Origin of the sequence: Pannonibacter indicus, assembly GCF_001418225.1 — a bacterium.
In the GTDB taxonomy this organism is placed as follows: domain Bacteria; phylum Pseudomonadota; class Alphaproteobacteria; order Rhizobiales; family Stappiaceae; genus Pannonibacter; species Pannonibacter indicus.
Map to the genome: position 1 here is coordinate 1 of NZ_LIPT01000012.1, position 110,061 is coordinate 110,061.

The 110,061-nt window shown below is 65.0% G+C and carries 115 protein-coding genes and 1 pseudogene (1 of these 116 only partly in view); 56 read left to right on the forward strand and 60 right to left on the reverse strand.

The genetic code is table 11. From position 1 onward, the window contains the following. Positions 1–252 (reverse strand): transposase (locus ASC48_RS15050; protein WP_055456554.1); only part of this gene is annotated, 252 nt, incomplete at its 3' end. Positions 253–301: 49 nt separating this feature from the next. Between ASC48_RS15050 and ASC48_RS15055 the strand changes: the two genes are divergently transcribed. Further along, positions 302–871, forward strand: a complete 570-nt coding sequence (locus tag ASC48_RS15055; protein ID WP_055456555.1) for a class I SAM-dependent methyltransferase — start codon at positions 302–304, stop codon at positions 869–871. A 331-nt stretch (positions 872–1,202) separates the two neighbouring features. Here the strand turns inward: ASC48_RS15055 and ASC48_RS20335 are convergent. Beyond that, positions 1,203–1,295: pseudogene (locus ASC48_RS20335) on the reverse strand (integrase core domain-containing protein); the annotation flags it as partial. A 116-nt stretch (positions 1,296–1,411) separates the two neighbouring features. On the opposite strand from ASC48_RS20335, the gene ASC48_RS15065 reads away from it, so the two are divergent. Both ASC48_RS15065 and ASC48_RS15070 read left to right on the forward strand, forming a co-directional pair. Further along, positions 1,412–1,903 carry a hypothetical protein gene (locus ASC48_RS15065; RefSeq protein WP_055456557.1) on the forward strand — a complete coding sequence of 164 codons (492 nt, stop codon included), beginning with the start codon at positions 1,412–1,414 and terminating at the stop codon, positions 1,901–1,903. Between the two features lie 296 nt (positions 1,904–2,199). Further along, complete coding sequence (locus tag ASC48_RS15070; RefSeq protein ID WP_055456558.1) at positions 2,200–2,577, forward strand: hypothetical protein; 378 nt, start codon at positions 2,200–2,202, stop codon at positions 2,575–2,577. A gap of 36 nt (positions 2,578–2,613) precedes the next feature. Here the strand turns inward: ASC48_RS15070 and ASC48_RS15075 are convergent, their stop codons facing one another. Further along, a complete protein-coding gene (locus ASC48_RS15075; protein ID WP_055456559.1) occupies positions 2,614–2,946 on the reverse strand; it encodes a type II toxin-antitoxin system HicB family antitoxin in 333 nt (110 codons plus the stop codon). Continuing rightward, positions 2,897–3,223 (reverse strand): type II toxin-antitoxin system HicA family toxin, encoded by a 327-nt coding sequence (locus tag ASC48_RS19385; RefSeq protein WP_244270075.1) that lies wholly within the window; start codon positions 3,221–3,223, stop codon positions 2,897–2,899. Before ASC48_RS19385 ends, ASC48_RS15075 begins: the two co-directional genes overlap by 50 nt. Positions 3,224–3,368: 145 nt before the next feature. Between ASC48_RS19385 and chrA the strand changes: the two genes are divergently transcribed. Both chrA and ASC48_RS15085 read left to right on the forward strand, forming a co-directional pair. After that, positions 3,369–4,601, forward strand: coding sequence for a chromate efflux transporter (gene chrA / locus ASC48_RS15080; RefSeq protein ID WP_055456560.1), 1,233 nt, complete (start codon positions 3,369–3,371; stop codon positions 4,599–4,601). Between the two features lie 61 nt (positions 4,602–4,662). Then, positions 4,663–4,998 (forward strand): phosphotransferase family protein, encoded by a 336-nt coding sequence (locus ASC48_RS15085; protein ID WP_141658982.1) that lies wholly within the window; start codon positions 4,663–4,665, stop codon positions 4,996–4,998. On the opposite strand, the gene ASC48_RS15090 is transcribed toward ASC48_RS15085, so the two are convergent. Beyond that, entirely contained in the window at positions 4,959–5,423 is a 465-nt protein-coding gene (locus ASC48_RS15090; protein ID WP_072242659.1) for a hypothetical protein, read from the reverse strand. The two genes, ASC48_RS15085 and ASC48_RS15090, sit on opposite strands and share 40 nt — an antisense overlap. Before the next feature lie 278 nt (positions 5,424–5,701). On the opposite strand from ASC48_RS15090, the gene ASC48_RS15095 reads away from it, so the two are divergent. Then, positions 5,702–5,962, forward strand: a complete 261-nt coding sequence (locus tag ASC48_RS15095) for a type II toxin-antitoxin system ParD family antitoxin (protein ID WP_055456563.1) — start codon at positions 5,702–5,704, stop codon at positions 5,960–5,962. 226 nt (positions 5,963–6,188) lie between these two features. Here the strand turns inward: ASC48_RS15095 and ASC48_RS15100 are convergent, their stop codons facing one another. Beyond that, the gene (locus ASC48_RS15100; protein ID WP_082440151.1) at positions 6,189–7,022 is read right to left on the reverse strand and encodes an ATP-binding cassette domain-containing protein; all 834 of its coding nucleotides are present in this window, start codon (positions 7,020–7,022) and stop codon (positions 6,189–6,191) included. A 137-nt stretch (positions 7,023–7,159) separates the two neighbouring features. On the opposite strand from ASC48_RS15100, the gene ASC48_RS15105 reads away from it, so the two are divergent. The 5 genes from ASC48_RS15105 (at position 7,160) to ASC48_RS15125 (ending at position 15,149) form a co-directional block, all read left to right on the forward strand. Then, a complete protein-coding gene (locus ASC48_RS15105; RefSeq protein ID WP_055456564.1) occupies positions 7,160–8,062 on the forward strand; it encodes an iron-siderophore ABC transporter substrate-binding protein in 903 nt (300 codons plus the stop codon). Next, the gene (fhuB, locus tag ASC48_RS15110) at positions 8,059–10,122 is read left to right on the forward strand and encodes a Fe(3+)-hydroxamate ABC transporter permease FhuB (protein ID WP_244270076.1); all 2,064 of its coding nucleotides are present in this window, start codon (positions 8,059–8,061) and stop codon (positions 10,120–10,122) included. Before ASC48_RS15105 ends, fhuB begins: the two co-directional genes overlap by 4 nt. Positions 10,123–10,190: 68 nt before the next feature. Then, positions 10,191–11,915, forward strand: a complete 1,725-nt coding sequence (locus ASC48_RS15115) for an ABC transporter ATP-binding protein (RefSeq protein ID WP_055456565.1) — start codon at positions 10,191–10,193, stop codon at positions 11,913–11,915. Positions 11,916–11,989: 74 nt separating this feature from the next. Further along, positions 11,990–12,874 carry an AraC family transcriptional regulator gene (locus ASC48_RS15120; protein ID WP_055456566.1) on the forward strand — a complete coding sequence of 295 codons (885 nt, stop codon included), beginning with the start codon at positions 11,990–11,992 and terminating at the stop codon, positions 12,872–12,874. Positions 12,875–13,016: 142 nt separating this feature from the next. After that, positions 13,017–15,149 (forward strand): TonB-dependent siderophore receptor, encoded by a 2,133-nt coding sequence (locus ASC48_RS15125; protein WP_055456567.1) that lies wholly within the window; start codon positions 13,017–13,019, stop codon positions 15,147–15,149. Positions 15,150–15,430: 281 nt separating this feature from the next. Here the strand turns inward: ASC48_RS15125 and ASC48_RS19830 are convergent, their stop codons facing one another. The 8 genes from ASC48_RS19830 to ASC48_RS15160 form a co-directional block, all read right to left on the reverse strand. Then, positions 15,431–15,886, reverse strand: coding sequence for a multicopper oxidase domain-containing protein (locus ASC48_RS19830; protein ID WP_055456568.1), 456 nt, complete (start codon positions 15,884–15,886; stop codon positions 15,431–15,433). Positions 15,887–15,946: 60 nt separating this feature from the next. Then, positions 15,947–16,300, reverse strand: coding sequence for a hypothetical protein (locus ASC48_RS15135; RefSeq protein WP_141658983.1), 354 nt, complete (start codon positions 16,298–16,300; stop codon positions 15,947–15,949). A 337-nt stretch (positions 16,301–16,637) separates the two neighbouring features. Beyond that, entirely contained in the window at positions 16,638–17,654 is a 1,017-nt protein-coding gene (locus tag ASC48_RS15140; protein WP_082440152.1) for a cytochrome-c peroxidase, read from the reverse strand. Positions 17,655–17,783: 129 nt separating this feature from the next. Then, positions 17,784–18,137, reverse strand: a complete 354-nt coding sequence (locus tag ASC48_RS15145; RefSeq protein WP_055456571.1) for a DUF5368 domain-containing protein — start codon at positions 18,135–18,137, stop codon at positions 17,784–17,786. 13 nt (positions 18,138–18,150) lie between these two features. Continuing rightward, positions 18,151–19,497, reverse strand: a complete 1,347-nt coding sequence (locus ASC48_RS15150; RefSeq protein WP_055456572.1) for an NAD(P)/FAD-dependent oxidoreductase — start codon at positions 19,495–19,497, stop codon at positions 18,151–18,153. Positions 19,498–19,628: 131 nt separating this feature from the next. Continuing rightward, on the reverse strand, positions 19,629–20,396 hold the full coding sequence (locus ASC48_RS15155) for an SLAC1 anion channel family protein (RefSeq protein WP_341860386.1): 768 nt from the start codon (positions 20,394–20,396) through the stop codon (positions 19,629–19,631). A gap of 9 nt (positions 20,397–20,405) precedes the next feature. Further along, positions 20,406–20,606, reverse strand: a complete 201-nt coding sequence (locus ASC48_RS19835; RefSeq protein ID WP_208975749.1) for a hypothetical protein — start codon at positions 20,604–20,606, stop codon at positions 20,406–20,408. A gap of 116 nt (positions 20,607–20,722) precedes the next feature. After that, positions 20,723–21,148: an AraC family transcriptional regulator gene (locus ASC48_RS15160; RefSeq protein ID WP_244270077.1), complete on the reverse strand. Its 426-nt coding sequence runs from the start codon at positions 21,146–21,148 to the stop codon at positions 20,723–20,725. Here ASC48_RS15160 and ASC48_RS15165 point away from each other — a divergent pair. Next, on the forward strand, positions 21,147–21,545 hold the full coding sequence (locus ASC48_RS15165) for a hypothetical protein (protein ID WP_167345147.1): 399 nt from the start codon (positions 21,147–21,149) through the stop codon (positions 21,543–21,545). The genes ASC48_RS15160 and ASC48_RS15165 overlap by 2 nt on opposite strands. 336 nt (positions 21,546–21,881) lie before the next feature. Here the strand turns inward: ASC48_RS15165 and ASC48_RS15175 are convergent, their stop codons facing one another. Next, positions 21,882–22,127, reverse strand: coding sequence for a DUF2249 domain-containing protein (locus ASC48_RS15175; RefSeq protein ID WP_055456575.1), 246 nt, complete (start codon positions 22,125–22,127; stop codon positions 21,882–21,884). A 113-nt stretch (positions 22,128–22,240) separates the two neighbouring features. On the opposite strand from ASC48_RS15175, the gene ASC48_RS15180 reads away from it, so the two are divergent. Next, complete coding sequence (locus ASC48_RS15180) at positions 22,241–23,419, forward strand: NnrS family protein (protein WP_055456576.1); 1,179 nt, start codon at positions 22,241–22,243, stop codon at positions 23,417–23,419. Here ASC48_RS15180 and ASC48_RS15185 read toward each other — a convergent pair. The 9 genes from ASC48_RS15185 to ASC48_RS15225 all read right to left on the reverse strand — a co-directional run bounded on the left by ASC48_RS15185 (position 23,400) and on the right by ASC48_RS15225 (position 33,620). Continuing rightward, positions 23,400–25,040, reverse strand: coding sequence for an FGGY family pentulose kinase (locus ASC48_RS15185; protein WP_055456577.1), 1,641 nt, complete (start codon positions 25,038–25,040; stop codon positions 23,400–23,402). The genes ASC48_RS15180 and ASC48_RS15185 overlap by 20 nt on opposite strands. Continuing rightward, positions 25,033–25,740, reverse strand: a complete 708-nt coding sequence (locus ASC48_RS15190; protein WP_055456578.1) for an HAD family hydrolase — start codon at positions 25,738–25,740, stop codon at positions 25,033–25,035. The genes ASC48_RS15185 and ASC48_RS15190 overlap by 8 nt, the downstream gene beginning before the upstream one ends. Before the next feature lie 6 nt (positions 25,741–25,746). Then, positions 25,747–27,231, reverse strand: coding sequence for a mannitol dehydrogenase family protein (locus tag ASC48_RS15195; RefSeq protein ID WP_055456579.1), 1,485 nt, complete (start codon positions 27,229–27,231; stop codon positions 25,747–25,749). Between the two features lie 48 nt (positions 27,232–27,279). After that, a complete protein-coding gene (locus tag ASC48_RS15200; protein ID WP_055456580.1) occupies positions 27,280–28,056 on the reverse strand; it encodes an L-iditol 2-dehydrogenase in 777 nt (258 codons plus the stop codon). Further along, on the reverse strand, positions 28,053–29,051 hold the full coding sequence (locus ASC48_RS15205; protein WP_055456581.1) for an ABC transporter ATP-binding protein: 999 nt from the start codon (positions 29,049–29,051) through the stop codon (positions 28,053–28,055). Before ASC48_RS15205 ends, ASC48_RS15200 begins: the two co-directional genes overlap by 4 nt. Before the next feature lie 12 nt (positions 29,052–29,063). Continuing rightward, positions 29,064–29,888: a carbohydrate ABC transporter permease gene (locus ASC48_RS15210; RefSeq protein WP_055456582.1), complete on the reverse strand. Its 825-nt coding sequence runs from the start codon at positions 29,886–29,888 to the stop codon at positions 29,064–29,066. A gap of 12 nt (positions 29,889–29,900) precedes the next feature. Next, complete coding sequence (locus tag ASC48_RS15215; protein ID WP_055456583.1) at positions 29,901–30,773, reverse strand: carbohydrate ABC transporter permease; 873 nt, start codon at positions 30,771–30,773, stop codon at positions 29,901–29,903. 437 nt (positions 30,774–31,210) lie between these two features. After that, positions 31,211–32,524, reverse strand: a complete 1,314-nt coding sequence (locus tag ASC48_RS15220; RefSeq protein WP_055456652.1) for an ABC transporter substrate-binding protein — start codon at positions 32,522–32,524, stop codon at positions 31,211–31,213. Between the two features lie 139 nt (positions 32,525–32,663). Further along, complete coding sequence (locus tag ASC48_RS15225) at positions 32,664–33,620, reverse strand: sugar-binding transcriptional regulator (protein WP_055456584.1); 957 nt, start codon at positions 33,618–33,620, stop codon at positions 32,664–32,666. A gap of 229 nt (positions 33,621–33,849) precedes the next feature. On the opposite strand from ASC48_RS15225, the gene ASC48_RS15230 reads away from it, so the two are divergent. Beyond that, entirely contained in the window at positions 33,850–34,113 is a 264-nt protein-coding gene (locus ASC48_RS15230) for a helix-turn-helix domain-containing protein (RefSeq protein WP_055456585.1), read from the forward strand. Positions 34,114–34,212: 99 nt separating this feature from the next. On the opposite strand, the gene ASC48_RS15235 is transcribed toward ASC48_RS15230, so the two are convergent. The 9 genes from ASC48_RS15235 to ASC48_RS15275 form a co-directional block, all read right to left on the reverse strand. Next, a complete protein-coding gene (locus tag ASC48_RS15235; protein ID WP_055456586.1) occupies positions 34,213–35,376 on the reverse strand; it encodes a saccharopine dehydrogenase family protein in 1,164 nt (387 codons plus the stop codon). Positions 35,377–35,394: 18 nt separating this feature from the next. Further along, entirely contained in the window at positions 35,395–36,174 is a 780-nt protein-coding gene (locus tag ASC48_RS15240; protein WP_055456653.1) for an amino acid ABC transporter ATP-binding protein, read from the reverse strand. Positions 36,175–36,185: 11 nt separating this feature from the next. Then, positions 36,186–36,851 carry an amino acid ABC transporter permease gene (locus tag ASC48_RS15245; protein ID WP_055456587.1) on the reverse strand — a complete coding sequence of 222 codons (666 nt, stop codon included), beginning with the start codon at positions 36,849–36,851 and terminating at the stop codon, positions 36,186–36,188. A gap of 137 nt (positions 36,852–36,988) precedes the next feature. Continuing rightward, on the reverse strand, positions 36,989–37,909 hold the full coding sequence (gene dapA / locus ASC48_RS15250) for a 4-hydroxy-tetrahydrodipicolinate synthase (RefSeq protein WP_055456588.1): 921 nt from the start codon (positions 37,907–37,909) through the stop codon (positions 36,989–36,991). Between the two features lie 18 nt (positions 37,910–37,927). Continuing rightward, entirely contained in the window at positions 37,928–38,671 is a 744-nt protein-coding gene (locus ASC48_RS15255; RefSeq protein ID WP_055456589.1) for a dihydrodipicolinate reductase C-terminal domain-containing protein, read from the reverse strand. Between the two features lie 79 nt (positions 38,672–38,750). Then, positions 38,751–40,172, reverse strand: a complete 1,422-nt coding sequence (locus ASC48_RS15260; RefSeq protein ID WP_055456590.1) for an aldehyde dehydrogenase family protein — start codon at positions 40,170–40,172, stop codon at positions 38,751–38,753. Next, positions 40,169–41,557: an FAD-dependent oxidoreductase gene (locus ASC48_RS15265; protein ID WP_244270078.1), complete on the reverse strand. Its 1,389-nt coding sequence runs from the start codon at positions 41,555–41,557 to the stop codon at positions 40,169–40,171. Before ASC48_RS15265 ends, ASC48_RS15260 begins: the two co-directional genes overlap by 4 nt. Further along, a complete protein-coding gene (locus ASC48_RS15270) occupies positions 41,544–41,816 on the reverse strand; it encodes a 2Fe-2S iron-sulfur cluster-binding protein (protein WP_055456592.1) in 273 nt (90 codons plus the stop codon). Before ASC48_RS15270 ends, ASC48_RS15265 begins: the two co-directional genes overlap by 14 nt. After that, positions 41,813–42,994, reverse strand: coding sequence for an NAD(P)/FAD-dependent oxidoreductase (locus tag ASC48_RS15275; protein WP_055456593.1), 1,182 nt, complete (start codon positions 42,992–42,994; stop codon positions 41,813–41,815). Before ASC48_RS15275 ends, ASC48_RS15270 begins: the two co-directional genes overlap by 4 nt. A 149-nt stretch (positions 42,995–43,143) precedes the next feature. On the opposite strand from ASC48_RS15275, the gene ASC48_RS15280 reads away from it, so the two are divergent. Continuing rightward, on the forward strand, positions 43,144–44,073 hold the full coding sequence (locus ASC48_RS15280) for a LysR family transcriptional regulator (protein WP_055456594.1): 930 nt from the start codon (positions 43,144–43,146) through the stop codon (positions 44,071–44,073). Between the two features lie 330 nt (positions 44,074–44,403). Continuing rightward, positions 44,404–45,228, forward strand: coding sequence for a transporter substrate-binding domain-containing protein (locus ASC48_RS15285; RefSeq protein WP_055456595.1), 825 nt, complete (start codon positions 44,404–44,406; stop codon positions 45,226–45,228). Between the two features lie 180 nt (positions 45,229–45,408). Here the strand turns inward: ASC48_RS15285 and ASC48_RS15290 are convergent, their stop codons facing one another. Beyond that, on the reverse strand, positions 45,409–47,445 hold the full coding sequence (locus ASC48_RS15290; RefSeq protein WP_055456596.1) for an NADH:flavin oxidoreductase: 2,037 nt from the start codon (positions 47,443–47,445) through the stop codon (positions 45,409–45,411). A gap of 123 nt (positions 47,446–47,568) precedes the next feature. Between ASC48_RS15290 and ASC48_RS15295 the strand changes: the two genes are divergently transcribed. Further along, positions 47,569–48,231: a TetR/AcrR family transcriptional regulator gene (locus ASC48_RS15295; RefSeq protein WP_055456597.1), complete on the forward strand. Its 663-nt coding sequence runs from the start codon at positions 47,569–47,571 to the stop codon at positions 48,229–48,231. 117 nt (positions 48,232–48,348) lie between these two features. Here ASC48_RS15295 and ASC48_RS15300 read toward each other — a convergent pair whose 3' ends face one another. Continuing rightward, complete coding sequence (locus ASC48_RS15300) at positions 48,349–49,524, reverse strand: trans-sulfuration enzyme family protein (RefSeq protein ID WP_055456598.1); 1,176 nt, start codon at positions 49,522–49,524, stop codon at positions 48,349–48,351. 75 nt (positions 49,525–49,599) lie between these two features. Continuing rightward, on the reverse strand, positions 49,600–50,640 hold the full coding sequence (locus ASC48_RS15305; RefSeq protein WP_072242652.1) for a sensor domain-containing diguanylate cyclase: 1,041 nt from the start codon (positions 50,638–50,640) through the stop codon (positions 49,600–49,602). 436 nt (positions 50,641–51,076) lie between these two features. Between ASC48_RS15305 and ASC48_RS15310 the strand changes: the two genes are divergently transcribed. From ASC48_RS15310 to ASC48_RS15325, 4 genes are read left to right on the forward strand one after another with little or no spacing between them, the layout of a single operon-like run. Then, a complete protein-coding gene (locus ASC48_RS15310; protein ID WP_055456600.1) occupies positions 51,077–52,273 on the forward strand; it encodes an IS256 family transposase in 1,197 nt (398 codons plus the stop codon). A 47-nt stretch (positions 52,274–52,320) separates the two neighbouring features. Continuing rightward, positions 52,321–53,139 (forward strand): SMP-30/gluconolactonase/LRE family protein, encoded by an 819-nt coding sequence (locus ASC48_RS15315; protein ID WP_082440155.1) that lies wholly within the window; start codon positions 52,321–52,323, stop codon positions 53,137–53,139. Positions 53,140–53,183: 44 nt separating this feature from the next. Beyond that, positions 53,184–53,459, forward strand: a complete 276-nt coding sequence (locus ASC48_RS15320) for a type II toxin-antitoxin system CcdA family antitoxin (protein ID WP_055456602.1) — start codon at positions 53,184–53,186, stop codon at positions 53,457–53,459. Next, the gene (locus ASC48_RS15325) at positions 53,459–53,758 is read left to right on the forward strand and encodes a CcdB family protein (protein ID WP_050475324.1); all 300 of its coding nucleotides are present in this window, start codon (positions 53,459–53,461) and stop codon (positions 53,756–53,758) included. Before ASC48_RS15320 ends, ASC48_RS15325 begins: the two co-directional genes overlap by 1 nt. Before the next feature lie 207 nt (positions 53,759–53,965). Here the strand turns inward: ASC48_RS15325 and ASC48_RS15330 are convergent, their stop codons facing one another. Genes ASC48_RS15330 through ASC48_RS15350 form a run of 5 tightly spaced genes read right to left on the reverse strand, consistent with a single transcriptional unit; the run spans position 53,966 to position 59,500 of the window. Continuing rightward, the gene (locus ASC48_RS15330; RefSeq protein ID WP_072242655.1) at positions 53,966–54,568 is read right to left on the reverse strand and encodes a dual specificity protein phosphatase family protein; all 603 of its coding nucleotides are present in this window, start codon (positions 54,566–54,568) and stop codon (positions 53,966–53,968) included. Further along, positions 54,565–55,698, reverse strand: a complete 1,134-nt coding sequence (locus ASC48_RS15335; RefSeq protein ID WP_055456604.1) for an MBL fold metallo-hydrolase — start codon at positions 55,696–55,698, stop codon at positions 54,565–54,567. Before ASC48_RS15335 ends, ASC48_RS15330 begins: the two co-directional genes overlap by 4 nt. After that, on the reverse strand, positions 55,686–57,413 hold the full coding sequence (locus ASC48_RS15340) for an ABC transporter permease (RefSeq protein WP_082440156.1): 1,728 nt from the start codon (positions 57,411–57,413) through the stop codon (positions 55,686–55,688). Before ASC48_RS15340 ends, ASC48_RS15335 begins: the two co-directional genes overlap by 13 nt. 3 nt (positions 57,414–57,416) lie before the next feature. Then, positions 57,417–58,379, reverse strand: coding sequence for an ABC transporter substrate-binding protein (locus tag ASC48_RS15345; protein WP_055456605.1), 963 nt, complete (start codon positions 58,377–58,379; stop codon positions 57,417–57,419). Between the two features lie 44 nt (positions 58,380–58,423). Continuing rightward, positions 58,424–59,500 carry an ABC transporter ATP-binding protein gene (locus tag ASC48_RS15350; RefSeq protein WP_055456606.1) on the reverse strand — a complete coding sequence of 359 codons (1,077 nt, stop codon included), beginning with the start codon at positions 59,498–59,500 and terminating at the stop codon, positions 58,424–58,426. Positions 59,501–59,692: 192 nt separating this feature from the next. On the opposite strand from ASC48_RS15350, the gene ASC48_RS15355 reads away from it, so the two are divergent. The 5 genes from ASC48_RS15355 to ASC48_RS15375 all read left to right on the forward strand — a co-directional run bounded on the left by ASC48_RS15355 (position 59,693) and on the right by ASC48_RS15375 (position 62,313). Beyond that, a complete protein-coding gene (locus ASC48_RS15355; protein WP_055456607.1) occupies positions 59,693–60,697 on the forward strand; it encodes a LacI family DNA-binding transcriptional regulator in 1,005 nt (334 codons plus the stop codon). A 69-nt stretch (positions 60,698–60,766) separates the two neighbouring features. Beyond that, positions 60,767–61,039: a type II toxin-antitoxin system TacA family antitoxin gene (locus ASC48_RS15360; protein WP_050475282.1), complete on the forward strand. Its 273-nt coding sequence runs from the start codon at positions 60,767–60,769 to the stop codon at positions 61,037–61,039. A 3-nt stretch (positions 61,040–61,042) separates the two neighbouring features. Next, positions 61,043–61,552 (forward strand): GNAT family N-acetyltransferase, encoded by a 510-nt coding sequence (locus tag ASC48_RS15365; RefSeq protein WP_055456608.1) that lies wholly within the window; start codon positions 61,043–61,045, stop codon positions 61,550–61,552. A 129-nt stretch (positions 61,553–61,681) separates the two neighbouring features. Then, on the forward strand, positions 61,682–61,915 hold the full coding sequence (locus ASC48_RS15370; protein WP_055456609.1) for a type II toxin-antitoxin system Phd/YefM family antitoxin: 234 nt from the start codon (positions 61,682–61,684) through the stop codon (positions 61,913–61,915). Then, a complete protein-coding gene (locus ASC48_RS15375) occupies positions 61,912–62,313 on the forward strand; it encodes a type II toxin-antitoxin system VapC family toxin (RefSeq protein WP_055456610.1) in 402 nt (133 codons plus the stop codon). Before ASC48_RS15370 ends, ASC48_RS15375 begins: the two co-directional genes overlap by 4 nt. Positions 62,314–62,428: 115 nt before the next feature. Here the strand turns inward: ASC48_RS15375 and ASC48_RS15380 are convergent, their stop codons facing one another. Beyond that, the gene (locus ASC48_RS15380; protein ID WP_055456611.1) at positions 62,429–62,716 is read right to left on the reverse strand and encodes a type II toxin-antitoxin system RelE/ParE family toxin; all 288 of its coding nucleotides are present in this window, start codon (positions 62,714–62,716) and stop codon (positions 62,429–62,431) included. Then, positions 62,713–62,961, reverse strand: coding sequence for a type II toxin-antitoxin system ParD family antitoxin (locus ASC48_RS15385; RefSeq protein ID WP_055456655.1), 249 nt, complete (start codon positions 62,959–62,961; stop codon positions 62,713–62,715). The genes ASC48_RS15380 and ASC48_RS15385 overlap by 4 nt, the downstream gene beginning before the upstream one ends. A 208-nt stretch (positions 62,962–63,169) precedes the next feature. On the opposite strand from ASC48_RS15385, the gene ASC48_RS15390 reads away from it, so the two are divergent. From ASC48_RS15390 to ASC48_RS19600, 9 genes are all read left to right on the forward strand, one after another. After that, positions 63,170–64,012: a PaaX family transcriptional regulator C-terminal domain-containing protein gene (locus ASC48_RS15390; RefSeq protein ID WP_082440159.1), complete on the forward strand. Its 843-nt coding sequence runs from the start codon at positions 63,170–63,172 to the stop codon at positions 64,010–64,012. A 238-nt stretch (positions 64,013–64,250) separates the two neighbouring features. Next, the gene (paaA, locus tag ASC48_RS15395; protein WP_055456612.1) at positions 64,251–65,249 is read left to right on the forward strand and encodes a 1,2-phenylacetyl-CoA epoxidase subunit PaaA; all 999 of its coding nucleotides are present in this window, start codon (positions 64,251–64,253) and stop codon (positions 65,247–65,249) included. Positions 65,250–65,418: 169 nt separating this feature from the next. Beyond that, the gene (gene paaB, locus ASC48_RS15400) at positions 65,419–65,703 is read left to right on the forward strand and encodes a 1,2-phenylacetyl-CoA epoxidase subunit PaaB (protein WP_019966655.1); all 285 of its coding nucleotides are present in this window, start codon (positions 65,419–65,421) and stop codon (positions 65,701–65,703) included. Further along, the gene (paaC, locus tag ASC48_RS15405; protein ID WP_055456613.1) at positions 65,703–66,470 is read left to right on the forward strand and encodes a 1,2-phenylacetyl-CoA epoxidase subunit PaaC; all 768 of its coding nucleotides are present in this window, start codon (positions 65,703–65,705) and stop codon (positions 66,468–66,470) included. The genes paaB and paaC overlap by 1 nt, the downstream gene beginning before the upstream one ends. A gap of 5 nt (positions 66,471–66,475) precedes the next feature. Then, a complete protein-coding gene (gene paaD, locus ASC48_RS15410) occupies positions 66,476–67,024 on the forward strand; it encodes a 1,2-phenylacetyl-CoA epoxidase subunit PaaD (RefSeq protein WP_055456614.1) in 549 nt (182 codons plus the stop codon). Positions 67,025–67,035: 11 nt separating this feature from the next. Then, positions 67,036–68,112 carry a 1,2-phenylacetyl-CoA epoxidase subunit PaaE gene (gene paaE, locus ASC48_RS15415; RefSeq protein WP_055456615.1) on the forward strand — a complete coding sequence of 359 codons (1,077 nt, stop codon included), beginning with the start codon at positions 67,036–67,038 and terminating at the stop codon, positions 68,110–68,112. Positions 68,113–68,200: 88 nt separating this feature from the next. After that, complete coding sequence (gene paaZ, locus ASC48_RS15420; RefSeq protein ID WP_055456657.1) at positions 68,201–70,276, forward strand: phenylacetic acid degradation bifunctional protein PaaZ; 2,076 nt, start codon at positions 68,201–68,203, stop codon at positions 70,274–70,276. Between the two features lie 378 nt (positions 70,277–70,654). Further along, complete coding sequence (locus ASC48_RS15425) at positions 70,655–70,906, forward strand: CopG family ribbon-helix-helix protein (RefSeq protein WP_208975752.1); 252 nt, start codon at positions 70,655–70,657, stop codon at positions 70,904–70,906. A 91-nt stretch (positions 70,907–70,997) separates the two neighbouring features. After that, a complete protein-coding gene (locus ASC48_RS19600; protein WP_279626054.1) occupies positions 70,998–71,210 on the forward strand; it encodes a type II toxin-antitoxin system RelE/ParE family toxin in 213 nt (70 codons plus the stop codon). A 26-nt stretch (positions 71,211–71,236) separates the two neighbouring features. Here the strand turns inward: ASC48_RS19600 and ASC48_RS15435 are convergent, their stop codons facing one another. The 4 genes from ASC48_RS15435 to paaG all read right to left on the reverse strand — a co-directional run bounded on the left by ASC48_RS15435 (position 71,237) and on the right by paaG (position 74,805). Then, the gene (locus tag ASC48_RS15435; RefSeq protein WP_050475292.1) at positions 71,237–71,836 is read right to left on the reverse strand and encodes a TetR/AcrR family transcriptional regulator; all 600 of its coding nucleotides are present in this window, start codon (positions 71,834–71,836) and stop codon (positions 71,237–71,239) included. Positions 71,837–72,071: 235 nt separating this feature from the next. Beyond that, positions 72,072–73,382 carry a phenylacetate--CoA ligase PaaK gene (gene paaK, locus ASC48_RS15440; RefSeq protein WP_055456617.1) on the reverse strand — a complete coding sequence of 437 codons (1,311 nt, stop codon included), beginning with the start codon at positions 73,380–73,382 and terminating at the stop codon, positions 72,072–72,074. A 167-nt stretch (positions 73,383–73,549) separates the two neighbouring features. Then, a complete protein-coding gene (paaI, locus tag ASC48_RS15445) occupies positions 73,550–73,996 on the reverse strand; it encodes a hydroxyphenylacetyl-CoA thioesterase PaaI (RefSeq protein ID WP_055456618.1) in 447 nt (148 codons plus the stop codon). Continuing rightward, positions 73,993–74,805 carry a 2-(1,2-epoxy-1,2-dihydrophenyl)acetyl-CoA isomerase PaaG gene (paaG, locus tag ASC48_RS15450; RefSeq protein WP_055456659.1) on the reverse strand — a complete coding sequence of 271 codons (813 nt, stop codon included), beginning with the start codon at positions 74,803–74,805 and terminating at the stop codon, positions 73,993–73,995. The genes paaI and paaG overlap by 4 nt, the downstream gene beginning before the upstream one ends. Before the next feature lie 280 nt (positions 74,806–75,085). Between paaG and ASC48_RS15455 the strand changes: the two genes are divergently transcribed. From ASC48_RS15455 to ASC48_RS15475, 5 genes are all read left to right on the forward strand, one after another. Next, complete coding sequence (locus ASC48_RS15455) at positions 75,086–76,243, forward strand: ABC transporter substrate-binding protein (RefSeq protein ID WP_055456619.1); 1,158 nt, start codon at positions 75,086–75,088, stop codon at positions 76,241–76,243. A 599-nt stretch (positions 76,244–76,842) separates the two neighbouring features. Beyond that, positions 76,843–77,715: a branched-chain amino acid ABC transporter permease gene (locus ASC48_RS15460; protein WP_055456620.1), complete on the forward strand. Its 873-nt coding sequence runs from the start codon at positions 76,843–76,845 to the stop codon at positions 77,713–77,715. A 3-nt stretch (positions 77,716–77,718) separates the two neighbouring features. Then, positions 77,719–78,675 carry a branched-chain amino acid ABC transporter permease gene (locus tag ASC48_RS15465; protein ID WP_055456621.1) on the forward strand — a complete coding sequence of 319 codons (957 nt, stop codon included), beginning with the start codon at positions 77,719–77,721 and terminating at the stop codon, positions 78,673–78,675. Further along, on the forward strand, positions 78,672–79,442 hold the full coding sequence (locus ASC48_RS15470; protein ID WP_055456622.1) for an ABC transporter ATP-binding protein: 771 nt from the start codon (positions 78,672–78,674) through the stop codon (positions 79,440–79,442). The genes ASC48_RS15465 and ASC48_RS15470 overlap by 4 nt, the downstream gene beginning before the upstream one ends. Then, complete coding sequence (locus ASC48_RS15475) at positions 79,429–80,130, forward strand: ABC transporter ATP-binding protein (RefSeq protein WP_055456623.1); 702 nt, start codon at positions 79,429–79,431, stop codon at positions 80,128–80,130. The genes ASC48_RS15470 and ASC48_RS15475 overlap by 14 nt, the downstream gene beginning before the upstream one ends. A 134-nt stretch (positions 80,131–80,264) precedes the next feature. Here ASC48_RS15475 and ASC48_RS15480 read toward each other — a convergent pair whose 3' ends face one another. The 5 genes from ASC48_RS15480 to ASC48_RS15500 all read right to left on the reverse strand — a co-directional run bounded on the left by ASC48_RS15480 (position 80,265) and on the right by ASC48_RS15500 (position 87,328). Continuing rightward, positions 80,265–81,497: a type II toxin-antitoxin system HipA family toxin gene (locus tag ASC48_RS15480; RefSeq protein WP_055456624.1), complete on the reverse strand. Its 1,233-nt coding sequence runs from the start codon at positions 81,495–81,497 to the stop codon at positions 80,265–80,267. Beyond that, the gene (locus tag ASC48_RS15485; protein WP_055456625.1) at positions 81,494–81,778 is read right to left on the reverse strand and encodes a helix-turn-helix domain-containing protein; all 285 of its coding nucleotides are present in this window, start codon (positions 81,776–81,778) and stop codon (positions 81,494–81,496) included. Before ASC48_RS15485 ends, ASC48_RS15480 begins: the two co-directional genes overlap by 4 nt. Before the next feature lie 321 nt (positions 81,779–82,099). Next, entirely contained in the window at positions 82,100–83,245 is a 1,146-nt protein-coding gene (locus tag ASC48_RS15490; protein WP_055456626.1) for an FAD-dependent monooxygenase, read from the reverse strand. Positions 83,246–83,423: 178 nt separating this feature from the next. Next, entirely contained in the window at positions 83,424–86,846 is a 3,423-nt protein-coding gene (locus tag ASC48_RS15495; RefSeq protein WP_055456627.1) for a molybdopterin cofactor-binding domain-containing protein, read from the reverse strand. Beyond that, a complete protein-coding gene (locus ASC48_RS15500; RefSeq protein WP_055456628.1) occupies positions 86,843–87,328 on the reverse strand; it encodes a (2Fe-2S)-binding protein in 486 nt (161 codons plus the stop codon). The genes ASC48_RS15495 and ASC48_RS15500 overlap by 4 nt, the downstream gene beginning before the upstream one ends. Before the next feature lie 253 nt (positions 87,329–87,581). On the opposite strand from ASC48_RS15500, the gene ASC48_RS15505 reads away from it, so the two are divergent. The 13 genes from ASC48_RS15505 to ASC48_RS15565 all read left to right on the forward strand — a co-directional run bounded on the left by ASC48_RS15505 (position 87,582) and on the right by ASC48_RS15565 (position 99,429). Next, positions 87,582–88,028 carry a MarR family winged helix-turn-helix transcriptional regulator gene (locus tag ASC48_RS15505; RefSeq protein ID WP_055456629.1) on the forward strand — a complete coding sequence of 149 codons (447 nt, stop codon included), beginning with the start codon at positions 87,582–87,584 and terminating at the stop codon, positions 88,026–88,028. Between the two features lie 344 nt (positions 88,029–88,372). Then, positions 88,373–89,104, forward strand: a complete 732-nt coding sequence (locus ASC48_RS15510) for a TetR/AcrR family transcriptional regulator (RefSeq protein ID WP_055456630.1) — start codon at positions 88,373–88,375, stop codon at positions 89,102–89,104. A 202-nt stretch (positions 89,105–89,306) separates the two neighbouring features. Further along, positions 89,307–90,056, forward strand: a complete 750-nt coding sequence (locus tag ASC48_RS15515; RefSeq protein WP_055456631.1) for a maleate cis-trans isomerase family protein — start codon at positions 89,307–89,309, stop codon at positions 90,054–90,056. Between the two features lie 11 nt (positions 90,057–90,067). Beyond that, complete coding sequence (locus ASC48_RS15520; RefSeq protein ID WP_055456632.1) at positions 90,068–90,850, forward strand: alpha/beta fold hydrolase; 783 nt, start codon at positions 90,068–90,070, stop codon at positions 90,848–90,850. Between the two features lie 30 nt (positions 90,851–90,880). Continuing rightward, on the forward strand, positions 90,881–91,912 hold the full coding sequence (locus tag ASC48_RS15525) for a 2,5-dihydroxypyridine 5,6-dioxygenase NicX family protein (protein ID WP_055456633.1): 1,032 nt from the start codon (positions 90,881–90,883) through the stop codon (positions 91,910–91,912). Between the two features lie 232 nt (positions 91,913–92,144). Further along, positions 92,145–92,783 (forward strand): isochorismatase family protein, encoded by a 639-nt coding sequence (locus tag ASC48_RS15530; protein WP_055456634.1) that lies wholly within the window; start codon positions 92,145–92,147, stop codon positions 92,781–92,783. A 125-nt stretch (positions 92,784–92,908) separates the two neighbouring features. Beyond that, complete coding sequence (locus tag ASC48_RS15535) at positions 92,909–93,091, forward strand: hypothetical protein (RefSeq protein ID WP_055456660.1); 183 nt, start codon at positions 92,909–92,911, stop codon at positions 93,089–93,091. Further along, on the forward strand, positions 93,088–94,584 hold the full coding sequence (locus tag ASC48_RS15540; RefSeq protein ID WP_055456635.1) for a sodium:solute symporter family protein: 1,497 nt from the start codon (positions 93,088–93,090) through the stop codon (positions 94,582–94,584). The genes ASC48_RS15535 and ASC48_RS15540 overlap by 4 nt, the downstream gene beginning before the upstream one ends. A 170-nt stretch (positions 94,585–94,754) precedes the next feature. Continuing rightward, complete coding sequence (gene repA / locus ASC48_RS15545) at positions 94,755–96,014, forward strand: plasmid partitioning protein RepA (protein ID WP_055456636.1); 1,260 nt, start codon at positions 94,755–94,757, stop codon at positions 96,012–96,014. Then, complete coding sequence (repB, locus tag ASC48_RS15550) at positions 96,011–97,081, forward strand: plasmid partitioning protein RepB (protein WP_072242657.1); 1,071 nt, start codon at positions 96,011–96,013, stop codon at positions 97,079–97,081. Before repA ends, repB begins: the two co-directional genes overlap by 4 nt. A gap of 338 nt (positions 97,082–97,419) precedes the next feature. Then, complete coding sequence (gene repC / locus ASC48_RS15555) at positions 97,420–98,778, forward strand: plasmid replication protein RepC (protein WP_208975754.1); 1,359 nt, start codon at positions 97,420–97,422, stop codon at positions 98,776–98,778. Positions 98,779–98,872: 94 nt separating this feature from the next. Further along, a complete protein-coding gene (locus tag ASC48_RS15560) occupies positions 98,873–99,127 on the forward strand; it encodes a CopG family ribbon-helix-helix protein (RefSeq protein WP_050475473.1) in 255 nt (84 codons plus the stop codon). Next, positions 99,124–99,429, forward strand: a complete 306-nt coding sequence (locus tag ASC48_RS15565) for a type II toxin-antitoxin system RelE/ParE family toxin (protein WP_055456639.1) — start codon at positions 99,124–99,126, stop codon at positions 99,427–99,429. The genes ASC48_RS15560 and ASC48_RS15565 overlap by 4 nt, the downstream gene beginning before the upstream one ends. Before the next feature lie 404 nt (positions 99,430–99,833). Here ASC48_RS15565 and ASC48_RS15570 read toward each other — a convergent pair whose 3' ends face one another. From ASC48_RS15570 to ASC48_RS15600, 8 genes are all read right to left on the reverse strand, one after another. Next, entirely contained in the window at positions 99,834–102,005 is a 2,172-nt protein-coding gene (locus tag ASC48_RS15570) for a FepA family TonB-dependent siderophore receptor (RefSeq protein ID WP_141658985.1), read from the reverse strand. 221 nt (positions 102,006–102,226) lie between these two features. After that, complete coding sequence (locus tag ASC48_RS15575; protein ID WP_055456640.1) at positions 102,227–102,691, reverse strand: hypothetical protein; 465 nt, start codon at positions 102,689–102,691, stop codon at positions 102,227–102,229. An 18-nt stretch (positions 102,692–102,709) separates the two neighbouring features. Next, a complete protein-coding gene (locus tag ASC48_RS19605) occupies positions 102,710–102,853 on the reverse strand; it encodes a hypothetical protein (protein WP_156367103.1) in 144 nt (47 codons plus the stop codon). Further along, positions 102,850–103,110, reverse strand: a complete 261-nt coding sequence (locus ASC48_RS15580; protein ID WP_055456641.1) for a hypothetical protein — start codon at positions 103,108–103,110, stop codon at positions 102,850–102,852. The genes ASC48_RS19605 and ASC48_RS15580 overlap by 4 nt, the downstream gene beginning before the upstream one ends. Positions 103,111–103,200: 90 nt before the next feature. Then, on the reverse strand, positions 103,201–104,544 hold the full coding sequence (locus tag ASC48_RS15585; RefSeq protein WP_208975760.1) for a nucleotide sugar dehydrogenase: 1,344 nt from the start codon (positions 104,542–104,544) through the stop codon (positions 103,201–103,203). A gap of 232 nt (positions 104,545–104,776) precedes the next feature. Then, complete coding sequence (locus tag ASC48_RS15590; protein ID WP_055456643.1) at positions 104,777–105,082, reverse strand: DUF2218 domain-containing protein; 306 nt, start codon at positions 105,080–105,082, stop codon at positions 104,777–104,779. Beyond that, positions 105,082–105,636, reverse strand: a complete 555-nt coding sequence (locus ASC48_RS15595) for a PadR family transcriptional regulator (RefSeq protein ID WP_244270079.1) — start codon at positions 105,634–105,636, stop codon at positions 105,082–105,084. The genes ASC48_RS15590 and ASC48_RS15595 overlap by 1 nt, the downstream gene beginning before the upstream one ends. Before the next feature lie 302 nt (positions 105,637–105,938). Continuing rightward, on the reverse strand, positions 105,939–107,444 hold the full coding sequence (locus tag ASC48_RS15600) for a glycosyl transferase family protein (protein WP_055456644.1): 1,506 nt from the start codon (positions 107,442–107,444) through the stop codon (positions 105,939–105,941). A gap of 222 nt (positions 107,445–107,666) precedes the next feature. On the opposite strand from ASC48_RS15600, the gene ASC48_RS15605 reads away from it, so the two are divergent. The 3 genes from ASC48_RS15605 to ASC48_RS15615 form a co-directional block, all read left to right on the forward strand. Continuing rightward, positions 107,667–108,587, forward strand: coding sequence for a siderophore ABC transporter substrate-binding protein (locus ASC48_RS15605; RefSeq protein WP_055456645.1), 921 nt, complete (start codon positions 107,667–107,669; stop codon positions 108,585–108,587). Positions 108,588–108,665: 78 nt separating this feature from the next. Beyond that, positions 108,666–109,628: an ABC transporter permease gene (locus ASC48_RS15610; RefSeq protein ID WP_055456646.1), complete on the forward strand. Its 963-nt coding sequence runs from the start codon at positions 108,666–108,668 to the stop codon at positions 109,626–109,628. Further along, positions 109,618–110,061 carry the beginning of an iron chelate uptake ABC transporter family permease subunit gene (locus ASC48_RS15615; RefSeq protein ID WP_055456647.1) on the forward strand. 543 nt of this gene lie beyond the right edge of the window, so the window shows 444 of its 987 coding nt (coding positions 1–444); it begins with the start codon at positions 109,618–109,620; its stop codon lies beyond the right edge, outside the window. The genes ASC48_RS15610 and ASC48_RS15615 overlap by 11 nt, the downstream gene beginning before the upstream one ends.

The window sequence follows — 110,061 nt, forward strand, 5'->3', positions numbered from 1 at the left end:
CAGGATCAGCTTGTCCAGCGTCAGATCCGCCACCGCCTTGCGAAGCCGTTCGTTCTCCTTCTGGAGATCCTTCAACTGCCGAAGCTGGTCACGGCTCATGCCGCCATATTGCTTACGCCACCGGTAGAACGTCAGCTCGGAAACGCCGATCTGGCGAACGGCATCCGCCATCGCCATGCCTTGGCCGCGCAAAACCTCAACCTGCCGAAGCTTCGTGACGATCTCGTCGGGCTTGTGTCGCTTGTTTGCCATTGTGGTCCTCCTTCAGGGTCAAAACCATACTTCAAGGTGGACCCGTTCAATGGGGGTGGATCACGATGAGAAGGCCGCGTTCATCGCGGCTCTGTTAGCGGAATATAAACCTGAAATCTGTGTGGAAATCGGTGTTTATGGTGGTCGTTCTTTGATCCCTGCTGCTGCGGCGCTGAAAGCGAATAACCAAGGTGTCATTTTTGGAATCGAGACTTGGAATAGTCAAGTGGCTACAGAGTACGCGACGAATGATGTAAACGACGAGTGGTGGTCAAAAGTAGATTTTAAGTTAGTTAAGTCCGATTTGATAAGGTTTATTCTAGATCATGATCTCGTTGAGTTTGTCAAATTTGTTGAATTTCCGTCTTCTAAAGCAAGCAACGGCTTCTTTGAGATAGATTATTTGCACATAGACGGCGCGCATTCAGTATTTAATGCGGCCGAAGACGTTGTTCTTTACGCGAAAAAAGTGAAAAAAGGAGGTGTAATTATTATGGATGACGCAAATTGGAAGACAACAAATGCCGCAGTTCAAATCCTTGATGCCCTTGGAAGTCGAATAAAGACATTTACTGACGAAGAAAATAATATAAATTGCATAGTTTTTAGGAAAAATTGATTTAGTCCGTCGACTCATAAATGTACAGAAACGGTATTCACTTGACCGTGCCGCGTTTTGAAGCGGGTTCAGGCGGTTTGGGTTTCTGGTTGGGTTGAAACCTCTTTGGCCCTGACCTGCCAGTGAGTTTTCATCCATCGGCAATTAGTGCCTTGTGGCATTTTGCGCCCCGCAGCGCGGGTAAAGCAACTGGCGATCGGCGTATCCTGTTGGGGTTAGACAGCCGATCGCGCGTTGCGGAGAGTAGGACTGCATGGGCTAGGCTGCCGGCGGATGTAGTCGTTCGCCCAGGTCGCGATGGTGGCGTGGCCAAGATCGAGGCCAAGGAGCTGGCTCTCATTCAGAATCTCGTCGCGCATGCGTCTATTGCAGCTCTCGCAGAAGCAGTTCTGCATCGGCTTTCCGGAGCGATGAAGTGCCAGGCCGCAGGGCGCCAAGCTGGACCCGAGTGAACGTGCGCGGATCAGGGATATTCTGGCCGAGAAGAACCAGGTTGATGCGATCGTCTTCGCGGAGGCGCAGAAACGTTTCGCCCGGCACGTGCAGGACTATCACGATGCGCTGTTCCAGCTGCGCGGCGGCCAGAGGCTGCGGGCGCTGGCGCCGGGGGAGGAGGCCACATTCGGCATGGAGAGCGCGCTGGTGGGCGAGGGCTGGCATGAGCGTGAGGCCGGGCTTGGCGGCGGTTGTGCCAGATGGGGCGGCCCCGGGCCATCCTCGGTGCTCTATCCCGCCGTTGCGCTGCAGGGCGAAACCTCGATTGATTTCAACATCGTGTCGGTGATCAATGATGAAATCTATGCCTCGATGCAGATCTTCATCAACGGGTCCTACGCACCGCACGAAACCTCGATCCGCGATGGTTTTCTCGTCGCCTCGGTGAAGACGCGCAGCAGCCAGGACAACACATCCGGCACGCGCATCGAGTTCCGCTTCTCCGGTGTGAAGTCGGCCTTCGAGGCCCATGGCGTCCCGGACCACCGGCGCAAGACCATCGCCCTGCAAAGCCTGCAGATGCGCCGCACGGGCTGAGGCCAGCAGTCATGGAGCTTGACCGGTTGAATACCGGTCAAGCCCATGCGTCCCCGGTCATCCCCCCGGCGTCTGCAGTGCGGATGTCAAATCTGTTTATGTTCCATAAGATAGATTACGCGATGAACTGCGGTGGAGATGTTGGGCCTTCCCGGAATTAATTGCCTTCCCCAATGTGTGCCGGGAGCGCTTGCTGCCGGGATCACCGCGTCATTGTGAAACGGATGGAACGCCGTGAAACCGTCAGGCGGCTGTGGTACAGGGCCGGAGCTTGGACGCTTGCCGGAGCGCGATTGATGGGACGTCTGCCTGATCCGGCCGAAACCTGCATTGATACCTATGACCGCAAGGACGCCGGGGGCATGCTGATGTGCCTCGCCGGGAACGTGGTCTTTCAGAACATCTCCGGCGGCGAGGTGACGGCGGAGGCGCTGGACAAGCAGAGCTTTGCGCAGATGGCGAGGTTCGGCGCGTCCGCATTCGAGACCCGGCACCAGAAGGTCTTGAACGCGATCACCGTGGCGGGCACCACACTGGCCAAGACCGGCTATACGGCGGCCGTGGCAGCCGGCCTGCCGGACGGATGGAAGGCTGGCCAGAAGCCCGCGTTCTCAGGCGCATCCGCCTTCCGCACCGAAGGCGGAAAGATCATCAGCATCGTCGATGAAAGCTGAGGTCTGACGCCTCTCCCGAAACCCCTGCCCGCTCTATCACCCCGCAGCCCGGTCGAGCACTTCTTCGGCCCACTGGTTCAGGCTCTTGCCGGACAGTTCGGCGGCCTGTGCGGCCTTGCGGTGAACCTCGGGGCTGATGCGGAACATGACCTGCCCTGAATAGGATTTCTGCGGCTCCTTGCCGATCCTGGCGCAGGTTTCGATATAGTCCCCGACAGCCTCATGGAAGGCTTCGCGCAGGCCTTCCACCGTGTCAGCATGAAAGCCCACTGTATCGCGGATGCCGGCAATGCGGCCGCTCAGGATGCCGTCCTCGTCGTCATACTCGATCCGGGCTGCATAGCCCTTGTAAGTCATGGTGTTGCTCATGGCCTGACCCCGATCCGGTCCAGAAAATCGCGTGCATCGCGCACCTGGTACCGCTTTGCTTCCTTCGCGGGATGCGGGCGTTTGCTTCCTTCGCGGGATGCGGGCGGTGAAACGCCACCACCTCGCCATCCTTCTCGAACCGCACACGTGACCCGCGCCCTTCGATCAGCCGTGCCCCTGCGGCCAGCAGCAGGCCTTCGATCGCCGCCCATTCGATGCTTCCCGGCACCGGTTCGCTAAAGATGGCGGCAAGAGTCTTGCGGTGCTTGCTGTTCATCGGAGAGAGGTAGGAGGCGCTAGCGTTAATTGCAAGCGCAATTACTCCTCTCCGCAAGATCAGCCCTGAATTCCCCCTCGTCACGCAGCCGTCACACGGCTAGGGTTAGTGGGCACCTGACACTCTTGAGGAGACACCGGCGGGGATGACCAGCGGAGCGGGACCGGAAAAGGCCGCGAGGCCGGTGGGAACGGCCAAGGAGGTGTTCGGGGTTTTCCTGAAGCTGGGGCTCACGTCCTTCGGCGGGCCGATTGCCCATCTTGGCTATTTCCGCGATGAGCTGGTGACGCGGCGCGGCTGGCTGACGGACCGGGCCTATGCGGATCTTGTGGCGCTGTGCCAGTTTCTGCCGGGGCCTGCCTCCAGTCAGGCGGGCTTTGCGCTGGGGATGCTGCGGGCCGGCTGGCTGGGGGCGCTCGCCGCCTTCACCGCCTTCACTTTGCCCTCGGCGCTGGTGCTCTTCGTCTTTGCCCTGACGGCGGCGCGCATGTCTGGGCCCTTGGGCACCGGCGCGCTGCACGGGCTGAAGATCGTTGCCGTTGCCATTGTGGCGCAGGCGGTCTGGGGCATGGCGAAAAACCTCTGCCCGGACAGGGAGCGCGCGGCCATTGCCGTTGGCGCTGCCGCCCTGCTTGCCCTTTTGCCCGGCGCTGTTGGAATGGTGGCGGCGATCCTGCTGGGGGCCAGTTCCGGTCTGGTGCTGGGCCGGGGGCAAGGGGCAGCGGCCGCCCCGCCTGCCCCCTTGCCCGTGACGCGGGGTGCGGCCCTTGCGGCGCTGGCCGTTTTTGCGGCGCTGCTGGTGCTGCTGCCGCTGCTGGCGGGGCACAGCCAGAGCCTTGCGGTGATGGACAGTTTCTACCGCGCCGGGGCGCTGGTCTTCGGCGGCGGCCATGTGGTGCTGCCGCTGCTGGAAGCGGAAGTGGTGCAGCCCGGCTGGGTGACGCCGGACGCCTTCCTTGCCGGTTATGGCGCGGTGCAGGCGATGCCGGGGCCGCTCTTCACCTTTGCCGCCTATCTCGGCGCGGTGCTGGGGCCTGCGCCCAATGGCCTTGCGGGGGCGGCGCTGGCGCTTGTCTTCGTGTTCCTGCCCGGCTTCCTGCTGCTGGTGGGCGCCCTGCCCTTCTGGGACCGGTTCCGCACCCTCGCCCCGGCGCAATCGCTGATGCAGGGGGCCAATGCCGCCGTGGTTGGCATTCTGGGCGCCGCGCTCTATACGCCCGTTTTCACCAGCGCCATCGGCGGCCTGCCGGATTTCACGCTTGCGCTTGCCTGTTTCGTGCTGCTCGTGGCCTTCAAGGCCCCGCCCTTCGCCGCCGTTGTGCTGGCCGCCGCAGGCGGAGCGGTACTGGCGGTTTGGGCAAGCCCGGGCGGCGTTTGAGCCTTTTCAAGGCGTGATGCGTCAGCATCGGACGCCTTGGCATGAGAAAAAGGACAAGCTGGTGCATGCAGATGATCTTCCCGTCACGGAGGCCCTGAGCCATGCGCTGCTGACCTGGCAGGCCCCGCAATGGGCGCATCTGCCGGTCTCCCGGATGGCCTCCACGGGCACGGACAATGCGCTGTACCGGATCGGGAACGGTCTGGTGCTGCGCATTCCCCGGCTGCGCCATCGCGGGCATGCCGGGCCTGAGATGGGCTGCGAATTCGGCATATTTGACTGGAGGGAGGGCGAGGTTGCCACGCCGCAGAACATTGCCAGCGTGACGGAGCGGGGCGGACTATGTGGCGGCGGCCCTCAGAACACGCGGATCTCGTCGTCCGCGCTGCTGGCATAGGTGCCAGAGGAAACGGCTTTCTTGCGTGGGACGAGCGTGACCTTCAGGTCATCCGGCAGGGAGGCGGTGATGATGTCGCCCACCCGGCCGATGCTGAGCAGGGACAGGCCCGCCTGCGGGTCCAGCTCATAGGACAGGTTCACCTCCTGCCCGGTGGAAGGCTCGCCCCGGGCGAGCGGGCCGGTGAGATAAAGATGCAGGAGGCCGAGGCGCATCAGCCGCTCCTTCTGGGCGCGCAGGAGGTGGATGACCTCCGTCGCCGAAGGCTCGCGCCGGTTCAGTCCGTCCATGTAGCTGGCGAGCAGCTCGTTGAGAAGGTCCTGCACCTTCAGCCCCCGCTGCGCCGCGACGGCCTTGAACCTGTTCCTCAGGCTCACCGGCACGCGGGCGGAGAGAAAGGCGGTCTTTTCAGGTCCGTCGGTCATGCGGGGCAACCCATGAGCTCAGGGCGCGGCGGCACCCCGTCTTGAGAAGGCTTAGGCACTGAAGAAACTGGAGAAAACCAGCCTGTGCACAAATGCACAGTAGGCCCCTCCCCTGCCCGCTGTCCAGAGGAGAGACGGCGCGCGGCGCTGGATTTGCGCAAGCGCTTGAGCCGCGCGCGAAAGGGAAGGCTCTTCCACAACTGGCACGAGGTGTTTCTATCAAGAATTATTGGATCTTGTTATGCGTGGTAAAATGGCCGGAAAGGAAGGCTACACCCATGCGCACCCTGACCGTATCCCTCACTCCGCACCAGGCTGCGATGATGCAGGCGGCCGTTGACAGCGGCGGCTATGCTTCAAACAGCGGAATCGTCCGCGAAGCCCTGCGGTTGTGGGAGCAGCGGGAAGAGGTTCGCCAGCTGGAGCTGGCTCGCCTGAAACAGGCCTATGATGAAGGCATGGCAAGCGGTGAAGGCCGCCAGCTGGATGCCGGCGGGCTTCTGAACGAACCGAGAGCGGAAGCGCGCAAGCGTGGCTAGGGCGGTCTTCAGTCCCCCTTCCCCTTGAGCTACTGCATGCACACGTCGTGCAGAAAGACGTTCAGGGCTTTTGCAACAGGTGATAGCCGTTGTTTCAACGGCGGGGCCTATCTGTCCTCCTCCCCCTTGAGGGGAGGGGAACCGGGAGGCCTTAGCCAGAGGCGCAAAACTTTGAAACGGCTTGCCTTTCCGGCATCAAAGCAACATCTGCGGCCCGCCTTGATGCTCAGCGCACCAGGGCCACCGGGTGGCCGGAGGTGGTGGCGGGCAGGACGTCCATGTCGACGTTGTAGATGCGCCGCAGCGCCTCGCTGGTCATGATCTCCGCCGGGCTGCCTTCAAGGATCTTCTGCCCCGAATGCAGCGCCACGATGTGATCGCAGAAACGGGCGGCCATGTTGATGTCATGCAGCACGGTGATGGCCGTCAGCCCCTTGTCGCGCACCAGATCGCGGATCAGGCCAAGCACCTCCAGCTGGTGGCCGATGTCGAGGGCGGAAATCGGCTCGTCCAGCAGCAGGCAGTCCGCATCCTGCGCCACCATCATGGCGAGCCACGCGCGCTGGCGTTCGCCGCCGGACAGCGTGTCCACCAGCCGGTCTGCAAAGGGCTCCATGCCGGTGCGGGCCAGTGCTTCTTCCACCTTGGCCTTGTCGGAGGCGCCAAAGCGGCCAAGGGCGCCATGCCAGGGATAGCGGCCAAGGGCCACGAGTTCGCGCACCAGCATGCCGGGCGCCACGGGCGTGTGCTGCGGCAGATAGGCGAGCTTGCGGGCAAAGGCACGGGCGTTCCAGCGGCTCAGGGCCTCGCCCTGAAAGCGGATGGTGCCGCCGGCGGCCTCCTGCTGGCGGCCGAGCAGCTTCAGCAGCGTGGATTTGCCCGAGCCGTTATGGCCGATGAGCGCGATGGATTTGCCCGCCGGCAGGTCCAGGTCCAGCGGCTGCAGCAGCACCTTGCCGCCAAGGCGGAAGCTGACATTTTCCAGAGAAAAGGCGGGAGCCAGCGGAAGATCGAGGGACGGCGCGGCGTCAGCCCGGAGGGCGCTGGCGGACATGGACATGAAACCCGGATTCCGTTACTGGTCAAACTGGAGTTATGTTTTCATGTTTCGCGGATCGGGGCGGAAAGGTCAAGCGGCGGCGCCTGCTGCTGCGCTCCACCCGCCCGCCATCACGCTGTCTGATACTGGTTTGTCCCATGAAAAGAACGGCTACGAGGCTTTGCAGCCGGCGAAGCATCCTTGCGGGCGCTGCGTGGCTTCTTGCTGCCCGTCCGCTCCATGCCCTTGCGGCGGCGGCAGTGCCGCGCGTGGCTTGCGTGGACTGGGCCATGCTGGAAACCGCCATGGCACTGGGGGTGACCCCTGTGGCGGCAACGGAACTGCTGCAGTTCCGCAGATCCGCCGTGGAGCCGGTGATCCCGGAGACGGTGGCGGATCTTGGCCTGCGCGGCGCACCCAATTTCGAGCTGCTGTATCTGCAAAGGCCGGAGCTGATCCTCTCCTCCCCCTTCTATGCCAGCAGTCAGGCAGCGCTGCAGGCCATCGCGCCGGTGCTGTCGCTGCCTTTCTATCTGCCGGGCGAACCGCCTTTCGCAAAGGCGCTGGCGGCGGTGGAGCAAGTGGCCGCCCGGCTGGGCGTGCCGGAGAAGGGGCGCACGGTGCTTGTGGAGGCTGATGCCCGGCTTGAGGGGTACCGCAAGCGCCTTGCCCGCTTTGCAGACCGTCCGTTCCATCTCATCAACATCGGTGATGCCCGCCACTTCCGGGCTTTCGGGGCGGACAGCATGTTTGGCGATGTGCTGAAGCGCCTTGGTCTTGAGAATGCCTGGACGGACCAGTCCCGCTTCAGCTTTGCCGCGCCCGTGCCGCTGGAAATGCTGGCAGAGCGCCCGCAGGCGCGCATCGTCATCGTCTCGGAAGTGCCGGTCGAGGCGCGCAGCGGCTTTGAGGGCAGCATGATCTGGAACATGCTGGAACCGGTGCGCGAGGGCCGGGTGATCCGGCTGGCAAACATCAATCCTTATGGCGGCATCACCGCAGGCCTGCGCTTTGCCCGGCTGCTGACGCAGGCTCTTGAAGGGGGGCGAGAGCCCGCATGAGCCTGATGCACGCCCCTTCCCCCTCCCCTTCCCCTGCTTCCTCTTTCCGGCGTCCTGCCCTGCCCGGCCTTCTGCTGTGGCTGGTGCTTGCGGCTGCGGCCTTTCTGTTCTTCGCCACGGGCACGCTCTCGCGGCTGCCGCTGGCCGAATGGCCCGATCCTTTCAGCGCGCCGCAGGCCATGAGCATGGATCAGCTGATCTTCGTTCATGCGCTGCTGCCGCGCACGGCGGTGGCCCTGCTGGCCGGGGCGGCGCTGGGGCTCGCGGGGGCCCTGCTGCAGGCGGTGCTGCGCAACCCCATTGCAGATGCCTCCACCCTCGGCATTGCCGCCGGGGCACAGCTGGCCATTGTCGCGGCAACGCTGCTGTTTCCCGCCTTCCTCGATGGCAACCGCCAGCTGACAGCCTTTCTCGGGGCGGGCCTCGCCGCTGCTATGGTCTTCGGGCTTGGCGCGCGCCAGCGGTTCGAGCCGGTGACCATGGTGGTGGCAGGCATGCTGATTGCCATCCTGTGCAGCGGGCTTGCGGCGGCGCTCACCCTGTCGCGGGGCGAATATCTGATGTCGCTGGCCATCTGGAACGGCGGCTCGCTGAGCCAGCAGGACTGGAGCCCTGCCCTCTGGCTGGCGGGGCAGCTTGCCCTTTATGGCGTGCTGGCGGCGCTGGCCATCCGTCCGCTGGTGATGCTGGATCTGGGGGACACGTCCGCCCGGGCGCTCGGCGTCAATCTGGGTCTTGTCCGCTTGCTGGTGGCGCTGATCGCGGTTGGCCTGTCGGCCATGGTGGCAGCGGCGGTGGGGCTCGTCGGCTTTGTGGGGCTTGCGGCCCCTGCCCTCGTCCGCGCTGCGGGCATCCGCCGCCGTGCTGCCGTGCTGGCTGCCTCTCCGCTGATGGGCGCGCTGCTGCTGTGGCTGTGCGACGGCATGGTGCAGACGCTGGCGGTGACGGGCGGTGACACGTTCCCCACGGGCTCGGTTGTCGCCCTGCTGGGCGGGCCGCTGATCCTGTTTCTGCTGGTCCGCATGCGCCACACCAGCCTTGCCAGCGGCATGACGGCCGGTCATGCACCTGCGGCCAGCCCCCTTCGCTCTCCTTTGGCCTTCCTGCTGGTCTGCGGCGGGCTGATCGCCTTTGCGGTCCTGTCCCTGTTCCTTGCCAGAACGGGTCAAAACTGGACGGGGCCAAACTGGACCGGACAAGCCTGGATCTGGCTCGATCCCGCCAGTTTTGCCGGACTGCTTCCCTTCCGCCTGCCGCGCATGGCGGCGGCTGCTGCTGCGGGCGGGCTGCTGGCGCTCAGCGGGGCGATCCTGCAACGGATGACGGGCAACCCCATGGCAAGTCCGGAGGTGCTGGGCGTTAGCGGCGGCGCAGGCACCGGTTATGCGCTGTCGCTCCTGCTGCTGCCTGCGGCGGGGTCCTGGCAGCTTCTGGGCGGTTCCCTTGCCGGTGCGATGGTGGCCCTGCTGATGGTGCTGGCCTTTGCCCTGCGGCGCAATCTGGCACCGGAGCGCCTGCTTCTGGCGGGCATTGCCGTCAGCGCCTTCTGTTCGGCGCTGCTGGCCGCTCTTGTTGCCACGGGAAACCCCAGGGCCTGGCAGATCCTCGCCTGGCTCGGCGGCACGGCCGCTTCCGCCACGCCTGAAACGGCGGCGGCGCTCATCCTGTGCCTTGCGCTTGCCCTCGGTGCCAGCCTGCTGGCCTCGCGCTGGCTCACCATCCTGCCGCTCGGGCAGGCGGTGCCCCTGTCGCTGGGCCTGCCGCTGCGCGCCAGCCGGGGCGTGCTGATCCTTGTGGCAGCACTGGCAACGGCGGCGGCTTCGCTGCTGGTGGGGCCTTTGAGCTTTGCCGGGCTCATCGCCCCGCATATCGTCAGCCGGGCGGGCATCCGCCGCACACCCGGCTTTCTCGCCGGATCGGCATTGCTGGGCGCAGCACTCATGGCCATGGCCGACTTCGGTGCCCGCACAGCCGCCTTTCCCTACGAGTTGCCGTTAGGGCTGTTTGCATCCATGGCCGGAACGCCGTATCTGATCTGGCTGATGGCCCGAAAGACATGAGACGCTGGATGGCCCTGCCCTTCCCCCGCCTTCCCTTCCACTGCGCCTTCCCTTCCTGAAGAGCTTCCATGACCAAGACCGAGCTGATCCGGCGCTTTGCCGCCTATTACAAGCCGCACAAGGGCCTTTTCGCGCTGGACTTCGGCAGCGCAGTTGCTTCCGGAATGCTGGAGCTGGCCTTCCCGCTGGCCGTGACGCTGTTCATCGATCAGCTGCTGCCGACAGGCCAGCTCGGCCTCATCGCGCTGGCGGTTCTGGGGCTGATGGCGATCTATTTCTTCAACGCGGGGCTTCAGGTCATCGTCACCTACTGGGGCCACATGCTGGGCATCGCCATCGAGACGGAGATGCGGCGCAAGGCCTTTGATCACTTGCAGAAACTCTCCTTCGGCTATTTCGACAATCAGAAGACCGGCCATCTCGTCGCCCGGCTGACCAAGGACCTGGAGGAAATCGGTGAGGTGGCTCACCATGGCCCGGAAGATCTGTTCATCGCCCTGATGACGTTGACCGGCGCCTTCTTCCTGATGCTGCATGTCCATACGGAGCTGGCGCTGATCACCGGCGTTGTCGTGCCGGTCACCGCCTGGGTGACGACCCACTACGGCAGCCGCATGACCTCCACCTGGCACGCGCTTTATGGCCGGGTGGCGGATTTCAACGCCCGCATCGAGGAGAATGTCGGCGGCATCCGCGTGGTGCAGGCCTTTGCCAACGAGGACCACGAGCGCGCCCTCTTTGCCGACAGCAACATCCGCTACCGCGACACGAAGCTGGCCGCCTACAAGGTGATGGCTGCCTCCATGTCCCTGTCCTACCTGTCCATGCGCTTCGTGCAGGTGGTGGTGATGCTGGCGGGCTCCTGGTTCGTGGTGCGCGGGGATCTGAGCGCGGGCGGCTTTGTCGGCTTCCTGCTGCTGGTCAACGTGTTCTTCCGTCCGGTGGACAAGATCAACTCCGTGATCGAGACCTATCCGAAGGGCATCGCCGGCTTTCAGCGCTATCTCTCCTTCCTAGCGGTGAAGCCGGACATTGCCGACCGGCCCGGCGCGCGTGCCGTGGGGCGGCTGGACGGGGACATCAGCTACAAGGATGTGCGTTTTGGTTACAAGGCGGATGCGCCGCTTCTCAACGGGGTGTCCTTCGCCATCAAGGCCGGTGAAACGGTGGCCTTTGTCGGCCCGTCGGGCGCGGGCAAGACGACCATCTGCTCCCTGCTGCCGCGCTTCTATGACGTGACCGGCGGTGCCATTTCCATCGACGGCACCGATATCCGCGATCTGACGCTGAAGTCGCTGCGGTCCAACATCGGCATTGTGCAGCAGGACGTGTTCCTCTTCGCCGGAACCATCCGCGAGAACATCGCCTATGGCCGCCTTGGCGCCAGCGAAGCGGATATCCGCGAGGCGGTGCGCCGGGCAAGGCTGGACGAGCTGGTGGAAAGCCTGCCCGATGGCCTTGATACGGTGATCGGCGAGCGCGGGGTGAAACTCTCCGGCGGGCAGAAGCAGCGGCTGGCCATTGCCCGGATCTTCCTGAAGACCCCCCCCATCCTTATCCTCGACGAGGCGACCTCCGCCCTCGACACGGAGACGGAGAAGGCGATCCAGCAGTCGCTGGCCGAGCTGTCCACCGGCCGCACCACGCTGATCATCGCCCACCGGCTGGCCACCATCGCAGGCGCAGACCGTGTGTTCGTGGTGGAACAGGGCCGCATTGTCGAGGAAGGCAGCGAGGCTGAACTGCTGGCCCGCGAAGGCAGCCGTTATGCCCGGTTGCGTCTGGCGCAGTGAAATCCACAGAATCTTGACTTTTATATTCAGCTTTTATAAGGGGGAGGCTGTATTTTCATCGCAGGGCTGCGGACATGACCTTTCATCCGAACATGGAAAGCCATGTGGAGGGCGTTTCGCCCGTGGATGGCCTGCGCTGGCGGGCCTGGTCCGGCATGCTGGCCGATGTGTGGGATGTGGAGTGCCGGGCCGGGGCGCATGGGCAGTATGTCTCCCCTGCCCCGCGCCTGTTCGTCATGCTGGAGACGGAGAGTGATGCGGCCATCGACCTGATGGTGCATCCGCAGGCGCCGCAGCGCATGACCTTCGACCGGCGCAATCCCATGTGTTTCATCCCCGCCGGGCTGCCGGTCTGGTCCTTCATGGGCACACTCGGGCGCCTGCGCCATCTGGACATTCACCTTGATGTGCCGGCCCTTGCCAGCCGCTTTGGCAGCCGGTTTGACCTTGCCGCCCTCAACGCCGCCAGCTTTTCCTTCCATGACGAGCGCGTGCTGGCGCTGGCGCGCCTCATCGCGCTGGAATGCTGCGAACCGGGGGATCTGGACGCGCTTTATGCGGACAGTCTGGCGGCGGCGCTTCTGACCGCCCTTGGCAAGGTCAGCCGGGAGCCGGAACATCCCGCCTCCGGCCTTGCTCCCCGCCGCCTCAACCGGGTGCTGGACCATATTGCCCGCAATTGCAGCCGCAATCTTCCCCTTGCTGAACTGGCCGCCGTGGCGGGGCTCTCCACCTCGCATTTCGCGCAGGCCTTCAAGGTGTCCATGGGCATGCCGCCGCACCGCTGGCAGATGGCGCAGCGGATCGAACGGGTGAAGGCGCTGCTGGAAGAGGGCCATGTGAGCGTGACAGACGCAGCACTGGCAGCAGGCTTTGCCGACCAGTCGCATCTGACCCGCGCCTTCCGCCGTTTCGAGGGCACGACACCGGGGGCTTGGCTGCGCAAGCGGCTGGGATAAACCATCTTTGCCGGAATTTCGTTCAAGCGATCACAAGATCGGACAATCGTGGCCTGAAAACATGGTCTAGAAACTCATGTTTAGTGGGCTGCGGGGGCGGATGCCCTGCGCGGCGGTGAGTTTGCCGTTAGGAAAAGACAACATGATACGGGGCGTTTTCCGGGCCAGCCTGCTTGCTGGCGTTGCTGTGACTGTATTTTCCCCTTCCGTGCTTGCTGCTCAGGAGGCGGACGCCAGGGTGACGCAACTGGCGCCGGTGGTGATCGAAGGCGAAGCGGGCACGGATCAGGACGTCAAAGACTACGTTGCCCGCTCGGTTTCCGCCGGCACCAAGACGGATACGCCGCTGACCGAAGTGCCCCAGTCCGTCTCGGTGGTGGGCCGGGAAGAGATTGAGGTGCGCGGCGCACAGAAGACGGATGAGGCCCTGCGCTATACGGCCGGTGTCTTCGCCCAGCCCTATGGCGCGGACAGCGACACGGACTGGCTGTTCATCCGCGGTTTCGATGCCACCCAGACCGGCGCTTATCTCGACGGCATGCCGCTGTTCTTCGAAGGCTATGGCTCCACCCTGGTGGACCCTTACACGCTGGAGCGGATCGAAGTGCTGAAGGGCGCAGCCTCGGTGCTCTATGGCGGCTCCAACCCCGGCGGCCTCGTCAATTACGTGTCGAAACTGCCCACGGGCGAGCGCATCCGCCGGGCCGAGGCGGGCTACAGCAGTTCAGGCAAGGGCTCGGGCTATTCGGCATTCGACATCAGCGATGCCTTCAACGACCGGTTCGACTACCGCCTCGTGGCCCGGTTTGAAGGCGGCAAGGACTCAGACAAGTTCGATCCGGATTTCAAGGGCGTGATTTCGCCAAGCCTGCGCATCAACATGACCGATGCAACGCGCCTGACGATCCTGGCCAATTACACCGCCGTTGACGAGCACCATATCCCCGGCACCTGGCTGCCCTATGAGGGCACCGTCACCGCAGCCTCCTTTGGCCGGATCAGCCGGGACTTCAACGCCAGTGAACCGGATTACGACTATTACACCCGCACGCAGGGCTATCTTGGTTACGAGCTGGAGCATGATTTCGGCTCCGGCTGGAGCTTCAGCCAGAAGGCCCGCTACACCCATGTGAATGTGGGCGAGCAGCAGGTGCTGGGCTACGGCTACTATGCCGCGCCGGGCTATCTTGGCCGCGGGGCCTTCAAGCAGAACACCAGCATGGATCAGTTCGTGGCCGACACCAGCGTGAAGGGTGAATTCGGCACCGGCCCGCTGGCGCACAAGATGCTGCTTGGCACCGATTACCGCATCTACACCAGCCGCTCCGCTGTCGCCTTCGGATCGGCCGGCTCCATCAGCGTGCTCAATCCGGTCTATGGCCTTGCTGCCCCCAGCGCCACGCTGCCGGCGGAAAGCACGCTGGAGCAGCAGCAGGCCGGTTTCTACCTGCAGGACCAGATCCGCTTCGGCGGCGGCTGGATCGTCACGCTGAATGGCCGCTATGACAAGCTCTGGACGGACAACAAGGGCACGCAGAGCCAGGACGGCGCCGCATCGGGCCGGGCGGGCATTGCCTATGAAACCGGCTTCGGCCTGACACCCTATGTCAGCGTTGCCACCTTCTTCAATCCGCAGCTCGGCACCACCTTCGGCGGTGAGGCCTTCAAGCCCGAAACCGGCACGCAATATGAGGCGGGCCTCAAGTATCAGCCGGGCTTCATGAATGTGCTCTTCACCGCCTCCATCTTCGATCTGACGCGCCAGAACGTGCAGACCGCCGACCCGGTGAACGCCTGGCAATATGTCCAGACCGGTGAAGTGCGCTCGCGCGGCATCGAGTTGGAAGCCAAGGGCGAGATCGCCCGCAACCTCAGGGCCACCCTCGCCTTCACCGCCTATGATCTGGAAATCACGAAGGACAACACCGCCGCCAACGTGGGCAAGGTGCCGCTGGCCGCGCCCGAGGTGCAGGGCTCGTTCTGGCTCGACTACGGCTTCGACGGGCGCTTCTTCAACGGCGCGCTGGATGGCCTGTCCATCGGCGGCGGCCTGCGCTATGTGGGCGAGACATTCGCCGACAATGCCAACCTCTACAAGGTGCCGGCCGTCACCCTCGCGGATGCCCGCATCGGCTACAAGCGCGACAACTGGGGGCTGGATCTCAACGCCACCAACATTTTTGACAAGCGCTACGTGTCCGCCTGCAACACCGCCGCCTATTGCTACTACGGCGAGGGCCGCACCCTGAAACTGCGGCTCCACACCACCTGGTAAGGACGGCCCAGATACAAGGCAAAAACACGCCGATCATGAAGGCGGCACCCACTCGTGCCGCCTTTTTTGATGAATGGTTGCAAAAGGATAGACTGGAAAAGCAGGATACCCCGGTTCAGGCGCAGCCCGAACCTTCGCAATTGCGAAGTCTCTGCCGCCGGAGTACTCATATCCGCCATTGCAGATTGTTTCTGGCGCGATCCGCACCTTTCAAAAGCGTCGCGCAGGGTTGCCGGAGCATTCAGCGGCAGATCTCTTCGATATGCCCAAATGCAAGATCCTTAATGTTGCTCCGCTTCCTCCCCGTTGCCGCCGCGTGAGTGCAGCTTCGCAATTGCGAAGTTTTGGGGGAGAGGATGTCCTTCCCCTTCCCCCTCTCTTTCCCTTCCCCCTCCCCTCCCCCTTGCCGCTCGGGCGCGGAGCTGCAACTCCGTCATCATGCCGGTCACCAGATGCGGCATGTGGTGCCAGTGGATCAGGGTTGGCTCGTCCAGCCCGTTGGTCTGGTTCACCTGAAACCGCTGGCCGGCGTCCAGCGTCAGGCCGGGGCCGGAAGGGCCCTCCAGCCCGAGCACCGTGGCGGCACGGCCCTTCACTTCCAGCGTGCGCTTGACCGCGCGCAAGGGGAGGGGGCTTTTGCCGGTTTGTGTTGCCGCGAGGATCGGGCTGGCAGGCAGCATTGCACAGGCCGCAAGGGCGGCCCCGCCCTGCAGCAGGGCGCGTCTTGTCGTGATCATGAGTATCTCTCCACGGGATGAGGCATCCCTTATGTCGAATGGCCGGCAGTTCCGGCCGGTTCAGGCGGAGAGAGCGCGGGGCGGCTGCAGCGGCGGCGCGGCGCCGGTGGGGGAGGGGAGACGCACGCAGGCGGCCTCATGTGTCTGCAAGGGCGCAGAGGGCAGGGCGGCAGGCTGCGCCGGAAGGGCGAAAGAGGCGAGCAGAAGACAGGCGATGGCGCAGGCGGCAAGGCTGGCCGGATCGTCAACGGCGGCTGTGTCTTCATGGTCACCCGCGTGCCCTGCCTGCGCATGGTCCATGGCCGCCATGGCCATCCGGTGATGCTGTCCGGAGGGTTTCCCGTCCTGCGCCATGCCATGGGCCAGCGCCACCAGCGGCGAAAGCACCAGTGCGGCAGCAAGAAGCAGGTTCATCACCAAGCGCGGCACGACAGCACGATAGGGCAGGGGCGGCGGCAAAGTCCAGCACCCGGGCCTTCACGATGCCGTGGACCGGATTTTGCCAGCCGGCGTCCTCGTTCCGGAAATGCCGGGGCGCTGGCGGGCAGGGTCCCTGAGATTGATGACAAGGCAGGCATTCTGCTCTTTCGTCATGCGGGCCTGTTCCGGCCATCTGCAAGCGATTGATTTCTATAGATCCTCTGACTAGGCCGAGGATGATGATGGAAAGGCCGCAGATCTGTCATCGCGTCAAGGCGCCCGGCGGGCCGGGCACCTTCTGTTCGCAAGAGGATGGTTAATCAACCGTTAATCAGCGGATCTCGGTCACCGGCCGCGGCGTTGCTGCCGTTTCGGCCGGAAGGATCGGGACCGTTATCACCGGCTGCTTGCCGGTCAGGCTGTCGAGGAAGGCGACGAGCTGCGCCGTTTCTTCCGGCTTCAGCGCTTCGCCGAGCTGGCTTTCGGCCATGATCTCGACGGCCACCGAAAGATCCCAGACCTTGCCCGAATGGAAGTAGGGCGCGGTCAGGGCAATGTTGCGCAGCGGCGATGCGCGGAAGACATATTCATCGCCCACCGTCTCGGTCACGGCAAAGCGGCCCTTGTCGCCGGGAGGCAGGATTTCCGAACCCGGCTTCTCGATCAGGCCGAAGGGATAGTAGCCGTGTCCGCCCACATTGACGCCCGAATGGCAGGCGGAGCAGCCCTTGTCGATGAAGAGCTGCAGCCCGGCTTTGGCTTCCTGCGTCAGGGCGTTGTCATCGCCGTTCAGCCAGGCATCAAAGGGGGCAGGGGTGATCAGCGTCGCTTCAAAGGCCTCGATGGCCTTGGCCATATTGTCGAAGCTGACAGCATCGCCGTCGCCGGGGAAGGCAGCCTTGAACTGGCTGACATAGGCAGGCATGGAATTCAGCGTCGCCACCACCTGATCGGGGGTGTTGGCCATTTCGACACCGGCCTGGATCGGCCCCTTGGCCTGTGCGGCCAGGTCTTCCGCGCGGCCATCCCAGAACTGGGCCTCGTTGAGCACCGCATTCAGCACGGTGGGGGAGTTGCGCGGGCCCTTCTGCCAGCCGTGGCCGACCGAGGTCTCCATGTTGTCATCGCCGCCCGTTGCCAGATTGTGGCAGGAGTAGCAGGAAAAGACGCCCGAGGCCGACAGGCGCGGATCAAAGAACAGCGCCTTGCCGAGTTCGATCTTCTCCGGCGTGACGATATTGTCCTTCAGCGCCGGAATGGTGGAGGGCAGGGGCTTGAAGATTTCCAGTGCCGTCTGCCGCAGGTCATCGGCATGAGCAGCGCCGGACAGCAGCGCCATGGCGAGCATGGCGGCGGGTAAACTACGCGTCATCGTTATTCTCCGCAGTTTGGAACCCCTCCAGAAACAAGCTACGTTGACGCCACGCAGTCCTGTTTGACCTCGGTCAATTCTGGAGCGATTCCAAACCGCTTTCCCTCACCGCGCGCCTTCGCCCCGGATCAGCGACTGGGCGGTGTAGACGAGAATGGCCGCGCCGGCGGCGCCGAGCACGGCAACGCCGAGCAGGACGATGATATCCACCGGGCCACCCATGTCGCGCAGGTGCGAGTGGGTGACGCTGAGCACGAACCAGACCGCCGCCACCGCGCCGAAGGGCATGGAAACCTGTGCCCAGAGGAACTTGCGCATGGAGAGCGCCCGGTCCCGGATCAGCACATAGAGATAGGCGGCGGTGATGAGGCCGGCCACGATGACCATCACCCAGAACAGGCCGCGGCCGAAGATTTCCTCGAAAACGGCAATGAGGGTTTCAAACGTCAGTTCCTTCATGATGTCTCCTCCCTCAGGCCTTGCCGCGCAGCATGGCGTTATAGGTTGCCTTCAGCGCCACTTCCTTCATCAGCCAGCTGATCCACAGCTCCTCCAGCGGCGCGATGAGGCCGGGGAAGGAGGGGACGAGGTTGTTGTGGTAATCAAACTCCACCAGCATGGCCCGGCCAACACGGGTGATCAGCGGGCAGGAGGTGTAGCCGTCATAGATGGCGGTGCCTTCCTGGCCGGAGATGGCGGCCACCAGATGGTCCTCCACCACGGGTGTCTGCCACTTTACCGAAGCCGCCGTCTTGCCCTTCGGCACGCCGGCCACGTCACCAAGGGCGAAGATCTCGGGAAAACGCAGGTGGCGCAGGGTTTTCTGGTCGCATTCCACCCAGCCCTGATCCGTCCATTTGTCCGCCCAGGACAGGCCGGAGGAGCGGATGAACTGCGGTGCCCGCTGCGGCGGGATCACATGCAGGTAGTCATAGGGCAGCTCCTGCTGCAAGGTCACGTCCGTGCCCGCCGCCGGGTCTTTCGAGGTTACGGCAAAGGTGGCGAGCTTGCGGGCAGGGTCCACTGCCTTCAGCACATGGCTGTAATGGGTCTTGATGCCCCGCTCGCCAAAGAGCATGCGCACCTTTTCCGAGACGATGGGCACGGAGAAAAGCGCGTTGTTATGGGCGGCATAGTGGATTTCATATTTGCTGCGGCCCGCACCGCGGCTGGCGATGTCGTCGATCAGGAACGTGTGCTTCAGCGGTGCGCCTGCGCATTTCATTTCCGTCGCCGGGCGGGTGAAGAGGCCGATGCCGCCCTTTTCAGTGAAGGCGGAGGCGGCTGCCCAGGTGCGCGCCGCATAGTCCGGCCCGGCATAAAGCGCGCCGATGCCGTCCTTGCCGACCAGATCCAGCGAAAAGCCCTCGATGGCGTCGTGATCCAGCATGAGGCCGGGGGCGAGCACGAGGAAGTCATAGGCAACCGTCTGCCCGCCGGTGGTGGAGACCACCTTCGACAGCGGATCAACGGCAGCGGCCGTGTCGGTGATCAGGGTGATGCCCTTCGGCAGCCAGTCGCTGGTGCGCGACAGGGTGTAGGAGGCGGGTTTCAGCCCGGCGGCGACGAGCGACAGGCCCGGCTGGTAGATGTGCTCGGCGCGGGCATCGATGAGGGTGATGCTGGCGCCGTTCAGCCGCTCCACCAGCCGGTTGGCGAGGGCCGTGCCCGCAGCCCCTGCGCCGATGATGACGATGCGGGCCTTGGTGCTGACCGGCTGTGCCTTGCCGGGCACTGCCAGAACGGCCGTGGCCCCCGCGGCACCCGCCAGCCCCATGAAGCTGCGGCGGCTCAGTGTGAAATGCTTGTTTTTGCTCATGTTCCCCCCTTTTCACCAAGGCGTCTGAGATGCAGGCGCATCACGCCTTGAAAATGCCCATACGCCGCACGGGCTTGTTCAGTCCGGACTTCCGCCCGGTATGAACCTCACTATGAACCTCACTATGAACCTCACTCAGGCACGCAGATGGTGCCGCTTCTGATTGCCCCTGCCGTCCTCCAGACAAGGCCAATGACCACCATGGTGAGCAGGGCCAGAAGCCCGGCACCGATGACTTTATGAGCCAGCGAAGCAACTGCGCCTGCATAGCCGAAGCTGGCAATCGCAAGGGCGGCCAGCGGAAAGGAAAGCGCCCACCAGGACAGGGCAAAGGGCATGTTGCGCAGCCTGCCGGCCTGCGTGGCGACCACCAGCGCAAAGACATAGGCTGAGCTCAGCAGGAAGTGGCCGAAATGGCCCGGCTCACCCGTCAGCCGCAGCCAGGCGGTGAAGGCAACGGCGGGCGGCGCGACGAGGATCATCAGCGTCGGCACCATCTTGCCGGGCAGGGGATCGTGGAACATCAGCCGGTTCATCACCAGCGTCAGCAGCACGATCCAGAAGATCAGCCCGCCGGAAAAGAACAGCCAGGACAGTTCCATGTAGCCAAGCCGGGCTCCGGCCAGCGGCACCACCACATTGCCCACCGCCGGGATGAACCAGGCGGGCGTCAGGGTCTGGTGCTGGAAGGGGCGGTGGCCGATCCAGGCGGAGACGACCGACAGCGCCAGCACGCCCTGCAGGGCCGTGGCGGGCAGCCAGATGGCCGTGGCGATGAGGGGGGCCGGCTCGGCCAGGGCAGCGGCGAGCAGCAGCAGCGAGATGGGAATGGCCGGAAAGAAGGCGATGCGCACCGGGTGGCGCCATTCGGCGGCCACATCGGCGCTATGGCGCAGCAGCTTTGCCCCTTAAAACAGGCTGACAACCGCAAGCCCGGCAATGGACAGCGCCAGCAGCGCGCCGGAAACCTGATGCGGCCAGCCAAAGGCCGTCTCTGCGGCACGCCAGGCCAGCGTCAGGCCCATCATGCCCATGCCCGTGGCGAAAAAGGTGATGGGAAAATGCTCCAGCCGTGAATGCTTCACGCCGGCAACGGCAGTCTCGTCCATATCAGGCCCCTCTGTGCACAGGGCAGCCACGTGGAGGCGTCCCGATGCGAGGGATGATATTTTCAAATCTTCGAAACTAATTCAAGTCAGGTAAACTGCGAAGGTTTGCCGCAGGGCTAGAATTCAAGGGGCAGGACGATATCGAGATCCTGACTGCCGGCGGCTGGGTCCCACGGGGCCGTGCGGTAGAACTCGTAGCCGCCGTTGCTGTCGGGTGCGAAGGCTTCGCCGGTCTGGTTGATCCAGTCGATGCTGATCCAGGCATAGGCGGCCAGAACGAGGTCATAGCTCCCGGTGTGGCGGATGTTGACGTAGCGCCCTTCCGGAAAGACATGCGGGTAAAGGCCGGTGCCGGACCAGTCCTGCCCCGTGCCGATCACCGCGCAGTCATGCCGGTAAAGGCCGGGGGGCGTGATCATGGGGGAGTCGAAAAAGATGCTGACGGGCTGCAGGTCCTCGCGGAACAGCCCCTTGTCCTGCAGATAGGCCTTGAACTGCTGCCAATGCTCCTGAAACTGCGGCATGGGGCCATGAAACCGCATGGCCAGCAGCCTGACCGGCTGGCGCCGCTGGGTCACCACAGGCACGGCAGGCGGAGCAGCTATGCCCGAGGCCGCCGGCAGCAGCTCCGGCACGCTGACGGCGGACAACGGGCTGGTGTTCGGCGATGTGCCTGCAGGCTACGAACTGACCATCTCGACTGCAATATCAGGGGAAGTGAATCTCCTCGCCGATTACTCCGCCTCCACCACCTGCACCATCCTGAGTGGTTCCTGCGTGCCGGGCAGCTTCGATCCGCTGGTCAGCACCAACTTTGCCTTCCTTGACGCCGCGCTCAGCTATTCGGCGGCGGATGTGCTGCTGACGCTGACCATGGTTCTGGCCGGTGCAACCCGTTCGCCATCCGTGGCCGGGCGCTGGACCGCGATGCGCTGCTGATCGGCACGGGCGTTTCGATGACGATGACGGAAAAACTGGACCTCACGCTCGCCTATCAGGGCGAACTGGCGGCCAAGGCCAGTGACAACAGCGTCAAGGGCAGCTTCCGCCTGAGGTTCTGAGCCCCGCGCCCCCAGCGCAGGAAGGGCAGAACGTAATAGACCGCAAGGCACAGCACCAGCAGCCGCCATTTCAGCGTGCGGAACTTGCCCTTGACCGCCTGCGGAATGACGCGGCTGCCATTTGCGGCGGGCAGGCCCTGCGGCCGGGGCGGCCTTGCAGCGCTTGGTTTTCCGGTGACTGGCTTACCTGTGAGGGGCGGAATGATCTGACAGGTCATGGCCTGCCGATCCGCACCCGCCAGATCTGTGGGCCGCTTTCCAGAATGTCCCAGGTGAAGCCCGCGACGGACCGCTGGGCGAACTGCGCCTTGAGGGGCGAGGGGTCGCGGTCGTTGACGAGATCGAAGAAGCCGCCGGGCTGCAGGGCGTCGAAGGTTTCGCACACAAGCGCACGGCGGATGACGCAGGGCAGGCCGCAGACATCGATGGCGGGGATGGTCTCGGACTGCGGAACGGTCATGCGGGCCTCCGGACATTGTCTTGCAGGATCAGGCAGATCCTGACAGGGCCGGGGGGCTGCTTCTTTGTGCGGGCACAAACTCGGGAGGCGCAGGCGCCGCTAATGTCCGGCGCATGTCCCGTAACGTTGCACCGGCTTCTCCCGGACTCACGCCCGCTTCTGCACCCCTGCTGCCGTGCCAGCCGCTGTTCCTGCTGGCCGGCCTCTGGGCGGCGCTCGTGCCGCTGGTCTGGCTGCTTCCGGCCGGATGGCTGCCGGAGCGCGGCATCTGGCATGCGCGCGAGCTTCTTCTGGGCATGGCAGGGGCAGCGGCCGGCGGCTATCTGCTGACGTCTCTGCCCGCCTGGACACAGGGGCAGCTTGCCCCGCTCCGCGTGACGGCGGGCGCCGTGCTTCTGTGGGGCCTGGCGCGGGGTGCGGCGGGCCTGGAGCTGATGGCCGTGCTGCCTGCAGGCGGCAGGATCACGGGCCTTGCCAATGCCCTGTATTTTCTGTTCGTGGCCATGGTTGTGGCGGTGCCGCTGGCCCGTACCGGAGTGGCGGGCCGGGGCTGGCTTACGGCGGGGCTGATGCTGGCGGCTGCGGCAGGTGCGGGCCTGTCCGGTTTCGGGTACGGGCCTGCCGCCGCCCTGCTGCTGCCCTTCACCCTGCTGCTGGCCCATGTGGGCGGCAGGGCGGTGCCTGCCTTCACGGGCGTCTGGCTGTCGCGGATTTCCGCCGCCGCTGCCCCGCCTCAGCTCCTCGCCCCGGTTCCCCTGCTGCCGGTCATTGCCGCTGCTGGCCTGCTCGAATGGTCCGGCCGGCTGGTGGCGGCCGGCTGGCTGTGGCTCGCCGCGGCCGGGCTCGTACTGGTGCGCCTGCCGTCCTGGAAGACCTTCAGAACCTTCCGCTATCCGGCGCTCTTCTGGCTGCACATTGCCTATGCCTGGCTCCCGGCCGCCTGCCTGCTTCAGGCTCTGGCACTCTGGCGGCCGGACCTGATTGATCCGGCTTCCGCCCGTCATGCCCTGACGATGGGCGCCATGGGCGGCATGATGATGACGGTGATGCTGCGTCCGGCGATGCGGCGGCATGACCGGCGCCTGCTCATGACACCGCTGATGACCGCCGCCCTGATGCTGGTGCAGATCTCGGCGCTGCTGCGTGTCCTGGCTGCGGGCATCGCATTTGACGGGGCGGTGAAAGCGGCCGCGCTCGCCTGGGTCCTCGCCTGGGCCTGTTTCACCTGCGCCTTCTGGCCCGCCGTCTCCGGCCCCGTCCCCCGCCCGGCCTTCAGCGCGCGGCTGGAGTGAAGCTGGAAGAGGCTGCGCTGGTTCCGTCAGGTTGCTGCAGCATGATCGCGGTGAGTTCTGCGCGGTGGCGCATCATGGTGGTGTGGAGGGCCTTGTCGCGGTGGAGCGCGGCGGCGGCTTCCGCCTGCGGCGTGAAGATCCGCATGGCAAAGCGCATCGCCTCTCCCGCTGCATGGACAGACGGGAAGGCCCCGGCGGCGACGGCGGCATGCAGGGCGGTGCCGAGCAGCACCGCATCGCAGTTCGCCGGAACATGCACGCTTGCGCCCGTGGCATCGGCATGGAGCTGGGCCAGCAGCGCGTGCCCGGCAAAGCCACCGCCGAGCAGAAGCCGCTCCGGCCTGCCTGCGCCGGCGGGCTGATGGTCGAGAATATGGCTGATGCCGCAGGCCAGCGCGACGCAGCTGCGCCAGTAAAGCCGCAGCAGGCCCTCTTCCGAGGAGTCCAGATCCAGGCCGGCGAGGCTGGCCGTCAGGCGCGGATCGGAGACGGGCGAGCGGGTGCCATGGATATCCGGCAGCACGGTGATGGGCAGGCCGAAATCCCTGCCTTCGCTTTGCAGCCGTGTGCCGATGGCATCCAGTATGGCCCGGTGCCGCGCCTGCGAGGGTTCGCCGCCGCCGGGATGTGTTTTCAGCACATGGTCGAGAAAGGCGCCGGAGGCGGACTGTCCCGCTTCCAGCAGATACAGCCCCGGAATGGCCGCACCTTCGAAGCCGCCCCAGCAGCCGGGGCCGGAAACGGGCGCCTGCGTCAGCCGGATGATACAGCTGGATGTGCCTGCGATGAAGGCCGCCTCCTGCGCAAGGGGCACTGGCTCGCGCTCCCCGGCGGCAAAGAGGCCGAGCGCCCCGGCATAGGCATCGATCAGCCCCGGTGCCACGAGGCAGGCGGTGGTGAGCCCGAGGGCGTCCGCCGCCTCCGCCGAGAGATGGCCCACCGGCTGGTGGATGGGATGGGACTGCCGCGGCAGGCCTGCGCGCTCCATCAGATCCTCAAGGCCCGCCTTTTTGAGAAACCCGAGCGGCGGCGCACCGGGTGTTTCCGCCGTGTAGCCCCATTTGGAGGCCATGGGCGAATGGCTGCGGGCGCTGGCGCCTGTGGCCCGCCAGGTCAGGTAGTCGGCAAGATCGAAGATGAGACCGGCCTTGCGCCAGATCTCCGGCATATGCCGCTTCAGCCAGAGCAGCTTGGGGATCTGCATTTCCACCGAAAGCCTGCCGCCGAAACGGGCCAGCAGCGGATCGTCGATGGCGTTGCACTGGTCCGTTTCCGCGATGGCACGGTGGTCCATCCACAGAATGGTGTCGCGGGTGGCAGCGCCCGTGGTGGAGATGGAAAGCGGCTGGCCCTGTGTGTCCCGAACCACCAGCGAACAGGTGGCGTCAAAGCCGATGGCGAGAATGTCTGCGCCCGCAAGACCGGCCTCGTTCAGGGCGGCGCGGACCGCATGGCAGACGGCGGACCAGATCTCCCCGCTGTCCTGTTCCATGTGCCGGGCCTGGGGTGTGTGCAGCGACACCGGCACAACGCAGCGGGCGAGTTGCTGGCCGCGAAGATCGAACACACCGGCACGCGCGCTTCCCGTGCCAACGTCCACGGCCAAGATGTGGTCAGGCATCCGTCAGGTCTTCCGGTCTCCTCGATGGGAGCACAAACTGAAGCAATTCCGGCATGCCGTCAAACTGCGCATCGGGCTCAAGGTCCTTCAGCGCGGCGGTGTAGGAGGGGTGGCGGGTGTGGGCGCCGCCGGTGAAGGCAATCACGCCCATGCCTGCGGCCCGCGCGGCCATGATCCCGGCGGGGCTGTCCTCGATGACGAGGCAGGCCGAGGGTTCCACGCCCATGGCGGCGGCCGCATGCAGGAAGAGATCCGGCGCGGGCTTGCCATTCTCGACCATGGTGGCGCTGAAGATATGCGGCGCAAGCCCGTCGAGGAGGCCGGTGAGGGAGAGCGAGAACTCGATGCGCTCGCGCTGGCTGGACGAGGCGACACAGCAGGCGATGCCATTGTCCTTCAGCGCCCCAATCAGCGCCGCCACCCCGGCAATGGGCTGAAGCTCATGCCGGAAGCGCTCATACAGCACCTCGCGCATGCGGTTGAGGAACGGCGGATCGATCTCCACGCCGAATTCGGCGGCGACGGTTTCACTCAGCGAGCCAAGGCTGCGGCCCAGAAACCGGCGGGCAGCGCCATCCGCATCAAGGTGGATGCCCTTTTCCGCAAGGGCCCCGGTCAGCACGTCGAGCGCAATGGCCTCGCTGTCGACAAGCACGCCGTCGCAATCGAAAATCACCAGCCGGATCTGCTGCGTGGTCATGGATCGTCAGTTCGCGAGGGTTCCATTCAGATAGCGCCGCAACGTATCTGCTGTGCCATGCGCCCGCAAGCTGGCCAGCGCCTCGCCAAAGCGCTGGCGGAAGCGCGGATCAAGACCCACGGGCCCGAAGATATCGGCCAGGCCGGTGAAGGCGTCCGGATTGGTGCGTGAGGCAAGGGCTGCGGCATGCAGCCGGTCTGCGGCCGGGTCGTTGAAGACAATCGGCTTGCCGCCGTCGCTGGTGCCCTCGAAATAGCGGCACCACAGGGCGGAGACGAGGGCAAGGCCCTGCACGTCGAGCCCTTGTGCCAGCCGGTCCGCGGTGGAGGGCAGGATGAATTTCGGCTGCCGGTTCGATCCGTCCTGTGCGAGGCGCGGGATGGTGTCGCCGATCTTCGGGTTGGAGAAGCGGCTCTCGATCAGCGCGGCATAATCCTCAAGGCGGGTGTCCGGCACGGGTGGCACCACGGGGATGATTTCCTCATGCTCCAGCTTGGCAAGGAAGCTGCGGATCAGCGGGTTTTCCATCGCCTCATGGACGAAATGGATGTCCATCAGCGCCGCCGGATAGGCAATCGCCGCGTGGCCGCCGTTGAGGATCCTGAGCTTCATCAGCTCGTAAGGCGCCACATCGGGCACGAAGGTGACGCCCGCCAGTTCCAGCGCCGGGCGGCCCAGCGGGAACCTGTCCTCCAGCACCCATTGCTTGAAGCCCTCGCAAAACACCGGCCAGCCGTCTTCGATGCCATAGGCCTCCGCCGTCATGCGGATTTCCCGCTCGCCGGTGGCCGGGGTGATGCGGTCCACCATGGAATTTGGGAAGGCGACGTTTTCGTGGATCCAGTCCGCGAAAGCCGGATCGGAGAGGCGCGCCAGCCCGCAGACGGTGGCCTCCGTCACCTCGCCATTGCCGGGGATGTTGTCGCAGCACATGACGGTGAACGGGGGAATGCCTGCCGCCCGCCGCGCCTTCAGCCCGGCGATGATCAGCCCGAACACGGTCTGCGGGTGCTCCGGGTCCTTTGCGTCGGCGGCAATGGCCGGATGGGCGGCATCGAATGCCCCCGTGGCCGGGTCGATGAAATAGCCCCCTTCGGTGATCGTCATGGAGACGATGCGGATCTGCGGGGAGGCCAGCGTTTCAATGATTCGGGCAAAATCCGGCGCGGTGATCATGTCCAGCATCGGCCCGGTGACGGTGGCGCCGGAACGGTCCGCATCCTGCTCGACCACGGTTGTGAGGAAATCCTGCCCCTTCAGCACCTCGTGCATGCGCCGGTCGGAGGGCATGACCCCGGCGCCGATGACGCCCCAGTCCAGATCCCGGCCGGTGTTGAACAGCTCGTGCAGATAGACCGCCATATGGGCGCGGTGAAAGTTGCCGGTGCCGAAATGCAGGATGCCGGGCGTGAGGTCTTCGCGGCGGTAGGCGGGCAGGCCGGCCCGGCCCTTGAGGCTGGCGAGCGTTGCGAGCGATAGCTTCGTCGTCATGAGTGCAGTCCTTGACTGGCGGGGGAGGGCGGGAGGGCCATGCGGCCCTCAGCTCATCCAGTTGCCGCCGTCCACATTGTAGGTCTGGGCGAGGATGTAGGCGGCCTCGGGCGAGGCAAGGAACACCGCCATGCCGGTCAGGTCTTCCGCCCGGCCCATGCGGCCGAAGGGCACGGCCTCGCCCACCAGCTTCTTCTTCTCGCCCAGTGGCCGGTTCTCGTATTTCGCAAACAGGGCATCCACCCCGTCCCAGTGCTCGCCATCGACGACACCGGGGGCGATGGCATTGACGTTGATGCCATGCTTGATGAGATCGAGCCCGGCGGATTGCGTCAGCGAGATGATTGCGGCCTTGGTGGCGCAATAGACGGCGACCAGCGGCTCGCCGCGCCGGCCGGCCTGGCTGGCCATGTTGATGATCCTGCCGCCCTTGCCGCGCGCAATCATCGACTTCGCGGCCGCCTGCAGCATGAACAGCGTGCCGGCCACATTGACTGCGAAAAGCCGGTCATAGCTCTCCCGCGTGATCTCCGTGATGGGGGCCAGATCGAACAGGGCGGCGTTGTTGATGAGGATATCCAGCCCGCCCTGCCGCTCCTCGACTGTGCGCACGGCGGCATCGATCGAGGCCTGATCGGTGACATCCAGCTTCACCGCATAGGCGGCGCTGCCGATTTCCGCGGCGGTTTCGGTGGCGCGGAGAAAGTCGATGTCGGCAATGGCAACGGTTGCGCCCTCGCGCACATAGGCTTCGGCAAAGGCCCGGCCGATGCCCCGCGCCGATCCGGTGATCAGGGCGGACTTGCCCTCCAGTCTGCCGCTCATTGGGCCTGTCCCTCGCTGTTGAACCTGTGCAGGCGTGTGAGATCCGGCGTCACGTAGACGGTGTCGCCATGGCGGACGGGAAATTCGCCGCCGGTGCGGGTGGTGATGGTGCCCGCGCCCTCCACCTCCACATGCAGGAAAGTGTCGGAGCCCAGATGTTCGGCCACGGTGACCTTGCCCTGCCACAGCCCGCTGTCGAGCGAGAGGGTGACATGCTCGGGCCGGAGGCCGATGGTATGGGCCCCATGCTTAGCGGCGGCGGGGCCGCTGATCAGGTTCATCTTCGGCGAGCCGATGAAGCCGGCGACGAAGAGATTGGCGGGGCTGCGGTAAAGCTCCAGCGGCGAGCCCACCTGTTCGATGCGGCCCTTGTTCAGCACCACGATCTTGTCGGCCATGGTCATGGCCTCCACCTGGTCATGGGTGACATAGATCGAGGTGGCTTTCAGCTTCTGGTGCAGCTCGGTGATTTCCAGCCGCATGGCAACGCGCAGCGCCGCATCGAGGTTGGACAGCGGCTCGTCAAACAGGAAGCAGCGCGGATTGCGCACGATGGCGCGGCCAATGGCGACGCGCTGGCGCTGGCCGCCGGAGAGCTGGCCGGGACGGCGCTCCAGATAATCGGTGAGATTGAGGATGCGCGCCGCTTCCTCCACCTTGCGCTTGATGTCCGCCGGATCGGCTTTCGCCATCTTCAGCGGAAAGCCGATGTTGGAGCGCACGCTCATGTGCGGATAGAGCGCATAGGACTGGAACACCATCGCCAGGCCGCGTTGCGCGGGCGGGGTGCGGGTCTGGTCCTTGCCGTCGATGAGGATGCGCCCGCCGGAGGCGTCCTCAAGGCCTGCGATCAGCCGCAGCAGCGTGGACTTGCCGCAGCCGGAGGGGCCGACGAAGACCACGAACTCGCCATCGTTGATCTCAAGGTCGATCCCCGGAATGACGGCATGTTCGCCGAAGGACTTGGAAAGCTGTTCGAGTTTGATGCTGCCCATCAGCGGGTTTCCTTACTTGACGGCGCCAAAGGTGAGACCGCGCACGAGCTGCTTCTGGCTGAACCAGCCGAGGATCACGATCGGCGCGATGGCCATGGTCGAGGCGGCGGAAAGCTTTGCCCAGAACAGGCCTTGCGGACTGGAGAAGGAGGCGATGAAGGCCGTGAGCGGCGCCGCATTGGCCGTGGTGAGCCTGATCGTCCAGAAGGCTTCGTTCCAGGCCAGGATGATGTTGAGCAGCAGCGTCGAGGCGATGCCCGGCAGGGCCATGGGCGTGAGCACATGCACGATCTCGTTGAAGAGCGAGGCTCCGTCCATGCGCGCCGCCTCCAGGATTTCGCCCGGGATCTCGCGGAAATAGGTGTAGAGCATCCAGATGACGATCGGCAGGTTGATCAGCGTCAGCATCACGGTGAGGCCGGTGCGCGTGTCGAGCAGGCCGAAGTCGCGGAATATGAGATAGATCGGCACCAGCACGGCGACGGCCGGCATCATCTTGGTGGAGAGCATCCACATCAGGATGTCCTTGGTGCGTTTCGTGGGCGAAAACGCCATGGCCCATGCGGCGGGAATACCGGCGAGAAGCGCCAGCACCGTCGAGCCCACGGCCAGTACCACCGAATTGAGGAAGGGCTTGATGTAGTCGCGCTGGGTCTGCACCGTGACATAGTTCTCCAGCGTGAAGCTGGGGATCAGGCTGAAGCCGCGGATGGCTTCGGTCTCGGTCTTCAGGCTGGTGATCAGCGTGTAGAGGATGGGGAAGAAGATCACGAGTGCCACCGTCCAGGCGATGAGCGTGACCGTGATCTTGCGGCGGGTGCTGGTGGCGCGGGCCATGGGCGTGTCTCCTTACCGGTCCAGGTTCTTGCCGGCGGCGCGCATCAGGAAGATTGCGGCGATATTGGCGAGGATGACGGCGGTGATACCTCCTGCCGATGCGCCGCCCACGTCATAGCCAAGCAGCGCCGTGCGGTAGATCAGGAAGGCAAGATTGGTCGAGGCATAGCCGGGCCCGCCATTGGTGGTGACGAGGATCTCGGCATAGACGCTGAGCAGGAAGATCGTCTCGATCAGGATCACCACGGTGATGGCGCGGGCCAGATGCGGCAGCGTCAGATAGATGAACTGGTTGAAGGCATTCGCCCCGTCCATCTCCGCCGCTTCCTTCTGCTCCACATCCAGCGACTGCAGCGCGGTGAGCAGAATCAGCGTTGCGAAGGGCAGCCACTGCCAGGCGACGATGATGATGATCGACAGCAGCGGATATTGTGCGAACCAGTCCACCGGATTGAGCCCGAGCGCCCGGTTGATATCCGCCAGCACGCCGTAGCCCGGATGCATGATCATGTTCTTCCACACCAGGGCCGCCACCGGCGGCATGACGAAGAAGGGCGAGATCACCAGAATGCGGACAATGCCCTGTCCGAACATGGGCTGATCCAGCAGCAGCGCCAGCAGCAGGCCACCCGTGATGGTGATGAGCAGCGCGCCGCCAACGATCAGCAGCGTGTTCCAGACCGACTGGAAGAAGGCCGGGTCCGTGTAGAAATAGCGGTAGTTGAACAGCCCGGCGAAGCTGACATTGGCCGGGTTCAGCAGATTGTAGTTCTGGAACGAGAACCACAGCGTCATCGTGAGCGGCACGATCATCCAGATCAGCAGCAGCCCGACGGAGGGTGCCATCATCAGACGTGCCAGTGTGCGTGTGTTCTGAGTAGCCATGATGAAATCTTGCCCTGATGAGCGCTGCGCCAGAGGCTGCAAGGACCCGGAAAGCCCGCCCGGACCCTTCATGAGAGGCCGGACGGGGGAATGGACGATGGGGACTGGCCTGTCTTTCTAAACTTTGCGGCCAGTGTTTCTTGACAGCTGCAAGGAGGAGGTAAGCCCTCCCCTTTCGCCGCAGCGCCCCCTTTCCTCCTTGAGGGGGCTACCGCATGTGCACCTCGTGTTTGAAGCCGGAGACAGCTTGAGGAAAGCCTGAAGCCTGGTCATTCCGGTACAGCCTCTCAGCCTCCCCTCCCCTCAAGGGGGAAGGGGATTGAGAGGCCGTGCCGTAAACCTGACGCATCGCTGCGAACATCAATCGCGATCCGTTTCAAACACATGTCCCGCAGGCGGGTGCGGAGAGGCTTATCTGAAACCCCTCCGCCCGCCGCTTACTTGATGTAGCCGCCGCGGGTCATTTCGCGGACGGTTATGGTCTGGGCCTGGGCGAGGGCGTCATCGACGGACATCTGGCCGGCGAGTGCTGCCGAGAAGAGCTGGCCGACCGAGGTGCCGAGGCTCTGGAACTCGGGAATGGCTACGAACTGCACGCCCACATAAGGCACCGGCTTGACGGTGGGGTTCTTCGGGTCGGCGGCGTTGATGGAGTCCAGCGTCATCTTCGCAAAGGGCGCTGCGGCCTGGTACTCGGCATTCTCATAAAGCGAGGTGCGGGTGCCGGGGGGAACGTTGGCCCAGCCCTCCTTCGAGGCGACAAGCTCCAGATAGGCCTTGCCGGTTGCCCAGGCGATGAACTTTTCCGCCGCTTCCGCCTTCTGCGTGCCGGCCGGGATGGCGAGGTTCCAGGCCCAGAGCCAGTTGCCGCGCTTGCCGAGGCCCGTGTCGGGCGCCAGTGCAAAGCCCACCTGTTCGGCGACGGTGGAGTCCTGCGGGTTCGTCACGAAGGAAGCGGCGACGGTGGCGTCGATCCACATGCCGCACTTGCCCTGCTGGAACAGCGCCAGGTTTTCATTGAAGCCGTTCGAGGAGGCGCCCTGCGGACCGGCGTCATTCATCAGCTTCACATAGAAGTCGAGGGTGTTCTTCCATTCCGGCTGGTCGAACTGCGGCTGCCAGTTCTCGTCAAACCAGCGGGCGCCGAAGGCGTTGGACGTGGCCGTCAGGAAGGCCATGTTCTCGCCCCAGCCCGCCTTGCCGCGCAGGCAGATGCCGTTGATGCCATTGGCCCGGTCGGTCATCTTGCGCGCCGCATCGGCGATGAAGTCCCAGGTGGGGGCGTCCGGCATGGTCAGCCCGGCCTTTTCCATCAGGTCCTTGCGGTACATGACGAAAGAGCTCTCGCCATAGAAGGGCGCGGCATAGAGCTTGCCGTCCTCGCCGGTCAGGCCCGAGCGGATGGCCGGCAAGAGGTCGTCCACGTCATAGTCTGCGCCAAGGTTCTCCAGCGGCAGCAGCCAGCCCTGCTTCGTCCAGATCGGAACCTCGTAGGTGCCGATGGTCATGATGTCATACTGGCCGCCCCGGGTAGCGATGTCGGTGGTGACACGCTCGCGCAGGACATTTTCCTCCAGCGTCACCCACTGGACCTCGATGCCCGGATTCTGCGCCGTGAATTCGGAGGTGAGGCCCTGCATGCGGATCATGTCGCCGTTGTTGACCGTCGCAATCGTCAGGGTTTCGGCCGAGGCCATGCCGGCAAGGGCCAGCAGCGAGCCCGCGCCCAGCAGAATCGTCTTCAAGTGCATGTCTTCCTCCCAGAAGAAAATGAGCATTCGCTTTGCTCGTGGGCAATTACTCACTTTGAGTGCGCAAAATGTCAATCCGGATTCCATGCTGCAATGCCGAAAGAATCAGGTAAGAAATTGATATTGCTTCTAAAAAATCTTACGTCCGGGAAAGAAGGTGCCGGGCCGCCTCTTCATCGGTGATGAGGCTGTTGATATGCCCGCCCCGCACGGCGGCGAGGATCGCCGCATGCTTGCGCTTGCCGCGGGCGATGCCGATGACGGTGGAGGTCTGGCGCGAGGGGATTTCGAGGCTGGCGACCCGTTCGTTGACCGGGTGATCCAGCAGCTTGCCGTCCGCGCCGAAGATCCAGCCGCAGATCTCGCCCGCTGCGCCCGCGCGCAGGATGTCTTCCATCTCCTCCGCCTTCAGGAAGCCGTCTACCAGCAGCGGTGCGCTCATGTTCATCTCGCCGATGCCGACGAAGGTGACATTGCTGCGGTGCCCGAGGGCGATGGTCGGGGCGACGAGCGGCTGGCTGTGCAGCAGCTTGCGTTCTGCCGGAGAGGACACGATCACCGGCAGCGGCATGGGGAAATGCGGTGCCTTTACCGCATCGGCCATGGAGAAGATGACGTTGAAATAGGCGGCCGAGCCATCCGGGCTGATGTTGCCGGTGAGCGAGACGATCTTGTGCTGCGGGCATTCCAAGGGCGGCAGCTGATCGATCATGGCGCGCAGGGTCCGCCCCGTGCCCATGGCAATGACGAGCGGGCCGCTCTGCTTCAGCCAGCGCTCCAGCTGGGCGGCACCGGCTTCGGCAACGCCGACCGTGGCCGATTCTGCGGCCGGATCGGTGGGCACGATCTCCACATCCTTGAGGCCCCAGCGCGCCTTCACCGCCTCGGCCAGTTCCAGGCAGGCGGCGATGGGGTGGTCGAGGCGCACCTTGATCAGCCGTTCGGCCACCGACAGCGACACCAGCCGCTGCGCGCTCTGGCGCGAGATGCCCATGGCGGCGGCGATTTCGTCCTGGGTGCGGCCCGCGACGTAATAGAGCCAGCCTGCCCTTGCCGCATCATCCAGCCTCGTCTGCCCTTCGCCACGTTTCGCCATGAAAGCTTTCCCCGTCTCTGGCGACAGTGCTGCCAATTTTGCCCGCCGCTGTCAAATCGGGCGCTGGCGCGGAGGATGGTACAGAACGGCATCGTTGGAGTGTGTAAGTGCTGTAAAGATACCTTTCTGTAGCTTTTGGGCGTGTTCAGTCCCAATGCTACAGAAAGGTATCATCTTGTGGTTCTCAGCTCATGATGCTACAGATGTGTAGCAGATTGGCGAGGTGCAGATGGCATTGTCTCCGGCAGAAGAGCGGCTGGCACGGGAGTTCGGCGCGGCCATCCGGGCGCGGCGCAAGGCGCTGGCGTATACACAGGCGGATCTTGCCAGCATGATCGGCACCAACCGCCGTTTCGTCAGCGAACTGGAGCGGGGCAAGGGCACCAGCCATCTCGGCCCAGCACTCGCCGCCGCCGAAGCGCTCGGCCTGCGCATCGGCGCCCTGATGACAGGCCCGCTGCAAACCTCCCCCAGTCCGCTTCCGCCTTTGTAAGGAACTGAGCCTTGCAGCTTTCTTGCGAGCGCCACCTAGCAGGCAGCATTATGGAGGGGGAAGGGCGTGCGCCGCCGTCACCTATGTCACGCTTGACCGCTAATACGGCGCGGCGGCGCTGCCATTGAGCAGCGGGGCGAGGTAGGGGCCGGTGAGCATGGCGTCCACGTCGAGCGAGGCCGGGTCGAGCATGCCGGTTGCGGCCAGTTTGCCGCCGGCAAGGCCGCTGATCAGGGTCGCGGCATAGGCTGTGGCGGTGGCCGTGAGGGCGTTGACCGCTTCCCTGCCATTGCCTCCACCAGCGCCTCCGCCATTGCCTCCATTTGTGCCGAAGCCTGCGGGGCCATGCAGGGGGCCTTGCGGGGGGCCGAAGCGCAGGCACTGGGTCCGTTCCACCGGCTGGCGGCCGCGCATGGCCTTCACCGTCAGCATCACATGCAGCACGTCATCCTCCACCACCGGCAGCCCGTTGCAGAGCAGGGATTTCAGCATGTCGCGGCGCTGGCGCAGGCCAAGATCATCGAGCAGAAAGCGCATGTAATCCAGATGGCCGGGATAGCGCAGGGTCTTGAAGGTGACGCTGCGCGGCGAGAACCGGGCCACCGCATCCAGATCCCCCAGCCCGCCCGACGTGGTGAAGGCCTCGAAGGCGACGCCATCGATGTTGAGGCGCTCGTAGTCCTCCAGCGGCGACAGTTCCGTGCTGCGGCCTTCGCGCAGGGCGGTGCAGGGGCGGGTGTATTCGTCGATCAGCCCGTCCACATGCCAGATCTGGCCATAGCCCAGCCGGTTGGCGGGATAGCGGGGCAGGGCGCCGACGCGGATGATGAGATCCGACACCGGCGCATAGCGTTTCAGCAAAGCGCAGGCGAGGGTTCCGGCAAGGCCCGGTGACACGCCGCAGCCGGGCAGCACGGCGCGGGTTGCCGCCAGTTCCTCCAGCGGCAGGCGGGCCGCCGGTGGCGTGGCGATGAAGTCGAGATAGTGGACGCGGGCGCGCCGGGCAGCCTCTGCCACGGCGGCGACGGCGCTGTCCGGCACGGCGGCGACCACGAGATCCTCACCCGCCAGAACCGTGTGCAGCTCCTCCCCATGGCACAGGAGGCGTGTTTCCAGCGGCGCAGTTGCGTGGCGCAAGCCGTCGAGCGCATCCTCGGAGCGGTCAAGCACCCGCACCCGGAAGCTGGCATCCTGCGCCAGCAGCACGGCAAGGGCCGTGCCCACCCGCCCTGCACCCACGATAGAGATGTTGAAGCCGGACATGGCTTTCTTGCCTTTCTGTCAGGGCCGGAAACGGGCCACAAACGCCTGGAGACGGGGATTTTCCGGGTTGAGGATGACGCTGTCCGGCGTGCCGCTTTCGGCAATGACGCCCTGGTCGAGAAACAGCACCCGTCCGGCAACTTCGGCGGCGAAGGCCATTTCGTGGGTGACGATGGCCATGGTCATGCCCTGTTCGGCGAGCGAGCGGATGACGGCCAGAACCTCACCGACAAGCTCCGGATCAAGCGCGCTGGTCACCTCGTCGAGGAGCAGAAGCTCCGGTTCCATGGCCAGGGCCCGGGCAATGGCGACCCGCTGCTTCTGCCCGCCCGAGAGATGGTTGGGGTAGGCCGCGTGTTTTTCGGCAAGGCCGACCTTCGCCAGCAGGTCCATGGCCAGCTCTTCGGCTTCCCGGCGCGGCCTGCGGCAGACGGTGACCGGGCCTTCGGTGACGTTCTGCAGCACGGTCATATGCGGGAACAGGTTGAAGTGCTGGAACACCATGCCGACATGGCGGCGCAAGGTGCCGATGCCGATCTTGCCCGCACTGTCCCGGAAACTGTCGCCCACCGGCTGCTGGCGGAAACGGATCTCGCCGCCGGTCGGATGCTCCATGCGGTTGAGGCAGCGGATGAAGGTGGATTTGCCCGAGCCCGACGGCCCGATCAGGGCCACCACTTCGCCCCGGCTGAGGCTGAGATCAAGGCCCTTGAGGACGTGGTGATTGCCATAGCTCTTCTTCAGCCCGGAGGCTTCGATCACCGGGCCTGCGGCGGCACGGCTGATTTCGCTGGTCATGCCCTTCTCCTTCAATCGCTCACGCGCAGCCGCTTTTCCACCCGGTCGGCGATCTGCGTCACGGGCAGAAGCACCGCGATGTAGAGGACGGCCATGACCGTGTAGGATTCGAGCGGGCGGTAGGTCTGGCCGTTGACGACGGCCGCCATGTAGGCCAGGTCGGCCACCGAGATCACCGACACCAGCGAGGTGTTCTTGAACTGGATGACGGACTGGTTGATGAAGGACGGCAGCATCCGTTTCAGCGCTTGCGGCAGGATGATGCGCTGCATCGACTGCCAGGGGCTCATGCCGATGGCCGCTGCCGCCTCACGCTGGCCCCGGTCGATCGAGACGATGCCGCCCCGGAAGATCTCCGCATAAAAGGCCCCGACATAGAGCGACAGGGTCAGCATGGCGGCCACCCGGTTGTCGATGGTTCCGCCCACCAGCAGCGGGAAGGCGTAATAGAACCACAGCAGCTGAACCAGAAGCGGCGTGCAGCGGAAGATTTCCTGATAGGTGCGGGCGGTCAGGTCGAGCACCTTCCAGCCGGAGAGGCGCATGGCGCAGGTGAGAAAGCCGATCAGCACCCCGAACAGGATGGAACCCGCTGTGTAGAGGACGCTGATCCAGAGCCCCCACAGGAACAGATCCCTGTACTGCAAGGCGGAGTGAAAATCCCAGGTGTAGGTCACGATCCGCCTCCTGTTCTGCCGGGGGCCGGCGCATGTGATGTGTCAGTCATTCTGGTCCCTCTGGGTCTTCCGGTTCTTGTGTTTCTTGGCCGCCCGGCGGTCTTTCCACCGCCGGGCACGGCAGGCGCCTTGCCGGGTCAGCAGGCGCTGCCGGAAAAGCTGCCGGATGCCGAGCCGAAACGGCTCAGAACGGCGGCAATGGTCTGGCGGCTCCGGTCGGAGACGGGCACCATCGGCAGGCGCATCTCGGGTCCGGCGAGATTGGCGAGGGCGAGAGCCGCCTTCACCGGACCGGGATTGGACTCGATGAACATGCTGCCGGCAAGCTCCGCGACCAGTTCATGCACCGCCAGCGCACGGGCCGTGTCGCCCTGTTCCCACGCCTTCACCAGCTCCACCATCTCGCGCGGGGCGATGTTGGAGACGACGCTGGTGACACCGCAGGCGCCGAGCGACAGGAACGGCAGCGTCAGGCCATCGTCGCCCGAATGAATGATGAGGCGGCTGCCGCAGGCCTGCCGCAGCTCCGTCACGCGGGAAGGGGAGCCGCCCGCTTCCTTGATGGCAACGATATTGGCGTGCATGTCCATCAGCCGGGCGCAGGTTTCCGGCGCAATCTCGACGCCGCAGCGGCCGGGCACAGAATAGAGCACCACCGGCAGGGAGGTTGCCTTCGCCACGGCGCTGTAATGGGCGATGAGGCCTGCCTGCTCCGGCTTGTTGTAATAGGGGGTCACGACGAGCACGCCATCGGCCCCGGCAGCTTCCGCCCGGCGGACCTTTTCCACGGCCTTTGCCGTGTCATTGGCGCCTGCGCCCGCAAGGATGAAGGCGCGGCCCCGGGCCAGTTCCACCGTCCGGCGGATCAGGTCTTCGGCTTCCGCATCGGACAGGGTTGCCGCTTCGCCGGTGGTGCCCACGGGCACAAGGCCCGTGACACCGGCTGCAAGCTGGCGTTCCACCAGGGTGGCATAGGCATCATGGTCAATGCTGCCATTGCGGAACGGGGTGACGAGGGCGGTGAAGACACCGCGGAAGCGGTCAGAAAGCTGTGTCATGGGGCTCTCCCGTGGAAGTCATGTGGTTTGGGTGTCGGCGAGCGTGTAACGCCCGGGGTCTGGTCTGGCCGTGCGGAGCCAGCTGGCGGCAGCCATTGCGCCTTCGGCATAGGCTGCCAGTGTGTGAACCTGATAGGTGAGCGTCAGCCCGGCGGACCCCAGGTCAAAGCGCACCTCGTTGATGCCGGTGACATCGCCCTCGCGGTTGATGGTGATGTCCGGTTCGCTTGCAGCAAAGCCCATGGCCTTGCTCCGCGCCTTTCGCACGGTTTCCGCCAGCCAGCGGGAGGTGCCGGATGCTTCGGCTTTCTTGCGGGCGTGATAGACCTCCCGCACCGTGGCTTCGGCGCCCGGCATGGTGCTGGCAAAGCGTGCTGCGCACAGGCGGAAAGCCTCAAAGCCAAGGGCGAAATTGGCGCTGATCACCATCGGCCGGTGGGCGGACCAGCCGGTCAGCTGGTCCTCCTGCGCCCTGGAAAAGCCCGTCGTGCCGATGACGCAGGGCAGCGGGCTGCTGCCGATCTGCTCCTGCAGCCAGAGTGAGGCGGCGGGCGCCGAGAAGTCGATGATCACATCGCAGCGGGTGTTCATGGCCGCTTCTGCGGGCCGGTATTCCAATGCGCCGCCCGCCACCGGCTGCCCCACATGGCGTGAGGTGGGCGAGACAAGCGCGGCCACCAGTTCCAGCCCCGGACTGGCCAGCACCAGTTCCACCAGCTTTGTGCCGGTACGGCCGGATGCTCCGAAGATCGAGATCCGCATTGCTCCTGCTCCTCCTGCCAGCTCTGGCGATGCTGGCGCGTCATGCCTTGACATTGTTCATGCCCTGCGCGGGCTGGCGTCAGTCGATCACCACCTTGGTTTCGGACATCTCCCGCAAGGTGATGCGCACGCCCTCGCGGCCCAGCCCGCTGCGCTTGATGCCGCCGAAGGGCACATGTTCGGCGCGGAAGTCCGGCCCCTCGTTGATCATGACACCGCCCACCGCCAGCTCGCGGGAGAACAGCTTCACCAGCGAATGGTCATTGGTGAAGACTCCGGCCTGCAGGCCATAGTCGCCCGCATTCACCTCGCAGATGGCGGCCGCCGGATCGCGGAAGCTGCGGATGGCGATGACCGGCCCGAAGGTTTCCCCAGCAATGACCGGAGCATCGGCAGCCACATTGCGCAGGACCGTGGGGGCCACGAGCGTGCCCTCGCGGGTGCCACCGGCCAGCAGCCTTGCGCCGCCCGCAAGGGTCTGGCTGATCCGGCTCTCCACCAGAGCGGCTGCCGCCTCGTCGATGACCGGACCCATCACCGTCTCCGCCAGCCGGGGATCGCCTGTGCTTATGCGTGCGACTTCGGCCAGCAGCCGGGCGGTGAATTCCTCTTCGATGTCCTCATGCAGGTAGAGCTTCTTTACAGCCGCGCAGCTCTGACCGGCGATTTCAAAGCGGTGGCCGATGGCCGTGGCCACGGCCCGGCCGAGATCCGCATCCGGCAGCACAAACAAGGGGTCATTGCCGCCCAGTTCCATCAGGCACCGCACCAGTCCGCTGGCCGCCTTCAGCGCAAGGCCGGCCGCCGGGCCGCCGGTGAAGGACAGAAGGTCGATGGGCGCGCGGGCCAGCGACAGCGCCGTTTCAGCGCCGCCATGCACCACCTGAAACAGCCCGTCCGGCCAGCCCGCCTTTGCGGCGAGATCACAGAGCATCGCGGCTGCGAGCGGGGCTTTGGGGGATGGCTTGGCGATCACCGCATTGCCCGCGGCAATGGCCGGCCCGAGCTTGTGGCACAAGAGGTTGAGCGGATAGTTGAAGGGCGTGATGGCCCCGACAACGCCTACCGGCTGATAGGTGACGGTGGCCAGCCGGTCGGCGCCGCCCTCGACGATGGCGCAATGCAGGGTCTCTCCGTCAAGGAAGGTGGCTGCATCGCCCGAGAGCCGCAGGGTGTTCTGGGCCCGGCGCACTTCATTGCGGGCTTCCGTGATGGTCTTGCCCATCTCGTTGCAGATGGTCCGGGCCAGTTCTTCCGCATGGGCGGCAATCTGCGCGGCGAGTGACTCCAGCAGCTTGCGGCGCAGCGCCGGGGTGGAGTGCCGGAAGTCGGCCTGCGCCTTGCGGGCGCGGGCGAGGGCGGCGAGAACCTCCGCTCCGGTGCTGACCGGCACTTCGCCTGCGAGTGCCCCATCAAAGGGATTGCGCACCTCGATGGCTGCAGTGCTGGCAGGGGAGAGGGTTGGGGAGAGGGTTGGAGCGGTCTGGACCGGCAGTGTCATTGTGTGGCCTCTTCAGCGTGGTCAGCCTTGCCGGGCTCGGGCCGGATCAGGCTGGAAATGGGAACAGGGCGGACAGGCCAGCGGTGGCCGGTGATCGTGGAAACGGGCAGGCTGCTGCCGGTCAGTCCGGCCACTGCGGCGGCGGTGTTGGCGGCGCAGAACCGGCCCTGGCAGGCGCCCATGGCAAAGCGCCCGTTCAGCTTCAGCTCACGGCCGGAGAGGCCGGGGTCTGAGGTGAAAAGCTCGCGCAGATCGCCCATTGTCCTGCCTTCGCAGCGGCAGAGCACGGTGTCATCGGGCAGGCGGTTGAAATGCTCCGGTCCGTCTTGCGCTGCGAAGACGCGGGCGATGAGATCCTGCATCTTCCCGTATCGGCTCGCCGCGGTTCTCAGCCGCTGCTGCAGGCGCTCCGCAGGCTCTGTCCGGCCTGCGAGCACGTCAAGGCAGATCTGCCCGGCGGTCTCTCCGCTGCACGCGGCGGCAGGGGCGCCGAGGGCCTGACGGCAATCCCCGGATTGCAGCACCAGCGGATGGCCGGGCGTATTTTGCGAACTGCCTGAAGGGGCAAGGCCGAAGCTGTTTTCGGCAAGGCCGTCATGCAGCGCGACGCGGTCTGCGGCCAGCGTATGAACCCGGCCATGCCGGTCCTGCCACTGCGCCGCAAGGCCGCCTGCCGCCGTTTCGATGCCGGTCAGCCTTGCCCCCCTGTGCCAGGGCACACGGGCGGTGAGAAGGGAGGCCACATAGCCGCCGGCCTCCAGACAGAGGCCGGGCCAGCGCAGCAGGCCGAGCCCCGCGCGGAGTTGCCGAAAGGGATCACCAGCCTCAATGACCGTAAGCGGCGGGGTGCCGAGGCGGACAAGCTGGGCGGCCACGGCCAGCAGCAGCGGGCCGGATCCGGCCAGAACGGTGCGGCCTGCCGGGGCTCTGCCCGTTTCCTTCATCATCACCTGCAACCCGCCAGCCGTCATCACGCCGGGAAGCGTCCAGCCGGGGCGGGGCAGCACGCGCTCCACGGCCCCGGTGGCAAGGCACAGGATGCGGCAGCGGAAGGTCTTCACCTGACCGGCCTTCCGGTCCTCCAGCATGACAAGGCCGTCCGCATCAAGGCCAAGATAGAGGTGTTCCGGCAGGCGCTGGATCGCGGGTGTGTTTTCAAGGCCCGCAAACAGCCGTTCCCGCAGGCGCTTCTGCGCTCTGGCGAGGGACACCGGCGGCACGCCGGGAATGGCCATGCGGAAGATGGCGCCGCCGGGGCCGGGCCGCTGGTCCGCCAGCAGCACGCTGGCACCGCCGCGCGCTGCGGTGATGGCGCAGGCCATTCCCGCCGGGCCGCTGCCGATGACGATGACATCGTGAAAGGACTGGCCGTCAGCCTGCATCATTGCCTCCTGCGCTGGCAGGCGTCACCGGCCGGACCTCGCTGCCGCTGCGGGCGGGGGTGAGGCAGGCCTCGCGGATGGTGCCATCAACCAGCACGGCACAGGCCTGACAGGCACCGATACCGCAGAAATAGCGGGCGGGCTGGCCATTTGCGTCTGTGCCGAGGTGCAGAATGCGGGCCGCTGTCAGCGCCGCTGCAATGGTTTCGCCCGGCCGGAAGGGGACGGTCTCGCCGCACCAGAAAAAGCTCGGGCCAGTCATGCGGCAAACCTCAGGCTGGCGAAGCGGTCCGGTGCGAAGGGGGCCAGATCCAGCTCCGGCTCCCGGCCGCAGATGAGTGCCGCCATGGCCTTGGCCACCACCGGGCCCAGGCAGATGCCGTCGCCCTCAAAGCCGGTGAGAATGTAGCCATTGGTGCAGCCGGGCAGGCGCCCGGCAAGTGGAAGGGCATCGGCAACGGCTGTGCGCGCTCCCGCGAAGCTGCGCAGCAGCCGCAAGTGGGCAAGGCCCGGCACCAGATCTGCGGCCTGCCGCAGCATGGTGCTCACGGCCTCAAGGTCCGTCTGGCGGGTGTCGCCGTGGTCCTCACGCGTGCCGCCGATGAGAAACTGTCCTGTCCGCAGCGGGTCGATGACAAGGCCGAAGCCGCGCTGGTCCCTGGCGCCTGCCGCCTTCTGGCTGCCTTTCGACAGGAGATAGCGGCCCGACATGATCGAGCCCGGCATGCCGGCACTCAAAGCCCGGTCCCGCTCGGTGACCAGGAGCTGGCCCTTGCGCGGGGTCAGCACACCGGAAAGGCCGAGCAGGGCGGAGGTGCCGTTGCCGGTGGCGATCAGCAGCGCGCCGGCATTGAGGGTGCCTTTGCTGGTGTGCACGCCGATGATGCGGCTGCCATCGGCGCAGGTCAGGAGGCCTTCCACCTTGCAGTTCCGGTGAACCGTGGCCCGCGATGCGCTCAGCAGCCGGTGGACGACCTGATAGCCGATGGCGTGACCCTCGCCATGCACTTCCAGCACAAGGCAGGCAGCGGGCGAAAGCGCGGGGAACCGGCGGACGATCGCGGGGCCGGAGAAGGCGGTGACCCTGATCCCGGCGCTGGCAAGGGCGGCCCCGTGCCGCTCCAGCACCGCCTCTTCCTCAGCCGTTGATGCCACGATGAAGGTGGAGCGCTCGTGGAATTCGGCGGCCAGCAGCCCGTCCTGCGCCAGTGACCGGTAGAGCGCGATGCCTTCAAGGGCCGCGCTCATCAGCGGGCCCGGCCGCTTGCTGGCGACGGAGACCGCACCATCCGACGCACCCGAGGCCCCGGCCGCAGGCATTGCCGCGTCGAGAACTTCGACGTTCAGGCCCTGCCGGGCGAGGAAATAGGCAGCCGCACTCCCGGCAATGCCGGCCCCGGCGATGATGATGGGAGAAGTCTGCGCGAGCGGCGTGTCCACCGTCTGGTCCCCTTGTTCTGACTTGCCTCCAAGTGTGAGGCGGCAGACGGGGCAGCGTCGATACAAGAACACAGCATTCCCTGTTCCTGAATTTTGTATCGGCGAACTCATTTCCGGCCATTATGGCGGAGGGAGAGAGGTAGACCAGCATGGCCAAGATCAGCCTGACACTCATTCAGACTTTCTACGAAGTCGCCCGCCACGGCTCGTTTTCGGGCGCCGCGCGGGAGCTTAATCTGAGCTATCAGTCCGCCGCCAATCATGTGCGGCGGCTGGAGCAGCTGCTGAACGGGCGGCTGATCGAGACCGAGCAGGGCGCCAAGCGGATCACCCTCACGCCAAGGGGGGTGATGCTCTACAACCTGCTCTATCCGGAACTCGACATCATGCTGGAGCGGCTGACGAAGCTGATCGAGAACCAGCGGACGGCGCTGCGGGTCGGCATGCCGCAGGCGATCTTCTTTTACCTGTTTCCGAAGGTGCTGAGCCGTTTCCGCGCCCAGTTTCCCGACATGGAATTCGCCGTCTACGAGCGCGATACGGTCCTTGCCGAACTGGTGAAGAACGGCAGTCTCGACATCTGCATCTCCGAACGCTACTTCGGCGATCCCGTGGTGCCGCAGCGGCAGCTTGGCACCTACCGGCTCGCCCTGGTCTATCCGCAGTCCTGGGGCGCCCCGCCCGAGGTGCGCGACATTCCCCGCTGGGCGCGGGACAAGCCCTTCATCACCTTCGAGCCGGGCCAGACCCTGCGCAATCTGACGATGGATTTCCTCAGCCGTGACGGGGCCAAGGTCCAGCCCACGATCACCGCCTCCGGCAGTTCCAGCGTCAAGCGCTGCGTGGAGGAGGGGCTGGGCTTTTCGATCATCCCCGAATGGTGCCTGCTGCCCGAGGATCAGGGCATCACCAGCCTGCGCCTCACCAACCTGCCGGAGGTGCGGGTCTATTTCGGCACGGCCGGTTTCCTGCAGAAACATCAGGCCGTGCAGCAGCTGTTTGATGACTGCCGCAAGGAACTGGTCGGCCCGATCCTGGAGGCGCCACGCGGCATCGAACTCAACTATCCGGTTCGGTAGGACGGATCGGCATTCAGCGGCCCGCGTCACGCTGCGCCAATTCCCCCCCCCCCCCCCCGCGCCGCCCGGGCCTTGTGCCGGGGCCTGTAAGGCTGTCACTGCGTCTCAGAGACGGGCAAGGTTTTCATCCGGCACTTTTCTCTGCGGCGGGGGTGGTGAGGCTCGGGCAGCGCTGCACATATAAAAAACAGGATAAGGGCGGCCTCTTCCTTAGTATTGTTCAATCCTGCGCCGCAGCTAGGCTGAAACACGGCCAGTAGTGCTGCCGCTCCACTGGAAGATGTGGAGCAGGCAAAAGCAATTCCAGGGGAACAACGGAGGCCCGGCAACATGAACTTTCTTGCAAAACTCTGCGGCATCGCCGCCATGGCGCTGGCAGCGGGGACCGCTGCAGCCAGTGCCGGTACGATTGATGATATTCGCGCCCGCGGTGTCCTGCGCATTCCGGCCATCCTCAATGAGGTGCCCTATTTCAACAAGGACCCGCGCACCGGTGAATGGCAGGGCTTCGTCATCGACATGGCCAGCGACATTGCCAAGACGCTGGACGTGAAGCTGGAAGTGGTGGAATCGAGCTGGTCCAACGCCATTCTCGACGTGCAGAGCGGCAAGGTGGACATGGCCTTCGCCGTCACCGCAACGCCGGTTCGTGCCATGTCCGTGTCCTTCTCGGACCCCACCTATTACAACAGCTTCATCATCGTGTCGGCCAAGGACGAGCTGACGGGCAAGACCTGGCAGGATCTCAACGACCCCAAATACACCTTCGCGGTGGACATGGGCTCGGCGCAGGACCTGATTACCCAGCAGTATCTGCCCAATGCCAATATTCTGCGCTTCAAGACACGCGACGAGGCGATCATCGCGGTCACCACCGGCAAGGCGGATGGCCTCGTCAACACCATGCTGAACGGTCTGGTGATTTCGAAGAAGGCTCCGGCTGTCGGCACCGTGAAGGTTCCGGTTCCGGTGCTCTCGACCCCTTCCGTGATCGCGCTGAACTATGGCACCGACGAAACCTTCAAGAGCTTCGTCTCCGCCTGGGCCGAATATAACCGCCGCATCGGCAACAACCAGACCTGGATCGTGAAGAGCCTTGAGCCCTTCGGCATCACCTTGACCGATATGCCCGAGGGCTTCGGCTTCGGTGGCTGATCAGGCATCAGGCCAAAACACCATGCAGCACCCCGCCACAAGCGGGGCGCCTTGCGTTTGGGGGAGGTTTATCCCTTTGCCTCCCCTCTGAACCGCTCAAGCAGCTCTGGCGGCTCAGAAGCCCCATGTCTGCGGCCAGATCCGGCAGGCCGATGAAGACGCCGTCCACCCCGCCCCCGCTCACATGTCCTTCACCAGCCGCAGCGCATCATAGATGGCGGCGTGGGTGTTGCGGGAGGCGACGGCGTCGCCGATGCGGAAGAGCTGGAAGGTGCCTTGCGGATTTCGCGTGATCTCCTGCGGCTGGCCCGCGATCAGCGCCTCGTACGACACCTGCCCAAGATTGGACGACAGCGGCTTCAGCTCGAAATAGAGACCGGCCAGTGGCAGGGTGCCGTGGTTGACGACCACCTGATCCACCGTCCGCGTCTCGCTGGCCCCGCCGTAATCGCTGCCCAGATGGGCGGTGAGCAGGTTGCCCTGCCGCTCCACCGCCAGCAGCCGCCAGGTGACGGTGAAGCGCGTGCCGAGCTTTTGCAGGCTGCGCATGTAGGGCACCAGGTTCATGGCCATCACTTCCGGCGCAAAGCTGCGGTCGGGGGTCATGATCTCGACGCTCGCGCCCGTCCTTGCGATGAGTTCCGCCGCCTGCAGGCCGGTGTGGTCGCCCGCATCGTCATAGACCAGCACCTGCCGTCCGGGTTTTGCATCGCCGGAGAGAATGTCCCAGGCGGAGACCACCAGATCATTGCCCGCACTCAGAACCTCAGTATCCGGCAGGCCGCCGGTGGCGATGATCACCACATCGGGGCTTTCTGCCAGAACATCGGCGCTTTCCGCCCAGGTGTTGAAGCGGAAGGAGACGCCGAGCCGCTCGCATTCGGCCATGCGCCAATCGATGACCGGCAGCATCTCCCGCCGCCGTTCGCTCTGTGCGGTCAGGCGGATCTGTCCGCCGGGCCGGGCGGCGGCCTCGAACACGGTCACCTCATGCCCGCGCTCACCGGCCACCCGTGCGGCTTCCAGCCCGGCGGGGCCTGCGCCCACGATCACCACCTTGCGGCGGCGCGTGGCGGGGGCGATGTCATGCGGCATCGTCTCCTCGCGCCCGGTGGCGGCGTTGTGGATGCAGAAGGCACGGCCGCCCTGATAGATCCGGTCGAGGCAATAATTGGCGCCGGTGCAGGGGCGGATGCGCTCTTCCTGCCCGGCGATGATCTTGCGCACCAGATGCGGGTCGGCCATGTGGGCGCGGGTCATGCCGGCGAGGTCCACCTTGCCGCTGGCCACCGCATGGCGGGCGGTGGCAACATCGGGAATGCGCGCGGCATGGAAGGTCGGCAGCTGCGTCTCCGCCCGGATGCTGCCGGCAAAATCCAGATGCGGCGCGCTGGCCATGCCCTGAATGGGGATCACGTCCGTCAGGCCAGCATCCGTATCGATATGGCCGCGCACCACGTTGAGGAAGTCCACAAGGCCGCTGTCCTTCAGGCGGCGGGAGATTTCCAGCCCGTCCTCCGGCGTAAGTCCGCCATCCAGCCGCTCATCGCCCGTGTAGCGGATGCCAACGATGAAATCCGGCCCGGTGCGCTTGCGGATCTCGCGCAGCACGTCGAAGGCAAAGCGCAGCCGGTTGTCGAGGGAGCCGCCATAGGGGCCGTCCAGCGTGTTGGTCAGCGGTGACCAGAACTGGTCCATCAGATGGCCATAGGCTTCCAGCTCGATGCCATCCATGCCGCCGGCCTGCATGCGCTCGGCCGCATCGCCATAGTCCTTGATGATGCGCTCGATGTCCCAGTCCTCCAGCTGCTTGGGGAAGGCCCGGTGCGCGGCCTCCCTCGCATGGGAGGGGGAGACGACGGGCAGCCAGTCGCCCTTGTCCCAGCGGGTGCGGCGGCCCAGGTGGGTGAGCTGGATCATGATGGCCGCGCCCTGCTCATGCACCGCGTCCGTCAGCTCCCTTGTCCATTTTACCACCTCGTCCTTCCAGGCGAGGATGTTGTTGAACACGGGCGGGCTGTCGCGCGATACGGCGGCGGAGCCTGCGGTCATCGTCATGGCCACCCCGGCCTTCGCCCGCTCCACGTGATAGGCCCGGTAACGGCTCTTGGGCATGCCGTCTTCCGGATAGGCCGGCTCATGCGAGGTGATGATGATCCGGTTGCGCAAGGTGAGATGCTTGAGCTGGAACGGCTGAAGAAGCGGGTCGCTGGACATGGGTCTTGGCCTCTCTGGAAGGGCGGTTTTCTTCAGCAGAATGGAAATGTTCACCAGTGTCAAGTTTCAGTGCATGAGTGTCGTTTTCTTTGACGGGCCTGCGCCATCTGCTAGATTTGCGGGATGAAACAGGACACTGACATCACGGGCGAAACCGGCATCCCGGCGGAAACCGGCTGGCGCGGCTCTGCCGACCTGTGGCTGGATGCGGCGCTTGAGGCGCTGCTGGAAGCGGGCGTGGAGGCGGTGAAGATCCAGCCTCTGGCAAAGAAGCTCAATCTGTCGCGCACCAGCTTCTACTGGTTCTTCAAGGACCGGGAGGCGCTTCTGGCCGCGCTGGTGGCGCGCTGGCGGGAGAAGAACACCGGCGCCATCCTCCGCCAGACGGGCGCCTATGCGGAGACGCTGGCCGAGGCGATGCTGAATGTCATCGACTGCTGGCTCGACCCGGCGCTGTTCGATTCACGTCTGGAATTTGCGCTGCGCAGCTGGGCGCTGCAATCGCCGGACATTCTGAAGGAGGTGCAGGAGGCCGACCGCCTGCGGCTGGAGGCGCTGACGGGCCTCTTCACCCGCTTCGGCATCAGCGGCACAGAAGCGGACGTGCGCGCCCGCACGGTCTATCTCACCCAGACCGGCTACATCTCCATGCAAACCCGGGAAGACCTCCCCACCCGCATGCACCGCATTCCCGCCTATGTCACCATCTTCACCGGCCAGCCCCCGACCTCGCGCGAACTGGCAAGGTTTCACGCAAGGCACGGGTTTGTACCTGCTGCCTCATGAAGAAAGTGCTTGTTCCGGACTGATGGCCATCTGCAGGCTATTGATTTGTATAGATCCGCGGCACAAGGGCGAGGACGGCGGCGGAGAGCCGAAGGCTTGTCAGCAGTCTGGGCGCCTTCACCCGCCCGTCTTCTCCCTGATCCTCTCCAGCAGCGCGTCCACGTCGGCCATGAGGTCACGCGGGTCTTCGAGGCCGGTGCTGATGCGCAGGGCGGAGCGGGTGTGCTGCCAGCGGGGGCTGGTCCGGTCCTCGCGGATGGGCTGCGGCGCCATCAGACTGCGGCTGCCGCCCCAGGAGGCGCCGATGGCGAAGGTGGTGAGGCCGTTGAGGGCAGGGGCCACATGCGGCAGCGCCTCAGGGCGGAACAGCACGGAAAACAGGCCGCTGACCCCGGCAAAGTCCCGCTTCCAGACGTCATGGCCGGGGCATTCCGGCCGCGAGGGCAGCAGCACGGCTTCCACCAGATCGTCGGCGGCAAAGCGGGCGGCCAGCTCCTGCGCCACCCGTCCGGCATGGGCAAGGCGCAGGGGCATGGATTCCATGCTGCGCAGGATGTGGCTGGCATCATCGGGCGATACGCCGACGCCATAACGGCCGAACTGGCTGCGCAGCTCCTGCGCCAGCGCCGGTTCGCGCACGCTGATGGAGCCCATGAGAATGTCCGACGTGCCGGAGAAATATTTGGTCAGCGCCTCGGTGACGATATCGGCGCCGTGCGCCAGCGGCTTGAACAGCAGCGGCGTTGCCCAGGTGTTGTCGCAGGCGACCAGTGCGCCGGAGCGGCGGGCGAGCGCGGCAATCGCGGAAATATCCTGCACTTCCATGGTGGTGGAGCCGGGGGATTCGCACCAGACGAGCCCGGTTTCCGGCGTCAGCCGCGCTTCCAGATCCGGCAGGGAAAGCGGATCGAAGAAGTCCACGGTGATGGACTGGCGGGCAAGGTCCTGCAGCGCGAAGTCCCGCACCGGCGGATAGCAGGATTCGGTGATGAGCACCTTCTGCCCCGGCTTCAGCACCGCCAGCATGGCAAAGGCGTTGGCGGCCTGTCCGGAGGGGGCGAGGAAGGTGTGGAAGCCGCCCTCCAGCGCGTTGATCCGCGCTTCCAGCGCCCGCGTCGTCGGCGTGCCATGAAGCCCGTAGCTGTAGCCATCCAGCCCCCGCTCGCCGCGGCTTGAGAAGGCCTCCGCTGTGTCAAAGACGATGGTGGACGCCCGGTGCACCGGCGTGGTGAGGCTTGCAAAGCCCTCCTCGCGCACATCCGGCTTCACCACGCAGCGGGTCATGTCATGCATTTTCAGGTCTCCTGTTCCGGCGGGCAGGAAACCACGGCGCGGTGGCGGCCGTCCAGCATCCGGTGCGGCGCGCGGTTATTGAGACTTGCCGTAAAACGGCTCTGCGGCGGCAAGATCCCACGAACAGACAACGCAGTTGCGCCCGCGCTCCTTGGCCGCATAGAGGGCGGCGTCGGCGCGCCGGAGGGCGTGCTTGATGCTGGCTTCGCCCTCTTGCACCATCGTCACGCCAAAGCTGGCGGTAATGCCCGCAGTCTCCGGCAGATATTTCGACAGCCGGTCGCGGGGCATGGCGGCAATGCGCTGCTGCAGGCGCCGCGCCACCTTCTCCGCCACATCGGGCGCTGTGCCGGGCAGCAGGACGGAAAACTCCTCGCCGCCGATGCGGGAGAAGACGTCCTGCTCGCGCAGGGACGACTGGCAGGTGCGGCTGACTTCCTTCAGCACTTCGTCGCCGGCCGCATGACCATAGGTGTCATTCAGCTGTTTGAAGAAATCGAGATCGAAAACGATCAGCGCATTCCGCTGCCTGTCTGCGGCGCCACTTCCGTTTCCGCTTCCGTTTCCGGCGGACAGGATGGCACGGCTGCGCCGCTCGAAGGCGCCGCGGCCGGGAACGCCGGTCAGCCAATCATGGTCAGCCACCCGGCGCAGTTCCAGATTGTGCATGACGATGGCAGCCAGCTGCTGCAGGATGTCCTCGTCGCGGGGGGTGAAGCGGCGGGGCTTGCGGTCGAAGACGCTGAGCGTGCCGATCCGCGCGCCGCCGGGGGCAATCAGCGGCGCACCGGCATAGGCGCGCAGGTGGTCCGGGCCGGTGACATAGGGGTTGTCCCGCGTCCGCTCGTCCGCCAGGGCGTCGGCGATCAGCAGCGCCTTGTCCGAAAGCACGGTGAAGCGGCAGATTGCATGCTCAAGCGGTGTCTGCCGCTGGTCAAAGCCAGGATGGGACTTGAACCATTGCCGGTCCTTGTCGATGAAGCAGATGACGGCCGCGGGCGCATCGAAGATCGTGCGCGCCAGTTCGGTGATCCTGTCGAACCCGGCTTCATAACCGCTGTCAAGGATCTGATAGCCATCCAGAACCTTCTGCCTGTCCACGTCCTGCAATCCCATTCGTCCCTCCAGACTGCCCGGACGAGCATAATGCGGACTGCTTAAAAACTGTTCCATCTGAGGCAGGAAAACTGTCCGGGGGGCTGGTTTTTCCCGGTGGTGGACAGGTTTGAGGATACTGCGTGAGCTGCGCTGAAGCTTGTGTGAAGCTTGCCGGGGCGTCAGATGCAACCAGAGGACAATCGATAAGTTGCTTTACAGGCGTACCTGGCAAAAGTACGAGGGCGTCCAAGTTCCGGTTGTAAGAGGCTGACGGCCGGTACACTCAGGACGTGCAGCGGAAGCCTGGGCAGGTGTCTTCCGCTGAGTGGAAATCACAAGGAAGATACGCCTTGTTTGGTAGTGTGCTGAGAGTTCTGCAAATTCGCTGAGAGATGGCGGTCATGGCAGACTGGTGTTGTTCAAGTTCACCGTTTCCCGTGGAAGGAACGCCGCCATGACCAAGTCCAAAGGTAAGACCGCCAGCGCCAGCGTCAAAGAGATTCTGCTTTCGCACCCAGACGGCCTGCGCAATGTGATCCGCGCCGTCATGCAGGAGGTTCTGGAAGCAGAGATGGACGAGGCGCCGGGAGCGGCGAAGAGCGAGCGGACGCCGGAGCGTCTGGGCTATCGCTCGGGCCATTACAGCCGCACGCTGGTGACGCGTGTGGGCAAGCTGGAGCTCAGAGTGCCGCAAGACCGGCAGGGCCGCTTCTCAACCGAACTGTTTGAGCGCTACCAGCGCTCGGAGCGGGCCTTGGTTGCGACACTGGCGGAGATGTATGTGCAGGGCGTATCGACGCGCAAGGTCAAGGCCATCACGGAAGAGCTGTGCGGCCATGCTTTCTCGGCCTCTTCAATCTCGGCCATCAACAAGCGCCTCGACGAAAGCCTTGCCGCCTTTGCCGGGCGCCCGCTTCATGAGCCCTTTCCTTACCTCATCCTCGATGCGCGCTACGAGAAGGTGCGGGAGGCAGGCGTCGTCATGAGCCAGGCGGTGCTGATTGCGGCCGGCACCGACTGGGACGGACGGCGCCAGATCCTGGCCGTCGGGATGGCCAATCGCGAGAGCCGCTCGGCCTGGCGGGACTTCCTCGCCGGCCTGAAGGCGCGCGGCCTCAAGGGCGTCGAGCTGGCCGTGTCAGACGATCACCCCGGCCTGGCCGCAGCGATCGGCGAGGTGATCCCTGAGGCCGCATGGCAGCGCTGCTATGTGCATTTCCTCAGGAACGCGCTCGACCATCTGCCGAGAAAGCATGGTGACGACTGCCTGCAGGAGCTCAGGTGGCTCTACGACCGCCGGGATCTTGACGAAGCAAAGGCTGATCTTGCCGCATGGCTCGCCAAATGGTCGCCCCGCTACCCGCGGCTGACAGCATGGGCCGAGGAGAACATCGAGCAGACACTGACATTCTTCCGGCTGCCGCGCCAGCACCACAAGCATCTGAAGTCCACCAACATGCTCGAGCGCCTCAACGAGGAGATAAGACGCCGAACCTATGTCGTGCGCATCTTCCCCAACACCGAAAGCTGCCTGCGCCTCGTCAGGGCCCTAGCTGTCGAAACCAGCGAAAACTGGATGGAGGCCAACCGCTACATCAACATGGACGATCTCAAGGAGCACAAAAAGCTCCAACTCCGAAAAGCAGCATGACTAGATTCATGACCGCCCAAATTTGCAGAACTTGACGCACACGACCCATCCGTGACGGGCGGGTTCACTGGGTGGATATTCCCAACCAGCGCCTGTTGCGGATGCAGCCGGACGGGCAGGGGCTGACGCAATGGGATCTGCCGGTCAAGGTCAGCGCGCTGGTGCTGGCCGCAGACGGCGGTTTCATGGCTGCCACGTCACGCGGCTTTGCGCATCTGGCATTGGAAGAGACCGGCCCCGTTTTCCGCTTCGGCCTGGGCCCCGAGTTGCCGGACGGCTGGCGCATGAATGACGGGGCCTGCGACCGGCAGGGGCGGTTCTGGGCCGGGTCGCTGTCACCGCGCCCGGCGGAGGACGGCCAGTGCGGCGAGCTTTTCAGTCTGGATGCCGGGGGCAAGGTCAGCGCGCGTGGCGGGCGCTTCCGGGTGCAGAACGGCCTTGCCTGGAGCCCGGACGGGCGGCGCATGTATGTCTCGGACTCGCATGTTTCCAACGTCCACGTGACGCGCTTCGACTTTGACCCGGAGACGGGCGACCGCTCCAATCCGCAGCTTTTCGCCAGCCACGCGCTGCTGGGCGGCAGGCCGGACGGGGCGGCCATGGATGTGGACGGCTGCTACTGGATTGCCGCCAGCGACAGCGCCCGCATCCTGCGGCTGACGCCGGAGGGGCGGATTGATGCGGAAATCCATGCGGATGTGCCCAACCTGACGAACCTGTGCTTCACCGGCCCGGACCTGCGCACCGCCGTCATCTCCTCCCTCAACAACGGCACCTCCGGCGGCGGCATCTACGCCGTGCATCTGCCGTTTCAGGGGCTGGCAGAGCCTATGTGGCGGGGGGCGAGTTTGGCTTGCCTTGTCTGATCATGCGCATATATGATGCACATAAAGGATGAGGAGTGCGCGTGATGGCTGTTGATACGACCGAGAGCAAGTCCGGCCGCGCATTGAGTGGCTTTGGGCGTGGCAAGCGGGCCGTGAATCTGTCTCTGGACCCGGCCCTGCTGGAGGAGGCAAGGGCCATGGATCTGAACCTGTCTCAGGCTGCGGAAGAGGGGTTGCGGCAGGCTGTGTCGCGGATGCGCGCGGAAATCTGGCTCCGGGAAAATGCTGCCGCGCTCGAAAGCTCGAACGCCTGGGTGGAAGAAAATGGTCTGCCGCTGGACCAGTACCGGCAATTCTGATGGCAAGGTTCGACGTTTATCCGGACCCATCAGGACGCGGTTATCTGCTGGATGTTCAGGCAGGCGTACTTGAGGCCTTGAGCACCCGTATGGTGGTGCCGCTTTTCCCGGAAGACCGGGCGCCCTTGCCCGCCCGCCGGCTCAATCCGGTTTTCGGGATCGCCGGAGTGCGGCATGTGATGGTGACGCAGTTCATGGCATCGGTGCCGCGATCACTGCTGCGCCAGCCCGTCATGAACCTTGCTGCACACGATGTGGAGATCAGCAACGCGCTCGACATGCTGTTTTCCGGATTCTAACGGCAAGTCATCCTGGAGCCTTGGCAGCGGCGCCTTTTCTGCCTTCGTGGGCTAACTGATCACGCATCGTGCAGAGGACTTGCCGCAGCGCCCTTCTCACCCTCAAGGGGGGAAGAGGAACTGGAGCCAGACTGTCAGTCCGGAAAAATCACTGCCGGTTCAAGGGCACTGAACGCCCGTCCCAGCCGGCAAATCCTTCCCCCACCCTCAAAACTTCGCAGGTGCGAAGATGCGAAGTCCGGTGGAGAGGTGGGCGAGGGCGTCGCGGGCGAGGGTGAGCATGGCGGGTTGCGGCTGGTTGCTGCCAAGGCCGCGCACTTGCCGCACGTGGTTGATGGCGCTGTCGAAATCGGCAAAGCGCTCCGGCAGGGCGAGGTGCAGATAGAGCGCGATGACGGTCGCCGAGCGGCTGCGCCCGCCGCGGCAGTGGACCAGCACATGGCCGCGCCGGTGGGGCGGGTAATGCGGCTTGCCGGGGCTGTCCTGCGTCAGCATGCCATGCAGCGCCATGACGCCCGCCAGCAGATGCTGCGGCGCGTTGCCCGGCCCGTCGATGAGGCCGATGTGGGTGCGGCGGATGGTGGTGCCATCGGAAAGGGTCAGCGGTGCCATCTCCACATTGACCGCAAGGTTCATGGTGGACGTGATGCCCTCATTGAGCAGCAGGGCCGGATCATCCGCCGCCACCTTGTTGCCGATGAACAGGCTGGCGCCGTGGGGGCCGAGGCCGCTTACCACTTCACACAGCACCGGCAGGCGGTCCTCTTGTTCTTCCGGCAGAAGCGCGCTGGAGGGGGGCATGCGGGTCATATCGATCTCCTGACCGGCTGCACCGGTCCCAATTGCAGGTCAAGTTCCGGCCCGAAGACAAGGCTGCGGCCAGTGTGCAGCCTTTTGCCAAGGGCGGCGGTGAGTTTGGGCATGGCTTCGGGCGCGGCAAAGGCAGGCACCACATGGCAGGCGCGGGTGTGGTCCGCAAGCCAGAGCGTGTCCTTGAGGCGCGGATGCACATTCCAGCCAAGCCATTCGGCCTGGCCCCGCGCCAGCAGATCAGCGGCCGGCGTGCCGGGGGGAACGTGGCTGGAAAAGACGAAACGGAACCCCTCGTCCGCCCGCGCCAGCAGGCTGGCGGCAAGGCCGGATTCCGCATTGGCCTCAGTACTGACGATCACATCCGCGGGCTGATAGGCCCCGCTGCGCCCGGCGCTGGCAAGAAGCGCTGCCAGCTCTTCCCGTGTGCCGGGATGGCAGATGCGCGAGGGTGTCCGGGCAAGGGCCATCATTTCGGCTAGAACCACCGGGCAGGCGCGGGGCTTCAATCCCTCACGGGCCAGCGCCAGCACCACTTCCGGGCCGCGCCCGGCGGAGGGCACGGGCAGCACCGCGCCGCCGCGCACCGCCTCTGCCATGAGGCTGATCTGGTCCGCAAGGCTGGTGTCCCGGTCGCCATAGGAGGCGTCGGTGACGAGGCAGGCGGCGCGGGGCGGCGGGTCAAAGGCGAGAAGGCCGGACTCCGGCGTCCAGTCGCCCATGTAGAGAAAGCCGCAGTCCGCCGCCACATGCAGCCAGATACCGCCCGGCGCATGGCCGCTCCGGCCCGTGGTGATGGCAAGCCCCGCCACTTCCGCAGTTCCGGAGAGCGGCAGCAGGTTGCGCGTGGCCTGCGGCAGCACCGCTTCCGGGATCTGCGCGAAGGTTTCCGCTGTGGCATAGACCGGCGGGCGGCCCAGCCTTGCCCGCAGCTGCAGGGCACCGGCATGGTCCTGATGCGCATGGGAGAGGCACAGGGCATCCACAGGGCCAACACGGCTCACATCCGGCAGCACGCCGGGTTCGGGCCCCTCGCCAAGGTCAAACAGAATGCGGCGGCCGCAGGTTTCCAGCAGAAAGGCTGCGGGCAGCTTGCCGCCCGCGCCGCTGATGATCCTCAGTTCTGCCAAGGCAGGGCTCCCTTGGGCAGACGGGAGGAGAACAGCGAGGCGGTGCCCATCAGCAGCAGCACGGCCACCACCATGAGGCAGCCGACGGCAGCTGCCAGAGTTGAAGCGCCGCCTTCCTCAAGGAAGACGATCATCGGGCCGATGGTGCGGGCGCTGGAGGAGACGAGCAGGATGGAAACCTGGATCTCGTTCAGCGCCGTCATGAAGACGATGATGCCGCCGGCAATGGCAGAAGGGGCAAGCATGGGCAGGATGATGTCCTTCATCCGGGCGAGGAACCCGGCACCGGCAACGCGGCCCGCCTCTTCCAGCGAGCGCTCGATCTGGGCAAAGCCGCCCAGCACGGGGCGAAGGGCGAGGGCGAGGAAGTTGGAGAGATAGGCGGCGAGAATGATCCAGACCGTGCCATAGATGCTGACGTTGATGAAGGGCAGGGGCCTCAGGAAGAAGAGGATCATGGCCACGCCCAGCACGATGCCCGGCAGCGCATAGGCAAGCTCCGCCGCCAGCTGCACCAGCCGCACGGCCGGGCCTTTGTGCCAGCTGAGGAAATAGGCGAGGAACACCGCCATCACCACCAGAATGAGCGTTGCCGCCAGCGTCAGGCCGAAGCTGGTGAGAAAAGCCTGCCGGATCGAGGCATGATGCAGCAGCGCATTGGCATAGTTCTTCAGCGTCAGGCTGGCGAATGTCAGCTCCTGTCCGAAGCCGCTGACCAGCGACGTGGTGACGAGGGCCGAGAGCGGCAGCAGCAGGGTGAGGACGAGGAAGATCCATGCCCCGGCTTCCGCAATGATGCGGCCCCTGCCGAGGGAGAAGGTGACCGGCTGGCCGAGCCCATCGACCCGGAGATCCCCGCGCCGGGCCATCCATCCGGCAAGGCCGAGGCCGGCCACGGTGAGGGCGGAGAGCAGCAGGGCGAGTGCGGCCATATCGGACAGGGCCGAGGGGCCGTAGCTGTTGAGCTGCTGGTAGATGAGGGTGATCAGCGTCGGGAAGCGGGCCGGGATGCCCAGCATCGCCTGAATGCCGAAATTGCCGATGGCCGAGACGAAGGCGAGCGCGGCACCGGCCATGATGCCGGAGCGGGCGAGCGGCAGGAGGATGGTGAAGAGCATGCGCCGGTTTCCGGCCCCGGCAGCGCGGGCGGCCTCCGCCAGGTTCTGCGGAATGCGGCGCAAGGTGGCGCGCACGGTCAGGAACACCAGCGGTGCATTATAGAGCCCCAGCAGCAGGATGATGCCGGTGGCGGAGAACAGCGGGTGTCTTGCTCCCGCAGGCAGGGCAAGGCCGAGCGCGCCCAGCAGCGGGCTCGACGGCGAGAAGGCCTGCACCCAGGCAAGGGCGGTGACCTGCGGCGGGATCATCAGCGGCAGCACGAAGCAGAAGATCCACGCCGTCTTGCCGCGCATGTTGGTGTGCACGGTGAGGATGGCCGCGAGCGTGCCAAGGGCAACCGCGATCACCGAGGACAGAACCGCGACCTGCAGCGAATTGAGCGCCGCCGTGATCACCCGGCCCTTGAGATAGAGCGAGGACAGGCGGTCAAGATCGATCACCCCGTCCGGCGCAAGTCCGGCCATGGCGAGGCGGGCGAGAGGGGCGAAGGAAAGCAGCCCGACGAGAATGGCCAGTCCGCCAAGGACCAGCCAGTCGGTGCGCAAGGGGAGCGCCAGACGGCGCCCCCCCGATGCGGACAGGGTGATATCGGACATGCCTCAGCCGCCGAAGATCTCGGTGAACCTGGCGCGGGCGGCAGCGTCGGTTTCGACGGCCTTGTCCGCATCCACCGGCAGCAGCTTGATGGTGTCCAGCTTGGGGAAGCCGGCCGGCGGGGTCATCGCCGGGTCGATCGGCAGGTTGCCCTGCTTCACCACCAGCTCCTGGCCTTCCTTCGACAGCAGGAAGTCGATGAAGGCCTTGGCGGCATCCACGTTCTTGGCCGTGGACATGATGGCGGCCGGTTCGGTGATGAAGGAGACGCCATCCTTCGGGAAGATGAAGTCCACCGGCGAGCCGCTGGCCTTGGCGCGCATCACATCGGCATCGACGACGATGGCATATTTGGCCATGCCGCCGGCGACGGCCTTCAGTGCCGGGCCGTTGCCGCCTTCCGGGGCGATGCCGAGCTTGGCGAGGCCTTCATAGAACTCCCAGCCGATGCCCGGCACGTTGACGACGCTGTGCATGTGGTTGAGCGCAGCGCCCGAATAGAGCGGGCTCGGCACGGCGATCTGGCCCTTGTTGTCTTCGCTCAGCAGCTCTGCCCAGGTTTCGACGGGCTTGGCATTCTGGGTGTTGTAGGCAATGCCGGTGGACATGATCTTCGTGCCGAAGAACATCTTGTCCTTGTCATAGGTGCTGGCGTCATAGCCGTCCACCTTGGCTTCCGGATAGGCCATCAGCAGGCCTTCGGCCTTGAGCTGGCCCAGGTTGATGGTGTCGGCCACCAGCAGCACGTCCGGCTTCACGTCGCCTGCGGTGATTTCGGCGCGCAGCACGTTCATCAGCTGGCTGGTGCCGTTGCGGGTCCATTCCACCTCGATGCCCGGGTTCTTCGCCTTGAAGGCGTCAACCGTCTGCTGGGCAATTTCCGGCGACTGGGAGGTGTAGAGCACCAGCGTTCCGGCGTGAGCCGTGCCGGCCATCAGCATGAGAGCAAGTGCAGAAAGAAGGCGCATGGTCAGATCCTGTCGTCTTTGGGGGGGAAAGCCGGCGGGGCATGTCAGCCCGCATCCGGAATGATCCAGCCGTCTTCGGCCCGGACATGGATGACGCTGCCGGAGGGCAGCGCGAAGTCACCGGGAGCCTGCAGCGTCAGCTGAAGGTCCGGCATGGCGTGGGGGTGGAAATCCACCTGTGTGTGGGAGCCGCGGAAGATCACCTGGGTGATGGTGGCGGCAAAACCGTCTTCAGAACCGGCGGCAAGCGCCAGCTCGCCCGGATGCACGCAGATGCTCACCGCTGCCTGCTGCTGCTGGCCCGAGCGGGCGCGCACCTCGTGCCGGTGGCCGAAAATATCCACCATGGCATGGCCTGCGCGGCCCGAAGGGGTGACATCCGTGCCCGGCAGGATCAGGCCACCGCCGATGAAACGGGCGACCATTTCGTTCTGCGGCTCGCGGTAAAGCTCACGCGGCTTGCCGAACTGCATCACCCGGCCTGCCTCCATCACCGCAATGCGGCTGGCAAGGGCCATGGCCTCGGACTGGTCATGGGTGATGTAGATCATGCTGGCGCCGGTGCGGCGGTGAAAGTCGAGGAACTCGCGCTCCATGGAGGCGCGCAGATGCACGTCGAGATTGGCCAGCGGCTCGTCCAGCAGCATCACGGACGGACTGGCCGCAAGGCAGCGGGCCAGGGCAACGCGCTGGCGCTGGCCGCCGGAAAGATCAGACGGGGCGCGGGTGCCAAGCGCCTCCATGCCGACGGTTGCCAGCGCCTCGCGGCAGCGGCGCGCCCGCTCCGCAGAGCTGACACCGGCCACCTTCAGCGCATAGCCGACATTCTCTTCCACGCTCATGTGCGGCCACAGGGCGTAGTTCTGGAAGACGATGCCGATGTTGCGCTTTTCCGGCGGCAGGCTGGCGGCAGGGGAGGCAACCTCGCGCCCGCCAAGGCGGATGGAGCCCGCTTCCAGCGTCTCGAAGCCCGCGATCAGCCGCAGCATCGTCGTCTTGCCGCAGCCGGACGGGCCGAGAATGGCGACGAATTCCCCGTCGTTGACCGTCAGGGACACCCCGTCCACCACGCGCTTGCCGCCATAGCTCCTGGCAATATCCGTCAGTTCGATTCCAGCCACGTGCCGATCCTGAAAAATTAATAATCTCAGTGACTTAATGCGCTTGATCACAGATAAATCTTGATCTGCACACGTGTGCACATTACAGGTGTTATGCTTCGGTTTTATGACGGGGCCAGAGGTTGCAATCCGGCAGGGCTGCCAGTGTGCGTCCAGTGCGCAGAAACTGCGCAAACTTGCGGGGAGAGGTGAATGAGCAAGGCGGGTTTCGTGACCGCAGCCGATGTGGCGAAGCTTGCGGGCGTGTCACGCTCGGCCGTTTCACGCACTTTCACGCCCGATGCCTATGTTTCCCCGGCGGTGCGTGAAAAGGTGCTGAGGGCGGCGGATGAGCTGGGCTACCGGGTGAACCGGCTGGCCAAGGATCTGCAGACCTCCCGCTCCAGCATGGTGGCGATTGTCGGCGCCCGCTTTTACGAGCCCTATGTGGCCGGGCTGCTGGATGACCTCAGCGCCGCGCTGATCGGCGAGGGCCTGCATGCGCTGCTGCTCAATGCCTCGTCGCAAGACATGACGGCGCTGCTGAACCTTGTGCTGGAATACCGGGTGCGGGCGGTGATCGTGCTCTCCGGCGCGCCCCCGCGTGAGCTGATCGACCAGTGCCTGCGCGCCCGCCAGCGCATGATCCTCATCAACCGCCACATGGAAGACGTGGAGGCAGGCTCGATTGAGACCGACGACCGCATGGGCGGGCGGCTGGCGGCGGAGCGGCTTCTGGCGGCCGGGCGGCGGAAGCTCTGTGTGGTGCGCTCGGGGGCAGACACCCCCAGCCAGCGGCGGCGGGCAGCGGGCTTTCTGGAGCGGCTGGACGAAGAGGGGATCGCCTGCGAACGCTGGGTGGCCGGGCGCGGCAACTATGAAGCGGGCTGCGAGGCCGCCCGCAGCCTTCTGAGCGGTTCAGGTCCTGCTATTGCCCCGGATATTGATGGCGTCTTCGCCGCCACCGACCGCACGGCCCTCGGCTTTCTCAACACGGCGCGGTTTGAAATGGGCGTTTCCGTGCCGCAGGACGTGGCGGTGATCGGCTTTGACGACATCCCGGAAGCGGCCTGGTCCTCTCACAACCTCACCACCATCCGCCAGTCCGCCCCGGACGTGGTGGCCGCCGTGCTGACGCTTCTGGCCGAAGACGGCGAGGACGCGGGCCTTCAGCGTGTGGCCATTCCGGTCAGTCTGGTGGAACGGGGGACGGTGTAGCCGGTCATGACATTGTCCCGGCAGTCTGATAGGATATGCCCTTGAGACAAAGGCTGGGAGCCCGGCACCATGACAGCGCCTGTCCGTTCGGAAAAACTGGAAATGCGGGTATCGCCCGAGGCCAAGCGGCTGCTGCGGGAAGCGGCGGAGCTGCGCCACAAGACCATGTCCGAATTCGTGCTCGACAGTGCTCTTGCTGCGGCTGAGGAAACCGTTCTGCAGCGCCGCATCCTGCGGCTTGGCGAGGCAGAGTGGCAGGCGTTCGTGGAAGCTCTCGACGCCCCGCCCCTTCGGCACGCGCGCATGGAACAATTGCTGACGTCTCCCGGTGTATTCGACTGAAGCATGGGCGGCGGGCCGAAGCTCCGGATCGAAAAGCTCAGCGCACACCATGACCTGCCCGCCTTCGATTGCGGAACGCAGGCGCTGAATGCTTTCCTGCAAAGACGCGCTCTGGCGAGCCAGAAATCCGGCAGTGCACAGACCTATCTTGCAATGGCAGGGGAGGCAGTCGCCGGATTCTACAGCCTGACCTTTGGCCAGATCGAATATGCCGGGGCACCTGACCGGCTGCGCAAGGGTTTGCCCCGTCATCCGGTTCCGGTGATGCTGCTGGCGCGTCTTGCGGTGGACCGTGGCTGGCAGGGACAGCGGTTGGGCTCCGGCCTGCTGAAAGATGCAATCCTGCGCACGCTGCAGGCGGCGGATATTGCCGGACTACGGGTGCTTGCAGTGCATGCCAAGGACGGTGAAGCCCGTGCCTTCTATGAGACATTCGGTTTCATTCCCTTTGAAGACCAGCCTCTGGTCCTCTACCGCCTCATCAAGGATATCCGGCAGATGCTTGAAGGGTGATGGGTGGCGGGCCGCCTTGAGCAGGTCTTGAAGTCCTGGAAGCCTGCGGTCCGAACTGGACGGAAGTCAGTGCCTGACATATATTAGCTAAATTAGTCATGTTTTAAAACTGGCCAAGGAGGCAGGGAAATGCAGGTGACCGTTCATGCCGCCAAAACCAACCTGTCGAAGCTGATCGAAGCGGCACAGGCAGGTGAAGAGGTCATCATTGCCAAGGGCAAGCGCCCTGTTGCGCGCCTTGTGCCGATCCCGCAGACCACGTTCAGGACGGGGCTGCTGAAGGGCAGGCTGACGGGAGCTGGCCCGGATTTCTTTGAGCCGTTGGCAGAGGACGAGCTGGCGCTCTGGGACGGGCGTGAGTGAAGCATCTGCTGCTTGATACCCACGCCTGGGCATGGTCGCTGACGGCGGACCCGCGCCTGCCGCAATCGGCCATCGCTGCGATTGAGGCGGCAGAAACCGTATCGATCAGTGCCATCAGCCTGTTTGAAATCGGTCAGAAAGTCCGGCTTGGAAAGTGGCCCGAAATGGCGCCGTTCCTTCACCTGCTGCCCAGTCTCGCCGGGGAGCAGGGCGCGCGCCTGCTGGATGTCTGCGCCGAAGCCTGCCTTCTGGCGGCAACGCTCGAATGGCCGCATCGTGACCCCTTTGACCGGTTCATTGCCGCGGTTGCAATGACACGCGGCATGGTCCTTGTGTCGGCAGATACGGCGTTTGATGGACTGGACACAGAGCCGGGCTGGCGCGGGCGCGTGTGGTAAGGGGGGCCTTGGTCCTCTACCGCCTCATCAAGGACATCCGGCGGATGCTTGAAGGGTGACGGGTGGCAAGCTTGCGCCGGGCGGAGGAGGGATGTTCTGCCAGAGGAATCAAGACTTAAAGATTGCGCTCCACATCCTGCCTTGCATGAAGAATGCGGATGACTTCGATCCTGCCGCTCTTCTCCCGGAAATAAAGCACATGCGAACCGCAGGGGATTTTCTGATAGTCCGGCCTGACGGTTACGGGTCTGCCCTGCTTCGTGCCTGAGGCAAGTGCTTGGCATGTGCCGCTGATTTCGTCCGTGTAGCGGTCCGCCTGATCTGGTCCCCAGTTCATCGCGCTGTATTGCCAGATGCCTGCCATGTCCGCCTGGGCCGCCGGGGAGAAGAAGAGGGCTTTCATCGCGGGATGAAGCCAGACCGCATGCGGGTCTTGAAGGCCTCGAAGTCGAAGGGCTCCGGCTCGCCGGATTGCTCTCCGGTGATGAGGGCGGCTTCCAGCGCCTTGACGCGGGCTTCATGCTCTTCCAGCAGGCGCAGTCCTGCGCGGACCACTTCGCTGGTGGAGCCATAGCGCCCCGCACGGACCTGCTCCTGGATGAAAGCGGTGAAATGGTCACCAATGGTGATGGAGGTGTTCCGTGCCATGGCCATTTCCTTGTCAGAGTGGGTGTCTTCAGCCTATACCAAAAAGTATTACAGTCAATGTCCGGCATTGTGGCTTGCCGTTCTCCGGCATGCTGGACGTGGCTCTGTGCGTCGATCATGTTGACAAGCCTGCTGCCGGGCACCCCTTGTTCCGGCAAGGGGCAGGGGAGCAGACTAGCGCAGTGGGAAGGATAACGGGGCCTTGAGTGTGGACGTGGCGGGCGAAGAGATTGCGCAGATTGTCAGCCGCATGCGGCTGAATGCGGCGGCGTTTATCGTCACGGTCTATGGCGACATCGCCGTGCCGCGCGGCGGTGTGCTGTGGACGGGAACGCTGATCGAGCTTTGCGCCAGGGCCGGGATCAATGAATCGCTGGTGCGCACGGCTGTCTCCCGTCTCGTCGCCGCCGAGCGGCTGGCGGGCGAGCGCATCGGGCGGCGCAGCTATTACCGGCTGGCGGAGGCGGCAAGGGCGGAGTTCCAGCAGGCTGCAGATCTGCTTTACGGACCGGACCAGCCGGGCCGGGGCTGGCAGGTGATCCATGCGCCGGATTTGACGCCGGACGACGCCCGCCGCTTGCGGCTGGGGCATATGGGCGGGCCGGTGTTCATCCGCCCCGACCGGGGGCAGGCGCCGCCGCCGGGGGCGCTGGTGCTCCACGCGGGCGAGGTTGCGGACCCGGCAAGGCTCGCCGGTTTCTGGGATCTTTCGGCCCTGCAGGAGGGTTATGCAGAGTTCACCGCCAGTTTCTCGCCGCTGCTTGCGGTGGCGGATGAGGGCGGCTGCCGTCTTGCCGGTGGCGACGCGCTGACCGCCCGGCTGCTGCTGGTGCATGCCTACCGCCATGTTCTGCTGCGCGACCCGCGCCTGCCGCAGGCGGCCCTTCCGGCAAACTGGAACGGCGGCGAGGCGCGCCGCCTTTTCCGCCGGCTCTATCTGGCACTGACGCCGGCTACGGAACGGCATGTGGCCGCCCATCTGGAAGGCACGGACGGCTTCCTGCCCGCACGCACAGCGGAGAGCATCAGCCGGATTCCGGTGGTTGCCTGAATGGGGAGAGGGGGCTGGATGGTTTGAGAATAAATAACCAATTGAAATATAACAAGAAAAATCTTCGCATCCAAAAGCATCACAAAAATCATGATAAAGTGACTTTTCTTGTGACGGTTTTGGGCGTATAAATCGACCGGTCGGTCAGCGATATGAGGAGTGAGCTGGCTGTCACGCGGCTGCAAGGCGCTGGATTGAAGCGCGGAGCAGGGCGTTTGATGAGGGAGGAGGCCGGATCATGTATGCCCAGCTTGTGACATCCGAAGGTGGCAAGGCCCGTGAGGCGATGACACCGGAAGAGGCTGCCTTTCAGGACCGCATCGACCGGGGCGAGAAGATCGAGCCCAAGGAGTGGATGCCGGAAGGCTACCGCAAGACGCTGATCCGCCAGATCGGCCAGCACGCGCACAGCGAGATCGTCGGCCAGCTTCCCGAAGGCAACTGGATCACCCGCGCACCGACGCTGGAGCGCAAGCAGATCCTCCTGGCCAAGGTGCAGGACGAGGCGGGCCACGGGCTCTATCTCTATTCCGCCGCCGAGACGCTGGGTGTCTCCCGCGATGAGCTGATCGGCCTGCTGCATGCGGGCAAGATGAAATATTCCTCCATCTTCAACTATCCGACGCTGACCTGGGCCGATATCGGCGCCGTCGGCTGGCTGGTGGACGGGGCGGCGATCATGAACCAGGTGCCGCTGCAGCGCACCAGCTACGGCCCCTATTCCCGCGCCATGATCCGCATCTGCAAGGAAGAAAGCTTCCACCAGCGGCAGGGCTACGACATCATGATGAAGATGGCCAAGGGCACGCCGGAGCAGAAGGCGATGGCGCAGGATGCGCTGAACCGCTTCTGGTTCCCCTCGCTGATGATGTTCGGCCCCTCGGACAAGGACTCGGTGCATTCCGCCCAGTCGATGGCCTGGAAGATCAAGATCAACACCAATGACGAACTGCGCCAGAAGTTCGTCGACCAGACCGTGCCGCAGGCCGAATATCTCGGCCTCACCATTCCCGATCCCGAGCTGAAGTGGAACGGGGAGAAGGGCGGCTATGATTTCAGCGAGCCGGACTGGAGCGAGTTCTTCGCCGTCATTTCCGGCAATGGCCCCTGCAATGAGGAGCGCCTCGGTGCCCGCGTCAAGGCCTGGGAAGATGGCGCCTGGGTGCGCGAGGGGCTGATGGCCCATGCGAAAAAGCAGGACGCGCGCCGTGCGGCAGCGCGGGTTGCGGCCGAGTGAACCGGCCGTCTGCAAGCCATTGATGTGGTCAGATCCCCGGCACAAGGCCGAAGATGACGGCGGAGAGGTTGCAGGCGTGTCAGAAGTTTGAGCCAGTGCGGGGCTCAGTCTGGCGCAGGACCGGCAAAAGACAGTCTGATTTCAACGTGTTTGCGGGAGGACGCGGAACATGTCCAGCGAATGGCCCCTTTGGGAAATCTTCATCCGTGGCCAGCATGGCCTCAATCACCGCCATGTGGGCAGCCTGCATGCGCCGGACGCGGACATGGCCATCCGCCATGCGCGCGATGTCTATACGCGCCGCAATGAGGGCGTTTCCATCTGGGTGGTGAAGTCGGAAAACATCACCGCTTCCGTGCCTTCGGAGAAGGGGCCGCTGTTCGAGCCGTCGAACAGCAAGGTCTACCGCCACCCGAGCTTCTACGACATTCCCGAAGAAGTGGGGCACATGTGATGGCCAGCGCGACACATCAGGCAGCGCTGTTCGAGTGGCTGCTGCGCATGGGCGACAATGCACTGATCCTCGGGCACCGGGTGTCCGAATGGTGCGGCCACGGGCCTGCGCTGGAAGAGGATATCGCGCTTGCCAATCAGGCGCTGGATCTCATCGGCCAGTGCCAGCTGTGGCTGGGGCTGGCGGGCGAGGTGGAGGGCAAGGGCCGCAACGCCGATGCGCTCGCCTATCTGCGCGATGCGGGTGCCTTCCGCAATCTGCTGCTGGTGGAGCGCCCGAATGGCGATTTCGGCCACACAATGATGCGCCAGTTCCTGTTCGATGCCTTCCATGTGGAGCTGCTAGAGGCGCTGAAATCCTCCAGTGAACCACGTGTGGCGGAGATTGCGGCGAAGGCGTCCAAGGAAGCGGCGTATCACCTCGACCGTTCGGCCGCGCTGGTGATCGCGCTTGGCGATGGCACGGAAGAAAGCCACGCCCGCATGGCAAGGGCGCTGAAGGCGCTGTGGGCCTATACCGGCGAGATGTTCATGGATGACGGGACGGATGCAGCGCTGGCCGCTTCCGGCACTGTGCCGCTGCCCTCCAGCCTCAAGGCGGGCTGGGACGGGACGGTGGGCGCGGTGCTGGCAGAAGCAGGGCTTTCCCATCCGGGCGAGGCCTGGCAGCACAAGGGCGGCAAGAGCGGCACCCATACGGAGCATCTGGGCTATATCCTGGCCGAAATGCAATTCCTGCAGCGCGCCTATCCCGGCGCAACGTGGTGAGTGCCATGGCCAGCGCGCGTCATCCCGATGTGGCGGAAGTCTGGTCCTGGCTCGCCGAAGTGCCGGACCCGGAAATTCCGGTGATCAGCCTCACCGATCTCGGCATCATCCGGGATGTGGCCTGGCAGGATGAAACGCTGGTGGTGACGGTGACGCCCACCTATTCCGGCTGCCCGGCAACCAGCATCATCAACCTCGACATCGAGGCGGCGCTGCGGGCAAAGGGCATCCGTGATCTGCGGCTGGAACGGCGCCTGTCGCCGCCCTGGACCACGGACTGGCTGACGCCGGAGGGGCGCGAAAAGCTGCGCCAGTATGGCATCGCCCCGCCCATCGATGGCACGGCGCCCGATGGCCGTGTTGCTGAGCAGATAGCGGGCCGGGTTCAGGGCCGCGTGGCGCGGCTCGTCTCCGGCAGCAACCTTGCGATCACCTGTCCGCGCTGCGGCTCGGCAGCCACGCAGAAGGTCAGCCAGTTCGGTTCGACCCCCTGCAAGGCCAGTTACCGCTGCACGGACTGTCTTGAACCCTTCGACTATTTCAAGTGCATCTGAGGACGCAAGCCATGGCCCGTTTTCATCCGCTGACCGTCACCGGTGTGCGCCGCGAAACCCGCGATGCGGTGGTCGTCACCCTTGCCCCGCGTGAGGAGGACATTCCGCTTTTCAGTTTCACGCAAGGCCAGTATCTCACCTTCCGCCGCGAGTTTGACGGCGAGGAGCTGCGCCGCAGCTATTCCATCTGTGCAGGCCTTGATGAGGGCGTGCTGAAGGTGGGCATCAAGCGGGTGGATGGCGGGGCCTTTTCCACCTGGGCCAATGAGGCGCTGAACCCCGGCGACGTGCTGGAAGCCATGCCGCCCATGGGCCGCTTCTTCACGCCCATCGACCCGGAGGCGTGCCGCCAGTATCTCGGCTTTGCCGGGGGCTCGGGCATCACACCGGTGCTCTCGATCATCAAGACGGTGCTGGCCCGCGAGCCGCGCTCGCGCTTCACCCTTGTCTATGCCAACCGGCAGATCAGCTCCATCATGTTCCGCGAGGAGCTGGAGGACCTGAAGAACCTTTATCTTGGCCGCTTTTCCGTCATCCACGTGCTGGAGCAGGAGGGGCAGGAGATCGACCTCTTCACCGGGCGGATCGACGCGGAGAAGATGAAGGCGCTCTTCACCCACTGGATCGACGCCAGCGCCGTGGACACGGCTTTCATCTGCGGGCCGGAGCCGATGATGCTGACCATCGCCGCCAGCCTGCGAGAGCATGGGCTGGATGACAGCCAGATCCGCTTCGAGCTGTTTGCCTCCGGCCAGCCGGGCCGGGCCAAGGCGCCCGCCGTCTCCCGCACGGCCGTTGCGCCGGGCACGGGCACGCAGGCCTCAGTGACGCTCGACGGCCTGACCCGCAGCTTCGAGATGGGCCGCGACGGTCAGACCATTCTCGAAGCCGCGCTCGCTGCAAGCCTCGACGCGCCTTACTCCTGCCGGGCAGGGGTCTGTTCCACCTGCCGCTGCAAGGTGCTGGAGGGCGAGGTGGAAATGGCCGTCAACCACGCGCTGGAAGATTACGAAGTGCGCGCCGGTTACGCGCTCTCCTGCCAGGCCCGCCCGCTGACGGACAAGGTGGTGGTGACCTACGACGAATGAGGCCCCTCAAGGCCTGAGGCACCGGCACTCCGGAGCCTCGGAATAGCCCGTCTCTGGCGGGCAGGATTATTGAAAGAAGGAAATGCACATGACTGCCGCCCCGCGCCGTCTTGAAAGCCATGTTTGCGGACGCTGGATTGCCGGAACCGGCGAGGGCCAGCTTCTGCGTGATGCGGCCACCGGTGCGCCGGTGGCTGAAGTGGATGCCACCGGCCTCGACTTTGCCGCCGCGCTCGACTACGGGCGGCGGACGGGCGGGGCGAAGCTGCGCGCCATGTCCTTCCACGACCGGGCGGCGATGCTGAAGGCGCTTGGCCTGCATCTCATGGAGCAAAAGGAAGCGCTCTACGCCGAGAGCCTGCACACGGGCGCGACCCGCGCCGATGGCTGGATCGACATCGAGGGCGGCATCGGCACCATGCTGACCTTTGCTTCCAAGGGCCGGCGCGAGCTGCCCAACACCCGCGTGCTGACCGATGGCGATGTGGAGCCCCTGTCCCGCGACAACAGTTTCAGCGCCCAGCACATCCTGACGCCGCTGCGCGGTGTCGCCGTCCACATCAACGCCTTCAACTTCCCCGTCTGGGGCATGCTGGAAAAGATCGCGCCCACCCTGCTGGCGGGCGTGCCCTGCATCGTCAAGCCGGCAAGCCAGACCGCCTATCTGACCGAACTGTGCGTGCGCCAGATCATCGCCTCGGGCATTCTGCCGGAAGGCGCGCTGCAACTGATCTGCGGCAGCGTTGGCGATCTTCTCGACCATGTGACCGGGCAGGACGCGGTGACCTTCACCGGCTCCGCCGCAACGGGCCGCAAGCTGAAGGCGCATCCGGCCGTGGTGGCCAATGCGGTGCGCTTCACCATGGAGGCCGACAGCCTCAACGCGGCGATCCTCGGCCCTGACGCTGCGCCGGGCACGCCGGAGTTCGACCTCTTCGTCAAGGAGGTGGCCCGTGAGATGACCGCCAAGGCCGGGCAGAAATGCACCGCTATCCGCCGCGTCATGGCCCCGCGTGCCCATGTGGAGCCGCTGATCGAGGCCCTGCGCGAGCGGCTTGGCAAGGTGCTGCCGGGCCTGCCGGGCGAGGAGGCAACGCGCATGGGCGCGCTCGCCAGCCTCGACCAGCGGCAGGAAGTGCGCGAGCGCATCGCAGAACTCAAGGCCGGTGCGGAAATCGTTGCGGGCAACCCGGATGAGGTGCGCCTTGCCTCGGGTGATGCGCAGGCCGGTGCCTTCCTCAACCCGGTGCTGATGTATTGCGCGAGGCCCTTCGAGGCCGGCGCCGTGCATGATGTGGAGGCCTTCGGCCCGGTGTCCACCGTCATGCCCTATGATGATCTGGAAGAAGCCGTCGAGCTCGCTCAGATGGGCAAGGGCTCGCTGGTGTCCTCGGTCTTCACCGATGATCCGAAAGTGGCCGAGGAGATGGTGCTGGGCCTTGCGCCCTTCCATGGCCGCGTGCTGATCGGCAACCGCGCTTCCGCCAAGTCCTCCACCGGCCATGGCTCGCCGCTGGCGCCGCTGGTGCATGGCGGGCCGGGCCGGGCCGGGGGCGGCGAGGAAATGGGCGGCATGCGCGGCGTGAAGCACTACATGCAGCGCACGGCCGTGCAAGGCACGCCCCGGCTGCTCTCTGCCGTCACGGGCCGCTGGATCGAGGGGGCGGAGGCACAGCAAGGCATCCATCCCTTCCGCAAGTCCCTGGCCGAGCTTGCCATCGGCGACCAGATCGTCACCGCCGCCCGTGAAGTGACGCAGGAGGATGTGGAGCATTTCGCCCATTTCACCGGCGACACCTTCTACGCCCACATGGACAGCGCTGCGGCGAAAGCCAATCCGTTCTTCGACGACCGGGTCGCCCACGGCTACCTCATCGCCTCCTTCGCCGCCGGGCTGTTCGTCGATCCGGCGCCGGGCCCGGTGCTGGCCAATTACGGCGTCGACAACCTGCGCTTCCTCACCCCGGTCTATTTCGGCGACACATTGCAGGTGCGCCTGACCTGCAAGGAAATCAACCCCCGCGCCAATGCCGAACATGGCGAAGTGCGCTGGGACTGCCAGGTCACCAACCAGTCGGGAGAGGTCGTGGCGCAATATGACGTGCTCACCATGGTCGCCAAGACATGGCCGCCCGTGGCGGAGGTGGTGAAGGCGGCGGAGTAGGGGGGCTTTGCGGCCAATCCGGCGGCCATTCCGGGCGGAGATAATGGCAACGCCCTTGGTCTCCATCGGCGCTTTCCCACCCACCGCGCCGTCCCCGCCTTGTGCGGGGACCTGTAAGGGGCGCAGTGCGGCTGTGTTCTGCGGCTATTGCCGAGTGAAAGCGTTTGATGCCGGGAGGCAGTGCCCGCCTGACAGGCCCCCGCCAGTTCCTCATCCAGCATTTCGCTTATGGTTTCGCATGAATGTGGGTTTGAAATGTGGGTTTGAAATGTGGGTTTGAAATGTGGGTTTGAGGCTGCCGCCAGAAGCCCGGGTCACGAAGCTTGGAAGAGGTGCTGCACTGGAGTATGATTGGCCTTCATGAAAGAGGTGCCCAGCATGCCGCAGCGCCCCGGGGCGGAGCCTGTCACCATCCGCACCTCAAGGGTGGCGGAGATTGATGCCTTGGCGAATGCCACGGGCCGCTCCCGCGATGACATCGTCAATCAGGCGATTGAACAATATCTGGATATCAACATCTGGCAGATGGAGCGGATCGAAGCCGGGATTGCCGCGATGCGTGAGGGGGACATTCTACCTGCCGGGGATGTCTTCGCCGCGATAGCCGCAAAGCATGGCTGGGCGCGTTGAAGCGCCTGATCATTTCGGGGCCCGCTGCCCGCGGCCTTGACGAAATTCTTGACTATATTGCGGCCGATAATCCGGCTGCCGCCGAAAAGGTATACAAGGCGTTGAGACAGCTGTGCAGATGCTGCCGCAATATCCCGGGTTGGGGCGCAATGGCCGCCATCCTGAAACTCGGGAACTGAGTGTTCCGGGGTTGCCCTATATGGTCATCTATCACACCAGTCCTGATGCCGTGACCATTCTGGCAGTCTTCCATGGCGCCCGCGATCTCGCGCGGGCCCTGCGGGAGCGCGGGCAGCCGGGCTGATCCCTTCCCATTCCCTTCCCAATCCCTCACCTGACCGCCTTGATCCCCTCCAGGATCAGTGTCGTGGCGACGCCGGCGTAGTCTTCGCGGCTGATGCGGCCGCCGTCGCGGAACCACATGTAGACCCAGTTCATCATGCCGAAGAGGGACATGGTGACGGGCATCAGGAGCGGGCGTTCGGGGCTGTTGAGGTCCGGGTTGATCAACTCCAGCACGGTGGAGAAGCGCCGCACGATCCGGCGCTCCAGCGCGGTGATGCCGGCCTTCTGCTCATCGGAGAGGGCGGAGGTGGCGTTGAGCTGGACCTTGTGCTGGTTGTCCGCGCCCCGGTAGTTCTCCAGAACCGCGCCAACCAGCCGCCGCAGCCTGTCGCCGGGGGGCAGGGCCGGGTCATCGGCGGCCTCGATGGCCTCATCCAGCGCTTCAAGATGTGTGACGATGATGGCGTAGATCAGCGCGTCCTTGCTCGGATAATAATGATAGAGCAAGGCTTTGGACACCTGCGCAACGCTGGCGATCTGGGACATGGAGGCTTTTTCCATGCCCTGCTCGGCGAAGACCTGCGCTGCCTTGTCCAGAATGCTGCGCTGCTTCTCTTCAAAGTCTGCTGCCCGCGTGCGAGCCATCTTGCTGTTCCTGTTCATGACAAACGGGCGGATTGCGCGTTGTTTAGCTGATCCGCCCCCGCTTGTCAGGGGTTCGCCCGAGGGCTGTGATGCCGCAGGGGGCTTGATGTTGTGCCGCTCAGGCGCCGCGCGGGCTTGATGATTGACCGCTCAAGCGCCGCACGGGCTTTAATTGCGCCAAGGCGCTAAGATGCTGGCGCATCACGCCTTGGACCGCTCAGACGCCGCACGGGCTTCATTCCTTCGGCCTGTTGTCCACCACCCGTTTTGCCTTGCCTTCCGAGCGGGCGACGCCGCCGGGAGGCGTGATGTTGATGCGGGCCGAGACGCCGACCACGGCCTTGATGTGATGGGCCAGTTCCCCGGCGGAGGCCTTGCGGGCATCATCGCCTGCCATGTCCGGCGTGCATTCCACATGCACGGTCATGGTGTCCATGCGCCCGCCGCGGCTCAGCTCGATCTGGAAATGCGGGGCAAGGCCCTTGCATTTGAGGATCTGCTCCTCGATCTGCGTCGGAAACACGTTGACGCCGCGCAGGATGATCATGTCATCGCTGCGGCCTGTGATCTTTTCGATGCGCCGCATGGACCGGGCGGTGCCGGGCAGAAGCCGCGTCAGGTCGCGGGTGCGGTAGCGCACCATCGGCAGGCCTTCCTTGGTGAGGGTGGTGAACACCAACTCGCCCATCTGACCATCGGGGAGCACCTCGCCCGTCACCGGATCGATGATTTCCGGGTAGAAATGGTCTTCCCACACATGCAGGCCGTCCTTGGTCTCCACGCATTCCTGCGCCACGCCCGGCCCCATGATTTCCGACAGGCCGTAGATATCGACCGCGTGCATGTCGAAGGCCTGCTCGATTTCCTCGCGCATGGCGTTGGTCCAGGGCTCGGCGCCGAAGATGCCGGTCTTCAGCGAGGACTGGCGCGGATCGAGCCCCTGACGTCGGAACTCGTCAAGAATGGCCAGCATGTAGGACGGGGTGACCATGATGATGTCCGGCTGGAAATCGGTGATCAGCGTTACCTGCCGCTCGGTCTGGCCGCCGGAAACCGGCACCACGGTGCAGCCCAGCCGCTCCGCGCCGAAATGGGCGCCAAGACCGCCGGTGAACAGGCCATAGCCATAGGCATTGTGCAGCATGTCTCCGGGCCGCCCGCCTGCGGCGCGGATGGAGCGGGCCACCAGATTGGCCCAGACGTCGATGTCATTGGCGGTGTAGCCGACGACCGTGGGCTTGCCCGTGGTGCCGGAAGAGCCATGCACCCGCGTCAGCTTGTTGCGCGGCACGGCGAACATGCCGAAGGGGTAGGTGTCGCGCAGATCCTGCTTGGTGGTGAAGGGGAAGCGGGCAATGTCCTTCAGGCTTTTCAGCTCTTCCGGGTGCACGTCATACTCGATGAAGCGCTTGCGGTAGAAGGGCGAATTCTCATAGGCGTGCTTCAGCGACCGCTTCATGCGGTGAAACTGCAGCGCCTCGATCTCGTCACGGGACGCGGTCTCGATCGGGTCGAGCGACTTGCGGTCCGGCGTCAGGTCTTCCATGGTCTCCTCCCCAGGATATCCAGTCTCATGCTTGGTTTCGTGTGCTCACGGGGCGCATGTGAGTCTTGCTGTCAGTTCCCGTCCATTTCCGGCTCCGGGCCCCCCAACCCTCACCCCTCACCCCTCCCCACGAGGGGGAGGGGGCGGAGAGGCTGTGCCGTGAGCCCTCACCCCTCGGGAATATGCGTGCCCTTGATGGTGCGGCAGTGGCCGCGGAATTCGGCGAGATGCTGGCCGTCCTGATTGGTGATGCGCACGTCGTAGATGCCCGAGCGGCCCTGCCGCGACACTTCCACGGCCTGCGCCGTCAGCCGGTCGCCGATGCGTCCGGGCAGGAGGTAGGTGATGGAGCAGTGCTGCGCGACGGCGTGCTGGTTGCGGCTGTTGCAGGCAAAGGCGAAGGCGCTGTCGGCCAGCGTGAACAGATAGCCGCCGTGGCAGGTGCCGTGCCCGTTGGACATGGCGGCGGTGATGGTCATGCTGATCGTCGCGGTGCCGGGGCCGACCTGTTCAAGGCGCATGCCAAGCTCTTGCGTGGCAGTGTCACCTTCCCACAGGGAGCGGGCGGAGGCTTCGGCAATTTCCTGCGGGGTCATGGCGCTGAGCGGTTTCATTGGCCCTTGAACTCCGGCTTGCGCTTTTCAAGAAAGGCGGTGACGCCTTCGGCATAGTCGGCGCTGCGCCCGGCCTGGCGCTGCAAATCGCGCTCCATGTCGAGCTGTTCGTCCAGAGAATTGGTTGCCGCAGCCTGAATGAGCCGCTTGGTGAGGCCCAGACCCAGCGTGGGACCGGCGGCGAGCGAGGCGGCCAGCGCCACGGCTTCGCCCATCAGCGCGTCATCTTCCAAGGCCTTCCAGATCAGGCCCCAGCTGGCGGCGGTTTCTGCGGGCAGGGGCTCGGCGGTCAGCGCCAGAGCCTTGGCGCGGGGCTCGCCCAGAATGCGGGCAAGGCTCCAGCTGCCGCCGGCATCCGGAATGAGGCCGATCTTGGCGAAGGCCTGAATGAAACGGGCGGATTTTGCGGCCAGAACGATGTCGCAGGCCAGCGCGATATTGGCGCCGGCCCCTGCGGCCACACCGTTGACGGCGCAGACAATGGGCTTTTCGAGGCTGCGGATCAGGCGGAGCGTGGGGTTGTAGAAGGTCTCCAGCGTGTGGCCGAGGTCCGGCGCCGGGCCGCCCTTGCGCGGGTCGCGGTCGCCCAGATCCTGCCCGGCACAGAAGCCGCGGCCTGAACCCGTCAGCAGCACGGCGCGCACGGCCGCATCCTCATGGGCGCGGGTCAGGCCGGCGCGCAGGGCAAGGTGCATCTCTTCGTTGAACGAATTGAGCTTTTCCGGCCGGTTCAGCGTCAGGCGCAGCACGCCGTTGTCCAGCGCCACCAGAACGGTGCTGGTTGCAGTTTCTGGCCCAGTTTCTGGCATGGTCTTGTCTCCTCCCGTCCGGGCCATGGGACCGGACATAAAAAGCTCTTGCATAAACCGACCGGCCGGTCAATGATAATCCTTGCCGGTCAGGGATGGGCCGGCGGGAGGACTTCGCAAGGACCTGTTGGACGGCTGCTCGCCGGGCACTGCCCGCAGGCAGCGCTGATCTGTGTCCCTGCCGTTATACCCCCGTTCGGGCTGGCCAGAGGAGTGGCCGTTCGGATGGGCCGCATCCTGAAGAGAAGACATACCGGTCCGGTTTCCGTGGGAGGAGAGCATGAAGACCTATTTGACGACAACTGCGCTGGCAGTGGCGGCCGGGCTTGGCCTTGGCCTTGGACTTGTCACTGGCGCGCTTGCCGAAATCCGCATTGGCGCATCCATTTCCGCAACCGGCCCGGCGGCCTTCCTGGGCGATCCGGAAGCCAAGACGCTGGAAATGCTGGTCGAGGAAATCAACGCCAAAGGCGGCGTCAACGGCGAGAAGATCACCCTCATTTCCTATGATGACGGCGGCGACCCCAACAAGGCCCGCACCTTCGCCACCCGCCTTGTGGAGGATGACGAGGTGGTGGCCATCATCGGCGGCACCACGACCGGCACCACCATGTCGATCCTGTCGGTGGCGGAAGATGCGGAAGTGCCGTTCATCTCGCTGGCCGGTGCCATCGACATCATCAGCCCGGTGAAGCCGCACACCTTCAAGACCCCGCATACCGACCGCATGGCCTGCCAGAAGATCTTCGAGGACATGAAGAAGCGCGGCCTGACGAAAATCGGCATGATTTCCGGCACGGATGGTTTCGGGGCTTCCATGCAGGCGCAGTGCAAGTCGGTGGCCGGTGACTACGGCATCGAGATCCTGGCCGACGAGACCTATGATCCCAAGGACGCCGACATGACGGCGCAGCTGACCAAGATCAAGGCCACGGCCGGCGTGCAGGCGGTGCTGAATCCCGGCTTCGGCCAGGGCCCGTCCATCGTGACGCGCAACTACAAGCAGCTGGCCGTCGGCCTGCCGTTCTACCAGTCCCATGGCGTTGCCTCCGATGGCTTCATCAAGCTGGCGGGCGAGGATGCGGCCGAAGGCGTGCGCCTGCCGGGCACGGCGCTGCTGGTGGCGGACCTGCTGAAGGATGGCGATCCGCAGAAGCCTGCGGTGGATGCCTACAAGGCCGCATTCGAGGCCCGCACCGGCACGCCGGTCAGCACCTTCGGCGGCTATGCCCATGATGCCTTCCTCATCCTCGTGGATGCGCTGACGCGGGCAGGCTCTGCCGAGCCGGGCGCGATCCGCGATGCCATCGAGGCAACCTCGGGCCTTGCCGGCACCACGGGCATTTACACCATGTCCCCTGAAGACCACCTCGGCCTCGACCTCTCCGCCTTCCGCATGCTGGAAATCAAGGGCGGCAAGTGGACGGTCGTAGAGTGAGGTGACGAGGGGGGCTGTCCCGGACTTTTGGTCCGGGGCTCCTCCTGGGGCAGTGTCTGCATCGGACAGCCAGTCAGGCTCCAGTTCCTCTCCCCCTTGAGGGGGAGATGCCTCCGGCAGGGGCAGAGGGGGGAACTGACTGTCCGTTTGTGAGAAAGGTTCTGCCGTGCTGAGGCGCTGCCACCCCCCTCTGTCAGCTCGCGCTGACATCTCCCCCTCAAGGGCGGAGAGGGGCGCTGCGGCAAGAAGCGAGTGCGATCCTCTTCCTTGCCTCTGATGCAAACGCTGCTCTTGGGTGAGAGGAACTGGTGCCTGACTTGTGGTTCGTGCCCCGGCCTCTCCGCTCCCCTCCCCCTTGAGGGGAGGGCCGGGGGTGGGGGTAACGGGCTGAGAACATGGGGTATTTTCGTTGCAGATGCGCTGTCCGGAGATGAGGAGCGGCTATTCGGGGCCTCCCGTGGAGTACCCCCGCCCCTCACCCCTCCCCTCAAGGGGGAGGGGAAATGAGAGGCCGTGCCGCAGAACGTCCTCCCAGGCCAAGGCGCAGATGCCCTCTGCAAACGCTGCAATGACCACTGCATATCCAGCCGGAGACTGACATGCCGGAACTGCTGCAATTTCTTTTTTCGGGGGTGACGGTCGGGGCGGTGTATGCGCTTGCGGCGCTTGGCTTCACCATCATCTACAACGCGTCGGATGTGGTGAACTTCGCGCAGGGCGAGTTCGTGATGCTGGGCGGGATGATCACCGTCTTTGCCCATCTTGCCGGCGCGCCGCTGCCGCTGGCGGCGCTGCTCGCCATCGTCATCACCGCGGGCCTTGGCGTTGCCATGAACAAGCTGGCGGTCGAGCCTGCACGCGGTGCGCCCGTGGTGTCGCTGGTCATCATCACCATCGGGGCGTCGATCTTCATCCGGGGCGCGGCGCAGCTGATCTTCGGCAAGCAGATCCACAGTTTTCCGGCCTTCTCCGGCGATGCGCCGTTCCATATCGGCGGGGCAACCATCCTGCCGCAGAGCCTGTGGGTGATTGGCGGGGCGGTGGCTGTGTTCATTGGCCTGTGGCTGTTCTTCACCCGCACCCTGCTGGGCCGCGCGGTGCTGGCCACCTCCAACAACCCGCTGGCGGCGCAGCTGGTGGGCATCAACACCGGTTTCGTCATGACGCTGTCCTTCGCCCTGTCGGCGGGCATCGGCGCGCTGGCAGGCGTGCTGGTGACGCCGATCACGCTCACGTCCTATGACGTTGGCCTCGGCCTTGCGCTGAAGGGCTTTGCGGCGGCGATGCTGGGCGGCATGGGCAACCCGAAGGGGGCGCTTGTGGGCGGCTTGACGCTGGGCCTGCTGGAGGCGCTGACGGCGGGCTACATCTCCTCGCAATACAAGGATGCCGCCGCCTTCCTCGTCATTCTCGCGGTTCTCTTCTTCCTGCCGCAGGGCCTGTTTGGCCGCAAGGCCACGGAGCGGGTGTAAGCGATGCGGCTGTCTTCCAAAGCAACGGCACTTCTCCTTCTGGCGCTGCTGGTGGCGCTGGCGCCGCTCCTGTTCCCCTCCGGCTTCTATTACCGGGTGGGCGCGCTCATCTTCGTCAACGGCCTCGCCGTGACGGGCATCGTCATCCTGACCGGCTGGGCCGGACAGGTCAGTCTCGGCCATGCGGGCTTTGCCGGAATTGGCGCCTATGCCTGCGCGCTGGCCCCCGTGCATCTCGGTCTGCCGCCGGTGTTCGCCATGGTGCTGGGCGCGGTGGTGTCCGGGGTGCTGGCCTATCTGGTCGGCCGCCCGATCCTGCGGCTCAAGGGCTATTATCTCGCCATCGCAACGCTTGGCATGGGCATCCTGATTTCCATGGTGCTGAACAACGAGCGGGCGCTGACACGCGGGCCGGATGGCATCGACGTGCCGGAATTCGGCCTGCGCGCCGTGCTGAAAGGCATGGGGCTGGACCCGACGAACGGCCAGTTCTGGTATTTCTTCTGCGGGCTCTGCCTCATCCTCGGGGCCTGGCTTGCGCTCAATCTCTACAACAGCCCCACGGGCCGGGCGCTGCGGGCGCTGCATGGCTCGGAAGTGGCGGCCGGCACGGTGGGCGTCGATGTGGCGGCGGCCAAGCTGCAGGCCTTCGTCATTTCCGCCGTCTATGCCTCGGTCTCCGGCTCGCTTCTGGCGCTGCAGAACAAGTTCATCACGCCGGATGTGGCAGGCTTCATGCACTCGGTCGAGATGGTGACCATGGCCGTGCTCGGCGGCGTTGGCTCGGTGATGGGCGGCATCTTCGGTGCAGCCGTGCTGACCCTGCTGCCGCAGGTGCTGACCGTCTTTGCCGAATATGAGCAGCTGGTTCTGGGTCTGGTGATGATCCTGGTGATGATCTTCCTGCGGCAGGGGGTGATCCCGTCCATTCTGCGCAAGATCAGGGGAGGCGAGGGATGAGCCTTTTGTCGGTCGAGGGCCTCGGCATCAGCTTCGGCGGGCTGAAGGCGGTGCATGACGTGTCCTTTGCGCTGAAGCCCGGTGAGATCGTCTCCGTCATCGGGCCGAACGGGGCGGGCAAGACGACGCTGTTCAACATGATTTCCGGCATTTACCAGCCGGGTGCAGGGAAGGTGAAGCTCAACGGCGAGGATGTGACCGGCATGCCGCCGCATCTTCTGGCCCGGCGCGGCATGTCGCGCACCTTCCAGAACCTGCAGATCTTCCAGCAAATGAGCGTGCTGGAGAATGTCACCGCCGGGTTTCACCTGAAGGAGCGCGGTTCCGTGCTGGCCGATCTCTTTGCCCTTCCCGCCTCGCGCCGCCGCAGCAAGGCGGCAGAGGAGGGGGCGCGGGCGCTGCTGAAACGGGCCGGGCTGGAGCGGGCGGCCGAGCGCGAGGCGGCCAGCCTCTCCTATGGCTCGCTGAAGCGGCTGGAAATCGCCCGGGCGCTGGCGTTGTCCCCGAAGGTGCTGCTGCTGGATGAGCCGGCGGCGGGCTGCAATGCGGTGGAGACGGAAGAGATCGACCACCTGATCGCCGAAATCGCCGCCGCAGGCACCGCCATCCTGCTGGTGGAGCATGACATGAAGATGGTCATGCGCATCTCGAACCATATCGTCGTGCTGGACCATGGCGAGAAGATCGCCGAAGGGGACCCGGCCGGCGTCAGCCGCAACCCGGCTGTCATTGCCGCCTATCTGGGAGCTGATCATGCTGCTGGTTGAGGGCCTGCGTGCCCGTTATGGCCGGATCGAGGTGCTGCATGGCCTCGACCTTTCCGTCAATTCGGGCGAGACCGTCGCCGTGATCGGCGCCAATGGCGCGGGCAAGACGACGCTGCTGCGCTGCCTGTCGGGCGTGCATCCCCTTGCGGCCGGGTCCATCACCTTCCGGGGCGAGACGCTGACAAAGGTGCCCTCGCACCGGCGTCTGGCGCGCGGGCTCGCCCAGTCGCCGGAAGGGCGGCAGATCTTCACCAACCTGACGGTGGAGGAAAACCTGCGGCTCGGGGCTTATCTCTTCGACGATGACCGGGTGGCAAAGGACATGGACGATGCCTTCCAGATGTTCCCGGTTCTGCGCGAGAAGCGCAATCTGGCGGCAGGAGGCCTCTCGGGTGGCCAGCAGCAGATGCTGGCCATGGCCCGCGCCCTGATGGGCCGGCCATCGTGCCTCCTGCTGGACGAGCCGTCGATGGGGCTGGCGCCGATCATCGTTGCCCAGATCTTCGACGTGGTGAAAAGCCTGAAGGCTCTGGATGTGACCGTGCTTCTGGTGGAGCAGAACGCCTTCGGCGCTCTGAAGATCGCCGACCGGGGCTATGTGATGGAAACCGGCCGGATCACCATGCAAGGCCCCGCAGCAGACCTCATCGCCGACCCGCGCATCCGCGAGGCCTATCTGGGGATTTGAGGGGGGCGGCTACTGGAAACGCTTCCCTCTCATCTTCAATGCACAGCCTCTCCGCTCCCCTCCCCACTAGGGGTAGGGGGGCTGAAAGACTGTGCCGTGGGCCGGTTCCTGCGGGAGGTAGCTCCAGGGAGCCGCTAAAGCTGGCTCGAAATCTTGCGGCAGCGTTTGGCAATTTCATGCAAGGCGCGCTCCAGAATGCGGGAGGGGTCGCCGGCCTGCTTCATGATGGCGGCGGCGGTGCCCTCGCTGCGGGTCAAGACCAGCTCTGCCAGTTCCCTCACGCGCCGCAAGGTGGTGGCGGGGCTTAGGCCGTTGTCCTGCGCCAGTGCCTTCCAGTCATCTGCCCTGAGGTCCGCCGCCTTGTAGCGGCTGCCGATGGCCTGCGGCAGGCTCTGGTCCAGGTGGCGGTAAACGGCGGCGCACATCAGGTCATAAAGCGGGGCGAGCCTTGCCGACCCGCCCGCACCGATCAGAACGGAATGGTTCTTGGCATGGGAATCCGAGTTGCAGATCAGCACGTTGAAGATGACCGCATCCAGCAGCTTCAGCCGTTCCGCCGGGCTGACAAGCCTGTCGATGGCGGCAAACATCATCTTCAGCGTGACGCCCTGGCCGCCGGTCATGCGCTCGTATTTCTGCGCCGGGAACTGGCCGGTGAGCTGGCACAGATCCTCCTGATGCAGCCGCCGCAATTCCCCCTGGCCATCCGTGAAGCGGTCGTAGCGCTCCACCAGCAGGTAACGCCGCTTTCCGGCAGTGCCGATGGATGCGCTGGCCGCCTCCAGCCCGCAAGCGCGTGCCAGCGCCAGGCAGAAGGCTGCGTTCTCGACGCTGCCCGCCAGATGGCGCGTGTCCGGCTTGATGATATGGGTTGAGGGTGTGCCATCCACCGGAATGGCCAGGGTGCCATCCGGCGTCACGAAGACCGGCAGCTTTTCCTGCACGCCGGCCAGCGACATGGAAACGCCGCGCTCACCGGCGAGAAAGGGCCGTGCCGGAAGCTCGTCCAGTATGCGCTCCAGCGCTTTGTCACCGGGAACCGGCGTCAGGTGAATGCCGGGTTTGCGCGGCGCGCCGATGGAGAGGGCTCCTGCCGTATCCCGGCCAATGTGGCTGAGCAGGCCGACGATATCCTGCGGCGAGACCTTCAGCTTCTGGCCGATTTCCGCCAGATGCGTTTCGGGCAGAAGGTTGGCCAGCCAAGGCATCAGGCGTCCAGCCTCCACAGGGCCGGAACGCAGCGGCATGGTCAGCGAAACGGGAAAGGCCGCCCGGCGCGCCTCCCAGCCCGGTTCATAGTCCAGCCGCCATTCTCCATCGAAGCGCAGCTGCGCGACGGGCAGCCCCTCGTAGAAGATCTCGGTCATCGGCCTTCCCCAAAGTCGGGAAGGAAAGCCAGATCGCCGTCATCCGGGGGCGTTGCGGGGGAAGGGGCAGGGGTTACTTGCCGCAGGTCGCCGATTTCGAGGCCCACGGTGCGGGCGACGGTCAGCGCCTTTTCCAGATGGCAGCCGGGCTTGCCGGACTCCAGTTCGACGATGAAGCGTTCGCCCGTGCCGGAGCGGGCGGCAAGCCCGGCCTGTGTCCAGCCAAGCGCCTTGCGCTGTTTGCGGATCGCGGCGCCAAAATCCCCTGCTGTTCTGAACAATCGGCTTCTCCCTGATTGTCTTACCGTACAGGAAGAAAATCGATTGATCAACGGCAATCTTCCCGTTCGGGATGAATGCTCTCATGAAGCTTAAAAGCATCCCGGACGGGAAGACTATTGATGCGATCTCATCCTCAGTGCACGGCCTCTCCGCTCCCATCCCACTTGAGGGGAGGGGTATCGAGAGGCTGTGCCGGGAGCCGGTTCCTGCGGGAGGCTGCGGCTCAATCTGTAGGGCATCTTCTCTTGCCGCAGCATGCCCCAAGAGGGCGGACGGAGGCGCCGGACCGTGGTGAACAACGCAGCGCCCCCGAATGTCTGTCAGCCGAGCTGTGCTGTCAGCGGGTCGTAGGCATAGACCCAGGCCGGGTCTTCCGGCTCCTTCAGCCAGGTGTTGGCGTTGGAGATGGTCTGCACCTTGGTGGCGCGCTCGCGGCGGGTGGCTTCGTAGAGGGCGAAGGCATCGCGGTAGCCGCCGGTGCCGGTTTCCTCCAGGCACCGGGTCAGCACGGCGGCATCCTCGATGGCCATGCAGGCGCCCTGCGCCATGTGCGGGCGCATCGGGTGGCAGGCATCGCCCAGCATGACGAGGCGGCCACGGCTCCACAGGTTCAGCGGATCACGGTTCCAGAACGGCCACTTGGTCACGGTTTCGGTCGCATCGATCAGCGCCTGCACCACGGGGTGCGAGCCGCCGAAGATGGCTTCCATCTCCTCGCGCGAGCTGTCCACGAAGCTCGTCTCATGCTCCCAGCCATCCACCGGCACGCCGGTGACATAGTAATATTCGCTGCCGTCACCCTTGGTCGCATAGGCCATGATGTGGCGCGAGGCTTCCCACCACCACTTGACGCAGGCCTCGAACTGAAGCCCCGAGGCGCGCACTTTGTCCATGTTGACCAGCGCCCGGTGGCCGACCCAGCCGGAGAAGCGCGGCTTTTCCGGCCCCAGCAGCATTTCGCGGATCATGGAATTGATGCCATCGGCACCCACCACCAGACCGGCGGCAATCCTGCGGCCGTTCTCGAAGGTCAGCAGAACGTCGCTGTCGCGCTCTTCAATGGCAATCAGCCTGTGGCCGAAATGCACCCGGTCCTGCGGCAGGGCATCAATCTGCACCGCGTGCATGTCGCCCCGGTGGATGGTGATGTAGGAGGCGCCATATTCGCGGCGGCCATAGCCGCCCAGCGGAATGCGGGAGAGATACTCACCCGTGTTGCCATCGCGGGAGAACCAGAAATCCGGGTGCGAGCCAATGGACTCCAGCTTCTTCTCGATGCCGATGCGGCGGAAGATCTTCATCACGTTGGGGCCAATGTGAATGCCCGCACCCAGCCGGGTGAAGACCGGCGCCTGCTCGAACGTGTGCACCGAAAACCCGGCCCCGGCCAGCAGCGCCGCCGCAGCAGCTCCGCCAAGCCCGGCACCGATGACGGCGATTTCCACCCTTTCAATTGCGTCTGTCATGGGTCTGTCCTCTCTCTGTCAGATATTTGTTTGCATACTAACAATATGGGTGTGCGTTGATCTTGGTCCTGTGTGTTTGGGGGTCAGGATTGGTTACGGGGCCTCTTCAATTCGCAGAGTCTCCGCCCCCTCCCCACGAGGGGGAGGGGGCGGAGAGTCCGGTGGAATCTGTCCCCTCTCACCATGGCGGCAGGTCCGGGGCGAAGCGGTGGCGGAGGTAGGTGGCCAGCGCCTCGCGGTTGCTGGCGGTCAGCTCGCCGTGGAAGGAGGGCATGTCGCGCAAGGCGAGGCCATCGGGGGCGCGCACGCCTTCGTCCAGAACCGAGTACAGCGCCTCCGGCTTTGGGGCGCGCAGGGCGGCAGAGCGGCTGAGCGGGGAGAGTGCCGCCGTGACCGTGCCGGAAATGGCAGGCTCATGGCAGACGGCGCAGGCGCTGTCATAGATGCGGCTTCCCGGTCCGGGTGCGGGAGAAGCTTCCGCAACAGGGGCCAGTACAACAGGGGCCAGCGCGGCCTTCGGATCACCTTCACCCAGAGAGGCGAGATAGGTGGCCATGGCGCGGATGTCGCTGTCCGGCAGGGCGGTGAGGCTGGCGGTCACCTCGGCCATGGGGCCGGAGGCGGTGGCTGCCTCTGAATGGCCGGTCCGCAGATAGGCAAAGAGCGTGTCCTTGTCCCAGCCTCTTGCGGTGGCCTGCGCCCCGGAGAGCGCGGGCGCGTACCAGCCCTTGATCATGGCGCCTGTCATCTCCGCCATTTCGGCCCCTGCCGCATTGCGCGGGGCGTGGCAGGCGGAGCAGTGGCCGGCGGCTTCCACCAGATACTTGCCCCGGTTCCACACCTCGCCTTTCGCCGGCTCGGGCATGAAGGGCTTTGCATCGTGATAGAGCAGGTTCCACACGGACAGTGCCGGGCGCAGATTGGCCGGCGCAATCATCTGCGCCTGCGGGGTTGCCTGACTGACGGGCGCAAGCGTCTGCAGGAAGGCATAGAGCGCCAGCATGTCCTCGCCCGACATCTTGGCAAAGGATGTGTAGGGGAAGGCCGGATAGAGATTGTGCCCGTCACGGCTGATGCCGTGGCGCATGGCCCGGTCGAAGGCCGCGAAGCTCCAGCGGCCAAGGCCGGTTTCTGCGTCCGGTGTCAGGTTGGTGCTGTAGATGGTGCCGAAGGGCGTGACCACGGGCCGCCCGCCCGCATTGGCGATGCCGCCTTCCGCCGTGTGGCAGCTGGCGCAGTTGCCAAGGGCGAAGACCTGCCGTCCGCGCTCCAGCGTTTCCGCCGAGAAGGACGCGGGAGCGGAAGGGGCCACCGGCGCAATCGGCCGGTTGAGCGGCAGTGCCACCGCGCCGAAGGTGAGCGCGCCGCCCAGCACCGTGCCAAGGCCCAGCAGCTTGCGGCGCAGGCTGTGGGCCTTCTTGCCCGGCGCCGGCGCGGGCAGGGCGGCGGCGCCGTCAAAGCCATGGGCGGCAAGGGCGCTGCGCATCTTTTCCGGCGTGAAGGGAACCTCGCGCAGGCGCACGCCCGTGGCATCGAAAATGGCATTGGCGATGGCCGCAGCGCTTGGCACGGCGGCGCTTTCGCCCACACCCAGCGGCGGGTCTTCCGGGCGGGCGATCAGCATGGTGCTGATGTCCGGCACGGCGGGGAAGGTCTGGACCGGATAGGCCGCCCAGCTTTGCGGCGTGGGGGAAATCTCGTCGAAGGTGACTTCTTCCAGCATCACGCGGCTGGCGGTCTGCACCGCGTTGCCGTGGATCTGCTGGCGCACCCCGTCCGGGTTGATGACAAGCCCCTGATCCTGCCCGATGAAGATGCGCGTCAGGGTGACTTCGCCGGTTTGCGTGTCCACCGCCACATCCACCACCCAGGCGGCGGAGGCGGCGGCAACGCCGGGGAAGGTGCCATGCACATAGGTGGCAAAGGCAAAGCCCTGCCCATAGGCCATGCGCCCCTCGCGCCGCAGGCGCGGGCCGCTGCGGGCGGACCAGCCGGCCTCTGCCGCCGTACGCCGCACCAGTTCGGCCTGACGGGGGTCATCGAGATGCCGCAGGCGGAACTCCACCGGATCTTCCCCCGCCTCGAAAGCCATTTCGTCGATGAAGCTTTCGTGGGCGAAGGTGTTCGGCAGGGCCGAGACGCCGCGCATCCAGGCGGCGCGCACCATCGGCGCCATGTCATGCACGGTGATGCGCTTGTTCGGCACACGGTAGGGCGGAATGATGGTGCGGTCGCCCATGTCCGAGGGGCGCGGCTCCGGGCTGACGCGCCCGGTCAGCAGCAGCGCCAGATTGGGCCCGCGGTTGGACGGGTACCAGGTGTCGATGGCATAGGCGTGCAGGCTGCCCGCCTTCAGCCCGCCGTGCACTTCCATCAGCTGCGCCGCGCCCTTGGGCTCCCACAGGTGCTCCTGCGCCCGGGTCAGCTGCACGCGCACCGGCTGGCCGATGGCGCGGGAGAGCAGCAGCGCGTCGCCGCACACGTCATCGGCGCAGTTGCGGCCATAGCAGCCGGCCGCCTGATAGCGGCGGATCTCGATGGCCTCCGGCGGCAGATCCACCAGCACGGCGAGATCACCGCGCAGCATGTGCGGGTTCTGCGTGCCGGACCAGACCACCGGCTGCCCCTCCGCCCAGTCGGCAATGGCGCAGGACGGGCCGATGGAGCCGTGCTCGTGATAGGGCCAGACATAAGTGCGCTCACGCGCCACATCGCATTCGCCAATGCCACGGGCGAAATCGCCGGTCTGGTCCAGCGGGCGTGGCGTGGAGGGATGGTCCTTCAGCGTCTGGCGCAGGCTGGCCATGTCCGGCAGCTCCGGCGGCATGCGCCAGTTCACGGGCAGGGCCTCGGCGATGGCTTCTGCCTGATCGGCCCGCTGCGCCACCACCGCCAGAAAATCCGCCTCCCGCACGATGGCGATGAAGCCCGGCATGCCCCGCACGGCGGCCTCGTCATAGCCGATGAGGCTATGGCCGATGAAACTGCCGCTGTCGCGCCCGGCATAGGGCGGGCGGATGACATGGCCATGCACCATGCCGGGCACATCCACATCGTGGATATAGGGATGCTGGCCGCGCAGCTTCTCCGGCAGGTCCCGCCGCCCGGTCTTCCGGCCGACGATGCGGTACTCCGCCGGGGCCTTGACTGGTACGGAACGGTCCAGCGGCAGGTCGAGGCTGAGACCCTCCAGAAGCTGGGCATAGGTGAGGCTCTTGCCCTGCCAGTGGGCGAGGCCTGCCTCCAGCCGCAGCGCATCCGCCGGGGCATTGAAGCGGCGGGCGGCCTCGGCGGCCAGCACCGCACGGGCCTGCGCGGCGGCAAGGCGCAGCGGGATGGCGGCCACCTGAATGGTTTCGGAGGCAATCGTCGGCCCCTGATCCGGCGTCAGCGCCGTGTCGCCCAGCACCATGCGCACGGCGCCGAGCGGCAGATCCAGCTCTTCGGCAACGATCTGCGCCAGAGCCGTCTCGATGCCGGTGCCAAGGTCCACATGGCCGTTGAAGCCGGTGGCGCTGCCATCTGCCGCAAGATGCAGATAGACGGCGCGGCCATTGGGCCGGTCCTCGTGGATGGTGAGGGCAGGGGCGGCGGGGTTCATGACGCACCTCCGCGCAGGAGCTCGGCGGCGCGCTCGATCGACGCGATGATTTCCAGATGGGTGCCGCAGCGGCACAGGTTATGGCGCAGGGCGGCGCGGATTTCCTCGCGTGAGGGGCTGGGATTGTCTGCCAGAAGGGCGGTCGCGGTCATCACCATGCCATTGAGGCAATAGCCGCATTGTGCGCCCTCGCATTCCAGAAAGCCCTGCTGCACGGGGGAAAGCGCGCCAGTCTCAGCGTCAGCCAGGCCTTCCAGCGTGGTGATTTTGCACCCTGCGGCGCGGGAGGCGCGCAGCACGCAGGCGCGGGCTGGCCTGCCATCCACCAGCACGGTACAAGCCCCGCACTGGGCCATGCCGCAGCCATATTTCGCCCCCGTCAGCTTCAGCTCGCTGCGCAGGATGTCGAGAAGCGTGCGGTCTTCCGGATACGGCAGCACGTGGCGTGCCCCGTTCACGGTCAGGCAGAACGTGTCGGTCATGGTACCCTCTGGATCGCTCTCTCGGGGGAGCGTTGACAGGAGTTGAGCAAAAAATTTGTATGTATGCAAATGAATTTTTACGGGATGATACTTATTTCTGCGCAAATACTGTGCAAGCCGCAGATTTGCCCAATGCCGCGCCGGGGCGCGGCCTGCATCCGGGCTGATGCTCATGCGAAACTGTAACCTTTGCTGCGGAACTCGTGATAAGGCAGATTCAAACAAAAAAGACCGGCGGGGAGACTGCAGGCTGATGACAGCATCCGGAAATGACAAGGCCAGTGAGAAGGCCTATGTGCTGGACGAACAGGCAGGTTTTCTGCTGCGCCTTGCCTATCAGCGGCATATTTCGATTTTCACGGAGCGGATGACCGGCGGGCTGACACCGACACAGTTTTCCACCCTGTTCCGCCTGCGCGAGGTGCGCGGGCCGGTGTCGCAGAATGCGCTGGGGCGGCTGGCGGGCATGGATGCGGCGACGACGAAGGGGGTCGTCACGCGGCTGATCGCGCGCGGGCTGATCCGGCTGGAAAAGGACGGCGAGGACAAGCGCCGCCATCTTCTTTCCACCACGCAGGCAGGCCGCGATCTGCTGGACGAGATTGTGCCGCAGATGCGCGCCATCACAGAGGCAACGCTTGCGCCTCTATCGCCGGAGGAACAGGCAACCTTCCTTGCCTTGCTGAAGCGGCTGATTTAATTATTCAATTGAATAATATGAATGTATGAATCAGCAATCTTTTGCCCTGCGGCGGGGTAGTCTTTACCTGGGGTGGCCAGTCAGGCAGCGGTTGTTTCAAAGGCACGGCCTCTCCATTCCCCTCCCTCTTGAGGGGAGGGGAAACGAGAGGCTTCAGCCAGAGAAGGAAGGCTCTGAAACTGCTTACCTTTTCCAGCATCAAAGCAGCGCTTGCAGCCTCTTTTATACGATGTGTGAATCCGGTAGCCCTTGAGGGGAGGGGAGAGGGGTTGGAGCCTGACTGGCCTTTCAATGCAAACACGGCCCTCCGGTTGGGGGCAGACACCAGACATGAGGAAATCCGCGTGGCGGAAACCAGCAAGACACCTGCGGCAGACGCGAAGGCGAAATCAGGCGCGGCTAAGCGGGCAAAGCCGCGCGGGCCGGGGCGTCCGGCGCGGGGCGGGCAGGCGGGTGCTGCGCCGGATCTGAAGGACCAGATCCTCGACCATGCGGAACTGGCCTTTGCCGAAGCGGGCTTTGAGGGCGCGAACCTGCGGGATATCGCGGCCCGCGCCGGGGTCAATCAGGGACTGATCCGCTACTATTTCGGCTCCAAGGTGGATCTGTTCGATGAGTGTTTCCGCCGCCGGGGCGGGGTGCTGGCCGGGCACCGGCATGTCAATCTCGACCGGCTGCTGGAGTTCAGCGAAACGCCCACGGTGGAGGATGTGGTCTTTGCCTATCTGAAGCCTCAATGGGACATGAAATATTCCGGGCCTAACGGTGCCGCTTTTGTCGCCATGCAGGCCCGGCTCCACGCCGAGCCGGAGGAACATGCGCTGCGCCTGCGCCGCGAGGTCTATGACGCCTCGGTCAAGCGCTACATCGCGGTTCTATCCCGCATCCTGCCGCATGTGCCGAAGGATATCATCAGCGTGCGCATGGCCTTCCTCGTCGGCGCCTATCTCTTCATGCTCAATGACCTGGGCCGCATCGGCGACCTGACGGAAGGCCACCTCACGGCCTTCGGCAAGGACGAGATGCTGGACCATCTCGTGCGCTTCCTTTCGGCGGGACTGCGCGCGCCGTTGTGATCGGGTGGGCCTCTCCCTCCCCTCAAGGGGGAGGGGGAATGAGGGGCCTTGCCACGGTGCAGGTGCATCACAGCACTCTGGCTTTTTTCACCTCTGCTGAATGATGGTGCAGCGCGATATGGCGGCACGGTGAAAAAATGGGCTTGTTATTATTCAAATGAATAATTAACGTGGCTTCCAGTGAATGGAGGGAGCCACAGGCATGAAGACCTACCGGATCGGGCAGATCGTCCCGAGCTCAAACGTGACGATGGAAACGGAGATCCCGGCGCTGCTGCGCATGCGCGAGCAGATTGCGCCGGAGCGGTTCACCTTCCACTCCTCCCGCATGCGCATGAAGCATGTGACCAAGGAAGAACTGGCGGCGATGGATGCGGACAGCGACCGTTGCGCGCTGGAGCTTTCCGATGCCCGCGTTGACGTGATGGGTTACGCCTGCCTCGTGGCGATCATGGCCATGGGCCTTGGCTATCACTGCCAGAGCCAGACCCGCCTGCATGGGGTGACGGCCGGGAACGGCAATCCCGCGCCGGTTGTCACCTCCGCCGGGGCGCTGGTTGAAGGCCTGCGGGCCATCGGCGCGAAGAAAATCGCGCTGGTCGCTCCCTACATGAAGCCGCTGACGGAGCTGGTCGTTGCCTATATCCGCAATGAAGGCATCGAGGTGAGCGACTGGCGGGCGCTGGAAATCCCGGACAATCTGGCCGTTGCCGCCCATGACCCGATGAACCTTCCGGGCATCGTCAAGGGCATGAAGACCGATGACGTGGACGCGGTGGTTCTGTCCGCCTGCGTGCAGATGCCCTCGCTGCCGGCCGTGCCCATGGCGGAAGCCATCACCGGCAAGCCGGTGCTGACGGCGGCCATCGCCACCACATGGCAGATGCTGAAAGCGCTGGATCTCGGCACCCGCGTTCCCGGCGGCGGCAGGCTGCTGTCCGGCGCATATTGAGGGGGCGGGTGATGGCACGCGGCTACAACGTTCACGCCAATGGCATCCGCCAGCATCTGGTGCATCACGCGGGCAACGGGCCTTCGCTCTTGCTCATTCCGGGCATCACCTCGCCGGCGGTGACCTGGGGCTTTGTCGCCGAACGCCTCGCTGAGGCTTTCGACGTGCATGTGCTGGACGTGCGCGGCCGGGGCCTGAGTGAGGCTGGCGCGCTCGACTATTCGCTCGATGCCATGGCGGAAGATGCCATTGCGGTGGCGGAGGCCGCCGGTCTCGGCAAGCCGGTGGTGCTGGGCCATTCCATGGGCGCCCGCACCGCCATCCGCGCTGCCCGCAAGGCGCCGGAAGCCTTCTCCGGCCTCGTGCTGGTGGATCCGCCGGTCTCCGGCCCCGGACGGCGGGCCTATCCTTCGGCCTGGAATTGGTATGAGGAGTCCATCCTCATGGCGCAGAAGGGCTGTTCTGGCGAGGACATGCGCCGCTTCTGCCCCACCTGGACGGACGAGCAGAACGCGCTGCGGGCCGAGTGGCTGCACACCTGCCAGCTCGACGCCATCCGAACCGCCTATGACGGCTTCCACACGGATGACATTCACGCCGACCTGCCGCATCTGCGTCTTCCCATGCGCCTCGTGGTCGCGGGCGGGGCTGCGGTGATCGGCAAGGAAGATATCGCGGAGATCTGCCAGCTTTCGCCGGGCATCGAGGTGATGATCGTCGAAAAGGCCGGGCACATGATCCCCTGGGACGATCTGGAGGGCTTCCTCTCCGCCGTCATGGATTTCAAGCCTTGAGCCCCAAGAGATAAAACGAGGACACAGCACATGGACCACGCCAGCTTTACCGAGATCTGCCTGCATCAGCTGAAGATGTCGGGCGTGCATGAAGGCGAGAAGCTCATCGTCCTGACGCAGGGCAGCGACCGGCTTGATTATGCCGATGCCTTCATGGCCGCAGGCCAGCGTCTTGGCGCGCTGATGTATCACATGCGCCTGCCTGCCCCGCTGCCGATGAGCGGCTGGAACGTCGGCGTCACCGGCCTTGCCGCCATGCCCGACGCAGTGGAAGCGCTGAAGGCCTGTGACATGCTGATCGACTGCGTATTCCTGCTGTTCTCGCCCGAGCAGATGGCCATTCAGGCCGCCGGCACGCGCATTCTCACCGCCGTGGAGCCGCCGGAGCTGCTGGCGCGCATGCTGCCGACGAAGGAAATCCGCGAGAAGGTGGAGATCGCCGGGGAAATGCTGGCCAGGGCGAAGGTCATGCGCATCACCTCGCCCCATGGCACGGATGTCACCTACAAGCTGAACACCTATCCCACGGTGACGGAATATGCCTGCACCGACGAGCCGGGCCGCTGGGACCACTGGCCCTCGGGCTTCGTTTTCACGGGCGGGGATGATGACGGTGTGGACGGGCAGATCGTGGTGGCGCCGGGCGACATCCTGCTGCCGCAGAACATCTATGTGCGCGAGCCCATCATCTACACCATCGAAAAGGGTTTCGTGCGCGACATTCGCGGCGGCCTCGATGCGGAGCTGGTGAAGTCCTACATGGACGCCTTCAACGATCCGCGCGGCATGGGCATGAGTCATGTGGGCTGGGGCATGAACCCCCATGCCAGGTGGCACAACATGGTGCCCGGCGCCTTCCCCGGCGGCATGGGTATGGAGCCGCGCAGCTTCTACGGCAACGTCATGTTCTCCACCGGCCCGAACAACGAGCTGGGCGGACCGAACGACACCGCCTGCCACCTCGACATCCCGATGCGCGGCTGCTCGCTGTTCCTCGATGACGAGCCGGTGGTGATCGATGGCGGCATCGTGGTGAAGGACATCCAGATGGCGCGGGCCTGACAGGGCACCAGCTCCTCTCCCCCTTGAGGGGGAGTTGCCCCCGGCATGGGGCAGAGGGGGGGGAAACGGACTGTCCGCTTGTGAGAGAGGTCCTGCTTTTTTGAAATGCTGCATACCCCCTCCGTCTGCTGCCGCAGACATCTCCCCTCAAGGGGGGGAGGGGGCTGCGGCAAGAGGAGAGGCCGCGGTTTTTTGAGCGGCGGAAAACGTCCAGCCGAAGGGGGGCAAGGACATGACACAGCAGGAAGACACATATCGGGCTGCCGGGTTTGGCCAGCCGGTGCCGCGCGGCACGAGGCCTGCCGTTCTGGTGGTCGATTTCACCTATGGCTTCACCGACACCGCCTATCCGGCGGCGGCGGACATGAGCGCGCAGATCGCAGCCACCCGGCGGCTGACGGATATCGCCCGTGCCAAGGGCTTTCCGGTCATCTACACCACGATTGCCTATCACCCCGGCGAGATCGCCCTGCTGCCCTGGCTGCGCAAGGCGGCCGGCATGGCGGCCCTTCTGGAAGGCAGCCGGCTGGTGGAGATTGACGCGGCAACGGGCATTCAGCCGCAGGACCCGGTGATCACCAAGAAGGGCGCTTCGGCCTTTCATGGCACGGGACTTGCTGGCCTGCTGACCGGGGCAGGCGCCGATACGCTGGTCGTCACCGGTGCCACAACATCGGGCTGCGTGCGCGCCTCCGTGGTGGATGCGGTGCAGAGCGGCTTCAACGTGCTGGTGCCGGCCGATTGCTGCGCCGACCGTGCGGCGGCCCCGCATGACGCCAACCTTTATGACATGGGCCAGAAATATGCCGATGTGACCGATGCGGCGGACATTGAAAGCTGGCTCACCGGCCTTGCGCCTTCCGGGCGCTGAGCCCGTCACCTGATGTTCCCCGGCGGACGGCCGGGGAACGCGCGGGCGCCGTGCAACGCCCGTTCAAACCGCCGGAAACAAGGCGGATGAAAACAACCCACCAATCTCTAGAGGGAAGTCACCACATGTCGAAAGCTGCTCTGTACTTGATAGGCGTGGTCGTCCTCGCCTGCTACGCCATACCCTATACGCTGCTCACCAATGTGGCGGAATGGTATGGCTCGTTCCTGTTCTGGTGCGTGGCGGGTATTGCCGTCATCGTCCTCAACATTCTGGCAACGTCCAGCTTCGAGGAGGACGAGGCATGAGTGTGACCCTTGTCGTCTGGGGACTGGTGATCTACGTCCTCGCCTCCTTCGTGGTGGCCTATATCTCGCGTTCGGGCGGGTCTGCCAGCATGTCCGAATATTTCATCGGCGGGCGTTCCATGGGCGGCGTGCTGTCGGCGCTGAGCTACTCGGCCACCACCTATTCGGCCTTCATGATGATCGGCCTTGCCGGTCTCACCTTCAAGGGCGGCGTTGGCGCCCTCGGCTTCGAGATCATCTATTTCGCCGGTGTGTCGCTCGTCGCCATCTTCGGCCCGCGCTTCTGGGCGGTGGGCAAGAAATACGGCTTCGTCACGCCCTATGAGATGCTGGGCACGCGCTATGGCAGCCGCTGGGTGGCCGTGGCGGCCGGTCTCGTCAGCCTCGTGTTCCTCATCCCCTATTCGGCCGTTCAGCTGTCGGGCGTGGGCTACCTCCTGTCCGGCATGACCGGCGGTGGCATCCCCTTCCTGTGGGGCGTGGTCATTTCCACGGTGCTGGCCATCATCTTCTCCTATGTGGCCGGCATCCGTTCGGTGATGTGGACGGACAGCCTGCAGGCGCTGATGATGATCGTCGCCTCGGTGCTGGTCTGCGGCCTGGTGCTGATCGAGCTGGGTGGCTTCTCCGGCCTCTTCGGTGCCATTCAGGCCACCAAGCCGGAACTGCTGCAGGTGCCAGGACCGGGCCTGTTCAGCTTCACCACCTTCCTGGGGCTGACCATTCCGTGGTTCTTCTTCGCCATCTCCAACCCGCAGGTGAGCCAGCGCCTCTATATGCCGGCTTCCCTGAAGGCGCTGCGCCGCATGCTGGTGATCTTCCTGTGCTTCGGCTTCGTCTATACGGTCGTGTCGGTGCTCTGGGGTTTCTCCGCCTTCGTCGCCTTCCCGGAGCTGGAAAAGGGTGACCTTGCCACCTCCACCCTGCTGGCCTCGGATCTCGTGCCGCCGGTTCTGGGCGTCATGGTCATGGTCGGCATTCTGGCCGCTGCCGTCTCCACCATCGACTCGATCCTCCTCACCCTGTCGTCGGTCTTTGCCCGCGATGTGTGGAGCAACGTGACAGGCGGGGCGAGCGACGCGCGCCAGCTCTTCATCGGCAAGCTGATCATCCCGTTCATCTCCATCGTCTCGCTGGTCTTTGCCGCGATGGAATTCTCGATGATCGCCATCCTGTCAGTCGCCGCCTCCGTCGGGCTGCTGGTCACGGTTCCGGCCATCATCGGCGCCTTCTTCTGGCGGCGCGGCACGGCGGCCGGCGCGCTGGTTTCCATCATCGGCGGCGTTGCCTTCGTGGTGTGGATGTACCTGACCGGCAACAAGCTCTTCGGCCTCAACGCCGGCGTGCTGGCCCTGCCGGTTTCGACGGCGCTGTTCATCGCCGTCAGCCTCGTCACAAAGCCCAACATGAAGGCTGCTGACGAGTTCGTGGAGGCTTCCGTCTCCTACAGGAAGGGCAAGCTGCCGCAGGGCATGCCCGCCCCGGCGGAGTGATAGAACGGCCTCGCAATGCAACAAGGGCGGCCCCGGCATCCGGAGCCGCCTTTGGTATTGCGCAAGCCGCAACCGCCCGGCGGAATTGGGCTTAAGCTTCCGTTAACCTAATATTTCTTGCAGAATCGGCGGGGCTGGGGCATTTCTGACGGTATTGAGGTCGCGCTCGAATGCGAAACCGTCAGGAGATCGAGATGCTCGCAGGCGAGATGGATAGCGCCAAGGACACAACCGCCAAGATCGGGGATTTCACCCAGCGGCTGTCGGACAAGCTCCAGTCCATGCGCGAGATGACCTATCCGCCGGAAGCGCGCAAGTCTTATGGCCGCACGTTTTCGACGCTGGATCTGGTGCGCCTGCTCGGCATTCCGGAAAGCACCTTGCGCGCCCTGACGCTGGACGGCAAGGGGCCGCAGCCGCTGCGCGCCGACAACAACCGGCGCATCTACACCATCGAACAGGTATGGGAGCTGCGCAAGTATCTGGCCGAACAGCGGCCGGACGATGCCTTGCGCCTGTTGCCGCACCGGCGGGCCGGCGAGCATCTGCAGGTCATCGCCTGCGCCAATTTCAAGGGCGGCTCGTCCAAGACCACAACCTCCGTGCATCTGGCCCATTATCTGGCGCTGCAGGGCTACCGGGTGCTGTGCATTGACCTGGACCCGCAGGCCTCGCTGACCACCACCTTCGGCATCCAGCCGGACAGGGACCTGCGCTCCGGTGAGGACGAGAACGAGCGCACCGATACGGCCTATGACGCGCTGCGTTATGACAACAACCGGGTGCCGCTGAAGGACGTGATCCGCAAGACCTATTTCCCCGGCATCGATCTGGTGCCGGGCAATCTGCGTCTGATGGACTTCGAATATGACACGCCGAACGCGCTGGTGAACCGCACCACGGATGAGCTCGGCCTGTTCTTCCAGCGCCTCGATGCGGCCATCCGCACGGTGGAGGACGATTATGATCTGGTCATCCTCGATACGCCGCCCTCGCTCGGCTATACGACGCTCGCCTCGCTCTATGCGGCAACGGGGCTGATCATCACCGTGCATCCGGCCATGCTGGATATTTCCTCCTGTGCGCAGTTCTTGAAGATGATTGCCGATGTGACGGCGACCCTTTCGGAAGGGGGCGCGCGGTTCGAGCATGATTTCGTCAAGTTCCTGATGACGCGGGTGAACCCGAACGACGCCCCGCAGAAGATCATGGCCGGCACCATGCGCAGCCTGTTCGGCAAGGATGTGCTGGTGGCCGAAGCCGTGGAATCCACCGCCGTGGCCTCGGCCGGCGTTGCCAAGAAGTCGCTCTATGAGGTCGAGCCCGGCGAAGTCGGGCGCGAGCCGCTGAAGCGCGCACTGGAAAGCGCCGATCAGGTGAACGGCGAAATTCTGGACCTGGTCAAGTCCGTATGGAGGCGGCAGGGATGAAGAAATCCATCGTCAAGATGATGGCGGAGGCGGCCAGGGCGGCTGAAGCCCAGAAAACGGCGGAGGCATCCGCGCCTGCCGCGCAGCCTGCATCCGCGCCCCAATCCACGCCCCGGTCGTCTCCCCCGGCCGCGCCCGCAGCGGAGGGCGCGCGGATGGTGGCGCCTGTCGTCAGCTCCATGGGCCGCGCCCTGTCGCAGCTGAAGGAGGACAGCATCGTTGCGCTGGACCCGGGCAAGATCGATCCTTCGCCCTTCCGCGACCGCTTTGCCGCCGATGAAGAGGCCGCCGGGGCGCTGGAGGAACTGAAGCTGTCGATCTCCTCCGAAGGGCAGAAGATCCCGGTTCTGGTGCGCCCGCACCCGGCGGCGGAGGGGCGCTATCAGCTGGCCTATGGCCACCGCCGCCTTGCGGCCGTGCTGGCGCTGATGCAGGAGAGCGGCCGTCCGGAGACGGTGAAAATCCGCGCCTATGTGCGCCCATTGTCCGACATGGATCTGATCCGCGAGCAGTCGGTGGAAAACGGCGTCCGCGAGAACCTGACCTGGATCGAGCAGGCGCTGTGGGCGCAGCAGCTGAAGGAAGCGGGCTTCAAGCAGCGCGACATGCAGCCCGTTCTGGGCGTGACGGAATCGACCGTTTCCACCCTGCTGAAGGTAGCGGCCAGCGTGCCGGAGGACATTGTGCTGGCGATCGGCCGGGCGCGCAATGTCGGCCGGCCGGCCTGGACCGCCTTTGCCAAACTGTTCGACGATGCCAAAGCTGCCCCGCGCATCCGCGCCATTCTGGATGCCAAGGCTTTTCTGGCGGGCGATGCGCCTGCGCGCATGGCCCTTGCGGCAAAGGCAGCGCGCGGCAAGGGCGCAGAGAGGGCGCCCGGCCAGACCGCTGAACAGGAAATCCGCTCCGGCAAGCGCCTCCTGGGCAAGCTGAAGACGGGATCCTCCGGCGTGACCTTGACCATACCGAAGCAGGAGGCGGCTTTTGGCGCCTGGCTGGGCGGGCGGCTGGAGCAGCTTTACGAGGAGTTTGAAAAGGACGCCGGCGGCAGCAGCGAAAAAAGCTGATGGCAACTTATCCCCCACCCGGCAAGGTGGGGTAAGATCACGCAAGCAGGCCCGCAGCACCGGACTATGACAGCGGCCCGAAACACCGAAAGGAGCAGGAATGACGCAACAGGCCAAATGAAAAGGGACCATCTGGCGGCAACCAGATGATCCCCGATTTCACGGTCGAATGGGACTTCGCCCACACGAAACCTTGCACCCTTTTCTTGTAGGCGAAAAGCGAATCACGTTCAAGACCCGGTCTTGAGCGCACAAGCACTTTTGTGCCCGTTTCCCCCGTTCTGACCTCCATCTTGTTCACCGTCCGGGCGTCACGCTCGTGGCGGATGGAGGATTTCATGTCCACCACTTCGATCGCCACCTTCCGCAAGGTGACGCCAGGCATTCTTGCGTCCGCCGTTCTGTCGCAGCAGGAAGAGCGTCCGGTTGTCACGAAGCAGGATCTATCCCTCGTTCTCAAGCGAGCCGCTCCCGCTCTGGGCATTGATGGCACGTCCTATCACGTGCTCGACATTCTGCTGGGCCTTGTGCAGGCGGAGGATTTCAAGGCCGGCCGGCGGCCCGTGGTTGCCATCTCCAACCAGCGCCTGTCCGAATACACCAGCCGCCATCCGCGCACGGTGATCCGCTGCCTGAAGCGCCTGGTGGAAGCCGGGATCCTCGCCTACCGCGACAGCCCCACGGGCCGGCGCTACGTGCAGAAGGACAATGCTTCCGGCCATATCGAAGCCTATGGCCTCGATTTCACGCCGGCCTGCGTCAATCTGGAAAGCTTCCGGGCTGCTGCCGATGCGTTTCAGGCGCAGATCAAGGCCGATCAGGCCGCCCGCCGGGAATTGACCCGTCTTGCCCGTGCCATTGCCGATCTGGATGAGGCCTGCGAGGGCCTGGAAGGCTTCAGGGCCTGCGCCCTGACCATCCTTGAGGAACGACACACGCTTTTGGGATTCAGGCTGGAGCGGATGCGTGCCCTTTATCAGGACGCTCTGGACTCAGCCGCTTCTGATCATGCAGCTTTTTCTGAATATATGTCATCCACGGGTGACATTCCCGTCACCTCCTTATCTATTACAAACCGTCCCGACTCTTCAGAAAGTAACATCAATCGGACTCGCCCTGACGGGCGAGACATCAATACAAAAACTGACAACGGCTGCGCCGTTGAAATGGCTCTTGAAAAAGAGCCTTGCGGCGATCCTGCCCGTGAGCAACCGAAACTGCGGCCAGCGGCAAGGCCGCGAGGGGCGGGCCGGGATACTCAACGGGACATTCATCAGGAGGCCCGGCAGAAAACTCAGCGGGCCACGCAAAGAGACATGCAGCAGGGCAGGGCGCAAGGGGCCTCCCATCATGGTTTGCTCGATGATGTGCCGGCGGGTCTCGTTGAAAGCGCCTGCTCCGAGCTTCAGGCGGTTATCCGTCACAGGCTCAGCTCCTGGCCTGCGATCTGCGAGGCGGCAGAGGAGATCCGGGTGCTGATCGGCGTCAGCCCCCCGGCCTATGCGCAAGCCGTCGAGCAGCAGGGCCGCTATGTGGCGGCTGCCTGCCTTGCGGTGGTGGCGGAAAAGGCGCTGCGCGATCCGGAACAGATTTCCCGTCCCGGCGGCTATTTCCGTGCCATGATCGAGCGTGCCGGCGAAGGCCGCCTGCATCTCGCCCGCTCGCTGTTCGGACTTGCGGCGGACCGGCGGTCGTGAGGCGCGGTCGTCAGGTGCCGAAGATGGGGTGATGTCTGGCAGATTTGCGGGCAGTGTGGTAGTTTGTACACATATCAACACAGGAGCGCACACCGTGACTGCCAGCACCACGATGACAATCCGGATCAGTCCCGAGGTGAAGCAACAGCTGGACCGGATCGCGGTTGATACCCGGCGCAGCAAGTCATTTCTGGCTGCTGAGGCCATTGCGGCCTATGTCGAGCGCGAGCTCAAGATCATCGACGGCATCAAGCAGGGCATGGACGATGCGGCCGCTGGCCGGGTCGTCCCGCATGATCAGGCGATGGCTGAACTCTATGCGGTGATCAACGGCGCGGAAGACAAGTGAAGCGGCCTGTTGTGTGGGCGCGCGCAGCGCTGGATGACATCCGGGAACAGATCGCGTTCATTGCCAAGGATAATCCAGTTGCGGCGCGGCAGGTCGCTGACCGGCTGCGCGACACGGGTGAGGCCCTTGGCGGGATTGCGACCGGCCGGCCTGGCCGGGTCACCGGCACTTACGAGAAGTCTGTCACTCGCCTGCCATACATCATTTCCTATGAGCTGCGGCTGATCGGCAGCCTTGAGAACGTTGTTATCTTGCGCGTCATACACACGTCGCGGGACTGGCCCGGTTCGGGCGGGAGTTGATCTGTGAAGGCACGACGATGCAAAAACGGCAGGCCCGTGCTCAGGCTGCCTTGCAGTCGTTGCAGACAGGCGGTCGTGATGCGGGGGAAAGGGTTTGCTCGGGGCACTGCCCTTCCCGCCGCACCGTCCCGGCCCCCGAGCCGGGACCTGTAAGGATGGCACCGCCTTTCCAATCGTAAGAATGCCTGCACGGTCTTTGCTCTTGAGGCACCGCTGCACTGCGTCCCTAACAGGCCCCGGCCCGGAGGCCGGGGCGGCGCGGAGTGTGGCGGACGGCAGGAAGCCGGACTGAACAGGGTGTGGCCCTTGCATCGCAAGACCTCGTGGACTGCGATGCATATGCAAAAACGGCAGGCCCGTGGTCAGGCCTGCCGTCTGATCTTGCCGGTTGTTTGCGCTCAGCCTCAGAATGTGGCGGAGAGCGACAGGTAGAAGGTGCGGCCGGGCTCGTTGTAGGTGTTGGCACCTGCCTGGTTGCTGTTGCCTTCGCGGAACAGGCGCTTGTCGAAGATGTTGTTCACACCGGCGTTCAGGCGGAAATGGCCGTTGAGATCATATTTCATGCCTGCATTGACCAGCGTGTAGGCGCCGCGCGCTTCCGGGTTGGCCACTGCGCCGCCGGTGGTGGCGCTCAGGGTCGGGGACTCCGTCTTGCCATAGTGGGTGGCGGACAGGATCAGCGTCAGCTTTTCCGTCGCGGCCCAGTCCAGCGAGGTATTGATCGTGTATTCCGGGATGAGCGACAGGGGCTGGTTGTTCCGCTTGTCCTTGGACTCGATCATGTAGGTGGCGTTGGTGCTCCAGGTCAGGCCCTCCATGACCGGCACGGCGAGGTTGCCTTCAAGCCCCTGCACCACGGCTTCGGGCACATTGTACCAGCGGAAATACTGCGCGGTGCCCGAGCGGCCTTCCGGCACCATGCCGGAGGCGATGCGGTCCTTGTAGTCATTGTGGAAATAGGTGATGCCGGCATTCCAGCCGCTGTCATCATTGTAGTTGATGCCGATTTCCTTGTTGATGGCGATTTCCGGGTTCAGGTCCGGATTGCCCAGCACGAGACAGCCATTGCCAAGATTGGGATAGTCGATGGGGCAGCCATTGCCATTGGTGCGGTACACGTAATTCGGGTTGAGCTGATAGAGGTTCGGGGCCTTGAAGGCGCGGGCGATACCGGCCTTCAGCGAGATGGTCTCCGTCAGCCTGTAGGTGGTGTTGAGGCTGGGGCTCCAGTTGCCGCCGAAGGAGCTGTGATGATCGAAGCGGATGCCGGGCGTCAGGGTCCAGTCATCCGTGATCTCGATATTGTCTTCCAGCATCACGCCGAACATCTGTGCGCTGACATTCGGGTCACGCAGCGCCGGATCGGTCACCGTGCCGGGAACGGTGGCGCCGTTCAACCCTTGCAGGATCGACACAGGATCGTTCATCCATTCGCCGCGGAATTCGGCCCCCATCGTCAGCATCTGCTCGAAGCCGATATGCAGCGGCAGGTTCCACTCGCTCTTGGCCGTCACATTGTCGAGGGTGATCGTGCCCCAGGTGGAGTTGGCCTGGATCGAGCCTTCCGGCCCGCCCGCCAGCCCCTCCGACAGGCGCCGGTTGAGCGTGCGTTCCCACTGGACATAGCTGCTGGACTTGCCGAAGTCATAGTCGCCGGAATGGGTCAGCGACACGGTGCGGCGGGTCATCGAATTGGTCTCGGTGCCGAACAGGCTGTCGCGGACCGCCGGCGCGATGGTGCCAAGCTGGCTGTCTCCGGCAAAGAGATTGCCCTGCCGGCTGTAGGAACCTTCCAGATCGAAGCGGTGATCATCGCGCGGGGTGAAGGACAAAAGGCCCCGCACGTCCTTGTTGATCACCCCTTCACGCCCTGCCGCCAAGGTGCCGCCGGGAACCGTTGCCCTCGCGTTGATGTTCTCATCATCAGGCTCCGTCCGCGCATAGCCTGCATTGAGGCGGAAGGAGAGCCAGTCGAGGATCGGGCCGCCAAGGGTCACGTTGGTGCGCACCGTGCCGCCTTCTTCGGAATGCTGCGGCAGGGCGAAATAGGTGGTGACGGAGCCGCTCATCTTCTCGGGCCGCTTGGTGATGATGTTCACCACGCCGCCTGACGCGCCCGAGCCATAGCGCGCTGCCGCAGGACCCCGGATCACCTCGATGCGCTCGATCATCTCGGCCGGCACCCAGTTGGTGTCGCCGCGCGTGTCGCGCTCGCCCGCACGGCCCATGCGCACGGAATTGCGCGACAGAACCGGCTTGCCGTCGATGAGGATCAGCGTGTTTTCCGGTCCCATGCCGCGCAGTTCGATCTGGCGCTGGTTGCCGCGCTGGCCGGAGGAGGTGGTGCCGGTCAGGTTTGCGCCCGGCATTTTTCGCAGGATTTCCGAAATGTCATTGGCGACCGGTGTGCGTTCCAGATCAGCGGCGCTGATCACGGATACGCCCGGCGCCTGCTTCAGCTGCTCTTCGGCCGAGAGGACGATCTTGTCGAGAGATGTGGCGTCTTCGCCGCTGGCGTCCTGCGCGGCTGCAGAGCCAGCCGCCAGCAGGAAGGCGCCCAGGGAGCTGGCGCGCAACAGGTTGATCCTGAAAGCTTTTGACGAAAGGTGTGGCGTCCCTGCAGTTGCCTGCTGGCACGAATGGCTGTTCTGTCCGGTTGCGCGTTTCATGGCTTGCCCCATTAATATGAATTGTGAGTTCATATTTTTCAGCGAGGCTTCCGGGTCAATGCCGCAGAATTAGAAGTCTTCCAATTTGCTGATTTGGCAAAAGGCGGAAAAGGGCTGGCTGGAGGTTATCAGGTGCTGCGGTTCGGGGGTGCTGGCTCCGCCTGTTCGTACCGGCACAGCGGCGGGCGCGGTTCGCCTTTGCTGGTGGCTGTCATGCCGTCGTACCAGCCCGCGCCCATGGCGATGATCCGGCTTTCAAAGCCCAGCCAGGCATTCGGGCCCGTTTCGCCCATGACCTTTTGGGAGACTTCATCGAACTTCCAGCTTGGCACACCGCCACCCTCGCAGGTGGCTTCGCCTGCTGCGTCGGCCCGGATCAGCGCTCCGAAGTGCTGGATCAGCAGATCGTGGCTGCGCCTGATCTCCGGCATTTGCGGGATGTCACCACATTGTCCGGTTGTCACGGCGAAGCCGGGCGGGGTGCGCAGGTTGCTCGTTGAATAGAACGTCAGTTCCCCTGCAACAAGGGAAGCACTCAGGAAACGCAGATATTCAAGGGTTACCTTCTCCCGGCCCCAGCGGTGGAAAACCATCAGCGCGTTCTGCAGCCCTTAACCGTCGAGATAGCAGCCGGACGCTCCTTCCCCTGCATAGGCATCGATGGCGGAGAGGTTCTGGGTCACTTCGGCGTCAGAGACCCGGATTTCGCTTGTAACCGATGGCAGGCGGATCTCGCAAAGCCCGGGAGCGATCACCAGCCAGTCACGGTTGCCGCCGTCTGCGGATGGCTGCGCACCTTTTGCGAATAGGCTTCGATATCGGCCGGGCTGATCCCTTGCGTGATGGCAGCTGCCATGGTGGAAGGGCCAATGGCACAACCTTGCGCGGCGAAAAAGCTTGCGGGCTTCTGCCCGCTTTCCGCTGCGCCCGCACAGACCGGCGCAATGGAAAGGGGCAGGACTGCGGCAAGTCCGGCGCAAAGCCGGACCAGAAGGGCGCGGTGTTTCGTCATGGCGGCATGCTCCGTGTCAGGCTCTGGGGCTGTACCGGTTATCCTCTGCCGGAGCAGATCTGGCCTGCCGTCACATCACACTTTTGCGGATCACGCCTTGACGATCCTGTCCCGGTGCTCCGTCACGGCTTTCGTGGCGTTGCGGGTGTCGATGACAAGCTTGCTGGCGCTGACGAGGGCCTGATAGTCGATGCAGTCGTGGTCGGTGGCGATGATCACCGCATCGAACTGCCCAAGGGTTTCCGCGCTCAGGTCCACCGATTTCATGCCCATCAGCGGCTTGTGCTTGCGGGTGCTGGGCAGGGCGGGGACGTAAGGGTCGTGATACTCGACGGTTGCCTTGCGCAGCTTCAGCCGCTCGATCAGCACCAGCGCCGGGCTCTCGCGCATGTCATCGACGTTCTTCTTGTAGGCCGCGCCGATGATCAGCACGCGCGAGCCGTTGAGGCCCCTGGCAAAGCGTTCGTCGAGGGCTTCGGCGGTGCGGGTGATGACGTAATCGGGCATGGCGGTGTTGATCTCGCCCGCCAGCTCCACGAACTTGGTGGTGATGGCAAATTCCCGCGCCTTCCAGGTGAGGTAGAACGGGTCGATCGGGATGCAGTGGCCGCCAAGGCCGGGGCCGGGATAGAAGGGCATGTAGCCGAAGGGCTTGGTCTTGGCCGCCTCGATCACTTCCCAGATGTCGATGCCCATGCGGCCGTAAATGACCTTCAGCTCGTTGACGAGGGCGATGTTGACCGAGCGGAAGATGTTCTCGCTCAGCTTCACCGCCTCGGCGGTTGCCGCCGAACTCACCGGCACGACGGACTGGACGATGGCTGCATAAAGGGCAATGGCAATGGCGCGGCTGTCCGGATCATCGGCGCCCACGACCTTCGGAATGGTCGAGGTCTCGTAGTTCGGGTTGCCCGGATCTTCCCGCTCCGGCGAGAAGGCGAGGAAGAAGTCGCGGCCAGCCTTGAGCCCCGAGCGCTCCAGAATGGGCTTCAGCACCTCATGCGTGGTGCCGGGATAGGTGGTGGATTCCAGGATCACCGTCTGCCCGGCCTTGAGATGCGGCAGCAGATGCTCTGCCGTGCTGACGATATAGGACATATCCGGCTCCCGGTGCCGGGTCAGGGGCGTGGGCACGCAGATCAGGATGGCATCGGCGCAGGCCAGATCCGCAATGTCCGAGGTGGCATGAAAGCGCCCGCTCTGCGCAATGGCCGCAACGTCCGCATCGGAAAAATGCCGGATATAGGACTTGCCCGCCATCAGCGAGGTGATCTTGGGCGGATCGATGTCGAAGCCGGTGACCTCGAACCCCGCCCGCCAGAAGGCCCGCACCAGCGGCAGGCCGACATAGCCAAGCCCGATGATGGCCACGTTGAACCGCCGCTCCCCCAGGGCTGCGAGCTTTTCCCGGGCGAGCGGGCTCACGGAAGGCATCGTGTCATGCTGCGGCTGGACGGGCGTGGTCATCGGTCTGTCTTTTCCTGCAAGCGCCGGGGCACTGGCCTGCCGTCCGCACGGGAACCGGAGGCCGGATCTGATGACACCCTGATCCACTGCCCCGCCCGTCTTGTCAATGAACTGCGTCATCACGCCTGTGCAGGGGGGGCGGAGAGGCCCTGCCACAGATCATCAGATGCGTCATTGCGGGCAGCGGGGGATTGCGGGCTTACGCTGCCTGCCAGGAAAGCTCCTGCGGCTCGCGGAAGGCGAAGCGGATGAAGTGGCTGCCGACCACATCCTGCAGCCGGTCAAGGGCGGCGCTGTCTGCGGCCGTGACGTCCATGGTCAGGCGCGTGCCTTCGGCCTTCAGCGTGCACACGCCCATCGGGAAGGTGATCTTGCCCTGTTCTGTGTCGAACTCGGCCGGGATCTTGTGCTGGAAGTGCTTGCACAGCTGCTGCAGGTAGCGGCTGGCCTTTTCGGTTTCCACGATGCAGCGGCGGGTGGGCAGGGTGGTGGTTTCAGTCGTCATCAGCTTTCTTCCACGGCAAGGGCCGCCGCATCGATGGCAGCGGCGATCTTCTGGGCGGTTTCCGGGTCAATTTCCCTGTCCCGCAGGCGCAGGCGCAGGGCGGTCTTGAGGTTTTCCATGGCCCGGACCACGGGCGCGGGGGCAAAGCCCCGCGTCACGCCGCTGCGGGCACGGCTCATGAGTTCGCTGGCCAGGGCCTTGTTGGCGGCCAGAAAAGCTTCGCCTTCGGGCGTAACGGTGTGGCGCTTGCGCCCGCCTGTTTCCACCGTGATGGCGCTGTAGCCCATGTCCTCCAGCCAGCTCAGCGTTGGATAGATGACGCCGGGACTGGGGCTGTAGCTGCCGGCAAACCGGTCCTCGATGGCCTTGATCAGCTCATAGCCATGCCGCGGCTCTTCCGCGATCAGGGCCAGAACCAGCAGCCGCAGTTCGCCATAGTCGAACAGCCGCCGGTGTCCACCGCCCCGGCGGTGTCCGCCGGGATGGCCTTCGTGCAGGGGGTCATGCGGGCCGTGGCCGCCATGACGGTGGGGGTGTGAATGTCTGTGTCTCATGCCCCTCGATATAAACTAGATATATCGAAAATCAAGATATATCGGAATTTATTCAGAAAGCAGGCTTTGCCTTTGAAAAATTGCCGCTGCAGACCTCTGACAATCCTGAGGCCTGTGGAACTGCTTACCTTTTCCAGCATCAAAGCAGCGCTCGCAGCCTCTTTTAGACGATGTGTGAATCCGGTAGCCCCTCAAGGTGGAGGGGAGCAGACAGGCCGTGCCGGAATGACCAGAGCGCAGGCTTTCCTCAAGCCATAACCGGTGAGCCTGACTGGCAGTCCGTTGTAAACACTGCCCCCGCTCTATGGCTTTCGCACGCTGGCGGCATCGGCGGCGGCCGGGCGGAGCTGGCGCGGGCGGTTGTGCCAGAGGGTGGCGGCGTCCTCAAGGCAGGCGGAAAATTCCGCTTCTGGTGCACGCCGCAGGGTCATCAGGGCGAGGGCTGCGGTCTTCAGGATGGCCGCTTCCGCCAGCTCGTCGCGCGCCGCGCCCGTCCACACGGCCAGCCAGTATTCCTGCTGGGTGAGGGCGGCGGGAATCGGCATCCGGCTGGCGGGCGTCGAAGGCAGGGTGAAGCGGGCTTCCTCGCCGCCGGTCAGGCGGAACACCGGCGTCGGCCGGTCCGGTGTCACCTGCGCAAAGTCGCGGTTGGCGCCGGTGACGGCTGCGTCCAGACAGCCGGTGAGGGCGGCGGCGGTGCGGAACAGCTCCCGGCCGGACGTTTGCGCCGCGCCCAGCATCGAGGCGGGGGCGCCGCCCGGATTGAGCACATGCACGGCGGTGTTGACCGGCGTGCGCATTTCAAACGCCGGATAAAGGGCAAGCAGGCCCGCCAGCTGCGGGCAATAGGCGGTGACGGGCAGATAGGCAATGCCCTTCTGCGCCAGCGCCTGCCTTGCGCCCTCCAGACTGTCCGCCACGGGAATGGCAGCGGCCTCCGCCGCCCGTTGCAGCAGGATGCCCGAGGCGATGTTGCTGCCGAAGCCATGCACCAGCACCCTGTGCCCGGCCATGGCCACCAGACGGGCGGCATGGAGGAACCACGGCACGGTGCGCAGCCGGGGCGAGAGATAGGCCGGCCAGTTGAGATCGGCTATCGCCGTCTCTGCCGCTTCCGCCGCCTCCCCCGTGCCGGGGCCTGCCGCATGCAGCTGGACCGCCTGCGCAAAGCCGGCCAGCTCCACCGCCGTCATGCCCCGGAACTGCATGGTGGCCAGCAGCGCGCCGGTCTGGAACGGGTCCGCCTCGGCCCGCAGCACGATGCCGAGGGCATCGCGGGCTTCTTCCTGCGTCAGCGGGCGGGTGCGGCCCGGCCCGGCGGCAATGCTGGCGATGTATTTGGCCAGCCGCTGGCTGGGGGCCGAGGCATGGCCGATCAGCGCCATGCGCTCGGCAATCATCTGCGGCGAGGGCTCGCCCGCCAGCCGGTCCACCGCGCTGGAGCCCGGCGCCAGCGGGGTTGCCTGAGGCTGGGTTTGATACGGGGCATGATGCCGGGAAAACGCCCGGGCGGAGTTGGACCCCGGCCCATGATGGCTGCCCCAGGGCAGGGCGGATGCACTGTCCGGCGTGCGGGCAAGCAGCAGTTCGGCATCATTGGCCAGCCCGCGCACTTTCAGCCGCAGGGCTTCGGCAAAGGGCGTCGGGCGCATGCCCTGGCCTGTACGCTCCAGCAGCGGGTCGCCGTAGAACTCGCGCAGTTGTGCCAGCATCCGGCTCATGGCCGAGACCTGCATCCCCAGACTGGCCGCCGCTGCCGACACGCTGCCCTCCCGCAGCAGCGCATCCAGCGCGATCAGCAATTTCATCCGGCCAATGTCCACCTGTGTTCTGCCTTGTGCCCGAGCGCCTGATTGAGGAGGATTTGCGTTTTTCGCAAATTGGAATTGCTCAAAATGATGCGCGTTGACCCTTGGCAGCAGTATCTACATAAGTGGATTTAGAAACTCAACTTATGTTGTTCAGGCAAGGCGCTGCCGCCGTCACACTGGCGTGAGCGCTGCTGCTGCGAGGTTCTGGAAATGACGCATATGTTCTCCATGAAGCGGCTGGCTGCTGGCCTTGCCAGCGCTCTGGTTCTCTCCGCCGCGCTGACGGGCGTTGCCGCTGCCGAAGTCAAGGTGGCCCACGCCAAGGGCGAGCTGACGCTTCCTGCGGTCCCGGCCAAGGTGTTCGTCTATGACATGGCCGCTCTGGACACGCTGACCGCGCTTGGCGTTGAAGTGGCCGGGGTGCCGGGCGGCAACAAGCCGGGCCATCTGGCGCAATATGCCGATGACAAGTACCAGAAGATCGGCTCCCTGTTCGAGCCGGACTTTGAAGCCGTTGCCGCTGCACAGCCGGATCTGATCATCGTTGGGGGCCGCTCTGCCGCCAAATACGAGGATCTGGCGAAGATCGCGCCCACCATCGACCTGTCGGTGGATTTCGGGGATTTCACCGGCTCGGCCCTGAAGAACCTCCAGACGCTGGCCACCCTTTTCGGCAAGACGGACAAGGCGGACGAACTGACAGCGAAGTATCAGGCTTCCGTCGAAGAGCTGAAGGGCAAGACGGCGGGCGCAGGCAAGGGCCTGTTCATCCTCACCACCGGCGGCAAGATGAGCACCTATGGCGCAGGCTCGCGCTTTGGCGTGATCTTTGGCGAGTACGGCCTTGCGCAGGCTGATGAGAACATCAAGATCGGCACACACGGCCAGCCGGCGTCCTTTGAATATATCCTTGAGCGTAACCCGGACTGGCTGTTCGTGCTGGACCGTGATGCGGCCATCGGCCGGGAAGGCGATGCCGCCCGCCAGCTTCTCGACAACGAAATCGTCCGCCAGACCACGGCCTGGCAGAAGGAACAGGTGGTCTACCTCAATGCGGCCAACTGGTATCTGATTGGCGGTGGCATCACCGCCATGCAGGATACGGTAGACCAGCTGAACGCTGCCTTCAGCGGCAAGTAATTTCTTCTGATTGTCAGCGTATCAGGCGGCTGCGTCTCCTCCGGGGCGCAGCCGCCGCAATCCTTTCAGAGCCCTGACTTGAAGTTCCTTTTGCCAGCCTCTCTCCTGACCCTCGGTCTTGCGATAGCCAGCCTGTTCACCGGTGCCAGCCCCGTCTCCTTCTGGAGTGTGGTCAGTGGTGCGGCGGATGAGCGGGCCTTGATGCTGCTGGCCGAAAGCCGCATTCCGCGCACGATCGCCCTCATTCTGGCGGGCGCTGGCATGGCCGTGGCAGGAACCCTGATGCAGATGCTGGCACGCAACCGCTTTGTCGAGCCCTCCACCGCAGGCACGGTGGAATCGGCCTCGCTGGGCATGCTGCTGGTGCTGTTCTTCGCGCCGGACCTGCCGGTCATGGCCAAGATGCTCGTCTCCGGCGGTTTCGCGCTGGCGGGCACCTTCCTCTTTATCGCCATTCTGGAGCGAATCCCCCTGCGCTCAGCTCTGATGGTGCCGCTGGTGGGGCTGATGCTGGGCGGGGTGATCAGCGCCGTTACCGCATTCCTCGCCTACCGCTTCGACCTGCTGCAAACCCTCGGCGCCTGGACCAGCGGTGATTTTTCCGCCGTGCTGCGCGGGCGTTACGAGGTGCTGTGGCTCAGCCTGGTGCTCACCATTGCCGCCTATGTGGCCGCCGACCGCTTCACCCTCGCCGGATTGGGCGAGGATTTCGCCGTCAGCCTCGGCCTCAAATACCGGCAGGTGCTGCTGCTCGGCCTCTTCATCGTTGCCATGGTCACCGCTGCGGTGGTGGTCACGGCGGGCGTGGTGCCTTTCGTCGGGCTGATCGTGCCCAATCTCGTCGCCATGGCTCTGGGCGACCGGCTGCGCCGCACTCTGCCGCTGATCGCCGTCACCGGCGCGCTGCTGGTGCTGTTGTGCGATCTGATCGGCCGCACGGTGAATGCGCCCTTCGAGATTCCGGCAGGCTCGGTTCTCGGCGTGGTGGGCAGCGTGTTCTTCCTGTTCCTGCTGCTGCGGAGGCGCTCCCATGCGGCTTGAGCGCCTGTACCGGACCGGTGCAAGGCGGCTGACGCCAGCCGGTGTGCTGCTGCTGCTGGGCCTCCTGACGCTCGCCGCCGCCACCGCCTTCATGACGCTTGGCGTCAAGGCCGGCTGGGCCTTCATCCTGCCCTTCCGGGGGCAGAAGCTCGCGTCGCTGGTGCTGGTGGCCTATGCGGTGGCCGTCTCCACGGTGCTGTTCCAGACGCTGACCAACAACCGCATCCTGACGCCCTCGATCATGGGCTTCGATGCGCTTTATGTGCTGCTGCAGACGGTGCTGGTCTTCACCCTCGGCTCCGCTTTCGTCACGAGCCTTGACCCGCGCCTGCTGTTCGTGGGCGAAGTCGCCATCATGGCCGGCTTCTCGCTGATCCTGTTCCAGCTGCTGTTCTCCGGCGCCATCAAGGGCCTGCATCTGATGATGCTGGTG

What these genes read in the sequence shown, in the direction of transcription:
- ASC48_RS19385 (WP_244270075.1), bottom strand. Translation starts at nt 3,223, where the DNA reads ATGAACAGCAAGCACCGCAAGACTCTTGCCGCCATCTTTAGCGAACCG.
- ASC48_RS15340 (WP_082440156.1), bottom strand. Translation starts at nt 57,413, where the DNA reads ATGTCCGATATCACCCTGTCCGCATCGGGGGGGCGCCGTCTGGCGCTC.
- ASC48_RS15530 (WP_055456634.1), top strand. Translation starts at nt 92,145, where the DNA reads ATGACACAGCAGGAAGACACATATCGGGCTGCCGGGTTTGGCCAGCCG.
- paaG (WP_055456659.1), bottom strand. Translation starts at nt 74,805, where the DNA reads ATGCCAGAAACTGGGCCAGAAACTGCAACCAGCACCGTTCTGGTGGCG.
- ASC48_RS15100 (WP_082440151.1), bottom strand. Translation starts at nt 7,022, where the DNA reads ATGTCCATGTCCGCCAGCGCCCTCCGGGCTGACGCCGCGCCGTCCCTC.
- ASC48_RS15305 (WP_072242652.1), bottom strand. Translation starts at nt 50,640, where the DNA reads ATGGGATTGCAGGACGTGGACAGGCAGAAGGTTCTGGATGGCTATCAG.
- ASC48_RS15500 (WP_055456628.1), bottom strand. Translation starts at nt 87,328, where the DNA reads ATGACCGACACGTTCTGCCTGACCGTGAACGGGGCACGCCACGTGCTG.
- ASC48_RS15370 (WP_055456609.1), top strand. Translation starts at nt 61,682, where the DNA reads ATGCAGGTGACCGTTCATGCCGCCAAAACCAACCTGTCGAAGCTGATC.
- ASC48_RS15435 (WP_050475292.1), bottom strand. Translation starts at nt 71,836, where the DNA reads ATGGCTCGCACGCGGGCAGCAGACTTTGAAGAGAAGCAGCGCAGCATT.
- ASC48_RS15465 (WP_055456621.1), top strand. Translation starts at nt 77,719, where the DNA reads ATGCGGCTGTCTTCCAAAGCAACGGCACTTCTCCTTCTGGCGCTGCTG.
- dapA (WP_055456588.1), bottom strand. Translation starts at nt 37,909, where the DNA reads ATGACACAGCTTTCTGACCGCTTCCGCGGTGTCTTCACCGCCCTCGTC.
- ASC48_RS15120 (WP_055456566.1), top strand. Translation starts at nt 11,990, where the DNA reads ATGACCTTTCATCCGAACATGGAAAGCCATGTGGAGGGCGTTTCGCCC.
- ASC48_RS15535 (WP_055456660.1), top strand. Translation starts at nt 92,909, where the DNA reads ATGTCGAAAGCTGCTCTGTACTTGATAGGCGTGGTCGTCCTCGCCTGC.
- ASC48_RS15215 (WP_055456583.1), bottom strand. Translation starts at nt 30,773, where the DNA reads ATGGCTACTCAGAACACACGCACACTGGCACGTCTGATGATGGCACCC.
- ASC48_RS15520 (WP_055456632.1), top strand. Translation starts at nt 90,068, where the DNA reads ATGGCACGCGGCTACAACGTTCACGCCAATGGCATCCGCCAGCATCTG.
- ASC48_RS15095 (WP_055456563.1), top strand. Translation starts at nt 5,702, where the DNA reads ATGCGCACCCTGACCGTATCCCTCACTCCGCACCAGGCTGCGATGATG.
- ASC48_RS15135 (WP_141658983.1), bottom strand. Translation starts at nt 16,300, where the DNA reads ATGAACCTGCTTCTTGCTGCCGCACTGGTGCTTTCGCCGCTGGTGGCG.
- ASC48_RS15240 (WP_055456653.1), bottom strand. Translation starts at nt 36,174, where the DNA reads ATGACCAGCGAAATCAGCCGTGCCGCCGCAGGCCCGGTGATCGAAGCC.
- ASC48_RS15280 (WP_055456594.1), top strand. Translation starts at nt 43,144, where the DNA reads ATGGCCAAGATCAGCCTGACACTCATTCAGACTTTCTACGAAGTCGCC.
- ASC48_RS15165 (WP_167345147.1), top strand. Translation starts at nt 21,147, where the DNA reads ATGGCCAGCAGCCTGACCGGCTGGCGCCGCTGGGTCACCACAGGCACG.
- ASC48_RS15385 (WP_055456655.1), bottom strand. Translation starts at nt 62,961, where the DNA reads ATGGCACGGAACACCTCCATCACCATTGGTGACCATTTCACCGCTTTC.
- paaI (WP_055456618.1), bottom strand. Translation starts at nt 73,996, where the DNA reads ATGAAACCGCTCAGCGCCATGACCCCGCAGGAAATTGCCGAAGCCTCC.
- ASC48_RS15355 (WP_055456607.1), top strand. Translation starts at nt 59,693, where the DNA reads ATGAGCAAGGCGGGTTTCGTGACCGCAGCCGATGTGGCGAAGCTTGCG.
- repA (WP_055456636.1), top strand. Translation starts at nt 94,755, where the DNA reads ATGCGAAACCGTCAGGAGATCGAGATGCTCGCAGGCGAGATGGATAGC.
- ASC48_RS15505 (WP_055456629.1), top strand. Translation starts at nt 87,582, where the DNA reads ATGACAGCATCCGGAAATGACAAGGCCAGTGAGAAGGCCTATGTGCTG.
- ASC48_RS15515 (WP_055456631.1), top strand. Translation starts at nt 89,307, where the DNA reads ATGAAGACCTACCGGATCGGGCAGATCGTCCCGAGCTCAAACGTGACG.
- fhuB (WP_244270076.1), top strand. Translation starts at nt 8,059, where the DNA reads ATGAGCCTGATGCACGCCCCTTCCCCCTCCCCTTCCCCTGCTTCCTCT.
- ASC48_RS15150 (WP_055456572.1), bottom strand. Translation starts at nt 19,497, where the DNA reads ATGAGCAAAAACAAGCATTTCACACTGAGCCGCCGCAGCTTCATGGGG.
- ASC48_RS15460 (WP_055456620.1), top strand. Translation starts at nt 76,843, where the DNA reads ATGCCGGAACTGCTGCAATTTCTTTTTTCGGGGGTGACGGTCGGGGCG.
- repB (WP_072242657.1), top strand. Translation starts at nt 96,011, where the DNA reads ATGAAGAAATCCATCGTCAAGATGATGGCGGAGGCGGCCAGGGCGGCT.
- ASC48_RS15605 (WP_055456645.1), top strand. Translation starts at nt 107,667, where the DNA reads ATGTTCTCCATGAAGCGGCTGGCTGCTGGCCTTGCCAGCGCTCTGGTT.
- ASC48_RS15205 (WP_055456581.1), bottom strand. Translation starts at nt 29,051, where the DNA reads ATGGGCAGCATCAAACTCGAACAGCTTTCCAAGTCCTTCGGCGAACAT.
- ASC48_RS15075 (WP_055456559.1), bottom strand. Translation starts at nt 2,946, where the DNA reads ATGAGCAACACCATGACTTACAAGGGCTATGCAGCCCGGATCGAGTAT.
- ASC48_RS15495 (WP_055456627.1), bottom strand. Translation starts at nt 86,846, where the DNA reads ATGAACCCCGCCGCCCCTGCCCTCACCATCCACGAGGACCGGCCCAAT.
- ASC48_RS15255 (WP_055456589.1), bottom strand. Translation starts at nt 38,671, where the DNA reads ATGCGGATCTCGATCTTCGGAGCATCCGGCCGTACCGGCACAAAGCTG.
- ASC48_RS15285 (WP_055456595.1), top strand. Translation starts at nt 44,404, where the DNA reads ATGAACTTTCTTGCAAAACTCTGCGGCATCGCCGCCATGGCGCTGGCA.
- ASC48_RS15270 (WP_055456592.1), bottom strand. Translation starts at nt 41,816, where the DNA reads ATGACTGGCCCGAGCTTTTTCTGGTGCGGCGAGACCGTCCCCTTCCGG.
- ASC48_RS15310 (WP_055456600.1), top strand. Translation starts at nt 51,077, where the DNA reads ATGACCAAGTCCAAAGGTAAGACCGCCAGCGCCAGCGTCAAAGAGATT.
- ASC48_RS15455 (WP_055456619.1), top strand. Translation starts at nt 75,086, where the DNA reads ATGAAGACCTATTTGACGACAACTGCGCTGGCAGTGGCGGCCGGGCTT.
- ASC48_RS15265 (WP_244270078.1), bottom strand. Translation starts at nt 41,557, where the DNA reads ATGATGCAGGCTGACGGCCAGTCCTTTCACGATGTCATCGTCATCGGC.
- ASC48_RS15295 (WP_055456597.1), top strand. Translation starts at nt 47,569, where the DNA reads ATGAAACAGGACACTGACATCACGGGCGAAACCGGCATCCCGGCGGAA.
- ASC48_RS15595 (WP_244270079.1), bottom strand. Translation starts at nt 105,636, where the DNA reads ATGAGACACAGACATTCACACCCCCACCGTCATGGCGGCCACGGCCCG.
- ASC48_RS15525 (WP_055456633.1), top strand. Translation starts at nt 90,881, where the DNA reads ATGGACCACGCCAGCTTTACCGAGATCTGCCTGCATCAGCTGAAGATG.
- ASC48_RS15360 (WP_050475282.1), top strand. Translation starts at nt 60,767, where the DNA reads ATGACAGCGCCTGTCCGTTCGGAAAAACTGGAAATGCGGGTATCGCCC.
- ASC48_RS15365 (WP_055456608.1), top strand. Translation starts at nt 61,043, where the DNA reads ATGGGCGGCGGGCCGAAGCTCCGGATCGAAAAGCTCAGCGCACACCAT.
- ASC48_RS15185 (WP_055456577.1), bottom strand. Translation starts at nt 25,040, where the DNA reads ATGCCTGACCACATCTTGGCCGTGGACGTTGGCACGGGAAGCGCGCGT.
- ASC48_RS15235 (WP_055456586.1), bottom strand. Translation starts at nt 35,376, where the DNA reads ATGTCCGGCTTCAACATCTCTATCGTGGGTGCAGGGCGGGTGGGCACG.
- ASC48_RS15115 (WP_055456565.1), top strand. Translation starts at nt 10,191, where the DNA reads ATGACCAAGACCGAGCTGATCCGGCGCTTTGCCGCCTATTACAAGCCG.
- ASC48_RS15325 (WP_050475324.1), top strand. Translation starts at nt 53,459, where the DNA reads ATGGCAAGGTTCGACGTTTATCCGGACCCATCAGGACGCGGTTATCTG.
- paaZ (WP_055456657.1), top strand. Translation starts at nt 68,201, where the DNA reads ATGACTGCCGCCCCGCGCCGTCTTGAAAGCCATGTTTGCGGACGCTGG.
- ASC48_RS15330 (WP_072242655.1), bottom strand. Translation starts at nt 54,568, where the DNA reads ATGACCCGCATGCCCCCCTCCAGCGCGCTTCTGCCGGAAGAACAAGAG.
- repC (WP_208975754.1), top strand. Translation starts at nt 97,420, where the DNA reads ATGTCCACCACTTCGATCGCCACCTTCCGCAAGGTGACGCCAGGCATT.
- ASC48_RS15145 (WP_055456571.1), bottom strand. Translation starts at nt 18,137, where the DNA reads ATGAAGGAACTGACGTTTGAAACCCTCATTGCCGTTTTCGAGGAAATC.
- paaB (WP_019966655.1), top strand. Translation starts at nt 65,419, where the DNA reads ATGTCCAGCGAATGGCCCCTTTGGGAAATCTTCATCCGTGGCCAGCAT.
- ASC48_RS15470 (WP_055456622.1), top strand. Translation starts at nt 78,672, where the DNA reads ATGAGCCTTTTGTCGGTCGAGGGCCTCGGCATCAGCTTCGGCGGGCTG.
- ASC48_RS15590 (WP_055456643.1), bottom strand. Translation starts at nt 105,082, where the DNA reads ATGACGACTGAAACCACCACCCTGCCCACCCGCCGCTGCATCGTGGAA.
- chrA (WP_055456560.1), top strand. Translation starts at nt 3,369, where the DNA reads ATGACCAGCGGAGCGGGACCGGAAAAGGCCGCGAGGCCGGTGGGAACG.
- ASC48_RS15575 (WP_055456640.1), bottom strand. Translation starts at nt 102,691, where the DNA reads ATGGTTTTCCACCGCTGGGGCCGGGAGAAGGTAACCCTTGAATATCTG.
- ASC48_RS15140 (WP_082440152.1), bottom strand. Translation starts at nt 17,654, where the DNA reads ATGCTCGCCATGGCGCTGCTGTCCGGCGCTGCTCATGCCGATGACCTG.
- ASC48_RS15225 (WP_055456584.1), bottom strand. Translation starts at nt 33,620, where the DNA reads ATGGCGAAACGTGGCGAAGGGCAGACGAGGCTGGATGATGCGGCAAGG.
- ASC48_RS15600 (WP_055456644.1), bottom strand. Translation starts at nt 107,444, where the DNA reads ATGAAATTGCTGATCGCGCTGGATGCGCTGCTGCGGGAGGGCAGCGTG.
- paaE (WP_055456615.1), top strand. Translation starts at nt 67,036, where the DNA reads ATGGCCCGTTTTCATCCGCTGACCGTCACCGGTGTGCGCCGCGAAACC.
- ASC48_RS15290 (WP_055456596.1), bottom strand. Translation starts at nt 47,445, where the DNA reads ATGTCCAGCGACCCGCTTCTTCAGCCGTTCCAGCTCAAGCATCTCACC.
- ASC48_RS15490 (WP_055456626.1), bottom strand. Translation starts at nt 83,245, where the DNA reads ATGACAGACGCAATTGAAAGGGTGGAAATCGCCGTCATCGGTGCCGGG.
- ASC48_RS15105 (WP_055456564.1), top strand. Translation starts at nt 7,160, where the DNA reads ATGAAAAGAACGGCTACGAGGCTTTGCAGCCGGCGAAGCATCCTTGCG.
- paaA (WP_055456612.1), top strand. Translation starts at nt 64,251, where the DNA reads ATGTATGCCCAGCTTGTGACATCCGAAGGTGGCAAGGCCCGTGAGGCG.
- ASC48_RS15260 (WP_055456590.1), bottom strand. Translation starts at nt 40,172, where the DNA reads ATGACACTGCCGGTCCAGACCGCTCCAACCCTCTCCCCAACCCTCTCC.
- ASC48_RS15580 (WP_055456641.1), bottom strand. Translation starts at nt 103,110, where the DNA reads ATGACGAAACACCGCGCCCTTCTGGTCCGGCTTTGCGCCGGACTTGCC.
- ASC48_RS15320 (WP_055456602.1), top strand. Translation starts at nt 53,184, where the DNA reads ATGGCTGTTGATACGACCGAGAGCAAGTCCGGCCGCGCATTGAGTGGC.
- ASC48_RS15070 (WP_055456558.1), top strand. Translation starts at nt 2,200, where the DNA reads ATGGGACGTCTGCCTGATCCGGCCGAAACCTGCATTGATACCTATGAC.
- ASC48_RS15585 (WP_208975760.1), bottom strand. Translation starts at nt 104,544, where the DNA reads ATGCCTTCCGTGAGCCCGCTCGCCCGGGAAAAGCTCGCAGCCCTGGGG.
- ASC48_RS15160 (WP_244270077.1), bottom strand. Translation starts at nt 21,148, where the DNA reads ATGCGGTTTCATGGCCCCATGCCGCAGTTTCAGGAGCATTGGCAGCAG.
- ASC48_RS15200 (WP_055456580.1), bottom strand. Translation starts at nt 28,056, where the DNA reads ATGAGCGGCAGACTGGAGGGCAAGTCCGCCCTGATCACCGGATCGGCG.
- ASC48_RS15480 (WP_055456624.1), bottom strand. Translation starts at nt 81,497, where the DNA reads ATGACCGAGATCTTCTACGAGGGGCTGCCCGTCGCGCAGCTGCGCTTC.
- paaK (WP_055456617.1), bottom strand. Translation starts at nt 73,382, where the DNA reads ATGGAAGACCTGACGCCGGACCGCAAGTCGCTCGACCCGATCGAGACC.
- ASC48_RS15220 (WP_055456652.1), bottom strand. Translation starts at nt 32,524, where the DNA reads ATGCACTTGAAGACGATTCTGCTGGGCGCGGGCTCGCTGCTGGCCCTT.
- ASC48_RS15210 (WP_055456582.1), bottom strand. Translation starts at nt 29,888, where the DNA reads ATGGCCCGCGCCACCAGCACCCGCCGCAAGATCACGGTCACGCTCATC.
- ASC48_RS15055 (WP_055456555.1), top strand. Translation starts at nt 302, where the DNA reads ATGGGGGTGGATCACGATGAGAAGGCCGCGTTCATCGCGGCTCTGTTA.
- ASC48_RS15540 (WP_055456635.1), top strand. Translation starts at nt 93,088, where the DNA reads ATGAGTGTGACCCTTGTCGTCTGGGGACTGGTGATCTACGTCCTCGCC.
- ASC48_RS15345 (WP_055456605.1), bottom strand. Translation starts at nt 58,379, where the DNA reads ATGCGCCTTCTTTCTGCACTTGCTCTCATGCTGATGGCCGGCACGGCT.
- ASC48_RS19835 (WP_208975749.1), bottom strand. Translation starts at nt 20,606, where the DNA reads ATGGACGAGACTGCCGTTGCCGGCGTGAAGCATTCACGGCTGGAGCAT.
- ASC48_RS15475 (WP_055456623.1), top strand. Translation starts at nt 79,429, where the DNA reads ATGCTGCTGGTTGAGGGCCTGCGTGCCCGTTATGGCCGGATCGAGGTG.
- ASC48_RS15190 (WP_055456578.1), bottom strand. Translation starts at nt 25,740, where the DNA reads ATGACCACGCAGCAGATCCGGCTGGTGATTTTCGATTGCGACGGCGTG.
- ASC48_RS15380 (WP_055456611.1), bottom strand. Translation starts at nt 62,716, where the DNA reads ATGAAAGCCCTCTTCTTCTCCCCGGCGGCCCAGGCGGACATGGCAGGC.
- ASC48_RS15425 (WP_208975752.1), top strand. Translation starts at nt 70,655, where the DNA reads ATGCCGCAGCGCCCCGGGGCGGAGCCTGTCACCATCCGCACCTCAAGG.
- ASC48_RS15090 (WP_072242659.1), bottom strand. Translation starts at nt 5,423, where the DNA reads ATGACCGACGGACCTGAAAAGACCGCCTTTCTCTCCGCCCGCGTGCCG.
- ASC48_RS15175 (WP_055456575.1), bottom strand. Translation starts at nt 22,127, where the DNA reads ATGACCGTTCCGCAGTCCGAGACCATCCCCGCCATCGATGTCTGCGGC.
- ASC48_RS19830 (WP_055456568.1), bottom strand. Translation starts at nt 15,886, where the DNA reads ATGATCACGACAAGACGCGCCCTGCTGCAGGGCGGGGCCGCCCTTGCG.
- paaD (WP_055456614.1), top strand. Translation starts at nt 66,476, where the DNA reads ATGGCCAGCGCGCGTCATCCCGATGTGGCGGAAGTCTGGTCCTGGCTC.
- ASC48_RS15180 (WP_055456576.1), top strand. Translation starts at nt 22,241, where the DNA reads ATGTCCCGTAACGTTGCACCGGCTTCTCCCGGACTCACGCCCGCTTCT.
- ASC48_RS15230 (WP_055456585.1), top strand. Translation starts at nt 33,850, where the DNA reads ATGGCATTGTCTCCGGCAGAAGAGCGGCTGGCACGGGAGTTCGGCGCG.
- ASC48_RS15300 (WP_055456598.1), bottom strand. Translation starts at nt 49,524, where the DNA reads ATGCATGACATGACCCGCTGCGTGGTGAAGCCGGATGTGCGCGAGGAG.
- ASC48_RS15195 (WP_055456579.1), bottom strand. Translation starts at nt 27,231, where the DNA reads ATGACGACGAAGCTATCGCTCGCAACGCTCGCCAGCCTCAAGGGCCGG.
- paaC (WP_055456613.1), top strand. Translation starts at nt 65,703, where the DNA reads ATGGCCAGCGCGACACATCAGGCAGCGCTGTTCGAGTGGCTGCTGCGC.
- ASC48_RS15125 (WP_055456567.1), top strand. Translation starts at nt 13,017, where the DNA reads ATGATACGGGGCGTTTTCCGGGCCAGCCTGCTTGCTGGCGTTGCTGTG.